This is a genomic window from Streptomyces sp. NPDC018026, from assembly GCF_044327745.1.
Classification (GTDB): Bacteria; Actinomycetota; Actinomycetes; order Streptomycetales; family Streptomycetaceae; genus Streptomyces; species Streptomyces rubrogriseus.
On sequence record NZ_JBIRFY010000003.1, the window covers coordinates 280,799 to 392,772 of the forward strand.

103 protein-coding genes and 1 pseudogene (2 of these 104 running past the window's edge) are annotated in these 111,974 nt (G+C 72.8%); 55 read left to right on the forward strand and 49 right to left on the reverse strand.

What is annotated here, in order from left to right; translation table 11 throughout:
• Both ACH4D3_RS11410 and mdlC read right to left on the reverse strand, forming a co-directional pair.
• Positions 1-884, reverse strand: partial view of a benzaldehyde dehydrogenase gene (locus tag ACH4D3_RS11410; RefSeq protein ID WP_398319702.1) — the 5' portion only. It extends 571 nt beyond the left edge of the window; the window shows 884 of its 1,455 coding nt (coding positions 1-884); the start codon lies at positions 882-884; the stop codon falls past the left edge of the window.
• A gap of 47 nt (positions 885-931) precedes the next feature.
• Positions 932-2,512: a benzoylformate decarboxylase gene (gene mdlC, locus ACH4D3_RS11415; RefSeq protein ID WP_398319705.1), complete on the reverse strand. Its 1,581-nt coding sequence runs from the start codon at positions 2,510-2,512 to the stop codon at positions 932-934.
• A 94-nt stretch (positions 2,513-2,606) separates the two neighbouring features.
• Between mdlC and ACH4D3_RS11420 the strand changes: the two genes are divergently transcribed.
• The 4 genes and pseudogenes from ACH4D3_RS11420 to pgm all read left to right on the forward strand — a co-directional run bounded on the left by ACH4D3_RS11420 (position 2,607) and on the right by pgm (position 6,253).
• Positions 2,607-3,542 carry a LysR family transcriptional regulator gene (locus ACH4D3_RS11420; protein WP_398319708.1) on the forward strand — a complete coding sequence of 312 codons (936 nt, stop codon included), beginning with the start codon at positions 2,607-2,609 and terminating at the stop codon, positions 3,540-3,542.
• A 40-nt stretch (positions 3,543-3,582) separates the two neighbouring features.
• A pseudogene (locus tag ACH4D3_RS11425) lies at positions 3,583-4,002 on the forward strand (Type 1 glutamine amidotransferase-like domain-containing protein); the annotation flags it as partial.
• Between the two features lie 159 nt (positions 4,003-4,161).
• Positions 4,162-4,524 (forward strand): hypothetical protein, encoded by a 363-nt coding sequence (locus ACH4D3_RS11430; protein ID WP_398319711.1) that lies wholly within the window; start codon positions 4,162-4,164, stop codon positions 4,522-4,524.
• Between the two features lie 88 nt (positions 4,525-4,612).
• A complete protein-coding gene (gene pgm, locus ACH4D3_RS11435) occupies positions 4,613-6,253 on the forward strand; it encodes a phosphoglucomutase (alpha-D-glucose-1,6-bisphosphate-dependent) (protein ID WP_398319714.1) in 1,641 nt (546 codons plus the stop codon).
• Positions 6,254-6,292: 39 nt separating this feature from the next.
• Here pgm and ACH4D3_RS11440 read toward each other — a convergent pair whose 3' ends face one another.
• A complete protein-coding gene (locus tag ACH4D3_RS11440; protein WP_398319717.1) occupies positions 6,293-7,489 on the reverse strand; it encodes a cytochrome P450 in 1,197 nt (398 codons plus the stop codon).
• 245 nt (positions 7,490-7,734) lie between these two features.
• Between ACH4D3_RS11440 and ACH4D3_RS11445 the strand changes: the two genes are divergently transcribed.
• On the forward strand, positions 7,735-8,208 hold the full coding sequence (locus ACH4D3_RS11445; RefSeq protein ID WP_398319719.1) for an ATP-binding protein: 474 nt from the start codon (positions 7,735-7,737) through the stop codon (positions 8,206-8,208).
• 245 nt (positions 8,209-8,453) lie between these two features.
• On the opposite strand, the gene ACH4D3_RS11450 is transcribed toward ACH4D3_RS11445, so the two are convergent.
• Positions 8,454-9,005, reverse strand: a complete 552-nt coding sequence (locus ACH4D3_RS11450; protein ID WP_398319722.1) for a GNAT family N-acetyltransferase — start codon at positions 9,003-9,005, stop codon at positions 8,454-8,456.
• A gap of 142 nt (positions 9,006-9,147) precedes the next feature.
• On the opposite strand from ACH4D3_RS11450, the gene ACH4D3_RS11455 reads away from it, so the two are divergent.
• From ACH4D3_RS11455 to ACH4D3_RS11470, 4 genes are all read left to right on the forward strand, one after another.
• Entirely contained in the window at positions 9,148-11,061 is a 1,914-nt protein-coding gene (locus tag ACH4D3_RS11455) for a SpoIIE family protein phosphatase (RefSeq protein ID WP_398319725.1), read from the forward strand.
• A 262-nt stretch (positions 11,062-11,323) separates the two neighbouring features.
• Positions 11,324-11,887, forward strand: coding sequence for a hypothetical protein (locus tag ACH4D3_RS11460; protein WP_398319728.1), 564 nt, complete (start codon positions 11,324-11,326; stop codon positions 11,885-11,887).
• Positions 11,888-12,013: 126 nt separating this feature from the next.
• On the forward strand, positions 12,014-12,694 hold the full coding sequence (locus ACH4D3_RS11465; RefSeq protein ID WP_398319731.1) for a class F sortase: 681 nt from the start codon (positions 12,014-12,016) through the stop codon (positions 12,692-12,694).
• Positions 12,695-12,845: 151 nt separating this feature from the next.
• Positions 12,846-14,012, forward strand: coding sequence for a SchA/CurD-like domain-containing protein (locus ACH4D3_RS11470; RefSeq protein WP_398319734.1), 1,167 nt, complete (start codon positions 12,846-12,848; stop codon positions 14,010-14,012).
• Positions 14,013-14,093: 81 nt separating this feature from the next.
• On the opposite strand, the gene ACH4D3_RS11475 is transcribed toward ACH4D3_RS11470, so the two are convergent.
• Complete coding sequence (locus ACH4D3_RS11475; protein ID WP_398319737.1) at positions 14,094-15,122, reverse strand: methyltransferase; 1,029 nt, start codon at positions 15,120-15,122, stop codon at positions 14,094-14,096.
• Positions 15,123-15,186: 64 nt separating this feature from the next.
• Positions 15,187-16,257, reverse strand: a complete 1,071-nt coding sequence (locus ACH4D3_RS11480) for a nitrous oxide reductase family maturation protein NosD (protein ID WP_398319740.1) — start codon at positions 16,255-16,257, stop codon at positions 15,187-15,189.
• Positions 16,258-16,362: 105 nt separating this feature from the next.
• Here ACH4D3_RS11480 and ACH4D3_RS11485 point away from each other — a divergent pair, with 105 nt between their 5' ends.
• A complete protein-coding gene (locus ACH4D3_RS11485; RefSeq protein WP_003971687.1) occupies positions 16,363-16,899 on the forward strand; it encodes an isochorismatase family cysteine hydrolase in 537 nt (178 codons plus the stop codon).
• A gap of 42 nt (positions 16,900-16,941) precedes the next feature.
• On the opposite strand, the gene ACH4D3_RS11490 is transcribed toward ACH4D3_RS11485, so the two are convergent.
• Positions 16,942-17,433: a DUF5949 family protein gene (locus tag ACH4D3_RS11490; RefSeq protein ID WP_398319743.1), complete on the reverse strand. Its 492-nt coding sequence runs from the start codon at positions 17,431-17,433 to the stop codon at positions 16,942-16,944.
• A 107-nt stretch (positions 17,434-17,540) separates the two neighbouring features.
• Entirely contained in the window at positions 17,541-18,230 is a 690-nt protein-coding gene (locus ACH4D3_RS11495) for a FadR/GntR family transcriptional regulator (protein ID WP_398319746.1), read from the reverse strand.
• A 151-nt stretch (positions 18,231-18,381) separates the two neighbouring features.
• On the opposite strand from ACH4D3_RS11495, the gene ACH4D3_RS11500 reads away from it, so the two are divergent.
• The 3 genes from ACH4D3_RS11500 (at position 18,382) to rpfE (ending at position 21,370) form a co-directional block, all read left to right on the forward strand.
• On the forward strand, positions 18,382-19,311 hold the full coding sequence (locus ACH4D3_RS11500) for a dihydrodipicolinate synthase family protein (RefSeq protein WP_398319749.1): 930 nt from the start codon (positions 18,382-18,384) through the stop codon (positions 19,309-19,311).
• A gap of 125 nt (positions 19,312-19,436) precedes the next feature.
• Entirely contained in the window at positions 19,437-20,909 is a 1,473-nt protein-coding gene (locus tag ACH4D3_RS11505) for a sialate:H+ symport family MFS transporter (RefSeq protein WP_398319752.1), read from the forward strand.
• 95 nt (positions 20,910-21,004) lie between these two features.
• A complete protein-coding gene (rpfE, locus tag ACH4D3_RS11510; protein ID WP_361008857.1) occupies positions 21,005-21,370 on the forward strand; it encodes a resuscitation-promoting factor protein RpfE in 366 nt (121 codons plus the stop codon).
• A 195-nt stretch (positions 21,371-21,565) separates the two neighbouring features.
• Here rpfE and ACH4D3_RS11515 read toward each other — a convergent pair whose 3' ends face one another.
• Positions 21,566-22,405, reverse strand: a complete 840-nt coding sequence (locus ACH4D3_RS11515; RefSeq protein ID WP_398319754.1) for an ABC transporter ATP-binding protein — start codon at positions 22,403-22,405, stop codon at positions 21,566-21,568.
• A gap of 208 nt (positions 22,406-22,613) precedes the next feature.
• Between ACH4D3_RS11515 and ACH4D3_RS11520 the strand changes: the two genes are divergently transcribed.
• On the forward strand, positions 22,614-23,684 hold the full coding sequence (locus tag ACH4D3_RS11520) for an SCO7460 family lipoprotein (protein WP_398319756.1): 1,071 nt from the start codon (positions 22,614-22,616) through the stop codon (positions 23,682-23,684).
• A 40-nt stretch (positions 23,685-23,724) separates the two neighbouring features.
• Here the strand turns inward: ACH4D3_RS11520 and ACH4D3_RS11525 are convergent, their stop codons facing one another.
• Positions 23,725-24,453 (reverse strand): S1 family peptidase, encoded by a 729-nt coding sequence (locus ACH4D3_RS11525; protein WP_398319758.1) that lies wholly within the window; start codon positions 24,451-24,453, stop codon positions 23,725-23,727.
• Positions 24,454-24,627: 174 nt separating this feature from the next.
• A complete protein-coding gene (locus ACH4D3_RS11530; protein ID WP_398319760.1) occupies positions 24,628-25,380 on the reverse strand; it encodes a sulfite exporter TauE/SafE family protein in 753 nt (250 codons plus the stop codon).
• A 332-nt stretch (positions 25,381-25,712) separates the two neighbouring features.
• On the opposite strand from ACH4D3_RS11530, the gene ACH4D3_RS11535 reads away from it, so the two are divergent.
• From ACH4D3_RS11535 to ACH4D3_RS11555, 5 genes are all read left to right on the forward strand, one after another.
• Positions 25,713-26,906, forward strand: a complete 1,194-nt coding sequence (locus ACH4D3_RS11535; RefSeq protein WP_398319762.1) for an ATP-binding protein — start codon at positions 25,713-25,715, stop codon at positions 26,904-26,906.
• Positions 26,903-27,304, forward strand: coding sequence for a roadblock/LC7 domain-containing protein (locus ACH4D3_RS11540; RefSeq protein ID WP_109032225.1), 402 nt, complete (start codon positions 26,903-26,905; stop codon positions 27,302-27,304). Before ACH4D3_RS11535 ends, ACH4D3_RS11540 begins: the two co-directional genes overlap by 4 nt.
• Complete coding sequence (locus tag ACH4D3_RS11545) at positions 27,301-27,678, forward strand: DUF742 domain-containing protein (RefSeq protein ID WP_076977695.1); 378 nt, start codon at positions 27,301-27,303, stop codon at positions 27,676-27,678. The genes ACH4D3_RS11540 and ACH4D3_RS11545 overlap by 4 nt, the downstream gene beginning before the upstream one ends.
• On the forward strand, positions 27,653-28,246 hold the full coding sequence (locus tag ACH4D3_RS11550) for a GTP-binding protein (RefSeq protein ID WP_398319766.1): 594 nt from the start codon (positions 27,653-27,655) through the stop codon (positions 28,244-28,246). The genes ACH4D3_RS11545 and ACH4D3_RS11550 overlap by 26 nt, the downstream gene beginning before the upstream one ends.
• Before the next feature lie 264 nt (positions 28,247-28,510).
• Complete coding sequence (locus ACH4D3_RS11555; protein ID WP_398319769.1) at positions 28,511-29,638, forward strand: tryptophan dimethylallyltransferase family protein; 1,128 nt, start codon at positions 28,511-28,513, stop codon at positions 29,636-29,638.
• Between the two features lie 102 nt (positions 29,639-29,740).
• On the opposite strand, the gene ACH4D3_RS11560 is transcribed toward ACH4D3_RS11555, so the two are convergent.
• From ACH4D3_RS11560 to paaI, 3 genes are all read right to left on the reverse strand, one after another.
• Complete coding sequence (locus ACH4D3_RS11560; protein ID WP_398319772.1) at positions 29,741-31,039, reverse strand: flavin-containing monooxygenase; 1,299 nt, start codon at positions 31,037-31,039, stop codon at positions 29,741-29,743.
• 111 nt (positions 31,040-31,150) lie between these two features.
• On the reverse strand, positions 31,151-32,497 hold the full coding sequence (paaK, locus tag ACH4D3_RS11565; RefSeq protein WP_398319775.1) for a phenylacetate--CoA ligase PaaK: 1,347 nt from the start codon (positions 32,495-32,497) through the stop codon (positions 31,151-31,153).
• On the reverse strand, positions 32,494-33,006 hold the full coding sequence (gene paaI, locus ACH4D3_RS11570) for a hydroxyphenylacetyl-CoA thioesterase PaaI (RefSeq protein WP_398319778.1): 513 nt from the start codon (positions 33,004-33,006) through the stop codon (positions 32,494-32,496). Before paaI ends, paaK begins: the two co-directional genes overlap by 4 nt.
• 164 nt (positions 33,007-33,170) lie before the next feature.
• On the opposite strand from paaI, the gene paaA reads away from it, so the two are divergent.
• Genes paaA through paaE form a run of 5 tightly spaced genes read left to right on the forward strand, consistent with a single transcriptional unit; the run spans position 33,171 to position 36,917 of the window.
• Positions 33,171-34,157: a 1,2-phenylacetyl-CoA epoxidase subunit PaaA gene (gene paaA / locus ACH4D3_RS11575; protein WP_398319781.1), complete on the forward strand. Its 987-nt coding sequence runs from the start codon at positions 33,171-33,173 to the stop codon at positions 34,155-34,157.
• Positions 34,154-34,465, forward strand: coding sequence for a 1,2-phenylacetyl-CoA epoxidase subunit PaaB (gene paaB, locus ACH4D3_RS11580; RefSeq protein ID WP_398319784.1), 312 nt, complete (start codon positions 34,154-34,156; stop codon positions 34,463-34,465). Before paaA ends, paaB begins: the two co-directional genes overlap by 4 nt.
• Positions 34,466-34,474: 9 nt before the next feature.
• Positions 34,475-35,302: a 1,2-phenylacetyl-CoA epoxidase subunit PaaC gene (gene paaC / locus ACH4D3_RS11585; RefSeq protein WP_398319787.1), complete on the forward strand. Its 828-nt coding sequence runs from the start codon at positions 34,475-34,477 to the stop codon at positions 35,300-35,302.
• Positions 35,296-35,811, forward strand: coding sequence for a 1,2-phenylacetyl-CoA epoxidase subunit PaaD (gene paaD / locus ACH4D3_RS11590; protein WP_398319790.1), 516 nt, complete (start codon positions 35,296-35,298; stop codon positions 35,809-35,811). Before paaC ends, paaD begins: the two co-directional genes overlap by 7 nt.
• On the forward strand, positions 35,811-36,917 hold the full coding sequence (gene paaE, locus ACH4D3_RS11595) for a 1,2-phenylacetyl-CoA epoxidase subunit PaaE (RefSeq protein ID WP_398319793.1): 1,107 nt from the start codon (positions 35,811-35,813) through the stop codon (positions 36,915-36,917). The genes paaD and paaE overlap by 1 nt, the downstream gene beginning before the upstream one ends.
• Positions 36,918-36,955: 38 nt before the next feature.
• On the opposite strand, the gene ACH4D3_RS11600 is transcribed toward paaE, so the two are convergent.
• Entirely contained in the window at positions 36,956-38,173 is a 1,218-nt protein-coding gene (locus ACH4D3_RS11600; RefSeq protein ID WP_398319796.1) for an alginate lyase family protein, read from the reverse strand.
• A 253-nt stretch (positions 38,174-38,426) separates the two neighbouring features.
• On the opposite strand from ACH4D3_RS11600, the gene ACH4D3_RS11605 reads away from it, so the two are divergent.
• Positions 38,427-39,950, forward strand: a complete 1,524-nt coding sequence (locus tag ACH4D3_RS11605; RefSeq protein WP_398319799.1) for a DUF6351 family protein — start codon at positions 38,427-38,429, stop codon at positions 39,948-39,950.
• Positions 39,951-39,986: 36 nt separating this feature from the next.
• Here the strand turns inward: ACH4D3_RS11605 and ACH4D3_RS11610 are convergent, their stop codons facing one another.
• Together ACH4D3_RS11610 and ACH4D3_RS11615 are read right to left on the reverse strand one after the other, a co-directional pair.
• Positions 39,987-40,895, reverse strand: a complete 909-nt coding sequence (locus ACH4D3_RS11610; protein WP_398319802.1) for an aminoglycoside phosphotransferase family protein — start codon at positions 40,893-40,895, stop codon at positions 39,987-39,989.
• Between the two features lie 5 nt (positions 40,896-40,900).
• On the reverse strand, positions 40,901-42,091 hold the full coding sequence (locus tag ACH4D3_RS11615; RefSeq protein WP_398319805.1) for an MFS transporter: 1,191 nt from the start codon (positions 42,089-42,091) through the stop codon (positions 40,901-40,903).
• A 38-nt stretch (positions 42,092-42,129) separates the two neighbouring features.
• Here ACH4D3_RS11615 and ACH4D3_RS11620 point away from each other — a divergent pair, with 38 nt between their 5' ends.
• Positions 42,130-42,741, forward strand: coding sequence for a CGNR zinc finger domain-containing protein (locus tag ACH4D3_RS11620; protein WP_398319808.1), 612 nt, complete (start codon positions 42,130-42,132; stop codon positions 42,739-42,741).
• On the opposite strand, the gene ACH4D3_RS11625 is transcribed toward ACH4D3_RS11620, so the two are convergent.
• Complete coding sequence (locus tag ACH4D3_RS11625) at positions 42,742-43,317, reverse strand: tellurite resistance TerB family protein (protein WP_398321082.1); 576 nt, start codon at positions 43,315-43,317, stop codon at positions 42,742-42,744.
• Positions 43,318-43,509: 192 nt separating this feature from the next.
• Between ACH4D3_RS11625 and ACH4D3_RS11630 the strand changes: the two genes are divergently transcribed.
• Both ACH4D3_RS11630 and ACH4D3_RS11635 read left to right on the forward strand, forming a co-directional pair.
• The gene (locus ACH4D3_RS11630; protein WP_398319811.1) at positions 43,510-43,899 is read left to right on the forward strand and encodes a GtrA family protein; all 390 of its coding nucleotides are present in this window, start codon (positions 43,510-43,512) and stop codon (positions 43,897-43,899) included.
• Between the two features lie 149 nt (positions 43,900-44,048).
• A complete protein-coding gene (locus ACH4D3_RS11635) occupies positions 44,049-44,456 on the forward strand; it encodes a RidA family protein (RefSeq protein WP_398319814.1) in 408 nt (135 codons plus the stop codon).
• 31 nt (positions 44,457-44,487) lie between these two features.
• On the opposite strand, the gene ACH4D3_RS11640 is transcribed toward ACH4D3_RS11635, so the two are convergent.
• Entirely contained in the window at positions 44,488-44,970 is a 483-nt protein-coding gene (locus ACH4D3_RS11640) for a hypothetical protein (RefSeq protein WP_398319817.1), read from the reverse strand.
• A gap of 94 nt (positions 44,971-45,064) precedes the next feature.
• Between ACH4D3_RS11640 and ACH4D3_RS11645 the strand changes: the two genes are divergently transcribed.
• Entirely contained in the window at positions 45,065-45,994 is a 930-nt protein-coding gene (locus tag ACH4D3_RS11645) for a GNAT family N-acetyltransferase (protein WP_398319820.1), read from the forward strand.
• A gap of 21 nt (positions 45,995-46,015) precedes the next feature.
• Here the strand turns inward: ACH4D3_RS11645 and ACH4D3_RS11650 are convergent, their stop codons facing one another.
• Entirely contained in the window at positions 46,016-46,813 is a 798-nt protein-coding gene (locus ACH4D3_RS11650; RefSeq protein WP_398319823.1) for a sulfite exporter TauE/SafE family protein, read from the reverse strand.
• A 95-nt stretch (positions 46,814-46,908) separates the two neighbouring features.
• Between ACH4D3_RS11650 and ACH4D3_RS11655 the strand changes: the two genes are divergently transcribed.
• The gene (locus ACH4D3_RS11655; RefSeq protein ID WP_398319825.1) at positions 46,909-47,688 is read left to right on the forward strand and encodes an AraC family transcriptional regulator; all 780 of its coding nucleotides are present in this window, start codon (positions 46,909-46,911) and stop codon (positions 47,686-47,688) included.
• A gap of 5 nt (positions 47,689-47,693) precedes the next feature.
• On the opposite strand, the gene ACH4D3_RS11660 is transcribed toward ACH4D3_RS11655, so the two are convergent.
• The 3 genes from ACH4D3_RS11660 to ACH4D3_RS11670 all read right to left on the reverse strand — a co-directional run bounded on the left by ACH4D3_RS11660 (position 47,694) and on the right by ACH4D3_RS11670 (position 50,805).
• Positions 47,694-48,344, reverse strand: a complete 651-nt coding sequence (locus ACH4D3_RS11660) for a GntR family transcriptional regulator (protein ID WP_398319828.1) — start codon at positions 48,342-48,344, stop codon at positions 47,694-47,696.
• Between the two features lie 125 nt (positions 48,345-48,469).
• Positions 48,470-49,195, reverse strand: a complete 726-nt coding sequence (locus ACH4D3_RS11665; protein WP_398319831.1) for an aspartate/glutamate racemase family protein — start codon at positions 49,193-49,195, stop codon at positions 48,470-48,472.
• Between the two features lie 122 nt (positions 49,196-49,317).
• Complete coding sequence (locus ACH4D3_RS11670; protein WP_398319834.1) at positions 49,318-50,805, reverse strand: NCS1 family nucleobase:cation symporter-1; 1,488 nt, start codon at positions 50,803-50,805, stop codon at positions 49,318-49,320.
• A 239-nt stretch (positions 50,806-51,044) separates the two neighbouring features.
• On the opposite strand from ACH4D3_RS11670, the gene ACH4D3_RS11675 reads away from it, so the two are divergent.
• On the forward strand, positions 51,045-52,526 hold the full coding sequence (locus tag ACH4D3_RS11675) for a family 43 glycosylhydrolase (protein ID WP_398319837.1): 1,482 nt from the start codon (positions 51,045-51,047) through the stop codon (positions 52,524-52,526).
• Positions 52,527-52,529: 3 nt separating this feature from the next.
• Here the strand turns inward: ACH4D3_RS11675 and ACH4D3_RS11680 are convergent, their stop codons facing one another.
• Positions 52,530-53,573, reverse strand: coding sequence for a LacI family DNA-binding transcriptional regulator (locus ACH4D3_RS11680; protein ID WP_398319840.1), 1,044 nt, complete (start codon positions 53,571-53,573; stop codon positions 52,530-52,532).
• A gap of 154 nt (positions 53,574-53,727) precedes the next feature.
• Here ACH4D3_RS11680 and ACH4D3_RS11685 point away from each other — a divergent pair, with 154 nt between their 5' ends.
• The 4 genes from ACH4D3_RS11685 to ACH4D3_RS11700 all read left to right on the forward strand — a co-directional run bounded on the left by ACH4D3_RS11685 (position 53,728) and on the right by ACH4D3_RS11700 (position 58,853).
• A complete protein-coding gene (locus ACH4D3_RS11685; protein ID WP_398319843.1) occupies positions 53,728-55,101 on the forward strand; it encodes an extracellular solute-binding protein in 1,374 nt (457 codons plus the stop codon).
• 21 nt (positions 55,102-55,122) lie between these two features.
• The gene (locus tag ACH4D3_RS11690; protein WP_398319846.1) at positions 55,123-56,064 is read left to right on the forward strand and encodes a carbohydrate ABC transporter permease; all 942 of its coding nucleotides are present in this window, start codon (positions 55,123-55,125) and stop codon (positions 56,062-56,064) included.
• A gap of 2 nt (positions 56,065-56,066) precedes the next feature.
• On the forward strand, positions 56,067-56,966 hold the full coding sequence (locus ACH4D3_RS11695) for a carbohydrate ABC transporter permease (protein ID WP_398319849.1): 900 nt from the start codon (positions 56,067-56,069) through the stop codon (positions 56,964-56,966).
• Between the two features lie 66 nt (positions 56,967-57,032).
• Positions 57,033-58,853, forward strand: coding sequence for a glycoside hydrolase family 2 protein (locus tag ACH4D3_RS11700; protein ID WP_398319851.1), 1,821 nt, complete (start codon positions 57,033-57,035; stop codon positions 58,851-58,853).
• A 63-nt stretch (positions 58,854-58,916) separates the two neighbouring features.
• On the opposite strand, the gene ACH4D3_RS11705 is transcribed toward ACH4D3_RS11700, so the two are convergent.
• From ACH4D3_RS11705 to ACH4D3_RS11735, 7 genes are all read right to left on the reverse strand, one after another.
• Positions 58,917-59,864 carry a TauD/TfdA dioxygenase family protein gene (locus ACH4D3_RS11705; protein WP_398319854.1) on the reverse strand — a complete coding sequence of 316 codons (948 nt, stop codon included), beginning with the start codon at positions 59,862-59,864 and terminating at the stop codon, positions 58,917-58,919.
• 297 nt (positions 59,865-60,161) lie between these two features.
• Positions 60,162-60,995 carry a class II glutamine amidotransferase gene (locus ACH4D3_RS11710; RefSeq protein WP_398319857.1) on the reverse strand — a complete coding sequence of 278 codons (834 nt, stop codon included), beginning with the start codon at positions 60,993-60,995 and terminating at the stop codon, positions 60,162-60,164.
• A 39-nt stretch (positions 60,996-61,034) separates the two neighbouring features.
• Positions 61,035-62,513, reverse strand: coding sequence for a glutamate-cysteine ligase family protein (locus ACH4D3_RS11715; RefSeq protein ID WP_398319860.1), 1,479 nt, complete (start codon positions 62,511-62,513; stop codon positions 61,035-61,037).
• 149 nt (positions 62,514-62,662) lie between these two features.
• The gene (locus ACH4D3_RS11720; protein WP_398319863.1) at positions 62,663-63,160 is read right to left on the reverse strand and encodes a peptidylprolyl isomerase; all 498 of its coding nucleotides are present in this window, start codon (positions 63,158-63,160) and stop codon (positions 62,663-62,665) included.
• 49 nt (positions 63,161-63,209) lie between these two features.
• Positions 63,210-64,208, reverse strand: coding sequence for a type I glyceraldehyde-3-phosphate dehydrogenase (gene gap / locus ACH4D3_RS11725; RefSeq protein WP_398319866.1), 999 nt, complete (start codon positions 64,206-64,208; stop codon positions 63,210-63,212).
• A 146-nt stretch (positions 64,209-64,354) separates the two neighbouring features.
• Positions 64,355-65,311, reverse strand: coding sequence for a GlxA family transcriptional regulator (locus tag ACH4D3_RS11730; RefSeq protein ID WP_398319869.1), 957 nt, complete (start codon positions 65,309-65,311; stop codon positions 64,355-64,357).
• Between the two features lie 31 nt (positions 65,312-65,342).
• Positions 65,343-66,215 (reverse strand): SGNH/GDSL hydrolase family protein, encoded by an 873-nt coding sequence (locus ACH4D3_RS11735; RefSeq protein ID WP_398319872.1) that lies wholly within the window; start codon positions 66,213-66,215, stop codon positions 65,343-65,345.
• Between the two features lie 250 nt (positions 66,216-66,465).
• On the opposite strand from ACH4D3_RS11735, the gene htpG reads away from it, so the two are divergent.
• On the forward strand, positions 66,466-68,400 hold the full coding sequence (htpG, locus tag ACH4D3_RS11740) for a molecular chaperone HtpG (protein ID WP_398319875.1): 1,935 nt from the start codon (positions 66,466-66,468) through the stop codon (positions 68,398-68,400).
• Positions 68,401-68,668: 268 nt separating this feature from the next.
• Positions 68,669-69,967 carry a YeeE/YedE family protein gene (locus ACH4D3_RS11745; RefSeq protein WP_398319878.1) on the forward strand — a complete coding sequence of 433 codons (1,299 nt, stop codon included), beginning with the start codon at positions 68,669-68,671 and terminating at the stop codon, positions 69,965-69,967.
• A 66-nt stretch (positions 69,968-70,033) separates the two neighbouring features.
• Here ACH4D3_RS11745 and ACH4D3_RS11750 read toward each other — a convergent pair whose 3' ends face one another.
• From ACH4D3_RS11750 to ligA, 5 genes are all read right to left on the reverse strand, one after another.
• Positions 70,034-70,606, reverse strand: coding sequence for a TetR/AcrR family transcriptional regulator (locus tag ACH4D3_RS11750; protein ID WP_398319881.1), 573 nt, complete (start codon positions 70,604-70,606; stop codon positions 70,034-70,036).
• Positions 70,607-70,616: 10 nt separating this feature from the next.
• Positions 70,617-71,198 carry a sugar O-acetyltransferase gene (locus ACH4D3_RS11755; RefSeq protein ID WP_398319884.1) on the reverse strand — a complete coding sequence of 194 codons (582 nt, stop codon included), beginning with the start codon at positions 71,196-71,198 and terminating at the stop codon, positions 70,617-70,619.
• Positions 71,199-71,267: 69 nt separating this feature from the next.
• Positions 71,268-72,488 (reverse strand): MFS transporter, encoded by a 1,221-nt coding sequence (locus ACH4D3_RS11760; RefSeq protein WP_398319887.1) that lies wholly within the window; start codon positions 72,486-72,488, stop codon positions 71,268-71,270.
• A 66-nt stretch (positions 72,489-72,554) separates the two neighbouring features.
• Positions 72,555-73,664 (reverse strand): serine hydrolase domain-containing protein, encoded by a 1,110-nt coding sequence (locus tag ACH4D3_RS11765; RefSeq protein ID WP_398319890.1) that lies wholly within the window; start codon positions 73,662-73,664, stop codon positions 72,555-72,557.
• 164 nt (positions 73,665-73,828) lie between these two features.
• Complete coding sequence (ligA, locus tag ACH4D3_RS11770) at positions 73,829-75,928, reverse strand: NAD-dependent DNA ligase LigA (protein WP_398319893.1); 2,100 nt, start codon at positions 75,926-75,928, stop codon at positions 73,829-73,831.
• 124 nt (positions 75,929-76,052) lie between these two features.
• Here ligA and ACH4D3_RS11775 point away from each other — a divergent pair, with 124 nt between their 5' ends.
• The 4 genes from ACH4D3_RS11775 (at position 76,053) to ACH4D3_RS11790 (ending at position 82,753) form a co-directional block, all read left to right on the forward strand.
• On the forward strand, positions 76,053-78,566 hold the full coding sequence (locus ACH4D3_RS11775; RefSeq protein ID WP_398319896.1) for an ATP-dependent Clp protease ATP-binding subunit: 2,514 nt from the start codon (positions 76,053-76,055) through the stop codon (positions 78,564-78,566).
• Entirely contained in the window at positions 78,563-79,081 is a 519-nt protein-coding gene (locus tag ACH4D3_RS11780; protein ID WP_398319899.1) for an SRPBCC family protein, read from the forward strand. Before ACH4D3_RS11775 ends, ACH4D3_RS11780 begins: the two co-directional genes overlap by 4 nt.
• A gap of 66 nt (positions 79,082-79,147) precedes the next feature.
• Complete coding sequence (locus ACH4D3_RS11785; protein WP_398319902.1) at positions 79,148-81,442, forward strand: FdhF/YdeP family oxidoreductase; 2,295 nt, start codon at positions 79,148-79,150, stop codon at positions 81,440-81,442.
• Positions 81,443-81,541: 99 nt separating this feature from the next.
• On the forward strand, positions 81,542-82,753 hold the full coding sequence (locus tag ACH4D3_RS11790) for a Cmx/CmrA family chloramphenicol efflux MFS transporter (RefSeq protein WP_398321085.1): 1,212 nt from the start codon (positions 81,542-81,544) through the stop codon (positions 82,751-82,753).
• A 15-nt stretch (positions 82,754-82,768) separates the two neighbouring features.
• Here the strand turns inward: ACH4D3_RS11790 and ACH4D3_RS11795 are convergent, their stop codons facing one another.
• Positions 82,769-83,770 (reverse strand): helix-turn-helix transcriptional regulator, encoded by a 1,002-nt coding sequence (locus ACH4D3_RS11795; RefSeq protein WP_398319905.1) that lies wholly within the window; start codon positions 83,768-83,770, stop codon positions 82,769-82,771.
• A 133-nt stretch (positions 83,771-83,903) separates the two neighbouring features.
• Here ACH4D3_RS11795 and ACH4D3_RS11800 point away from each other — a divergent pair, with 133 nt between their 5' ends.
• Positions 83,904-84,326 (forward strand): VOC family protein, encoded by a 423-nt coding sequence (locus tag ACH4D3_RS11800; protein WP_398319908.1) that lies wholly within the window; start codon positions 83,904-83,906, stop codon positions 84,324-84,326.
• Positions 84,323-85,420 (forward strand): winged helix DNA-binding domain-containing protein, encoded by a 1,098-nt coding sequence (locus tag ACH4D3_RS11805; protein WP_398319911.1) that lies wholly within the window; start codon positions 84,323-84,325, stop codon positions 85,418-85,420. Before ACH4D3_RS11800 ends, ACH4D3_RS11805 begins: the two co-directional genes overlap by 4 nt.
• A gap of 38 nt (positions 85,421-85,458) precedes the next feature.
• Here ACH4D3_RS11805 and ACH4D3_RS11810 read toward each other — a convergent pair whose 3' ends face one another.
• The 3 genes from ACH4D3_RS11810 to ACH4D3_RS11820 all read right to left on the reverse strand — a co-directional run bounded on the left by ACH4D3_RS11810 (position 85,459) and on the right by ACH4D3_RS11820 (position 88,832).
• Positions 85,459-86,541 carry a MerR family transcriptional regulator gene (locus ACH4D3_RS11810; protein WP_398319914.1) on the reverse strand — a complete coding sequence of 361 codons (1,083 nt, stop codon included), beginning with the start codon at positions 86,539-86,541 and terminating at the stop codon, positions 85,459-85,461.
• A gap of 71 nt (positions 86,542-86,612) precedes the next feature.
• The gene (locus ACH4D3_RS11815; RefSeq protein WP_398319917.1) at positions 86,613-87,887 is read right to left on the reverse strand and encodes an acyltransferase family protein; all 1,275 of its coding nucleotides are present in this window, start codon (positions 87,885-87,887) and stop codon (positions 86,613-86,615) included.
• An 87-nt stretch (positions 87,888-87,974) separates the two neighbouring features.
• Positions 87,975-88,832 carry an SGNH/GDSL hydrolase family protein gene (locus tag ACH4D3_RS11820; protein WP_398319920.1) on the reverse strand — a complete coding sequence of 286 codons (858 nt, stop codon included), beginning with the start codon at positions 88,830-88,832 and terminating at the stop codon, positions 87,975-87,977.
• A 187-nt stretch (positions 88,833-89,019) separates the two neighbouring features.
• Here ACH4D3_RS11820 and ACH4D3_RS11825 point away from each other — a divergent pair, with 187 nt between their 5' ends.
• The 4 genes from ACH4D3_RS11825 (at position 89,020) to ACH4D3_RS11840 (ending at position 94,264) form a co-directional block, all read left to right on the forward strand.
• Positions 89,020-89,721, forward strand: coding sequence for a response regulator (locus ACH4D3_RS11825; protein WP_398319923.1), 702 nt, complete (start codon positions 89,020-89,022; stop codon positions 89,719-89,721).
• Positions 89,718-91,244 carry an ATP-binding protein gene (locus tag ACH4D3_RS11830; protein ID WP_398319926.1) on the forward strand — a complete coding sequence of 509 codons (1,527 nt, stop codon included), beginning with the start codon at positions 89,718-89,720 and terminating at the stop codon, positions 91,242-91,244. Before ACH4D3_RS11825 ends, ACH4D3_RS11830 begins: the two co-directional genes overlap by 4 nt.
• Positions 91,241-91,804, forward strand: a complete 564-nt coding sequence (locus tag ACH4D3_RS11835; protein WP_398319929.1) for a hypothetical protein — start codon at positions 91,241-91,243, stop codon at positions 91,802-91,804. The genes ACH4D3_RS11830 and ACH4D3_RS11835 overlap by 4 nt, the downstream gene beginning before the upstream one ends.
• 240 nt (positions 91,805-92,044) lie before the next feature.
• Positions 92,045-94,264 carry an MMPL family transporter gene (locus ACH4D3_RS11840; protein ID WP_398319932.1) on the forward strand — a complete coding sequence of 740 codons (2,220 nt, stop codon included), beginning with the start codon at positions 92,045-92,047 and terminating at the stop codon, positions 94,262-94,264.
• Between the two features lie 58 nt (positions 94,265-94,322).
• Here the strand turns inward: ACH4D3_RS11840 and ACH4D3_RS11845 are convergent, their stop codons facing one another.
• On the reverse strand, positions 94,323-95,636 hold the full coding sequence (locus tag ACH4D3_RS11845; protein WP_398319934.1) for an aspartate aminotransferase family protein: 1,314 nt from the start codon (positions 95,634-95,636) through the stop codon (positions 94,323-94,325).
• A 107-nt stretch (positions 95,637-95,743) separates the two neighbouring features.
• Here ACH4D3_RS11845 and ACH4D3_RS11850 point away from each other — a divergent pair, with 107 nt between their 5' ends.
• On the forward strand, positions 95,744-96,688 hold the full coding sequence (locus tag ACH4D3_RS11850) for a LysR family transcriptional regulator (RefSeq protein ID WP_398321088.1): 945 nt from the start codon (positions 95,744-95,746) through the stop codon (positions 96,686-96,688).
• 13 nt (positions 96,689-96,701) lie between these two features.
• On the opposite strand, the gene ACH4D3_RS11855 is transcribed toward ACH4D3_RS11850, so the two are convergent.
• The 4 genes from ACH4D3_RS11855 to ACH4D3_RS11870 form a co-directional block, all read right to left on the reverse strand.
• Positions 96,702-97,436, reverse strand: coding sequence for a TetR/AcrR family transcriptional regulator (locus ACH4D3_RS11855; protein WP_398319937.1), 735 nt, complete (start codon positions 97,434-97,436; stop codon positions 96,702-96,704).
• Positions 97,437-97,588: 152 nt separating this feature from the next.
• Positions 97,589-98,260, reverse strand: coding sequence for a CBS domain-containing protein (locus tag ACH4D3_RS11860; RefSeq protein ID WP_398319940.1), 672 nt, complete (start codon positions 98,258-98,260; stop codon positions 97,589-97,591).
• The gene (locus tag ACH4D3_RS11865; protein ID WP_398319943.1) at positions 98,260-100,419 is read right to left on the reverse strand and encodes a SpoIIE family protein phosphatase; all 2,160 of its coding nucleotides are present in this window, start codon (positions 100,417-100,419) and stop codon (positions 98,260-98,262) included. Before ACH4D3_RS11865 ends, ACH4D3_RS11860 begins: the two co-directional genes overlap by 1 nt.
• 130 nt (positions 100,420-100,549) lie before the next feature.
• The gene (locus ACH4D3_RS11870) at positions 100,550-101,908 is read right to left on the reverse strand and encodes a family 43 glycosylhydrolase (protein WP_398319946.1); all 1,359 of its coding nucleotides are present in this window, start codon (positions 101,906-101,908) and stop codon (positions 100,550-100,552) included.
• Positions 101,909-102,143: 235 nt separating this feature from the next.
• Here ACH4D3_RS11870 and ACH4D3_RS11875 point away from each other — a divergent pair, with 235 nt between their 5' ends.
• The 6 genes from ACH4D3_RS11875 to ACH4D3_RS11900 are packed head-to-tail and all read left to right on the forward strand — an operon-like array spanning position 102,144 to position 108,733.
• Positions 102,144-103,409: an ROK family transcriptional regulator gene (locus ACH4D3_RS11875; RefSeq protein WP_398319949.1), complete on the forward strand. Its 1,266-nt coding sequence runs from the start codon at positions 102,144-102,146 to the stop codon at positions 103,407-103,409.
• The gene (locus tag ACH4D3_RS11880) at positions 103,396-104,307 is read left to right on the forward strand and encodes an ABC transporter permease (RefSeq protein WP_398319952.1); all 912 of its coding nucleotides are present in this window, start codon (positions 103,396-103,398) and stop codon (positions 104,305-104,307) included. Before ACH4D3_RS11875 ends, ACH4D3_RS11880 begins: the two co-directional genes overlap by 14 nt.
• Complete coding sequence (locus ACH4D3_RS11885; protein ID WP_398319955.1) at positions 104,304-105,116, forward strand: ABC transporter ATP-binding protein; 813 nt, start codon at positions 104,304-104,306, stop codon at positions 105,114-105,116. The genes ACH4D3_RS11880 and ACH4D3_RS11885 overlap by 4 nt, the downstream gene beginning before the upstream one ends.
• A gap of 20 nt (positions 105,117-105,136) precedes the next feature.
• The gene (locus tag ACH4D3_RS11890) at positions 105,137-106,135 is read left to right on the forward strand and encodes an aliphatic sulfonate ABC transporter substrate-binding protein (protein WP_398319958.1); all 999 of its coding nucleotides are present in this window, start codon (positions 105,137-105,139) and stop codon (positions 106,133-106,135) included.
• 23 nt (positions 106,136-106,158) lie between these two features.
• Entirely contained in the window at positions 106,159-107,697 is a 1,539-nt protein-coding gene (locus ACH4D3_RS11895) for a sulfatase-like hydrolase/transferase (RefSeq protein ID WP_398321091.1), read from the forward strand.
• Between the two features lie 46 nt (positions 107,698-107,743).
• Complete coding sequence (locus tag ACH4D3_RS11900) at positions 107,744-108,733, forward strand: formylglycine-generating enzyme family protein (protein WP_398319961.1); 990 nt, start codon at positions 107,744-107,746, stop codon at positions 108,731-108,733.
• Here the strand turns inward: ACH4D3_RS11900 and ACH4D3_RS11905 are convergent.
• The 3 genes from ACH4D3_RS11905 to ACH4D3_RS11915 form a co-directional block, all read right to left on the reverse strand.
• Positions 108,708-109,052, reverse strand: a complete 345-nt coding sequence (locus ACH4D3_RS11905; protein WP_398319964.1) for a hypothetical protein — start codon at positions 109,050-109,052, stop codon at positions 108,708-108,710. The genes ACH4D3_RS11900 and ACH4D3_RS11905 overlap by 26 nt on opposite strands.
• Before the next feature lie 103 nt (positions 109,053-109,155).
• Positions 109,156-109,359, reverse strand: coding sequence for a hypothetical protein (locus ACH4D3_RS11910; RefSeq protein ID WP_398319967.1), 204 nt, complete (start codon positions 109,357-109,359; stop codon positions 109,156-109,158).
• Positions 109,360-109,424: 65 nt separating this feature from the next.
• The gene (locus ACH4D3_RS11915; protein ID WP_398319970.1) at positions 109,425-110,042 is read right to left on the reverse strand and encodes a TetR/AcrR family transcriptional regulator; all 618 of its coding nucleotides are present in this window, start codon (positions 110,040-110,042) and stop codon (positions 109,425-109,427) included.
• Between the two features lie 99 nt (positions 110,043-110,141).
• Between ACH4D3_RS11915 and ACH4D3_RS11920 the strand changes: the two genes are divergently transcribed.
• Positions 110,142-111,104 (forward strand): zinc-binding dehydrogenase, encoded by a 963-nt coding sequence (locus ACH4D3_RS11920; RefSeq protein WP_398319973.1) that lies wholly within the window; start codon positions 110,142-110,144, stop codon positions 111,102-111,104.
• A 63-nt stretch (positions 111,105-111,167) separates the two neighbouring features.
• Here ACH4D3_RS11920 and ACH4D3_RS11925 read toward each other — a convergent pair whose 3' ends face one another.
• Positions 111,168-111,974: the 3' portion of a LacI family DNA-binding transcriptional regulator gene (locus ACH4D3_RS11925; protein WP_398319976.1), read on the reverse strand. Its footprint extends 207 nt past the window's final position; 807 of the gene's 1,014 nt are visible here — the last part of the coding sequence; its start codon lies off the right edge, out of view; its stop codon occupies positions 111,168-111,170.

A 111,974-nucleotide genomic window follows, 5' to 3' on the forward strand; every position in this document is an offset into this window, starting at 1 on the left:
TCGTGCACGATGTGCCGGCCGGTCGTCATGCAGATCTGCCCCTGGTGCAGATACGAGCCGAACGCACCCGCCGACGCCGCCTTCGCCACGTCCGCGCCGGGCAGCACGACCAGCGCGTTGTTGCCGCCCAGCTCCAGGTGCGCCCGCTTCAGCAGCCGCCCGGCCTGCTCGCCGATCGCCCGCCCGACCGGCGTGGACCCGGTGAACGAGATCACCCGCACCTCGGGCGCCTCCACGACCGCCCGGCCGACCGACCCGTCGCCCGGCAGCAGGTGCAGGACACCGGCCGGAAGCCCCGCCTCCTCGAAGATCCGGGCGATGACGACACCGCCGCTCACCGCGGTGCGCGGGTCCGGCTTCAGCAGCACGGCGTTGCCGAGCGCCAGCGCGGGGGCCACCGAACGCAGACCGAGGATGAGCGGGAAGTTGAAGGGCGCGATCACGCTGACGACACCGGCGGGACGGCGCCGCGCGAGCGACCAGCGGGCGTCCTCCGAGGTGAGCACCTCGCCCTGGGGATGGGTCGGCAGTCCGGCGCACTCGAAGCACTCGCTGATCGCGAGGCCCGCCTCGAAGGCCGCCTTGGACCGCACCGAGCCGGCCTCGCGCACCAGCCAGTCCTCGATCTCGGCGGCGTGCTCGGTGAACAGCTCACCCGCACGCCGCAGCACGGCCGCCCGCCGCTGCGGCGAGGTCGCCGCCCACCCGCGCTGGGCCTCGGCGGCCCGGGCGGCGGCGCGGTTCACGTCCTCGGCCGAGGCCAGGCCCACCGTGCCGAGCCGGTCGCCGGTGGCGGGCTCGGTCACCGGCTGCTCGGTGGGGGAGCCCTGCCAGCCGTCGCTGGAGAACTTCCCGCCCCAGACGGCGCTGTCCAGGAGTGTCATCGTCTTCCCTCTCGTCGGAGTCTTCGGTGTGGTGTTCGGGAGTCGGTTCAGGAGGGCGTGGTGAGTGCCGTGTCCACCTGGATCAGGCGGGGACGGTCCGGCGTCTCGGCGAGCGCGGCGCGCAGCTCGGCCACCCCGCCGACGTGCTGGGCGCGGACGCCGTAGCCGTCCGCGATGCGGGTGAAGTCGAGGCCCGGGATGTCGAGGCCCGGCGTGTCCGGCACGCCCAGCAGGCCGCCGAACCAGCGCAGCGCCCCGTAGGTGCCGTTGCGCAGCAGGACGACGGTCAGCGGGACCCGGTGCTGCGCGGCCGTCCACAGGGCGGTGATGCCGTAGTTGGCCGAGCCGTCCCCGATCACGCCGACGACCGGCCGTCCGGGCTGTGCCATCGCCACGCCGACCGCACCCGGCAGCCCGAATCCGAGTCCTCCGGCCGCCGGGAAGTAGTAGGAGCCCTGGCGGCGCAGGTCCATCTGGCGCCACCACGCCGCGTTGGTCGACGTCGACTCGACGACGTACGCGGTGTCCTCGGGCATCTCGTCGCGCAGCGCGGCGAAGACCTGCTCCGGATGGAGCGCCGGGCCCTCGGCGGTGAGCGGCTCGGGCACGGGCCGGTAGGGGTCCGCGGGCCGGTCGGCGGCGTCGAGCGCCTCCAGGAGTACGTCGACGACGGCACCCGGGTCGGCGACCAGCGCCTCGCCCATCGGCGCCCGCGCGGCGGCGGAGGCGTCCTCGGTCACCTGGATCAGCCGGGTGCCCTCGGGCAGGTACCGGCCGGGCAGATGCTCGTGGTAGCGGAAGACCGGCGCGCCCAGCACGAGCACCAGGTCGTGGCCCTCGAAGGCCGCCGAGACCGGCGCGATCCCGGCGGGCAGCACACCCCGGAACTGCGGATGCCGGTTGGGGAACGGCAGCCGGAACTGCGAGGGCGCCGCCCACACCGGACAGCCCAGCCGCTCGGCCAGCCGCACCGCGTCGTCGAAGCGGCCGGCCGAGTCGATGTCGCCGCCCAGCACGAGCGCGGGGCGCCGGGCCGAGGCGACCTGCTCCACGAGCCACCGGCGCTGCTCGCCGCCCGGCACCGCGGCCCGCAGCACCCGCCGGTCGAGCACGGCCAGGGCGTTGTCGTCGACGTCGGCCGACCAGTCGTCGTACGGCACCGACAGGTACGTCGGGCGGCGCTGGAGCCGCGCCTCGAAGACGGCCTGGGCGAGCGCACGCGGCACGTCCCCGGCGCACGCCGGTTCCGCCGCCCAGCCGACCAGCGGCTTCATCAGGGCCGGGGCGTCGACGCTGGCCAGGTTGGCCTCGGGGCCGATGGCCGGGCGCACCTGCTGCCCGGCCACCACCACGAGCGGCGTACGGGAGGCGACGGCGTTCGTCAGGGCGCCCATGGCGTTGCCGGAACCGGAGGCGGCGTGCAGGTTGACCAGCACCGGGCGGCCGGTCGCCTGGGCGTACCCGTCCGCCATCCCGACGACGGCGCCCTCGTGCAGACCGAGGACGTAGCGGAAGCCGTCGGGCAGCCCGGCGAGGAAGGGCAGCTCGTTGGAGCCCGGATTGCCGAAGACGGTGGTGAGCCCCTGGCGCTCCAGGAGTTCGTGGGAGACACGACGCACGGATGGCACGGACGTTCCTTTCGAAGTGACGCGGCACACGCTAGGCACCCCACGACATGGGCACCAATAGATGTTTTGCCACTCCGATATAGAGTTCTTCGATATGGGCACCTTCGATCTCAACCTGGCCCGCGTGTTCGTCCTGCTCTACGAAACGGGCAGCGTCACGGCCACCGCCGAGACGCTCCACGTCACGCAGCCCACCGTCAGCTACAGCCTGGGCAAGCTGCGGCGGCACTTCGACGACGAGCTGTTCCGCCGCAACGGACGCGGGCTGACCCCCACCGCCGGCGCGCGACGGCTGTACCTGCCGCTCCAGCGCGCGCTGGCCGAGATCGACGGGACGGTCCGCCAGGGCGACCTCTTCGACGCCGGGAGCATGTCGGGCCGGTTCACCATCGCCCTGTCCGACCTCGGTGAGGCGACGCTGCTGCCGAGGCTCGTGGCCACCGCGCGCGAGCGGGCGCCGGGCGTGTCGTTCACCGTCCGCCCCTTCGACGTGGAGGACGCCGAGGGCCAGCTGCGCCGCGGCGACCTCGACGTGTTCGTGGCCACCCCGGTGATCACCTCGCACCTCACCGTGCGCATCCCGCTCTTCCGCGAGCGCTACGTCCTGATGGTCGCGGCCGACCATCCGCGCGTACGCGGCGACGCGGTCACGTCGGAGGACCTCGCCTCGGAGCACCACGCGACGGTGTTCGGGCCGAGCGGCCACGTCGCGCCCCGGGCCCTGCTGGGCGCGCACGGGCTCCTGGAACGGGTGGCCGTGGACGCCACCCGCTTCTCGATGCTGCCCTACCTGCTGGAGCAGACCGACCTGGTGGCCATCGTCCCCGAGTACGTCGGCGAGGTCTTCACCGCGTCCCACCGGGTGCGCCTGGTGCGGCTGCCGTTCGAGACCGAGCCCATCGAGATCGCCCTGTACGCGCGGCACGAGTCCTCGCGCAGCCCGGCCCAGCGCTGGCTCGTGCAGTTCATGGCGGAGGTGCTGGGCGAGCAGGTGAGCCCGGCCCAGCTGCCGCCGTCCAGCCGTCGTTAGGACCACCGCATGACGGCACCGGAACCCAGGCCGCCCGGGTCTGGCCGTGTGGCGCGTGCACGGCCTCGACCGGGTCATGCGCAAGGCCTGGGAGACGGGCGTCGTGCTCAGCGGCGTGAGCGCGGGCTCCCTGTGCTGGTTCCGGGGCGGCGCCACCGACTCCTTCGGTCCCGAACTGCGCCCGGTCACCGACGCGTTGGACTTCCTGCCCTACGGCAACGGCGTCCACTACGACGTCGACCCGGGCCGCCGGCCCCTGATCCACCGCCTCGTCGCCGACGGCACCCTCCCGACGGCCCACTGCACGGACGACGGGGTGGGCCTCGTCTACCGCGGCACCGAACTGACCGAGGCGGTCGCCGAAGTCCCGGGCACGGGCGCCTACGTGGTCGTCCGCGACGGCGACACGGTGGTGGAGGAGCGGATCGAGCCGCGGGAACTGCACCGTCCGCGGCGGTGAACCGGTCCCGGCGGTGAATGGTCCGCGCGGGGGACCGGTCCGCGCCCGGGACCGGGGCAACACCTCGACGGACGAGCCTCGTTGGGCGTCGCGGCCGCCGTGCCGGACCGGCGCGGGACGTCCGTGTTTGCCCGCGCGGTCAGGGGCAAGGCGGTGTCCATGAGCGATCCGAACAAGAACACGAGCAAGAAGCCGGCCGCCACCGCGACCGTCGAGTCCAAGGCCGGTGACGCCGCGTCGGCGGCCAGGTCCGGTGCCCGGCGCTCGGCCGACGCCGCGAACGGCGCCGTCCGGACCGCGGCCAAGGGGGTGGCGGCCGGCCGCCAGGCCGTGGCCGCCACCTCGGGCCAGGTCGCGGCCGCGGCGAAGACGGCGTGGACGGTCGTCGCGCACCGCAAACTCGTCGCCGCCGGCGTGGGCGCCGGCCTCACCGCCGTGAGCGCCGCCTCCTACGCGGTGGGCCGCCGCGCCGGACGGCACACGCACGGACCCCTCACCCGCCTCACCGGCGGCCGGATCTGACACCGGCCGCCACGCACGGCGCCGCTCCCCGGACAGGGGAAGATGGGACCCGCGAGCGAAGTCCCGACCTATGCGGAGGAGTGGGCGCATGCAGCACGACCGAGCGGGAAAGCCGGCCGGCCCCGAGGACCTGATCGACGTCGCCCGGCTGGTGACGGCGTACTACGCCCTGCACCCGGACCCGGCCGAGCCCGCCCAGCGGGTGGCCTTCGGCACGTCCGGGCACCGGGGCTCGTCGCTGGCGGCGGCGTTCAACGACGACCACATCGCCGCCACCAGCCAGGCCATCTGCGAGTACCGCTCGGCACAGGGCACCGACGGCCCGCTCTTCCTGGGCGCCGACACCCACGCCCTGTCCGAGCCCGCGAGGGTCACCGCACTGGAGGTCTTCGCCGCCAACGACGTGACCGTCCTCATCGACGGCGCGGACGGCTACACCCCCACCCCGGCGGTCTCCCTCGCCATCCTCACCCACAACCGGGGCCGCACCTCGGGCCTCGCCGACGGCGTGGTCGTCACCCCCTCGCACAACCCGCCCGCCGACGGCGGCTTCAAGTACAACCCTCCCAACGGCGGCCCCGCGGGCTCGGACGCCACCTCCTGGATCCAGGACCGGGCCAACGAGATCATCGCGGCCGGTCTGAAGGACGTACGGCGTGTCCCGTACGCGCGGGCGCTCGCCGCCCCCGGCACCGGCCGCCACGACTTCCTCGACGCCTACGTCCGCGACCTGCCCAGCGTCCTGGACCTCGACGCGATCCGCTCGGCGGGCGTGCGGATCGGCGCGGACCCGCTGGGCGGCGCCTCCGTCGCCTACTGGGGCCGGATCGCCGAGCAGCACCGTCTCGACCTGACGGTGGTCAACCCGCTCGCCGACCCGACCTGGCGGTTCATGACGCTGGACTGGGACGGCAAGATCCGCATGGACTGCTCCTCGCCGCACGCCATGGCGTCCCTCATCGAGCGGCGCGAGAGCTTCACCATCGCCACGGGCAACGACGCCGACGCCGACCGCCACGGCATCGTCACCCCCGACGGCGGCCTGATGAACCCCAACCACTACCTCGCCACCGCCATCGCGTACCTGTACGCCCACCGCACCGACTGGCCGGCCGGCGCGGGCGTCGGCAAGACGCTGGTGTCCTCCGGCATGATCGACCGGGTCGCCGCCGACCTCGGCCGCCGCCTGGTCGAAGTCCCCGTCGGCTTCAAGTGGTTCGTGGACGGGCTGGTCGACGGCTCCCTCGGCTTCGGCGGCGAGGAGTCCGCCGGGGCGTCGTTCCTGCGCCGGGACGGTTCCGTGTGGACCACCGACAAGGACGGCATCATCCTCGCGCTGCTCGCCTCCGAGATCACCGCCGTCACCGGCAAGACCCCCTCCGAGCACTACGCGGCGCTCACCGCCCGCTTCGGCGAACCGGCCTACGCCCGCATCGACGCACCCGCCACCCGCGAGGAGAAGGCCCGCCTGGCCAAGCTGTCCCCGGCCCAGGTCACCGCCGACACCCTCGCCGGGGAGCCGGTCACCGCCGTCCTCACCGAGGCACCCGGCAACGGCGCCCCCATCGGCGGCATCAAGGTGACCACCGAGAACGCCTGGTTCGCGGCCCGCCCCTCCGGCACCGAGGACGTCTACAAGATCTACGGCGAGTCCTTCCGCGGCGCGGACCACCTCCGCCAGGTGCAGGACGAGGCCAAGCTCGTCGTCCTCGGCGCCCTGGGCGGCTGACACCGCGGCGCCGCCGCCGTACGTCGGTCCCCGGGCCGGTCAGCCGCGGCCGGCCCGGGGAAGTGCCACCGTCAGCCCGCGGATCTCGTAGCCGTCGATGGCCTCCTGGAAGGCGACGCGCGGCGCACCGCTCATCCGGACGCCGTCGAGGGCGAACAGACGGCTGAGGAACACGTCGGTCTCCAGCAGGGCGATGTGCGCCCCGGGGCACCGGTGCGGTCCGTCGCCGAAGGAGAGCCCCGCACCGACCGCCTCGGCGCGCTCCGGGCGGACGAGCAGCGGCTCTTCGCCCACGGCCGTCGGGTCCGCGTTGGCGTTGTCCAGGTGGACCTCGACGTACTCGCCGGGGCACACCGTCACCGGCCCGTCGGGGCAGGACAGCTCCACCGCCTCCGTCGCCCGCCTGCGCAGGCGCCCGATGACGGGCTCCAGCCGCAGCAGCTCCTGGAGCACGGCCAGCCGCCCCGTCTCGTCCGCCGACCGGTAGTGGCCGAGCAGTTCGGCGTCCGAGAACAGGTGCCAGGCGGCCAGGCACACGAACTCGCGCGTGGTGACCATGCCCGCCGCGGCGAAGGTCAGGCACTCGCCCAGGATCTCGACGTCCGAGCAGCCCTCCGCGATCAGGTGGGAGATCAGGTCGTCGTGCTCGCGGCGGCGGTGCGCGCGGACGGCGGGGCGCACGTCGGCCAGGTGGATGCGGAGCCAGTTGGTGTTCTGCCGCACCAGCCAGTACAGGCCGCGGACACTGGTCAGTCCCGGCTCGCCGAACTCCTCCGGGAAGAAGCGCTCCAGCCTGCGGCGGATGCCGGGTCTGCTGTAGCGCAGCCCGACGACCTCGCTCACCACGCCGATGGCCAGGCCGAAGGCGAGGTCGGAGAGCGGGGCCTCGCCGGCCGAGCGCAGGACGGCCAGCTGCTCCTCGGCGATCCGGACCATCGGCTCGCGGTAGTGCTCGTGCACCCTGCGGGGAGTGAAGTAGCGGGCGGTCTGCCTGCGGTGCTCGCGGTGCTCGGGGCCGTCCCGGTAGAGCACGGGCCGGCGGACGCGCGGCGGCAGCTTCTCCACCGTCTCGATGCCGAGACCGGCCTGAACGGTGCCGGGACCGCGCAGCAGCGCCCGCGCGACGGCGAAATCGTGCACCTGCCAGGTCCCGTCCGCCGCCCGGTCCACCGGGCACGCGGGCCCGGCCCGGCCCCGGTCGGCCTTCCGCGCGGAGACCCGTCCGTCCTGCGCCATGTGGCCACCCCCCACTCCGGCCGCGCGGCCCCGGCGGCCACCGGCTCGACGACGTGGTCACCAGGATCGGCCACCAGCCCGACGCGGACCAGCCCCCGGACCCGCCGCGTCGGGCGGTGCCGCGATCCGACAGGTCTCCCGACCCGCCCATGCCGACCACGGCTCGGTGGGGCGGGTGATGTTTGCCGGATTCGGGGGTAGACGGGTCGGCGTAACGGTCAAGGCTCAGGAAGAGGGCGGATCGGATGGACGGGGCTGCCCGTACGGGGGACCGGCCGAGAGACGGGTCGGTCAAGGTTTCGGCGGAGTACCAGGGCATGCCCGGCGACATCGCCAGGGGCCGGGAACTGGCCCGGCGGTTTCTGGCGCGGGTGCGCGCGGTACAGGGTGCCCAGGTGTCCGAACGTGCGGGGGAAGTGGTGCAACTGGTGGTCAGCGAGCTGCTGACGAACGCCTGCAAATACGCGCCCGGCCCCTCGCTGGTCGATCTCGAACTGGCCGAGGACCGGGTGGAGGTCACGGTGTGGGACAGCGCGCCGGTGCTCCCCGTGCCCGGGCCCGCGGACCCCGGCCGGGTCGGCCGGCACGGGCTGGAGATCGTCATGGCCGTCTGCGAGAGCTTCGAGGTGCACCGGGAGCCGGTCGGCAAGCGCATGAGGGCCGCCGTGGGACTCGCCGACGACCTGAACCGTACGACCACCCTCGGCCACCCGGCCTGAGCCGCCGGCCTGACCCACCCGGGGGGTCGCGCCCGGCGGCGGCACCACCCGGGGGCGACGGGGCGTTGCTCCGGGCGGTGGTGCAGGAGGTGCCTGCGTGGTGGCGGGCCGGTGGTGGGCGGTGGCGTGGCATCCGCCCGCGTGGCGGCGTGTTCCGCTCCGGGCCGTGACGCGTCACCCGCGTGCGTGGCGGCGGCCCCGTCCCGCGTGGTGAGGGGACACCGCCGTTCGCCGCCCGGCCCCCGCTACAGCGCGCCGGGCCGGTGGTCGCGGGATCGGAGGCGGTACACGACGGAGCGGCGCAGGGGGCCCTCGGGGATCTCCGGGTCGTCGAAGTCGTCGGCCGGGTCGTAGGTCATGCCCAGGCGGTCCATCACCGCCCGCGAACGCCGGTTACCGACCGCGGTCACCGCGAGGACCTCGGACAGCCCGAGTTCCTCGAAGGCGTGCGACACCACGGCCCGTCCCGCCTCGGTGGCGAAGCCGTGCCCCCAGGCCGGGCGGGCCAGGCGCCAGCCCGCCTCCACTCCGGTGAACGGCATGCCGTCCTCCACGGGATCGAGCCCGGCGAAGCCGATGAACTCGCCGGTGGCGGCGATCTCCACCGCCCACCAGCCCCAGCCCCGCCGGTCGAGGTCGGCCTGGAAGCGGGCCGCGGACGCCTCGCTCTGCGCCCGGGTCAGGACCTCGGGGAAGTACTCGCGGACAACCGGGTCGGCGTTCATCGCCGCCCACGGGCCCAGGTCGGACGCCCGCCAGTCGCGGAGCACGAGACGATCGGTTCGAAGTTCGGACATCGCGTGAACGTACGGGACACGGCCCGGGCGGGGCGACCGGTTTTGCACACCCTCGATCCTCCCCCTCGGCCGCGCGGAGCGGTTCATCACCGCCCCCTGGGGAACCTGGCGGGATGGACGGCATCGGAAGGCTGTGAGGGTCGTGACGTCACGCTGGGCGGGCCACCGGAACGGCGAGGAACCAGGGCACGACACGTCGGCCGAGGCACACGGCGTGCCGGAGCCCGTGGAGCCCGACTTTCCCCGTGCCGTCCTGCGCGCCCTCGGCGCCGGCGTGCTCACTCTCGGTCCCACCGCCCGGATCACCTCGGTGAACCCCTGGGCAGAGCACCTGCTGGGCCGGTCGGAACGGGAGATGCTCGGGCACGACGCGCACGACCTCCTGCACCGGCACGCCGACGGCAGCCCCGTACCGCGCGAGCGGTGCGCCCTGCGCAGGCCCCTGCACGGGGTGCCGGCCGAGGAGGGCAGCGACGAGTACTTCCAGCGGGCCGACGGCACCACGGTCCCCATCATCTGGGCCACCACCCCCCTCGTCCGCGGCGGACGGCAGGAAGGGCTGGTGCTCGTCTTCCACGACTTCAGCCTGCACCGCAGCGCCGCCGACGAGACCGAGGCGCGGACCACCGCCCTGGAGGCACTCACCGCCCAGCTGCACCTGGTCGCCGAGATCTCCACCGTGCTGGTCCCCACCGAGCGCACCTCCACCACCCTCCGCCGGCTCGTGCGGCTGCTGGTGCCGGAACTGGGCCAGTGGGCGGCGGTCGACGTCTACCCGGGCCAGTCGGACCTGATGGAACGGGTGGCGGTACGCAGCAGCACCCGGCCGGACCGGGCCGGACCACTGCGCGGGCCCATGACCTCGCTGCCGGACCAGGCCCGCGCCGCGCTCACCCTGCTCATCAAGAGCGACCGGCCCGTCCCGCTCAAGGCCGACGACCTGTTCCGCGACCCGGAGCACCCGCTCGCCGCCACCCACCGGGTGCTGTTCGAACGGCTCGGCGGCCACGCGGCCGTCGTCATCCCGCTGCGCACCCGCCAGCGGTCCTACGGCATCCTGACGGTGGGCCGCTCCGGAGAGCGCCCCGCCCACACCGAGGCCGAGGTCGCCCTGCTGGCGGACATCGGCCGCCGCGTGGGACTGGTCCTGGACAACGCCCGGCTCTACCACGAGCAGCAGAACGTCGCCGAGACCATGCAGCGCCAGCTCCTGACCCCGCTGCCCCAGGTCGACCACCTCCGGATGGCCGCCCGCTACTGGCCGGCCGAGAGCGCCATGGAGGTCGGCGGCGACTGGTACGACGCCTTCCTCCTCGGCGACGGCGTGATGGCGCTGGTCATCGGGGACGTCGTCGGACACGACCTGCAGGCCGCCGCCCACATGGCCGAGGTCCGCAACATGCTGCGCGCCCTGGCCTGGGACCACCAGGAGCCGCCCAGCGTGATCATGCGCCGGCTGGACGAGGCCGTGACCAACACCAGCGACGCGCCCATGGCCACCCTCGTCTTCGCCCGCGTCGAAGGGGCCGAGGGCGGCCCCTGGCGGCTGCACTGGGTGAACGCCGGACACCCGCCGCCGCTGCTGATCACGCGGGACGGCGGCACGCGCTTCCTGGAGGGCGGCCACGGCCCGCTCATCGGCATGAGCGCCACTCTGCGCCTCGGCCTGGACTGGCCCGACACGCGCGAGGAACTACCGCCGGAGAGCATCCTCCTGCTCTACACCGACGGCCTGGTCGAGAGCCGCGACCGTCCCATCGACGTGGGCATGGACCAGCTCCGCCACCATGCCGGCGTACTGGCCGGGCGGGCGGACGTGTGGAGCGTCGACGACTTCTGCGACGAACTGCTCGCGCGCATCGCGCCGCGCGGGGACGACGTCGCCCTGCTCGCCCTGCGTCTGCCCGCCGCCGGCATGGGTGCGCCCGGCGACACCGCGCCGCCCCCGCCGCCGCAGTCCGGGCAGAGCGAGGCCACCCCCGACCGGGCCGCCCCCGGCTCCCTGCGCCAGGAGCCCGAGGTGCAGGACCCGACCCACGTGGACCCGGAGCAGTAGCGGACCCTGGGGCCGCGCGGGCGGGGGTGACAGGTCGTCGCGGGGTGACACCCCGTCCGGACCGGCCCAACTCCACCGCCGTACGGACCAGTTCGCGGCCCGGCGGGAAGCGGGCCCCGCACCCGAACGGGCGGCGTGTTCACCCGGCTGAGCGCCTTGAGTGGTGCGAGACGGACGACGGGCTGACGGTGATTCACGTCGGGGCCGGGTCACCTCAGCTGACGAAGCACCAGCTGCCCGGCCGTGACGGAAGGAACCACAGATGCGTTCTGCTCGGATGCTCCTGACCACGGCGGCGGCCTCGGCCGTCTTCGTCCTCGGCGCTCCCGGCGCCTACGCGGCGGCCGGTGGCGACTGGGACCACGACGACTCTTCCTACAGCAAGGAGCACGACAACGGAAGCAAGCACGACGAGCCGCGCGGCGGCATGCACACCGGCGGCGGCGCGCTGGCCGCGGTGAGCGAGGGCGACTGGAACCACGACGACGCGTCGTCCTCCGGCAAGGAGCACGACAACGGAAGCAAGCACGACGAGCCCCGTGGCGGCATGCACACCGGCGGCGGCGCGCTGGCCGCGGTGAACGAGGGCGACTGGGACGGCGGTGGCCGCGAGTCCAAGGAGGGCGGCTCGCAGACCTACCAGCAGGACGAGGGCGAGAGCTCCCGCGGCGGCGGCGAGCACGAGAAGCCGCGCGGCGGCATGCACACCGGCGGCGGCGGACTGGCCACGCCGACCACGACCGCGGGCGGGCTCGCCGTCCTGGCCGTCGCCGCGACCGGTCTGTACGCCGTCCGGCGCAAGAAGTCGGCTCACGGAGTGGCGTAAGCCGTGCCGGGCGCCATAGCAGCCGGGCCGCCACCCAGGAACCACGGGGCGGCCCGGCTCGCCCCCTCCGCCCACCCCCGCTGCTCGTGTCCGTCCTGCCGCCGTGTCCCAGTGAGGTCGTCCCCGATGTCAGTCCCCCCTTCCGCCCCCGCCCCGGCCGACGACGAGACGACGACCGGTCAGGGCTCCCGCTCCGGCCTGATGGTGCTGTGCGCCGTGGCCCTGCTGATCCTGGCGGTGAGCCTGGTCGGCGGCAACGACACGTCCGCCGACTCCTCCCGCCCCCCGCTGCCCCCGCATCCCGGCACCACCGCCTCGTCCGCCCCGCCCGCGACCGGCCCGGCCGACTCCGCCCTGCCCCGGTCGAAACCGGTGCGCCTGCTGATCCCGGAGATCTCCGTCGACGCCCCCTTCACCGACCTCGCCATCGGCGACAAGGGGCAGCTCCAGCCGCCGCCGGCCGGCGACACCAACCTCGTCGGCTGGTACGCCAAGGGCACCTCGCCCGGCGAGAAGGGCACCTCGATCATCGCCGGGCACGTGGACACCAAGACCTCGGCCGCCGTCTTCGCCCGCCTCGACCAGCTCGACAAGGGCGACAAGTTCCAGGTCCGGCGCGCGGACGGACGCACGGCGACCTTCGTGGTCGACAGCCTGGAGACCTTCGCCAAGGACGAGTTCCCGAGCGACCGCGTCTACGGCGACGCCGACCGGCCCGAGGTACGACTGATCACCTGCGCCGGCGACTACGACCGCAAGGCCAAGGACTACACGGACAACCTGGTCGTCTTCGCGCACCTCGCCTGAGGCCGCGCACCGGGCCGGCCGGGGTGCCGGTCACCCGCGCACCGCACACGAGTCGCGCGCCGTCGGGGCCCGGCACAGGATCGAGGCAAGCCGGCGTCGCATCACCGCGGCCGACGTTCAGTTCCGCCCCCGCGAAGGAGATGTGCGCAGGATGACCACCACGTCCACCCCTGCTTCCGAACCAGTCGCTTCCGAACCGCTGACGCGACAGCTGTCGCACCAGGTCTCCCAGTCCGTGTTCGACGGCTCCCGGTTGCGGGTCGTCCTGCTGGTGGAGGTCTACGACGGAGCCCAGCAGCAGTTCCTCGAGACGTACGAGAACCTGCGCAGCCACGTCGAGTCCGTCCCCGGTCACATCGGCGAGCAGCTGTGCCAGTCCATCGAGAACCCCTCCCAGTGGCTGATCACCAGCGAGTGGGAGAGCGCGCCGCCGTTCCTGAACTGGGTGAGCAGCGAAGAGCACGTGCGCATGGTCAAGCCGCTGCACAGCTGCGTGCGGGACACCCGCTCGCTCCGCTTCCACGTGGTCCGCGAGACCGGCCGCCCCTCGGCCGGCGCCGATCCGGGCCGGGGCGGACTGCAGGCCGCGCCCCGCGTCGGCGACGGCGTCATCCGGCACGCGCTCACCTTCACGGTGAAACCGGGCAGCGAGGAGGCGGTCGGCAAGATCCTCGCCGACTACGCCTCTCCCGAGCCGCGGGTCGACGACACCACGCGTCTGTGCCGTACGTCCCTGTTCCTGCACGGCAACCGCGTGGTGCGGGCCATCGAGGTGCGCGGCGACCTGCTCGCGGCCCTGCGGCACGTGGCCGAGCAGCCCGAGGTGCGGGCCGTCGAGGAGGCCATCAACCCGTACCTGGAGCAGGACCGGGACCTCGGCGACCCGGAGTCCGCCCGGGTGTTCTACACGCGGGCGGCGCTGCCCGCCGTCCACCACGTGACGGCGGGGGAGGAGCAGGAGCGGGCGCAGCGGCACGCGCTGTCGTACCCGGCCCGTCCGGGCTGCGGCATGCGGCTGGCCCAGCTGCTCGCCGAGCGCGACGAGGCGGCCGCCAGGGATCCGCGCAGCCCGGTGCTGTGCAGCACGATCTTCCAGCGCGACGACGTCGTGGTGCGGCTGGTCGACGTACGCGGGGACCTCCACGAGGGCGACCCCGCGGTGACCCTCGGCCTTCCGGACCCCGGCCGGGTGTCCGAGCTGACGACCCTTCTGGACGGCTTCACCGACGCCGGTTCCCCGACCGGCGGCGGACTCGTCCGCGCTCTCGAGGGCGCCCGGATGGAGCTGGTCACCGACCGGCGCGCGCCGGACGCCTGAACGGCCACCGTCCACGCCTCGGCCGCCGGACCGCCACAGTGCGGTCCGGCGGCCGAGGCATGGACGGGGCCCCGGGTCAGCTCACTTCGGCACGGTGCAGTCGAAGGCGTGCAGGTATGGATTGACCGGGCGGATGTCGTCGATGACGAGGCCCGCGTCGGTCAGCCGGCCGACCATGCTGTCGGTGGTGTGCTTGGCCCCGCCGACGTTGAGGAGCAGCAGCAGGTCCATGGCGGTGCTGAACCGCATCGACGGGGTGTCGTCGACGAGGTTCTCGATGACGACCACCCGGGCCCCGGGACCGCCGGCCGCCATCACGTTGCGCAGCGCGCGGGCGGTGCTGTCGTCGTCCCACTCCAGGATGTTCTTGATGACGTACACGTCGGCCCGCACCGGGATGGCCTCGCGGCAGTCGCCCGGCACGATGCTGACACGGTCCGCGAGCGCGCCGCCCTCGCGCAGCCGGGGGTCGGCGTTCTCCACCACCCGCGGCAGGTCGAGCAGGGTGCCCCGCATGGCCGGGTACTTCTCCAGCAGGCTCGCCACGACGTGGCCCTGGCCGCCGCCGATGTCGGCGACCGAGGTGCTCGCCGACAGGTCCAGGAGGGCTGCGACGTCCTGGGCCGACTGCCGGCTGGACGTCGTCATGGCCCGGTTGAACACCTCGGCCGACTGGGGCGCGTCCTCGTTGAGGTAGGTGAAGAACTCCTTGCCGTACAGGCCCTCGACGACGTTGGAGCCGGTGCGCACCGCCTCGTCGAGCAGGGGCCAGGCGTCCCAGGTCCACGGCTCGGTGCACCACAGGGTGATGTTGCGCAGGCTGTGCGGGTCGTCCTCGCGCAGCAGTCGGGACATGTCGGTGTGCGCGAACGTGCCGTTGCGCTGCTCGGTGAAGACGCCGTAGCAGGTCAGGGCGCGCAGCAGCCGGCGCAGCGGCTTGGGTTCGGTCTTCACCGCGGCCGCGAGGTCCTCCACGGCCATGGGGTTCTCGCCGAGCGCGTCGGCGACGCCGAGCCGTGCGGCCGCGCGGAGGGCGGCGGCACATGCCGCGCCGAACACGAGCTCCCTGAGCCGCATGGGCGGGGGTGGGGCGGTCTGTGCGGTCGTCATGCGCCGCCTTCCTTCCTTCTTCGGTCCATGGGCCTTCGTCGGTCCACGGGTGGTTACGGCCCGCTCAGCACAGGCCCGCGGGCTTGGAGGCGCCGCAGGTGTTGCCGGTGAAGGTGTTGCTCCTGCCGGTGTCGCCGGTCCCGGCGTTGACCAGGTCGGCGGGGGAGTTCCGGCTCAGCCGGTTGCCGTTGACCTGGTTCTTCGAGTTGGCGGTGCCCACCATGCTGGCGGCCAGGACGATGCCGCCCGACATCGAGGACTTGCCCGCGTTGCCCTGGACCGTGTTGTCGGCGACCAGGACCTTCTCGACGCCGGTCAGCACGATGCCGGAGCCCTGGAGCGCCTCCAGCCGGTCGGTCTTCGGGCAGGACTTGTTGTTGCGCAGGACGCGGTTGTCGCGCACGACCAGGTCACCGGCCTTGGGCGTGTTCTCGTCGCCGACGACGAAGACGCCCGCGCAGTTGCCGGTGATGTGGTTGCCCGCGACGGCGAGGTTGCGCAGGCGCCGGACGGTGACGCCGATCCGGTTGCCCTGGAGCCGGTTGTGCGCGACGAGGGTGCCCTCGGTGTCGGCGGCGCCTTCCTCGGCCTTGATGTTGTTGGCGAGGAAGATGCCCGCGTCGCCGTTGTCGCGGGCGGTGTTGCCGCGGATGATGCCGTGCACGGACCGCTCCTGGGCGATGCCCCAGACGCCGTTCCTCACCGCGTTCACGTTCCGGATCGTCAGCCCGTCGGTGGCCATGGAGAACACACCGGTGCGGGTGAACCCGGTCACCGTCAGGTCGGAGACGGTGATGCCCTTGACGTTCTCGTCCTTGGTGCCGATCACGCAGATGCCGTTGCCGCCCTCGGCACAGGTGTTGTCGGCGGCCTTCTGGGTGCCGGGCCTGATGACCGTGGAGCGGCCCATGCCCCGCAGGGTGAGCCCGGGGGTGCTCACCTTGACGCTCTCGTGGTAGGTGCCGGTGGTGACGAGGACGGTGTCGCCCGGCTTGGCGGCGTCCACCGCCTTCTGGATCGACTCCCCGGGGTGGACCAGATGGGTCACGGGGACGGAGGAGGCCGGGGCCGCGCCGAGCCCCGTCCCGATCATGGCTGCGGTGCACACCAGGTACACGACATGGCATTTCTTCATATTGCGCACGTTATGCCGGAATTATTGGACCGCAGGCGGGATGAGCCATCCGACGGCGTGTCATGAACGGCCGTCGAAGCGCCGTCCGGTGGCAGCCTGGGCGGCATGGGCAAGACCGCGCTGATCGTCATCGACATGATCAACACCTACGACCACCAGGACGCCGAGTCCCTGATCCCCGCCGTGGAGTCCGTGCTGCCGAACGTGACCGGCCTGCTGGACCGGGCGAGGCGGCAGGGCGTTCCCGTGATCTACGTCAACGACAACTTCGGGGAGTGGCGCTCGCACCACGGCGAGATCCTCGACAAGGCCCTCTCCGGGCCGCACTCCCGGCTCGTCGAGCCGCTGAAGCCCGACGAGTCCTCCCTCTTCGTGGTCAAGGCGCGCCACTCGGTGTTCTTCGAGACCCCGCTCACCTATCTGCTCCACCAGCAGGGGATCGACCGGCTGGTGCTGTGCGGGCAGGTGACCGAGCAGTGCGTGCTCTACTCGGCGCTGGACGCCCACATCCGCCATCTGCAGGTCATCGTTCCGCGTGACGCGGTGGCCCACATCCACGCCGATCTGGCGGACGCGGCGCTGCGCATGATGGAGCGGAACATGGGCGCCCGGGTGTGCGACAGCGGCGAGTTGTGGACGTGAGACGGACCGCCGCCACACCGGCGGCGGATCGCGTGCCCGGCCTCAGCCGCGCAGGCTCCGTACGGGCAGGACGACCTGCGCCGCGGAGGAGAGCGTGTCCGCGTGGTTGGCGAAGGCGGCGACCGCCGCGCCGTCGCCGGGCTCGCCCCCGGACCAGGGGCGGGTGGCGAAGATGAGGCAGGCGTACCCCCGCCGGTCGACCGCCGCCCGCCACTCGGGCGTGGGCACGAACTGGGCGTTGATCCCGGGCATGGTGAGGGCCGCCGCACCCGGTACGACGAGCAGGCCGACCGGCAGGTCGGGCAGGGCGGTGGCGTCGAGCACGGTGTCGCCGTCCACCGCGAGTCCGGAGCGGCTCAGCAGCCCCTCGACGGCGGCCGGTACCGCCTCCGGTCCGCCCTCCCCGTCGCCGAGCGAACAGGCGAGGAGGAAGGGGACGTCGCCGTCGGGCGTCTCACGGCTCCAGGACATGATGACGAGGGTGCCGAGGTCGGCGGTTCGCAGGGGGCGCGGGTCAGCGGAGATCGAGGTCACCGCGAAACCGTAAGCGCGCGCGGCGACGCGCCCGCCCGGCCGTCACCCGACTGGCGGACACCCCGGCCCTTCTTCACACGAACGAGGGGCCCCGGGGCGCCCGGCCGTCAGTGCTGGGACAGCCGTCCGCGGATGTCGTCGAAGTGCCGGTGCACGGCCGTCTCCGCCGCCTTCGCGTCGCCCGCCCGCACCGCCTCGACGATCCTGGCGTGCATCCGGGCCAGTTCCTCGCCGTCGGCCGCCGCGCCGAGCCCCCGTGCCTGGGTGCGCACCCGGTGGAAGGCGCTCCAGAAGGCGTCGAGCAACTCGCTGAGCAGGTCGTTGTCCAGCGAACGGTGCAGCGCCCGGTGGAAGGCGCGGTCGGTGCGCGCCGCGATCTCGCCCGTCTCGCGCACCTCCGTGTGCATCGTCTCCACCAGCGCGTCCAGCTCTGCCAGGTCCTCCTCGGGCAGTCGCCCGGCGAGCTGGTGCATGAGTCCGGCCTCCAAGGCCTCGCGCAGCTGCAGCAGTTCGAGCAGGCTGCCCTGCCCGCGGCGGTGCCCGACCACCGTGCGGAACGCCATGGCCTCGGTCATCGGCTCCAGCGACATGGTCCCGACATAGGTCCCGAAGCCGCGCCGGATCTCGACGATGTGCATGGCCTGGAGGGACTTGAGTGCCTCGCGCAGCGAGTTGCGGCTGACGCCGAAGCGCTCCATCAGCTCCGTCTCGGTGGGCAGCGGGTCGCCGGGGCCGAGGCCCTGTTCGACGATCAGCTCCTTGACCCGCTCCTCGGCGTCGGCGGCGACCGAGCGCATGTGACGTCCCCTCTCGACCCTTGACATCCCCTGCTCTGCCATGTGTCACTCTAACAGGACGTGGGACATCCTACGTCCCCGTCACCAGGGCCTCGGCACGCTGCCGCGCGCCGCCGTCCCGGGACGGGAACAGCACGACCTGGAGTACCGCATGCCCATCCCCACGCCGCTGAGCGGCGTCGTCCCCCCGGTCATCACCCCCCTCACCCCGGCGGGGGAGGTGGACACCACCTCGGTGCGCCGGCTCACCGAGCACCTGATCACGGCCGGTGTGCACGGCCTGTTCCTGCTGGGGTCCAGCGGCGAGGCCGCCTACCTCACCGACGCCCGGCGGCTGACCGCCCTGGAGGCGGCCGTCGACGCCGCCGCGGGCCGGGTCCCCGTCCTCGCCGGGATCATCGACACCACCACGGCCCGGGTCCTGGACCGGGCGGCCGACGCGGTCCGGGCGGGCGCCGACGCGCTCGTGGCCACGGCGCCCTTCTACACCCGCACCCACCCGGTGGAGATCGCCGACCACTTCCGGCGCGTGCGCGAGGGCGCCGGACTGCCGCTGTTCGCCTACGACATCCCGGTCGCCGTGCACACCAAGCTGCCCCGCGAGGTCGTCCTCGACCTGGCCGCGGACGGCACCCTGGCCGGGCTCAAGGACTCCAGCGGCGACGAGGGCTCCCTGCGCCGCCTGTTGGCCGCATTGCGCCGCCGCACCCCCGGATTCACCGTCCTCACCGGTTCCGAGCTCACCGTCGACGGCGCGCTGCTGGCCGGCGTGGACGGCGTCGTGCCCGGGCTCGGCAACGTCGACGCCCACGGCTACGTACGCCTCTACGACGCCGCCCGGGCCGGTGACTGGGCCGCGGCCCGGGCCGAACAGGACCGGCTCGCCGCCCTGTTCGACCTCACCGACGCGGGCGACCCCGCCCTGATGGGCAACAGCTCCAGCGCGCTCGGCGCCTTCAAGGCCGCCGCGCACCTGCTGGGCCTCATCGACTGCCCGGCCACCGCCGCACCGCAGGTGCCGCTCGACGCGCCGGCCGTCGCCCGGGTCCGTGCCCGGCTCGCCGAGGCCGGACTCCTGTGACCCCGGGACCGGGCCGGTGGCCGCCGAACCCGGTCCCGCCCACCCCGTTTCCCGCCCCGGCCCCCGCCCTCGTCTGCTACCGCCCTCGTCCCCGCCGCGCGTCTCCCCACCCGCATAGGATCGCCATGTCATCTGCGCGCACCACCCCGACCTCCCAGCCCTGGTACCGCGAGATCACCCGGGAGAAGTGGAAGTCCTTCTTCGCCGCCTGGATCGGCTACCTCCTCGACGGCTTCGACTTCGTCCTCATCACGCTCGTCCTGACCGAGATCGCCGACGACTTCGGGCTGTCGACCGTCGAGTCCGCCAGCCTCGTCTCCGGAGCCTTCATCACCCGCTGGCTCGGCGGCGCCGTACTCGGCGCGCTCGGGGACCGCTTCGGCCGCAAGAGCGCCATGGTGGCCAGCATCCTGCTGTACTCGGTCGGCACCTTCGCCTGCGGCTTCGCCTGGGACTACACCAGCCTGTTCACGGCCCGTCTGCTCATCGGCATGGGCATGGCGGGCGAGTACAGCGCCAGCGCCACCTACGTCCTGGAGAGCTGGCCCGCCCGGCTGCGCAACCGCGCCTCCGGCTTCCTGATCTCCGGCTTCTCGCTCGGCGGCGTCCTGGCGGCCGAGGTCTACGAGCACGTGGTGCCCGGCCACGGCTGGCGCTGGCTGTTCTACATCGGCCTGTTCCCCGTCGTCGTCGCGCTGTGGGTACGCCGGGCGCTGCCCGAGGCCGACGACTGGGAGGCGCGGGTCGGGGCGAGGGGCGAACGGCCCAACCCCTTCCGGCCGCTGTTCGCCGACCGCCGCCGGGCGACGGTCAACACGGTGCTCGTGGTCGTCGCCACGGGTTCGCTCTTCGCGGTGTTCACCCCGCTCGGCGCCGGCGCGGTGCCCGTCCTGTCCGTCCTGGCGACGGCCTGTCTCGTCGCCTTCGCGGTACAACTGGGCGGCCGCAAACGGTGGGTGCTGTTCCTCGCGCTCTGCGTCACCGTGTTCTGCGCCTTCCTCTACAGCTGGCCGGTCCAGGCCCTGCTGCCCACCTACCTCAAGACCGAGCTGGGCTTCAGCCCGGCACAGGTCAGCGACGCCCTCTACTACGCCGGGTTCGGCACGATGGCGGGCTGCATCGTCACCGGCTTCGTCGGCGACCGGTTCGGCACCCGCAGGGCGTACGCCTGCACCCTGGTGGTCGGCATCGCCTTCGTCTTCCCCGTCTTCGCCATCCGGGACAGCCAACTCCAGCTGGGCATCCTGCTGTTCCTGATGCTGGCCTGCATGCAGGGCATCTCCGGGCTGCTGCCCAAGTTCATCGCCGGGCACTTCCCGACCGAGACCCGGGCCGCGTCCCTGGGCTTCACCTACAACGTCGGGGCGCTGGGCGGGGCCGTCGCCCCGGTGCTCGGCGCCAAACTGGCGTCGACCATGTCGCTCGGCCAGTCGCTCGCCGTGCTGACCTTCTCGCTGACCCTCGTGGTGATCGTGCTGATCGGCTTCGACGTCCCGAGCCGGCTCAACCGGCTCGTCGACAAGGAGGCGGTCCCCGACTACCTCGCCGCCGAGGCGGCGGTGCCGGACGGCGCGGGGCGCATACGGTCGGCGCCGTGAGGCGGTGACGGGCGGGGGAGAGCGCGTGCTCCGACTGGCCCAAGGCGCGGTGGCCGGTGCGGCGACCGGCGGTCACCTGGTGTAACAGTCTTCTTATGATCTGTAGACGAAATGATCGTCAGAGCGACGTGCGCGGTTCGCGTGGCCGCAGGATCCGCACCGCCGCGGTGACCCTGGTCGCCGCGACCGCGCTCGGGGCGACCGGCGAAGCGGTGGCCGCGCCCTCGGCGCCCCTGCGCACCGACTGGGACGCCATCGCCGCGTGCGAGTCCAGCGGCAACTGGCAGGCGAACACCGGCAACGGCTACTACGGCGGCCTGCAGTTCGCACGGTCCAGCTGGATCGCCGCCGGCGGTCTCAAGTACGCCCCGCGCGCGGACCTCGCCACCCGTGCCGAGCAGATCGCGGTGGCGGAACGCCTCGCCCGTCTGCAGGGGATGTCCGCCTGGGGCTGCGCCTGACGGCGCCCGACCGGGCCCCGTACGCGCCGGGTTGACCGGGTAGCCCGTGGGTGTGCACTCTCCGCCGGTCACCGCCGCCTCCCGTTTGCCCCGAGCCGTGCACGGGCAGGCCCCGGCGGGGGAGCCGGGCGGCGGCCCCGGACGTCGCGTACACCGATACGTCCGGGGCCGCCCTCGCCCCCCGTCGCGGTCGGGTCAGCCGCCGGAGACGGGGCGGCCCGAGTAGGCCGACCAACGGCCGTCGCGCCGGGCCACCGTGATGTCCCGGCCGAAGCAGGACGTCAGCAGGGAGTCGGTCAGGACCTCGTCCACCGCACCCCGGGACAGGACCCGGCCCTCGCGCAGCAGCAGGGCGTGGCTGACGGCCGGGGACAGCTCCTCCAGATGGTGCGTGACCGTGACGGTGGCCAGCCGCGGCCGCCCCTCGGCCAGTTGGTGCATCGCCTCGACGAGGTCTTCGCGGGAGGGCAGGTCCAGGGCGTTGAACGGCTCGTCCAGGAGCAGCAGGGCCGGATCGGCCATCAGCGCCCGGGCGATCAGGACCCGCGCCCGCTGACCGCCCGAGCAGACCCCGTACGGGCGGTCGGCCAACTCCTTGACACCGAGTTCGGTCAGCAGGTCGCGGGCCCGCAGCCGGACCTCCTCGCCGTACGTCCGCCACAGGGGCTGCACGGTGCCGCTGTGGCCGGTGAGCACCACCGCGTGCGCGGTCAGGTCCTGCGGCACCCGCTGGGCGGAGTTGACGTGGCCGATACGCGCCCGCAGCTCACGGACGTCCACCCGGCCGAGCCGGCTGCCGAGGACCTCGACCGTGCCCGTGGTGGGGTGCATGAGCGCGCCGAGCAGCCGCAGCAGGGTGGTCTTCCCGGCGCCGTTGGCCCCCAGCAGCGCCCAGTGCTCGCCCGGCCGGACCGTCCAGTGCACTCCGTCGAGGATCAGCTGGTCCGGAGTGAAGCGGCGCACGCTCACGTGCTGGAGCCGGAGCACGGCCGCCTCGTCCTCGTCGGCCTGGGAGCGGGCTGTCTGGGCGGTCATGCCGTGACTCCTTCACGCGCGGGGCACCTCTCGGTCACCGCGAACACTAGATGTACTCACCACGCGCCTGCCCCGGCCGTCCGCTCCCTGGACGGTGGGCCGCGGCACTCGCGGCGGCACTCAGGGCGCGGATGAGTGCGCGTACTCATCCGCGATGGCGGCCGCGGCTCCTATCGTGGCGCCGTCGGTGGGACACGGAGGGGGAGCCATGGGGCGTCGGTGCACTGCGCGGGGGAGCGGACGGCGGCGGGCGGCGCGCCTCGGCGGGGGGCTCGCGGCGCTGCTGGCCGGGCTGCTGGTCACCGGCTGCGCGGCGTTCGACACCGACGACGACGTCCGGCGGGCCCGGGAACTGGCCGAGGAGCTGTACCCCGGCGAACTCGACGTGGTGGACGCCCGGATCCTGTTCCCGGAGACCACCGGCTCCGAGGTCACCCTGGCGGTCGAGGACGACCCGGACGCGGCCGTCAGGTTCCGGGTGGACGCCGGCGAGGACCGCTGCGACGGCGGCCCGGACTGTGCGGACGCCCTCCGCGAGGCGGTCCGGCGGGCCCGGCGGGAGGCGCGGGACCTGCGCGCGATGCGCGAGGCCTTCGACGGCTGCGGGCACCCGGTCCTGGCCACCGACGAGAAGCTGACGGCCCCCTGGATCGAGGCACGGGTGAACGAGGGGACGCTGGACGACGTCCTCGCCCGCGTCGGCGCCTGCGCGCAACGCTGGATCACGGCCCGTGCGGAACAGGATCCGGAGGAGCTGCCCGGCTGGGTGACCGTCGACTTCGCCGCCCCCGGCACGGCCGGGGACCTCCCGGCCGCGAAGAAGACGCTGCCCACCGTCCTGCGGCTCACCCACGGACCGAGGCTCGCCGCCCTGGCGGACCGGGCGTACTACGTGGCCGCGTACCCGGTCGGCGAGGACGCCGGTCACACCGTCGACGCGGCCTCGGCCCGCCTGCGGATCGTCTCGCCCCTCCGGGAACGGCAGGCCTTCTCCCGGCGGATCGACGCGTCGGTCCTGCCCGCGCTGCGCGCGACCTACCCGGAGGCGGTGACCAGCGGCGGGGCGGGGATGGGGGTGTGGCGGCTGGAGCCGGGGACCGTCCGCCGCATGCGCGGGTACGTGCTGTTCTGCGAACGGCCGCCCGCGGACGGCGAACGCTGCCTCGGGGACCTGGCGGCCCTGGTGACCTCGGACCCGCGGGGCCGCGACGCCGAGGTCGTCGAAGTCCTCACCGACATCCGCGACGAGCGCGGGGTCCTGCGCCTGCCGCCGCGGTGACGGAGGCGGGCGCAGGACCGGCGCCGGAGGGCGGGAGGAGTCAGACGCCCGCCACCGACTGGATCCAGGAGCGGTAGGCGGTCACGTTGGTGTACGCCGTGGTGGTCTGCCGGTCACTGGTCGACGCGACGCCCACCTGGACACCGCCGGCCATCATCGGACCGCCGGAGTCGCCGCCCGCGGTGATGCCGTCGCCGGGCCGGGCGCATATCGCCTGACCGTAGTAGGCGTCGTAGCACCCGCGCGTCACGCTCAGGTTGGCGACCTTGAGGTACTGGGACTGGCAGTTGATCTCCGAGCCGCACCGGGAGGTCGCGCCCCAGCCGTAGACCTGCACGGTCTGGCCGACCCGGACCGTGCCCGGCTGGCCGAGTTGCGCGTAGGAGGCCGAGACGGAGCGGTCGAGCCGGACCAGCGCGAGGTCCGCCGAGGGGCTGGTGACGGTCTGGACGCCGTTGGCCACCGTGCCGCCGGAGCCCTGGTCGAGGCTGCCGATCCGGAAGGCGAGGTTGCCGCCGCTGACGCAGTGCTTGGCGGTGAGGATCCAGGTGGGGGAGATGATGGTCGAGGTGCAGGTCTGCTGGCCGCCCGAGAACAGACGTGCCGCCCAGGGGGCGTTCTGCGCGTAGCCGCCGCCGATGATCGGCTGGGGGCCGCCGTCACCGGGCCGGGGCTCGACCGCCGAGGCGGTGGGGGCGAGCGCCAGGGCGGACAGCAGCGCGGCCACGAGGGCGGCCAGCAGGGTGGGGACGAGTCTCGTTGTTCGCAAGGCTCCTCGATTCCGACGACACGCGCGCCGGGCGCGTGCTGATGTGTGGGGGCGCCCACAGCATGTCGGGCCCGGACCCCGGCCGGACAGTCCCGGCTTCGCATAACGCGGCGTTATGCCCCGGGGACGGGAACGGCCGGGGAACGCGGCGGCGTTCGAGGGGCCGGAGAACACCTACCGGAGCAGCAGTTGCACGAGGGCCACCGTGCCGACCGTCACGACCAGTATCCGCAGGAGCATGGGGCTGAAGCGGCGGCCCACCTTGGCGCCGACGTAACCGCCGAGGCCCGAGCCGACCGCGAGGAGCCCGACGGCGGCCCACTCGAAGTCCGCGGCGAAGAGGAAGAAGAGCGCGGCCACCGTGTTGACGACGGCGGACAGCACGTTCTTGACCCCGTTGAGCCGTTGCAGGGGTTCGTCCAGGAGCATGCCCATCAGGGAGAGGTAGATGATCCCCTGGGCCGCGGTGAAGTAGCCGCCGTAGACACTGGCGAGCGTCAGGCCGGCGAAGAGCAGCGGACCGCCGTCCCGGCGGGGGGTGGCGCCGGTGCGGGCCCGGCGGCGCTGGACCAGCCTGCCGATCTGCGGCTGGAACGCCACCAGCAGCAGCGCGAGGCCCACCAGGACCGGCACGATGGTCTCGAAGGCGTCGGCGGGCAGGGTCAGCAGGAGGGTGGCGCCCGCGAGGCCGCCCAGCAGCGCGCCGGAGCCGAACTTCAGGACGCGCCCGCGCTGGCCGCGCAGTTCCTCGCGGTAGCCGATGGCCCCGCTGATGGAGCCGGGGATCAGGCCGAGCGCGTTGGAGACGGTGGCGGTCACCGGCGGCAGGCCCGTGGCCAGCAGCACGGGAAAGGTGATGAGCGTTCCGGAGCCGACGACGCTGTTGATGGCGCCGGCCCCGACGCCGGCCGCGAACACCGCGGCCATGGCCTCCGGTGTCACCCCGTGCCGCCCCGGGCCGGACCCGTACCCGGCCGGAAGGTGTCTTGTGCATCTTTCACGGGGCCGACTGTACCCATCGCCGCGTACCGCGTGTTTGCCGGTCTCAACCGGTCTTGCCTGGGCACTTCTTGACGTCAATTCACCTGATCATGCGGTGATACGATCACCGCGTTTGCGGAGCGGGCGGACGGGTGAAAGACGGCATCCCCGACATGAGGGGCAGCCCGGGCAGCCACCCCCGGCGCGGGCACTCCACCGGGCCGCCCGCACGGACGGGAATTCAGCAAGCCGGCTGTCAGTCGCCTGAAGAGAGTCTTATGACGGAATACACAGGGAACCCCTTGCTCTGGGTCGCCCTCGTCGCCCTCGTCGCCGCCGCCGTGCTCATCAGCCGCCAGCGCAAGGCGGCCCGGGCGTTGCGGCAGCAGGTCCAGGGGCTCAGGGATCACTACACCGAGCTGGAGAACGATTACGGGAAGTCCGTACAGGCGGCCCAGGAGCGGGCCGAGGACGAGACGAAGACCGTGCTGAAGTCCGCGATGCGGACGCTTCAGGGCCTCGCGGCCGAACAGCAGCTGGTGCTCTCCCGGCTGCAGAACAAGTACGGCGACTCGGCCCTCCTCCAGGACCTGCTGGAGATCGACCACACCAACTCGCAGTTCGGGCGGCGGGCGCAGTCCATCGCCGTACTGTGCGACGGCTGGCTCGGCGGGCGGCGCGACACCGCCTCGGTCTACGACGTGGTGCGCAGCGCCCAGGGGCGCATCCGCCACTTCCGCCGGGTGGACATCCTCTCCCAGGCGGACTTCGGCATCACCAGCCGGGCCGTCGAACCCGTCGCCCTGGCGCTGGCCGAGCTGTTCGACAACGCCACGAGCTACTCCAGCCCGGACACCGTCGTCGAGATCAACATCCGGACCGTGCCCAAGGGCATCTGCGTCGTGGTCGACGACGCCGGTGTCGGCATGAGCGACGAGGAGCGGGCCCGCGCCGACAAGCTGCTCGTCACCGAGCGGGCCTCGGGCGTGGCGGGGCTCGGCAACCCGCCGCAGTTCGGCTTCGCCGTCATCGGCCTGCTGTGCGAACGATTCGGTTTCGAGGTGTCGGTGGACTCCTCCTCTCCCTACGGAGGTGTACGGGCGGTGGTCCTGCTGCCGCACGAACTGCTCACCGCCATGCCGGAGAAGAAGGCCCCCGCCCCCGCCGCCCCCGCGGCCCGCGGCACGGCCCGGCCGGTCCCGGACGGCGGACCGGAGGCCGCGCTCACCTCCTCCCAGACCGACGGCGACGGTCTGCCCCGGCGCCGCCGCAAGCGGCCGATGGCCATCGTGCCCGGCAGCGCGTCCACCCCCCGCGCCGCGGGCCGCTCCGACTCCGAGCAGGCACAGGTCATGGGTGCGTTCCAGCGCGGAACGCAGTCCGGCCGGGTCACCGAACCGGACAGCCCGGACGACGCCGGCCGGACGAGCGACACCCCTGGTGCAAGCAGCGAAGGACATGAGGTCTCGTGAACGACGATCTGTCATGGATGCTCGACAGCGCCCTGGAGATTCCGGGCGCCCTGCACGCGGTCCTGATTTCCGCCGACGGCCTCTTGATGGCCCGGACGCAGGACTTCGACAAGGACGACGCCGACCGGGTCGCGGCCGCCATGAGCGGTGTGCAGTCGCTCAGCCGCACCCTGGCCTTCTTCTGTGAGGACCCCAGTCAGAGCTGGCGGCAGACCCTGGTCGAGTTCGACGGCGGCTGGGTCTTCCTGATCTCCGCCGGCGAGGGCGCCTACCTCGGCGTGTCCGCCTCCCCGGAGGTCGACATGGCGGACATCACCTTCCGGATGCAGCAGCTCGTCGCCCAGCTCGGCAAGCGGCTGACGACACCGCCGCGCGAGAACCTGGGCGCCCGCTCATGACCGGCCACGACGGCTGGCAGCCCGAGGCGCCCGAATTAGTGCGGCCGTACGTCATCACCAAGGGCCGCGGCCTGCCCGACGAGGACGACCTCTCCCTCATCACGCTGGTCACCGCCTCGGCCGGGCAGCCGCAGCGGCCGGCCCGGCTGTCCCCCGAGGAGCAGAGCCTGCTCGACCTCTGCTCCGCCGGCTACCTCTCGGTGGCCGAGATCGCCGGACACACCCACTTCCCGCTGGGCGTCGTACGGATCCTGCTGGCCTCCCTGATGGAAGGCGGACACCTCATGACCCGCCCGCCGGTGGCCCGCGCCCGCCTCGCGGACAAGGAGATACTGGAGGAGGTGCTCAATGGGCTCCGCGCCAAGTTTGGATGAGCGGCACTACGTACGCGACGGAGCGAACCAGACGGCGGTGAAGATCCTCGTCGTCGGGCACTTCGCGGTGGGCAAGACCACCCTCATCGGCTCCATCTCCGAGATCGAGCCGCTGTCCACCGAGGAGACGATGACGCAGGCCGCCGAGTCGGTCGACGACCTCAAGGGGGTCCAGGGCAAAACCACCACCACGGTCGCCATGGACTTCGGGCGCCTGACCATCAGCGACCGCGTCGTGCTCTACCTCTTCGGCACCCCCGGCCAGCAGCGCTTCGTGCAGATGTGGGAGGACATGGCCCGCGGCGCGCTCGGCGCCCTGGTGCTGGTCGACCCGGAACGGCTGGCGGACTCCTTCCCGGTGATCGACCTCATCGAGCACTACGGACTCGACTACGCCATCGCCGTCAACCACTTCGACGGCGTGCCGCTGCGCGACGAACGGGCGCTGCGCGAGGCGCTCGACCTGCTCGCCGACACTCCCGTCGTCACCTGCGACGCCCGCGACGAGAAGTCCTCGGCCGCCGCACTGACCACCCTCGTCCGCTACTTGCTGGACCGCACCCGATAGGAGTGGGGAGCAGACATGAACGCGCATGACACCGCCCCGGTGCTCCAGCCGCGGTGATCCGCGCAACACCTCCCCAACCCGCCCCAATCGCATGAAGATCGAACGGCACGGGTAGTGAGCAACGCGGTACTCAAGTTGCTTACGAGTCAAAGGAGGTGTCGTGGACCACATATCCACGAACGCCGCTTTCCCAGCGCCGAAACCCCCGGTACCCGCCCCCCGAGGCGGGTATCGCTTTGTGCGGCTCCGGCCGGGGGCGGACCGTTGAGGGCCGGACCGGCGGGCGCGGACCCGCAGGGCACACCCACGCTCGGTTCCCTCACCGGCGGCCAGTTGCGAAGACTCGGCTCGGTCGCCGGCCTCTCCCGCGCCGACGTCGAGACCTACGCACAGGTCCTGACCGACGTACTGGGCCCGGTGGCCCAGCGGCCACTGAGCCTGGCGCCGCCCAGCCGCACCTTCTTGTCCGACGACCACACACCCGTGGAGTTCTCCCTCGCCTTCCGGCCCGGGGCGGCACCCGGCATGCGGGTCCTTGTCGAACCGGGCTGCGGCGCGACCGGTCTGGCCGACAACGGCCGTGCGGGACTGGAGGCGGTCCGGACGATGGCACGGCGCTGGCACTTCACCACCGACGCGCTCGACGAACTCCTGGACCTGTTCCTGCCACCCGCCCCGCAGGGACCCCTCGCCCTGTGGTGCGCCCTGGAACTCAGACCCGGTGGGGTGCCGGGGGTCAAGGTCTATCTGAACCCGGCGGTGGGCGGGGAGGAACGTTCCGCCGCGACGCTGCGCGAGGCCCTGAGCCGGCTCGGGCACCACCGGGCCTTCGACAGCCTCCCCCAGGGCAGTGGATACCCGTTCCTCGCCCTGGATCTCGGGAACTGGACGGAACCCCGGGCAAAGGTCTACCTGCGCCACGACAACCTCACGGCCGGCGAGGCCGGACGGCTGTCCCGGACGGACCCGGGTCCCGTGCCGACGGCGGTCGAGGGCTTCTTCCGCGCCGCCGCGGGCGTCGGCCCCGACGCGGGCGGGCTCGACCGGCGGCCTGTTCAGTCCTGCCACTCCTTCACCGAGCCCGGCGCGGCGCGGCCGAGTGGATTCACCCTGTACATCCCGGTGCGTGACTACGTGCGGCACGACGGGGAGGCCCTGGCGCGGGCGTCCACCGTGCTGCACCACCACGGCATGGACGCCGCCGTGCTCCACCGCGCCCTGGCCGCCCTCACCGAGCGGCGGCCCGAGGACGGGGTGGGCCTGATCGCCTACCTGGCCCTCGCCCACCAACGGGACCAGCCGCCGCGGGTGACGGCGTACCTCTCCTCGGAGGCCTACGCGGTCCGGCCGCCGGTCGTGGAGACCGTTCGCCAACCGCTGTCGGTCCGCTGAAGGGAACGTCCGCGCGCGAGACAGGGCCCCCGGCGCGATCCGCCGGGAGCCCTGGGCACGGTCACGGCCGGGCGTGGTCGCCGGCGGCGTCCCGCGGGACGGTCACACGGGCAGTGGCTCCCGGAACTCCGCCAGGTAGGGGCCCACGTCGACCTGGATCGAGGCGCCGCGAGTGCGGCCGTAGCGCTCGGCGATGCCGGCCAGGTACGTGCCGATCTCCTCGCGCATCTCCTCGGCCGCGGGCAGCGCGGCGGTGCCGTCGACGAGCCGGGCCACCCACTGGGCCTGGGCCTCCACCAGCCGGGTCAGGGCGCCCGCGGGCCGCACCAGTCCGACGAAGTACAGACCGGGCCGGCCGGCCGGGACGATCCGCCGGTAGAGCTCGACCGAGCCGTCGGCCGCGACCGGGCAGCCTGGGGGCAGGAAGGGGAAGGTCATGTGGAAACCGGTGCAGTAGACGACCGTGTCGGCCTTCTCGGAGCTGCCGTCCGTGAACACGACCCGGTCGCTCTCGAACGAGGCGATCGCGGGCTTCGGAGTCACCGCACCGTGCCGGATCCGGCTGAGGATCTCGTCCGAGAGGGTCGTCGCGGAGGAGAGGAGCGGGTGGTCGGGCTCGGGCAGGCCGTAGTCCGACAGCCTGCCCCGGGCCACCAGCAGGGCCTGTTCCACCCAACTGCGCCGCTCGGCGAAGGGCATCTCGTTCCACCACGGGGCCTCGGCTATCTCGTCGAGGGACATCCCGAAGATCTGCTTGGGCACGATGTGCAGCCCCCGGCGCACCGACAGCAGCGTCCGCTCCGCGTGCCGGGAGAGGTCCGCCGCGATGTCCACCGCGGAGGCTCCGAGGCCCACCACGACGACGCGCCGGCCGGTGAAGTCGCCGCCGTCGCGGTAGTCGAGGGAGTGAAGAATCGTTCCGGCGAAGGACTCCGCGCCGGCCGGAAGGGGGTCGGGCAGGGCCGGGTCGGTGTGGTGACCCGAGGCGACGACCACCTGCTCGAACCGGCGCGAGGACTGCGCGCCGTCCGCGTCCCGGCTGACGACGGTCCACCCGCCGTCTTCGTCCTGACCGACGGAGACCACCTCGGTCCGCAGCTCCACGTGGTCGAGGAGCCCCGCCCGCTCGGCGAAGGACCGCAGGTAGGCGGCGACCTGGTCGTGCCGGGGATAGAGCGGGTAGTCGGACGGCATCGGGAAGTCCGCGTAACCGGTCAGCTGCTTGGCGGTGTTCAGATGCAGGGTCTGATAGCCCGGACCCCGCTCACCGGCTCCCGGCTGACGCCAGAGCCCGCCGACGTCGGGTGCCTTCTCCAGGCAGACGAAGGAGATGCCGCGCTCCTTCAGGGCATGGCCCATGGCCAGCCCCGACAGGCCTGCACCGATCACACACACACGCACGGGATGTCCCCCCAGGATGTACTCAACCTCCCCCGATCATCTCTTTACTGCCCATCCGTTTCTTCTCGCACACCGGCACGAGCAGTGAACGGACGTGTCCGTGCTCACGTTTCACGCACCCCGCAGGTCCCACACCCGGCGGATCTTGCCGAGCGAGCGCTCCAGGGACTCCGGCTCGACCACCTCCACCTCCACGGTCACGCCCACACCGTCCTTGACACCCTGGGCGATCGCCCGCGCGGCGGCCTCGCGCTGCCCGGGAGCGGCGTCGGGCCGGGCCTCGACCCGCACCGTCATGTGGTCCATGCGGCCGCGTGCGGTGAGCCGGATCTGGAAGTGCGGGGCGACGCCCGGCGTGCGCAGCACGATCTCCTCGACCTGGGTGGGGAAGACGTTCACCCCGCGCAGGATGATCATGTCGTCGCAGCGGCCGGTGACCTTCCGCATCCGGCGGAAGGCGGGGCGCGCGGTGCCGGGCAGCAGGCGGGTCAGGTCGCGCGTGCGGTAGCGGATCACCGGGAGCGCCTCCTTGGTGAGGGAGGTGAAGACGATCTCGCCCTCCTCGCCCTCGGGCAGCACGGCGTCCGTGAGCGGGTCCACGACCTCGGGGTAGAAGTGGTCCTCCCAGATGTGCAGCCCGTCCTTGGTCTCGACGCACTCCTGTGCCACGCCGGGGCCGATCACCTCGGACAGGCCGTAGATGTCGACGGCGTGGATGCCCATGCGCTCCTCGATCTCGCGCCGCATCTCCTCGGTCCACGGCTCGGCGCCGAAGATGCCCACCTTGAGGGAACTGGTGCGCGGATCGACGCCCTGGCGCTCGAACTCGTCGAGCAGCGTGAGCATGTAGGACGGGGTGACCATGATGATCTCGGGCCGGAAGTCCTGGATGATCTGCACCTGGCGCGCCGTCATGCCGCCGGAGGCGGGGATCACCGTGCAGCCGGCGCGCTCGGCGCCGTAGTGGGCGCCGAGGCCGCCGGTGAACAGGCCGTAGCCGTAGGAGATGTGCACCTTGTGTCCTGGGCGCCCGCCCGCGGCGCGGATCGAACGGGCCACGACGTCCGCCCACATGGACAGGTCGTTCTCGGTGTACCCGACGACGGTGGCGCGGCCCGTGGTGCCGCTGGAGGCGTGCACGCGCCGCACGTCGGACATCGGGACGGCGAACATGCCGAAGGGGTAGGTGTCCCGCAGGTCCGCCTTGGTGGTGAAGGGGAACCTGGACAGGTCCGCCAGGCTGCGGCAGTCGTCAGGGGTCACCCCGGCGGCGTCGAACTTCTTGCGGTACAGCTCCACGTTGTCGTAGGCGTGCCGCAGGGTCGCGCGCAGGCGGTCGAGCTGGAGCTCCCGGAGCTGCTCGCGGGACAGGCGCTCGGCCTCGTCCAGCAGGTCGTGGGGGAGGGGCTCGCCCGGTCGGGGTGCCGGGGCCGCCCCGGTCGTCGGCTCGCTGCTCATCGCGACTCCTTCGTCGTGCCCGGCGTCTCGCGCGCCGTGTCCCGCCGCGTGTCGCGGCCGCCTCCGCCGTCCCGCGCGCCGCGGTCGGGCCCGTCGTCGCGCACGCTGCGGCTGCGCCCCCGGAACTCCGCGACCACCTCGTCGCCTCGCCGCACGCTCACGTCGTAGACGCCACTGCGTCCGTACCGGACCCGCTCCTCGGCGCGGGCCACGAGTACGTCGCCCTCGCGGGCCGGGGCGACGAAGACGATGTCGGCGCCGGCCGCCACGGTCACCGGGCCGTGGCTGTTGCAGGCACAGGCGAAGGCGGTGTCGGCCAGCAGGAACAGGAATCCGCCGTGGGCGATCCGGTGGCCGTTCACCATCGCCGGAGTCACGGTCATGCGGACCAGCGCGGTCCCCTCCCCGTGCTCCACCAGCTCGATCCCGAGCCCCCGGGAGGCCTCGTCCGCGGAGAACATCGCCTCCGTCGGCGTCTGCTCAGTGGCCTGCGACACCGTATCCACCACCTTGTCTCCCGACCGACCATTCGGTTAGCGCGCGGCAAGGTCAAGTAATCCAGCCATCCGGCGGGGCTGTCAAGAGTGGGACGGGTGGGGTCCGGCTCTTGCCCGGCGCACGGAAACACGTCACACTGATACCGAACGAATGGTCGGTTGGGAAGCTGGTGACGATGACCACGACACACGCCGCCGAGGCGCCGCCCCCGGACGCGCCGGACGGGCTCCAGGAGCACTTCGACGCGACGATCGCGCGCGACCAGCGCATCGAGCCGCGGGACTGGATGCCCGACGGCTACCGCAAGACGCTGGTCCGGCAGATCGCCCAGCACGCGCACTCGGAGATCATCGGCATGCAGCCCGAGGGCGAGTGGATCACCCGGGCCCCGTCGCTGCGCCGCAAGGCGATCCTGTTCGCCAAGGTCCAGGACGAGGCCGGGCACGGGCTGTACCTGTACTCGGCGGCCGAGACGCTCGGCGCGGACCGCGACGACCTCACCGAGCGGCTGATCGAGGGACGCCAGAAGTACTCGTCGATCTTCAACTACCCGACCCTGAGCTTCGCCGACGTCGGCGTGATCGGCTGGTTCGTGGACGGCGCCGCGATCTGCAACCAGGTGCCGCTGTGCCGCAGCTCCTACGGGCCCTACGCGCGCGCGATGGTGCGCATCTGCAAGGAGGAGTCCTTCCACCAGCGGCAGGGCTACGAACTGCTGATGACGATGATGCGCGGCACCGACGCCCAGCGCGAGATGGTCCAGGACGCGGTGAACCGCTGGTGGTGGCCGTCCCTGATGATGTTCGGCCCGCCCGACGACGCCTCGCCCAACTCCGCGCGGTCCATGGACTGGAAGATCAAACGGCACAGCAACGACGAGCTGCGCCGCCGCTTCGTCGACATGACCGTCCCGCAGGCCGAGAAGCTCGGCGTCACCCTGCCCGACCCGGAGCTGCGCTGGAACGAGGAGAGCGGTCACCACGACTTCGGCACCCCCGACTGGGACGAACTGATGCGCGTCATCAAGGGCGACGGCCCCTGCAACGACCGGCGGATGGAGCGGCGGCGCACCGCCCACGAGGAGGGCGCCTGGGTGCGCGAGGCGGCCACCGCCCACGCCGCCAAACAGGCCGCCCGCGCGGAGAAGGGAGCGGCGGCATGAGCACCGGGACGGCCCGGCAGCCCGACCAGCGGGGCTGGCCGCTGTACGAGGTGTTCGTGCGCGGCAAGCGCGGCCTCAACCACGTCCACGTCGGCTCGCTGCACGCCGCCGACGACGCCATGGCACTCACCCACGCCCGCGACCTCTACACCCGGCGCAACGAGGGCGTGAGCATCTGGGTGGTGCGCTCCGAGCACATCGCCGCCTCCACCCGCGACGAGAAGGACCCCTTCTTCGCCCCCAGCGCCGACAAGGTCTACCGCCACCCGACCTTCTACGACATCCCCGACGACGTCCCGCACATCTAGGAGCAGGGCATGAGTGACGACCACGTCTACCTCACCCTGGCCGAGGGGCACGAGGACGACACCCGCTGGGCCTACGGCACCGGCTTCGAGGACCCGCTGCACGGCGTCGACACCACCGTGCCCGAGGGCGTCGACGCCGGAGCGCTGGCCGCCGAGTGCGTCGCGCTCGCCGACGACGCCCTGGTCAGTGCCCAGCGGCTCGCCGAGTGGGTCACCCGCGCGCCCGAGCTGGAGGAGGAGGTGGCGCTGGCCAACATCGGCCTCGACCTCCTCGGCCAGGCCCGCCTGCTCTACTCGCGCGCCGGTCAGGCCGACGGCACCGGCCGCGGCGAGGACGCCTACGCCTACTTCCGCGACGCCGGCGACTTCCGCAACGTCCGCCTGGCCGAACTCCCGGGCGGCGACTTCGCGTTCGCCGTCGTGCGGCTGCTGGTCCTCTCCAGCTGGCGACTGGCCCACTTCCGGCGGCTGGAGGCCCACCCGGACCCGGTCCTCGCCGCGGTCGCCGCCAAGGGCGTCAAGGAGCTGACGTATCACCGGCAGTACGCCGCCGAGTGGTGCGTGCGCCTGGGCGACGGCACGGACGAGTCGCACCGCCGGATGCGCGCCGCGCTGGACGAGGTCGCCCCGTACCTGGGTGAGCTGCACACGGCGTACGACGTCCGGGACGAGGTCGCCGACGACCTGCGCCAGGTCACGGAGGCCGCCGGACTCCCCCTGCCCGTGTACCGGCCGCTGCCCGGCTCGGGCCGCGCCGGCGAGCACACCGAACACCTGGCGCCGCTCCTGACCGAGCTGCAGGGCGTCGCCCGCGCCCACCCGGAGGCGACATGGTGACCCGGCAACCCGCGCTCCTGGACGCCCGCCGCGCCCGGCACGTCGCCGAGCAGGTGCCCGACCCCGAGCTGCCCATGCTGACCCTCGCCGACCTCGGCGTCCTGCGCGACGTCGAGGTGGACGGGGACGGCACCGTGGTCGCCAGCCTGACCCCCACCTACTCGGGCTGCCCGGCCATGGCCGAGATGCGGGCGGACGTCGCCGCACGGCTGCGCGCGGCGGGCTACCCGCGCGTGGAGATCCGCACCGTCCTGGACCCGCCCTGGACCAGCGACTGGATCACCGAGTCCGGCCGCGGCAAGCTCGCCGAGCACGGGATCGCCCCGCCCGGCGCCGCGCCCCGCGGCCCGGTCTCCCTGGTGCTGTCGCCCACCCGGCCCGCGGTGCCCTGCCCCCGCTGCGGCTCGGCGGACACCGAGGAGACCTCCCGTTTCGCCGCTACGTCCTGCAAGGCGCTGTGGCGCTGCCGGGCCTGCCGCGAGCCGTTCGAGTACGTCAAGGAGATCTGATGGCCCCGACCGCCCCCGTCCCGGCGGCCCCGGTGCGCACCCGCCGCCGGCCCGCCTTCCACCGTCTGCGCGTCGCGGCCGTCGAGCGGCTGTGCGCGGACGCGGCGGCCGTGAGCTTCGAGATCCCCGACGAGCTGGCCGGGGAGTTCGCCTTCGCGCCCGGTCAGTCGCTCACCCTGCGGCGCGAGGTGGACGGCCGGGACGAGCGCCGCTCGTACTCCATCTGCGCACCGGCCGGTTCGGCGCCGCGCATCGGGGTCCGCGTGGTGCCGGGCGGAGTGTTCTCGCAGTGGCTGGTCGACGGGGTGCGGCCGGGCGACACCGTCGAGGTGATGGCGCCCACCGGCCTCTTCACGCCCGACCTGACCACTCCCGGCCACCACGTCCTGGTCGCGGCCGGTTCGGGCATCACGCCGATGGTGTCCATCGCCGAGTCGGTGCTCGCCGCCGACGACCGCTCCACGGTCACCCTCTTCTACGGCAACCGCCGCACGGACACCGTGATGTTCGCCGACGAGCTGGCCGACCTGAAGGACCTCCACCCGACCCGCTTCCACCTCGCCCACGTGCTCTCCCGCGAGCCCCGCGAGGCCGAGGTGCTCTCCGGCCGGCTGGACGCCGGACGGCTCGCGGCGCTCATCGGCTCCCTGGTGGACGTGGAGCGGGCGGACCACTGGTGGCTGTGCGGACCGCAGGGCATGGTCGCCGACGCCCAGCAGGTGCTGACCGGCCTCGGCGTCCCGGCCGAGCGCGTCCACCGGGAGTTGTTCTACGCCGACGACGAGCCCGTGCGGGAGGTGCGGCACGAGGAGAGCGGCCCCGAGGGCCCCGTCAGCGAGGTCACCATCACCCTGGACGGCCGCTCGACGACCTCCTCGCTCTCCCGGGAGCGGTCGGTGCTCGACGGAGCCCAGCAGACCCGCCCCGACCTGCCCTTCGCCTGCAAGGGCGGGGTCTGCGGAACCTGCCGGGCCCTCGTCACCGACGGCAGTGTCGACATGCGCCGCAACTACGCGCTCGAAACCGCCGAGGTCGACGCGGGCTACGTCCTGACCTGCCAGTCGTACCCGGTCTCCGAGAAGCTGACCGTGGACTACGACAGCTGACCGGACGTCGGCCCGCGTCCGACAGGCCCCAGGCGGGCCTAGGCGGGGTTGTCGCCGTGGGTGAGCGTCTCCCAGGCGACGAAGAGGTTGTTCGTGCCCGAGGGGCGGGTGCGCTCGGTCAGGGCCTGGGTGTTGGTCATGGCGAACCCGAGGCGGTTGTGCAGGGCGTTGTAGCCGACCTCGGTCACCGGGCCCAGGCCGAGGTCCACCTCGCCCCCGCACAGCCAGCTCGGAACGTCGGCGCCCTGCTGGTACTTGGCCTGGAAGCCCAGCGCGTGCCGCAGCCGCTCGCCGACGTCGGTGCCGTACAGGTCCTGGCCCTGGATCCGGCTGGTCTCGGCGACGTGCGAGATGGAGGAGATGCCGTACCCGGTGTGGGTGAAGTCCCGGCAGGTCTCCTGGGTGAGGCCGGTGACGAAGGTGGACTGGCCCTGCCAGTACTTGACGATCTTGTCCCGGGTGTCGAGGTGCTGGCTCGGCACGGTCTTCGGCAGCTCTCCGTCGGAGTTCAGGTACACGTACGCGGCCGTGCGGGTGCGGAACCTGGCCATGGCCTTGTCGTAGGAGGCCCGGTCCTCCAGGAAGACGGAGATGCCGACGGCGGCCTCCGTCATGGTCAGCTCCCAGTTGCCGTTGGAGTTGGAGCCGTTGATGATCTCGGGCAGGTAGACGTCGCGGAGCATGGTGGCGAAGCGGCCCGAGTTCGCCCAGGTGCCGCCGTACGTGTACTTGATGATCTCGGCGGCCTTGGGCCAGGAGGACCCCGCCCATCCGGTCTGCAGCGGCGCGTTGCTGTTGGTGTGGTCCCGCAGCACGGCGGACCAGGCGTCCATCAGCTCGATGGACTTGCGCGCGTACCTCTCGTCGCGGGTGAAGTACCAGGCCAGCGCGTTGGTGTAGGTCGCGATCGCGTCCTCGCGCTCGTCGGTGCAGCCGTAGTTGGGGTTGGAGTAGGACCCGCACTCCACCACCGCGCGGGGTTTCGGGGTGCGGTTCGGGTCGGCGTACCTGCTCGCCATCATCTGGTCGAAGGCGCCCTTCCAGGGCTGGGCCCCGGCGTCGATCTTGGCGCGGACGAAGTCGAGTTGCCCCTGGGAGACGGTGACTCCGGGGTGCGTGAACGCGGCCGGTGCGGCGTCCGCGCGGGGGGTGGCCGAGCCGGGGCCGGTCAGCAGGGCGCCGGTGAGTGCGGCGGTGAGGGTGGCGAGCAGGACGGTGCGGGATCTGCGGTGACGGCGCGGGGGAGCAGAGGACATGTGGGGGGTCCATCCGTTCGAGTATGTGAACGTTGAGTGTTGTTCTGAACGTTCGGCTGGGCGGTGACGATAGGTAGAGACCAATGGGGCGTCAAGAGGCCACGCAGGAAAGCGCGGAGTTCCGGGCGGGCGGGGCTCGGCGAACACTATGAACGCAACGGCCGAAGGGGTGGCTCCGGATCCGGGGGATTCCTAACATCCCGGCTCGCAGCGCAACTTCGCGCCGGCCCGCAGCACGTACAGGAGCCGCACCTTGACCACACCCCCCGCTCCCAGGCACGACACCCGGCCCACCCACCGCACAAGCCGCCCGGCGGTGGTGGCCGCCGCGCTCGCCGCCGTCTTCCTCGGCACCCTCGGCAACGTCTCCGCCGCGCCCGCCGGAACGGCCGGACAGCCGACGGCCGGACAGTCGTCGGCCGGACAGTCGTCGGTCGGACAGCCGACGGCCGAGCAGCCGTCGGTGGCCGACTGCCCGCCCGCCCTCGCCGGCAAGGCCACCTGCTACACCGGTCAGGACGCGGGCGGCGCCCACTACACGATGGCCGTGCCCCACCGCTGGAACGGGTCCCTCGTCGTGCACGCCCACGGCGGCCCCGACCTGGGCGACGCCTCGGACCCGGCCCGCAGCACCGAGGACCTGGAGCGCTGGGCGGTGATGGTGGACCAGGGGTACGCCTGGGCCGGCTCCGCCTACCGGCGCGGTGGCTACGGGGCCCGTATGGCGGCCGCCGACACCGAGAACGTGCGCCGCCTGTTCACCGACCGGTTCGGCCGGCCCGAACACACCTACCTGCACGGCCAGTCCTGGGGCGGGAACGTCGCCGCCAAGGCCGCCGAGACCTACGGCCGGCGACCCGGCGCCTACGACGGGGTGCTGCTCACCAACGGCGTGCTCGGCGGCGGTTCGCGCGGCTACGACTACCGGGTGGACCTGCGGGTGGTCTACCAGTACTACTGCCACAACCACCCCCGCCCCACCGAGCCGCAGTACCCCCTGTGGCAGGGCCTGCGCCCCGGCTCCACCATGACCACCGCGGGCCTGCGCGCCCGGCTCCAGGAGTGCACGGGCTACGCCTCCGACCCGGCGGACCGCACCGCGGCGCAGCAGCGCAACCTCGACGACATCCTCGCCGTCACCGGCATCCCCGAGCGCACCCTCGAGTCCCATCTCCGGTTCGCCACCTTCACGTTCCGGGACATCGTGAGCAACCGGCTGGACGGGCGGAACCCCTGGAGCAACCGCGGCGTGCGCTACTCGGGCTCGCACGACGACAAGGCGCTCAACGCGGGCGTCGAGCGTTTCTCGGCCGACCCCACCGCACGCCGTGACCTGTCCTGGGACAGCGACCTCACCGGCAGGATCTCCCTCCCCGTGCTCACCCTGCACGCCATCGACGACCCGACCGCGTTCGTGGAGCACGAGGCGGCCTACCGCGCCACGCTGCGGGGCGCCGGCCGGGACCGGAACCTCGTCCAGACCTTCACGCGGGATCACGAGCACAGCTCGCTGAGCGACTCCGAGTACGCCAATTCCCTCTCCGCGCTGGACTCCTGGGTGCGCACCGGTCGCCGGCCGAGCCCGCGCTCGATCGCCGACTCCTGTGCCGCCTTCGACGCGAGGTACGGCGAGGGGTGCTTCTACGACCCCGGCTTCCGCCCGGCTCCGTACGCCTCACGGGTGCGCCCCCGGCCGGGCGGTCTCGTCTGGCCCGCCATGACGGCCGCGCAGGAGCGGGCGTGGAGCAGGATCGAGGGCGTGGGGATCGCGCCGTAGGCGCCTGGAACGACCCGGCGGAGGGCGGCCCGCGTCCTACTGGTCCTCCGCTTCCGTGAGCACCGCCCGGATCACGTGCCGGGCGTTGCCCGCCATCGCGGGGTTGGTCTTCCGGTAGTACGGCAGGGCGATCAGGGCCTGGGACAGCGTGCGGCCCCGGCCGCGCCGCCAGGTCGCGTCGTCCACGCCGAGTGCCTCGCGGAAGACCCTCCTCGCGCCGGGCGGCAGCAGATTCCACGCCGGGAACAGGTCGCAGGCCGGATCGCCCACGCCCATGCACCCGAAGTCGATCACCGCGGACAGCCTGCCTCCGCTCACCAGCAGGTTGCCCGGCATCAGGTCCGCGTGCAGCCAACCGGGCGGCCCCTCCCAGGCCGGTGCGCGCAGCGCGTCCTGCCACACGGCGGCCAGCGCGTCGCAGTCGGCGTCCTCTTCGGGGAGGGCGCGCAGTTCGCCGAGCGCGGCCCGCGTCGGTGCGTCGAGCGTGGTGAGCGGCCCACCGCGGTACGCCTTCGGCGCGTCGGGCAGCGAGAGACCGCGCATCGCCGCCACGAAGGCGGCCAGATCCTCCGCCAGCCGCACGGGCTCGGTCAGTGCTCCGGCCTCGGGGTTCTTTCCGGGCAGCCACCGGTACACCGACCAGGGCCACGGGTAGCCGTCGGCCGGTGCCCCTGCCGCGAGCACCTCGGGCACGGCGGTGGGCAGCAGGGGCGACAGCCGGGGCAGCCACGCGCGCTCCGTCGCCACGTCCGCCACGCCGCCCTCGATCAGCGGCAGCCGTACGACCATGTCCTCGCCCAGCCGGTACATCGCGTTGACCGTGCCGCCGGAAGGGAAGCGCACCACAGGCAGCCCCGCCCACCGCGGGAACTGCTCCTCGACCAGGCGCCGCACCAGGCGGTCGTCGACGCGGCACCGATCCGGATGCGTCTGCCCTGAACTCATGGCCCTCATCCGACCCTTCGACGCGGACTGCCGTCAAACGCTTTCCCGGCCAGGGCCAGTGCCCCGCCCGCCGCCGTCCCCGCCGCCAGCGTCAGCGTGCCCGGCAGGGACCACGCGGCGAGGGGGCCGGCGACGGCCACGCCCAGGGCGAACGCGGTGATCTTGAGGCTCGCCCCGGTGGTGAAGACCTGGCCCCGCAGGTGCTCCGGGGCCTCCCGGTGGCGTACCGCGAAGAGCGCGGTGAGCTGGGGGCCCTCGCCGATGCCGAGGACGAGCACGGCGGCCACCAGCGTCACCGGCCGGCCCGTCGCCGCCAGCGTCAGCGCGACCGCCTGGACCAGGGCGCCCGCCCGGACGACCGTGTCGGGGGCGACGGAGAGCGGGCGCCGTGCGAGGACGGCGTTGGCCGCCAGGGCGGACACCGCCGCGCCGGAGAACAGCAGGACGCCGCGCCCGGCCGCGCCGAGCCACTGTGCGCCGAGGAGCGGAACGCAGGCCGCCAGCATGCCCTGGGCGGCGCAGGAGGTGACCGAGGTGAAGGTCGCCCGGGCCAGGAGCGGACGCCGCAGGACGACCCGGAACCCGGCGGCGAGGGCGCCCGTCACCGGGCCCGGCCGGGCGCCCCGGTCGGGGACGGTGCGCGCGGGCAGCCGCCACGCGGCGGGCACGGCCGCCGTGATCAGTGCCGCGGCCAGTGCGAGCGCCGTGGAGGCTCCCAGCAGCTCGGCCGCGGCCCCGGCCAGGGCCGGACCCGCCAGGCTCGCCGCGCCGAAGGTCATCGCGTCCAGCGCGTTGGCCCGGGGCAGCCGCGCGTCCGCCGCCACGCGGGGGAGTTGGGCGGTCCAGCCGCCCGACAGCGCCGGGCCCAGCAGCCCCGTGAGCACCGCGAGCGGGAGGGTGCAGGCCATGGGGAGCCGGCCGAGCCCGGCGAGGATCACCATCAGCCCCGTCGCGTACAGCGCGAGCGCGCCCGCCAGCAGGCGGCCCGGTCGCCCCGCCCGGTCCAGGAGCGCCCCGAGCAGTGGTCCGCCGACCGCGGCGGAGACCGTGATGCCCGCGAGCAGTGTCGACGCGTCGGTCGTCGAACCGGTGACGGCGAGGCCCGCCAGCAGCAGCGCCGGTCCGGACATCTCGTCCCCGGCGCGCGCCGCCGTCGCCGCGGTCAGGTAGAGGCGTAGCGAGTAACCCTTTGGCACCGGGGAGACGTTACGGAGGTAACTGAAAACTCCGCAATATGCGTTACATTCGGCCCGTGTCCACTCCTCGCGACGCCCACGCTCCCGACGACGACTGGTCCACGAGGCACTCCGTGCTGTCCACGGCGCTGCGCACCGCCGCTCTGGTCAACGTGCTCGCCGCGGACCCTTCCGACGCCGGCGGAGGACCCGCCGTCGACGCGGTCGCCGAGGTGCTGCGCGCCTACGGCGAGAAGGAGCCCGTCGACCTCACCGCCCGTGACGTGGAGGGGATGCGCGGGGCCGCCACCCTGCTGCGGGACGTCTTCGCGGCGGAGTCCGCCGACGCCGCCGCGCAGGTCCTCAACCGCCTCCTCGGCGCACACACGGGACGCCTGCGCCTCTCGTCCCACCAGGGTGGCTCTCCCTGGCACCCGCACGTCGACCACGCCGACGACGCGCCGTGGCCCGAATGGTTCCTGGCCTCGTCCTGCCTGGCGTTGACGGTCCTGGTCTGGGACCGTCAACGCCCACCCGGCAGGACCTGCGCCTCCGTCAGCTGCCGGAACGTCTTCATCGCCCGGGGCAGCGGTCCCGAGCGCCGCTACTGCTCACGCCGCTGCGCTACCCGGGAGCGGGTCGCGGCGCACCGGCGCCGGGCCGACGGGTGATCAGACGCCGAACTCCGAGGGCGGGATGTTCAGCGCGGTGCACGCCTCGCGGATCGCGTACTGCTCGGACGGCTCGAAGGACCCGTCGGCCCCGGCCACCACCATGCCGGTCTGCACGACCGCACGGGCCTCGGCAGGCTTCTTCGCGGCCTTGGCGATCACCTGGAGAGCCTCGGCCTTCCCCTGCTCGAAGTTGGCGAGGAGCCGGTCCACGTGCTGGTTGAACCGCTGGCGGAGCTGGTCCGCGGGGAAGTTCTGCAGCACCTCGTTGGAGACGATCAGCTCCTCCACGCGCTGCCGCTCCGCCGGCTCGACCTGGCCGTCAGCGGCGGCGACCAGCGCGCACATGGCCATGCTGGCATCCCGGTAGGCGCCGCTCTTCAGCTCGTTCTTGGCCGAGGCGAGCTGGGACTTGAACATCCCGATCAGCTGGGCCTTGGAACCGCCGGAGGACGAGCCCGACCTGCCGCCCGTCGAGGGACCGTGCGATCCCTGGCCGGATCCGCTCGCTCCCCGAGTGCCCTGGGACTGCTGGAAGGTCTTGGCCTGGTCCTTGATCTTGTCCCACATCGCCACTCGTGCCACCTCGGCTTCTGTCGCTGTGTATCGGTCTGTCCTCGGCCGCGATTTCCCGCGGTCACCACGATGAACGCGGCCGGGAACCACAGGGTTCCCGATGGGCAAAGAAAAGGCAAAGCGCCTGGTGGTGTCGTAGTACGCTGCGCCATCAGGGAGTTGTCGGTCGGTCGACGGGGTCGGGGGCGCACGGTGTGGTCGCGGGAGGTCGGCTGGTTCGTCGCGATCGGCGTCGCGTCGACCGCGGGCCAGGCGCTGCTCTACTGGGGGCTGCGCCCGTGGTCGCCCCCGGCGGTCGCCAACCTGGTCTCGCTCCTCGTCCTGACGGTGCTGAACACCGAGGCCAACCGGCGGCTGACGTTCCGTCACGCCGCCACGAAACCGGCCCGCGCACACCTCGGCGCGGGCGGCCTCTTCCTGCTCGGCTACCTGGTCACCTCCGGTGCCGTGCTGTGGTTCACGCACCGGCGGCCCGACGCCTCGCCCGCCGCCGAGAGCGCGGTCCTCGCCGCCACGTCCGTCGCCGTCACCGTCGTCCGCTTCGTGGTCCTGCGCCTGGCCGTCTTCCGCCCCGCGCGTTAGCCGCCGAAGCGGGCCCGGCGAGCCGCTGAACTGCTAGGTCACCACCGGGTTCCCCAGTCACCGAAAAGTGCGTTCTTCCATGTCAGCGGCCACTCTCCTACGGTTTCCGAGTAACCAGAAGAGAGCACATGGGCAAGGAGACAGAAGTCATGGCCATCACCCTGGTGAACCCCGGCGGGCTGCCCGAGGTCGACGTCTACCGGCAGGTGTCGATCGCGTCCGGCACCCGACTCGTCTTCGTCGCCGGGCAGGTCGCATGGGACGCCGACGGCGTCACGGTGGGCGAGGGAGACCTGGCCGCGCAGACCGAGCAGTGCTACCGCAACGTCGCCACGGCCCTGGCGGCGGCCGGTGCCTCCTTCACGGACGTCGCCAAGCTGAACGTCCACGTCGTCGACTGGACGCCCGACAAGATGCCCCTCCTGCTGGAAGGCATCGACCGCGCCGCCGCCGGGCTGGGCGTGACGCCCCTCGCCCCGGCCACCCTGCTGGGCGTCGCGGCACTGGACGTGCCCGAGCACCTGGTCGAGGTGGAGGCCACCGCGGTCGTCGGCTGAACGGCCGGGTTCGCGGGCCGCGAAGGAGGCCCTACTGCGGGGTGGGGCGGGCGCGGTCCTCGCCCGGGGCACCGGTGTGACGGCGGCAGCCCGCGTCGTGCCGCTCGCCGAGCGAGGTCCACCACCGTTCGCAGCAGTCCTCGGGCAGCCGGACGTGGGCGGCGCCGGGGCGGGCGCACTCGGGGCCGTGCACGACGCCGTCGGAGTGCCGCCAGAACGCGCAGCACGGTTCGAGACCGTGCGCGAACGGATCCCGCAGCCGGGGCCGGGCCAGCAGCTCGGACCGCCGGGCCAGGGTGACCCGGCGCCGGTGCTCCGCGCCCTCCCGGGCGGCGCACCAGGCGAACACCGCGGCGACGTACAGGCCCGGCAGGGCCAGCCAGGAGTGGCGGGTGGCCGCGTACACCGCGGCGGCGACAAGGAGCGCGGCGGCGGCACGGCAGGCGCGGGCGGTGCGCAGGCTCGGCGTCACAGGGGACTCCCGTGGGTCGGCGGGGGAGAGGGCCTCGGTCATCCGTATGCCCCCGGTTCGCCGTCGTACGTCACTCCGTCGCCTCCGGCGGATAATCCATTGCGGTCACCCGCCGCCGTGCCCGACTCTGCTCCCCATGTCCACCGCCGACCTGCGACCGGCCACCCTCGCCGACGCACCCGCCATCACCGCACTCCTCAACGAGATAGACCGGATCGAGATCGGCCGCCCCGAGACCGACCAGCACACCGTCGAAGCCGACCTGAAGCACCCGCAGACGGATCTGACCCAGGACTCGTGGCTCGCTCTCGACGACGGCCGGCCGGTCGCGTACGGGCTGCTGTGGGACGAGTCCGGCGGGGAGCGCGTCGACATGGACCACTATGTGCTGCCCGACCACCAGCGGACCGGGCTGCGCATGCTGGTGGCCATGGAGGCCCGCGCCCTGGCCAAGGCACGGGCCAACGGCGCGGAGCGCGCAGTGGTGCACCTGCACCTCAACACCCGGCCCACGACCGACACCGCGCTCCTCGCCGAGCGCGGCTGGAGCGTGGTGCGCACCCACCACGTACTGCGCCGCGCGCTGGACCCGGCGGCCGACGTTCCGCCCCAGGCCCCGGCGGGCGTACGGGTGCGGGCCTGTGCCACGGAGGCAGACCGCGTCCGGGTGCACGAGCTGTACCAGCGGACGTTCGCCCAGCACTTCGACTTCCAGCCGCGCCCGTACCGGCTGTGGCTGGACGACATCGACGCCGCGGGCCTCGACTGGTCCCTTGTGTGGATCGCCGAGACCGACGACCTGGGGGACGCCGGGTTCCTGCTCGCCCGGGACGACCGCGAGGCCATGGGCTGGATCCGCGGCATCGGCGTGCTGCGCGAGGCCCGCGGCCGCGGTCTGGGCGGATTCCTCCTGCGCCACGCCTTCGCGCACTTCGCCGCGCGGGGCCGGGACACGGTGGGCCTCGGTGTCGACACCGCGAACGCGACGGGCGCCCCGCGGCTGTACGGCCGCAACGGGATGACCGTCCACTTCGCGGTCGACACCTGGGAGGCCGTGCTCGCCTGACGGCCTACGGCTCACGGCGTGTCACAGCACCATCGCGACCGCCACCGCGCCGAGCAGCCCGACGTACGTCCAGGCGTAGAGGCGGTCCGGGATGTGCGGCGGGCGCCGGCGCAGCACCGCGATCACCGGCAGGGCGCCCAGGAGCAGCGCCCCGGCGGCGCGGAGGTCGACGAGACCCACCAGAGCGAGGTGCGCCCCGGCACCGGCGGGGTCCTCGGAGCCGCCCAGGAAGACGGCGGCGGCCGGGAGCGCGATCGCCAGGGTCAGCGGGTTGGCCAGCGCGGTCGCCACCTGCATCGTGTGCCCGGCCCGCCGCATCGCGGGGACGGTCATGACGCTGCCGCCCACCCCGAGGAAGGCGGCCACCGCACCCACCGGTGCGCCGACCGCGGCCGGCAGCGGCCGCGGCGTGCCGGCGGCCACCTGGGCTGGGGCACGCGGGCGCAGGAAGCCGGGGCGCAGCAGCAGGTCCACGACGGTGAGGGCGACGTACGCGACGAACGCCCAGCGGATCAGCCCGGCCGGGGCGTGGCGCGCGGCGAGCGCGCCGGCCGCGGCGCCGACGCCCAGCAGGAGGAGCAGCGGGCCGGCGCCACGGAGGGCGGCCAGCACCCGGCGGGGCGTGACCGCGGTGGCGAAGGCCGCGTTCACCACCATCACCACGGCCGAGGTGGCCGTCGCCACCCGTATCGCGTCCGCGCCGAGGGCGGAGTCCGCCCACACCACGACCGGGACGGCGACGAAACCGCCGCCGAAGCCGAACAGCACGGTGGTCACACCGGTCAGGAGCCCGATTCCGAGCAGAGCCACAACATCCACGCAGGTCACTCCACCAGCCGGGCGGGGCGGCCCGCATTCGACGCCCGGCACCATTCCTTCGCGACTCGGCCAGGAAGGCGCCGTAAGGTGACCGGGTGAAGAACGTCCCCCTGGCCGACGTCGACCACGTGGACCGGGCCGTGCTGCCGATCGGCACCGACTACCCGCCCGGACACGTCCTGGACTGGCACGAGCACCGGCGCGCGCAGTTCCTGTACGGCGCGACCGGAGTCATGGTGGTCGACACCGGCGACGGCACCTGGACCGTGCCGCCCGAGCGCGCCGTGCTGATCCCGGCCGCCACCCGGCACCGGGTGCGGATGCTGGGGGTGAGCACCCGCAGCCTGTACATCGAGCCGGACGCCGTCCCGTGGTGGCCGGGCACCTGCACGGTCGTGGACGTGCCGCCGCTGCTGCGCGAACTGCTCCTGACGGCCGTCGAGTTCGAGGTCGACTACAGCCTGTCCGGCCGCGCCGGCAGCGTCGCCGACCTGCTCCTGCACGAGATCGCGGCGGGCGCCCCGCTCCCGTTCCACGTCCGTATCCCCGCCGGTGCCGACCTGGCGGCGCTGTGCCGGGAGTATCTGGCCGCGCCGGACACCGGGGTCACCAACGCGGTGTGGTCGGCGCGGACGAACATGAGCGAGCGCGCCTTCACCCGGCGCTTCCGTGCCGAGACGGGCGACAGTCCCGCCGTCTGGCGGGGCCGTGCCCGGCTGCTGGCGGCGGTGCCGCTGCTGCGGTCCGGTTCGGTCAGCGAGGTCGGCGGCCGGCTCGGCTACGCCTCTCCCGCCGCGTTCACCGCCGCCTTCACCCGCACCTTCGGCATCCCGCCGTCCCGGTTCACCCAGGGCCAGCGGGGACGGTCCGGCTGAGGGATCTAGGAGCGCTCCTGCGCCAGGTGGCCCAGTGCCGCGCTGCGGCTCGTCGACAGATGGTGCAGGACCAGTTCCTGGACCCGGTCCACGTCGCGGGCCGCGATGGCCCGGTAGAGGGCGTCGTGTTCGAGGGCGACGGCCAGCAGGTCGTCGTGCTGGCCCAGGAGCCAGCGCAGCCGGCTGCGCAGGACGCGCTCCAGCTCGTTGAGCAGTTCGTTGGCGGCCAGGGAGACGACGGTCTCGTGGAAGTCGGCGGCCGCCCGGCGGGCCCGCACCGCGTCGTCCGCGCGGGCCGCGTCGAGTTCGGCGTCCACCGTCGCGCGCAGCCGCTCCAGCCCCTCGCGGGTGTGCCGCTGGGCGGCGAGCCGGAAGCCCAGGGTCTCCAGGCCCGAGCGGACCTCGTCCAGGTCGGCGATGTCGCTCGTGGTGAACTCCCGCACCACCGCCCAGCTCCGTGGCCGCGGAGTGACCAGTCCCTCCGCCACCAGGGTCTTGAGCGCCTCGCGGACCGGGAGCCGGCTGACACCGAGGGACTCGGCCAGCTCCCGCTCGACCAGGCGGCTGCCGGGGGCCCGCACACCGTCGATGATCTCGTCGCGCAACCGCCGCGTGACCCGCTCGGACTCGGGCGTGAAGCCCCCTGACGCAGCCATCGCCGTCCTTCGTCTGTCATCCCGTTCCCGGCCCGCCGACCGCGCCGTGCGGAGCGGCGGCCGGGCGGCCCGTCAGAATACCCCGGGGCGCGCGGACGGCCCGGGCGGGACGGAGCCAGGAGCGGTCAGCCCACCCTCGGGGGCCAGTTGACGATCCGCTTGGGGCGCGGGCGGGCGTAGGTGCGCACCTTGGACGTGGACAGACCGAGCCGGACCAGCGACTCGGCGACCGTCACGGCGGCGGCGACCCCGTCCACCACGGGGACACCGGTACGCTCCACCACCCGTTCGGCGAGGCCCGCCATGCCTCCGCAGCCCAGGCAGATCACCTCGGCCCGGTCGTCCTCGACGGCGCGGGCGGCCTGCTCGGTGATGGCGTCCACGGCGGCCTGCTCGTCCCGCTCCAGCTCCAGTACGGCGAGCCCGCTGGCCCGCACCGAGGCGCACCTGGCGCTCAGTCCGGCCACCGCCAGCCGCTCCTCGATCAGGGGGACCGTACGGTCGAGGGTGGTGACGACGGAGTAGCGGCGGCCCAGGTACTGCGCGGTGCTCGCGGCCGCCTCGGTGATGTCGACGACGGGTACGTCGAGCAACTCCTGGAGTCCCTCCCGGCCGTGCTCGCCGTAACCGGCCTGGATCACCGCGTCGAACGGCTCCGGGTGGGCGCGCACCGCCTCCATCACGGCGACGGCGGCCAGGTAGCTCTCGTAGTTGCCCTCCACGGACTCCGCGCCGAAGGCCGGTGTCAGCGGCACGATCTCGGTGCCGGGGGAGGCCGCGTCGGCCGCCTGCTTGCCGATCGCGTCGGTGATGGACTGCGTGGTGTTGACGTTGACCACGAGGATGCGCATGGGTGGGCCTGGTCCTTCTGCTCGGACGGGGTGCTGCGCGACGGGGGGGCGGGGCGGGACCGTAGTGGTGGCGGTGGCGGTGGCGGTGGCGGTGGCGGTGGCGGTGGTGCGGCGGTGCCGGACTATTCCGCGGCGACGGCGATGGACTCGCCGTCCACGTCGCGGAACACGGAGGCGCGGTCCGCGATCAGCGCGTACAGCACGGCTGCGACGACCGCTCCGACGAACCAGGAGAACCCGGCCGCGGCGTGGAAGAAGGGGACGAGCGCGACGACGACGGCGATCGCGGCGGCGGGGACGAAGGCGGCGACGGCCCGCGGGTTGTAGCCGCGCCGGTAGTGGTACTCGGCGCCCGCGTCCTCGGTGTAGAGGGCCGGCACGTTCACGCGCGACCTGCGCAGCAGCCAGTAGTCCGCCATGATCACGCCGAACAGGGGGCCGAGCAGCGCGCCGAGCCCGCCGAGGAAGTAGTTCACGACGACCGGGCTGTTGTAGAGGTTCCAGGGCGTGATCACCAGGCCGAGGACCGCGCTCACCAGACCCGCGCGGCGGAAGTCGAGCCGGTGCGGGAAGAGGTTGACCAGGGCGTAGATCGGCGCGACGAAGTTGGCCAGTAGGTTCACCGCCACCGTGAGGGCGATGAGACACAGCGAGGCGACGGCCAGCAGGAACATGTTGGGGATGGTCCTGACGATGTCCGTCGGACTGGTGATCACGTGCCCGTCCAGGGTGAACTGGGCTCCGCTGAGCACCGCCACGATGACGGCGAAGAAGAGCATGTTCACCGGGATGCCGATCACGTTGCCCCGGACGATGGCGCCGCGGCTGCGCGCGGACCGGGTGAAGTCGCAGAAGTTGAGCACGAAGGTCCCGTAGATCACCACCCACAGGGCGGCCGCCTGGAGCACCTGGAGCCACATCGCGCCGCCGGTGAGCGGGGCGTCGACGGACACGGAGACCGACCCGTCGGCCCGGACGAACATCCACACCGCGAGGGCGCACATGGTCAGCAGGGTGGTGGGCGCGGCGAAGGCCATGTACCGGCGGATCATCTGCATCCCATAGCTGACGATGAGCACCTGGAGGGCCCACAGCGCGAGGAAGGTGATCCAGCCGAGCGTCGACTGGCCGAGCAGGGAGTTCGTGTCCAGGGAGGCCAGGGAGGGGAACATGGCCACCAGGAGGGCGCTCAGCACGGCCGACGCGAGATAAGTCTGGATACCAAACCAGGCGATGGCCACGGCCCCGCGCACGACGGCCGGAATCTTCGCTCCCCGGATGCCGAAGGCGATGCGGCTCATGACGGGGAACGGGACGCCCGTCTTGTGGCCCATGAATCCGGAGAGCGTGAGCAGGAGGAAGAGCAGGACCGAGGCGAGCGCGAAGGCGGCCAGGATGCCCCACACGTTCAGCCCGAGGGCGAACAGTCCGATGGCGAAGGCGTAGTTGCCCAGGCTGTGCACGTCGTTGGCCCAGAGGGTGAAGACGTTGTAGGCGCCCCAGCGGCGGCCCTCCCGCTTCGTCGGGGCCAGGTCGTAGGTGTAGAGGCCGGAGCTGGTGGCGGTGCCGTCGGTCAGGGCGGGCGGACGGCGGTCTTCCAGGGCAGTCATACGGGACTCCTGGGATCAGGTGCGGGGAGTTGGAGGGTTCCGCAAAGCGGAAGGGTCTTTCCGGTGCACAGAACGTAGTTTTCACCAAACCGCACCGTCAAGAGGTCTGCGGCAAATGGAATACCATTTTTGGCCCCATTGGCAGCCCGTTGACGGTCCCGTTGACAGCCTCGTCGGCCGTCCCTACCCTGACGCCCCGTCATTACATCGATGTAAAGGCCTCGGGAGAGGACCCCCACGTGCTTCCCAGCCCCTCGCACCGTCCCCGCGCCCGCCTCGGCCCGCTCCTCGCCGCCCTTCTCGGGCTGGTCGTGGGCCTGCTGCCCGGGTTCACCGGACCCGGCGCCGCGGCTTCGGCGGCAGCCGAACCCCGCGCCCACACCCTGGCGTCCGGCGCCTTCCGCAACCCGCTCAACAGCGGGCCCGACCCGTTCATGACGCACTGGAAGGGCGACTACTACCTCACCACCACCCAGGGCGGCAGCATCAGGATGTGGCGCTCCCCGTCCCTGGGCACCCTGCTGACCGCGGAACCGGTCACCGTGTGGACCGACACCGACCCGTCCCGCAACCGCAACATCTGGGCCCCGGAGTTCTACCGGTTCGGCGACCGCTGGTACCTCTACTACACGGCCGACGACGGCGTCGACGACCACCACCGCCTGTACGTCCTGGAGTCGGAGCGCGACGACCCGGCCGGTCCGTACCACTTCAAGGCCAAGCTCGCGCCGCCCAACCACGCGGACGACTTCGCCATCGACGCGGGCGTCCTCCAGCTCGGCGGCCGGCTCTACCTCGCCTACAGCGGCATCAACCAGTACCAGCACAACGGGATCAACATCGCCCCGATGGCCAACCCGTACACCGTCTCCGGGAACGCGGTCGCGATCGACGCGGCGGGCGGCTGCCCCGAGGTGCGGGAGGGGCCCGAGTTCCTCTACCGGGGCGGCCGGGTCTGGATGACGTACTCCACCTGCGACACGGGCAAGCCGGACTACCAGGTCTGGATGATGTCGATGCCGCTGGACGCCGACCCGCTGGTGCCGGGCAACTGGCACCAGCACCAGGGCGCGGTGTTCTCCCGGGCCGACGACCGGGGCGTCTTCGGGCCGGGCCACCACGCCTTCTTCACGTCGCCCGACGGGACCGAGGACTGGATCGTCTACCACGCCAAGACCACGTCGGTGAACACCTACACCAACCGCACCACGCGGGCGCAGAGGTTCACCTGGCGGGCCGACGGCACCCCCGACTTCGGCCGTCCGCTCGCCATGGGCGCCACCCAGGACCTGCCCTCCGGCGATCCCGGCTCGGGCAACTACTGGATCAACGACGACGGCCGCTCCAGCGGCGCCGGAAGCGTCACCTACACCGGCGCCTGGAACTCCGGCACCGGCTGCGCCACGCAGTGCTTCTGGAGCGACGACCACTGGAGCGACCGGGCCGGTGCCACGGCCACCTTCTCCTTCACCGGCACCCGGATCGCCCTGCTCTCCGTCAAGGACACCGGCAACGGCTACGCGGCCGTCAGCATCGACGGCGGTCCCGAGCAGCGGGTGGACTTCCACGGCGCGATCCGCGTCGGTGAGGCGGTGCAGTACACGAGTCCACGGCTGGCGAACGGCAGGCACACCCTGCGGATCCGGGTCACGGGCGAGCACAACTCCCAGTCCGGGGCGTCCTTCGTGAGCGTGGACCGGGCCGAGGTCTACACGGACTGACCGTCAGCGCCGCTCGTGGCCCTCCGTGCTCTCCCTCAGGACGAGCCGGTGGGCCACGATGCGGTCCTGGGGCGCCTGCACCCCCGCCACGGCACCGTCCGGCGCCGTCGCCTCCTCGATGCGGTGCTGGAGCAGCTGTACGGCGACCTTGGCCACCGCCGCCTTGTCCGGAGCCACCGTGCTCAGCGTCGGGACGCTGAACCGGCCGCCCTCCACGTCGTCGAAGCCGATCACGGCGACGTCCCCGGGCACCGACACCCCGTGCTCGTGCAGGGCGCGCAGCGCACCCAGCGCCAACTGGTCGTTGAGGCAGAGCAGCGCGTCGGGCCGGGCGCCCTGGGCGAGCGCCCGCGCCACGGCCCGGGCGCCGTCCGGCATCCGGAAGGAGCCGACGGGCAGCAGGGCGGCCGGATCGTAGGCGATGCCCGCCTCCGCCAGGGCGGCACGGTAGCCCCGGGTGCGGGCCTCCGCCGTCCCCAGACCGGAGTCGTCGCGCCCCCCGACGGCGAGGATCGTGCGGCGCCCGAGCCCGATCAGATGGCGGGTCGCCTCGCGTGCGGCACGCTCGTTGTCGATGGCCACATGGTCGGCGCCCTCCTCCAGCAGCTCCCCGAGCAGCACCGTGGGCGGGAAGCCCGTACGGTCCCGCAGGTCGTCGGCGGTCAGCGCCAGCGGGCTGAGGATGATCCCGTCCACGAAGGTGGAGCCGAACCCGGCCAGCGCCGCCAGCTCGTGGTCGCGGTCCGCTCCGGACTGGTGGATCAGCACCGTCAGGGACCGCTCCTCGGCCTCGCGGACGACATGCCGGGCCAGCTCCGCGAAGTACGGTATGTCCAGTTCCGGGACGATGAGCGCGATGATGCCGGTTCGGCCCTTGCGCAAGTGACGGCCGGCCAGATTGACCCGGTAGCCGAGGTGTTCGATGGCCTCGCGCACCACCTGCCTGGTCCGGTCGGAGACATGGGCGTAGTCGTTGATGACATTGGACACCGTCTTCTCCGAAACGCCCGCATGACGTGCGACGTCCTTGATCCTGGGCCGTGCCACCGAGACCTCCCTGCCTCTTTCGCGCTGCCCGAGTCTATGTCCCGGCGCGGGGAGGGCTTCGGCGCAGGTCCACTTCCGTTCAGCTCTTTACAGCCAATGTACATCGATGTAAAAACAAGCCACCGCATGAGCTCCGGCCGTCGAAAGGTCCGCGATGAGTTCCCGTTTGCCTGCCCAGGGGGTGCCGGCCGTGTCCGACCCGGTCCGCCGCCCCAGCCGCCGCCGGATACTGCGTCACGCCATGGCCGGGGCGGGAGCCCTGCTCGCCGCGGGCCCGCTGTCCGGCTGCGCGTCACCGGCCTCGGCCTCCGGAGCGTCCGCGCTGAGCGTCTGGGACCTCTTCCAGGGCGGTGACGGCATGCTCATGGACGACATGATCGAGGCCGTGTCCAAGGGCGCCGGGGGAGCCGAGGGCTTCGAGATCGACCGGACGATCCTGGACTGGGGCCCGTCGTACTACACCAAGCTCGCCATGTCCGCGGCCGGCGGCCGGGCCTCCGACGTGGCCGCCATGCACCTGTCCCGGCTGGCGGGATACGCCCCCGGCGGCCTGGTGGACGCCTTCGACCTGGACCTGCTCGCCGAGTACGGCGTCACGGAGAAGGACTTCACCCCGGCCGTGTGGGCGCGCACCCGGCACGAGGGGACCGTCTACGCCATCCCGCTGGACGTCCACCCCTTCATCGTGTTCTACGACAAGAAGGCCGCGGAGCGGGCCGGACTCCTGGACCCCGCCGGCGAACTGGCCCCCATGGGATCCCCCGAGGCGCTGCTGGAGGCGGGCAAGGCCCTCGCCGAGGCGACCGGGGAAGCGGGCATCCTGTTCGGCCACGTCACCGACACGGCACAGAACTGGCGCCTGTTCGCCGGGCTCTACGCGCAGACCGGTGCCGCCTTCGACCTGCCGGACGGCGGTCCCCCGGAGATCGACGTCGACGCCGCCGTACGCGTCGTCACCCTCATGACGCGGCTCTTCGACGGGAAGACCAACCCCAACAACCTGGACTACAACGGCGCGTTGGCCGCCTTCAGCAGCGGACGCGGCGGCATGGCGATGCTCGGCGAGTGGGAGCTGCCGACGCTGAAGAAGTCCGGCATGGAGCTGGGCGCCGCGCCGTTCCCGCAGGTCTTCGAGAAGCCGGCCGTCTACACCGACAGCCACAGCTTCGTCCTTCCGCACCAGGACAGCCCCGACCCGGCCCGGCGCCGCGAGGCCCACCGGTACGTCGCGCAGATACTCAAGCAGAGCCTCACCTGGGCGAGCGCCGGACACATCCCCGCCTACCAGCCCGTCCTCGCGGAGCCCGAGTACGCGGCACTCGACCCCCAGTCCTCCTACGCCGACGCCGCCGAGGTGGCGGTGCTCGACCCGCCCAACTGGTTCGCGGGCGCCGGTTCCAACTTCCAGAACCGGATGTGCCAGCCGCTCCAGTCGGCGCTGCTGGGCGACACCACCCCCGAGAAGGCGGTGCGGCAGATGGTCCGCGAGGCGGACACCCTGCTGCGGCAGCCCAACCCGGTGGCCTGACCAGCGAAAGGAGTGACCGACGTGACCACCACCGCACCCCTCGGCGCCGAGGAACGGACCACCCCGCCCGCCGTTGCCCCGGGCGGCCGCCGCTCCGTCCTCGGCCGCGTACGCACCGGCAACGGGCTCGTGTTCGTCCTGCCCTTCCTGATCGTGTTCGGCCTCTTCATGATCTGGCCGATCGTGCAGGGGCTCTGGATGAGCTTCACCGACAGCTCGCTCGCCCTGCGCGACACCAGCTTCGTCGGCTTCGACAACTACACCGAGGCGTTCGGTGATCCGGACGTGTGGAGCAGCCTCGGCAACACCGTCTTCTTCACCGTCGTCTCCAGCGTCCCGCTGGTACTGGTCGCGCTGGCGATGGCCCTGCTGGTGCACAGCGGACTCGCCGGGCAGTGGGCGTGGCGCCTGTCGTTCTTCGCGCCCTACCTGCTGCCCGTGACCGTCGTGACCATGATCTGGACCTGGCTCTACCAGCCCGAACTGGGCATGGCCAACCAGCTTCTCGACACCCTCGGCATGGAACCGGTCGGCTGGCTGTCCGACGAGTCCGTCGCGATGTGGTCGGTGGCCGCGCTCACCGTCTGGTGGACGGTCGGCTTCAACTTCCTGCTCTACCTCGCGGCACTCCAGTCCCTGCCCACCACCTTCGACGAGGCGGCGGCACTCGACGGGGCCGGCGCCTGGCGCCGCCTGTGGTCCATCACCCTGCCCCAACTGCGCAGGACCACCGGCCTGGTGGCCATGCTCCAGGTGCTGGCCTCCCTCAAGGTGTTCGACCAGATCTACATCCTCACCAAGGGCGGGCCCAACGGCTCCACCCGGCCGGTCCTGGAGTACGTCTACGACGTCGGCTTCACCGGCTACCGCCTGGGCTACGCATCCGCCGTCTCGTACCTCTTCTTCGCCCTGATCGTCCTCGTCTCGCTCGTGCAGCTCCGCCTCTTCCGCCGGGAGGACTGACCGTGTCCGCAACCGCCACCACCCTCCGCCCCCGGCGCCGTCCACCCCGCGAAGCGGCCGGCTCGCCCCTGCTCCTCGGCCACGGAAAGCTGCCCCGCGTCCTCGCCGGAACCGCGCTCGTCGTCCTCGCCGTCCTGTGGCTGCTGCCGTTCGTCTGGGCGGTCATCACCTCGGTGCAGAGCGAGGAGGACATCAACACCACCGGGCTGTCCCCGTTCAAGGGCGCCTTCACCCTGGACGCCTACCAGCAGATACTGGAACGCGGCAACGTCACCGTCTGGGCCTTCAACAGCTTCCTGATCTCCGCCCTGGTCACGCTGATCACCGTGGCGGTCTCCACCCTCGCCGCGTACGGCTTCTCCCGCGGCACCTTCCGCGGCCGCAAGGCACTGCTCGGCGTCACCGTCGCCGCCATCATGGTCCCGCCGCAGCTGCTCGTCGTCCCGCTGTTCGACCAGATGACCCTGTTCAACCTGGTCGACACCTATGCGGCGGTCATCCTGCCGCAGGTCGTCGCGCCGATGATGGTGTTCATCCTCAAGCGGTTCTTCGACGGCATCCCCAAGGAGCTGGAGGAGGCGGCCCGCATCGACGGCGCCTCCGAGTTCCGGGTCTTCCGGTCGATCGTGCTGCCGCTCTCGCGGCCGATCGTGGCCGCGGTGGCGATCTTCGTCTTCATCGGCGCCTGGAACAACTTCATGTGGCCGTTCATCGTCACCAACGACCCCGACCTGATGACCCTCCCGGTGGGCCTGGCCACGGTGAAGGACGCCTACGGCATCCAGTACGCGCAGTCCATGGCCTCCGCCCTGCTGGCCGCGCTGCCGCTGATCGTCGTCTTCCTCCTCTTCCAGCGCCGCATCGTCAACTCCGTCGCCACCACCGGCCTCGGCGGTTCCTGACCCTTCACAGCTGTACCCACGGGCTCGGCGTTCGCGCGCCCGGCCCACCGATCGACTGGAGCATGTGTGCCCACTCACTCCGTACCGCGCCCGGAGTACCCGCGACCGCAGTTCACGCGCCGCGACTGGCTCAACCTGAACGGCGCCTGGCAGTTCGAGACCGACCGGGGGGACAGCGGCCTCGAACGCGGTCTGCTCGACCGCGAGCTGCGCGAGGAGATCCTCGTCCCCTTCCCGCCCGAGTCCGAGCTGTCCGGCATCGGCGACACCGACTTCCTGGAGGCCGTCTGGTACCGGCGGGCCCTCACCCTCCCGGCCGCCTGGGCCGGACGCCGCGTACTGCTGCACTTCGGCGCCGTCGACCACGACACCACCGTGTGGGCCGACGGAAGGGAGGTCGCCCGGCACCGCGGCGGCTTCACGCCCTTCACCGCCGACCTCGGCGACATCGCCGGGGCGGGGGAGGAGGTCGTGATCACCGTCCGGGCCCGCGACCCCAAGTCCGGGCCGCAGGCCCGCGGCAAGCAGGCGATCAAGTACGCCAACCACGACTGCAACTACACCCGCGTGACCGGCATCTGGCAGACCGTGTGGCTGGAGCCCGTCCCCGAGACGCACCTGCGCCGTCCGCGGATCACCCCCGACCTGGCCGGCTCCGCCTTCCACCTCGAACTGCCCCTGTCCGGCAACCGCCCGGGGCACCGGGTCCGCGCCGTCCTCGGCGACGCCGACGGCGAGGTGAGCCGCGCCGAGGCACGCGCCGACCTCGACCTCGCCCCGCGCCTGCACCTGCCGGTGCCGGACGACCGGCGGCGCGAGTGGGGACCCGAGGACCCGCACCTGTACGACCTGCGCCTCGAACTCCTCGACGCCGAGGGACAGGTGGTCGACAGCGCCGAGAGCTACGCCGGACTGCGCGCCGTGGGCCTGCGCGGCAAGGCCGTCCTGCTCAACGGCCGCCCCGTCTTCCAGCGCCTCGTCCTCGACCAGGGCTGGTACCCGGACGGGCTGATGACCGCCCCCACCGACGAGGCCCTGGTACGGGACATCGAGCTGGCCATGGCGGCCGGCTTCAACGGCGCCCGGCTGCACCAGAAGGTCTTCGAGGAGCGCTTCCTCCACCACGCCGACCGTCTCGGCTACCTGGTCTGGGGCGAGTTCGGCGACTGGGGCTGCGAGACGGGCGGCTCCTCGGGCGACAACCAGAAGCCCGACGCCTCCTACGTCGCCCAGTGGCTGGAGGCGCTGGAGCGGGACTACTCGCACCCCTCGATCATCGGCTGGTGCCCGCTCAACGAGACCTACCAGAAGCTGCACGACCGGATCACCCAGCTCGACGACGTGACCCGGGCGATGTTCCTGGCCACCAAGGCGATGGACACCACCCGCCCGGTCGTCGACGCGTCCGGCTACGCCCACCGGGTCGCCGAGACCGACATCTACGACTCCCACAACTACGAGCAGGACCCCGCCGCCTTCCGGGAGCTGATGTCCGGCCTCGCCAAGGACGCGCCGTTCGTCAACGCCCACGAGAGCGGTGCCCCCTACTCCCAGCCGTACCGGGGCCAGCCGTACTTCGTCAGCGAGTTCGGCGGCATCTGGTGGGACCCCGAGGCGGCGGCCGACCGCTCCGGCGAGGACCGCACCCTCTCCTGGGGCTACGGCGAACGCGTGCGCAACGAGGACGAGTTCCACGAGCGGTTCGCCGGTCTCACCGAGGTCCTGCTCGGCGACCGTGACATGTTCGGCTACTGCTACACCCAGTTGACCGACGTCTTCCAGGAGCAGAACGGCATCTACCGCTTCGACCGGGGCGAGAAGCTCGACATCGCCCGGGTCCGCGCCGCCCAACTGCGCCCGGCGGCCATCGAGGAACCGGAGGCGTAGCCCGCACGGGGGGCCGGAGGCGAAGTGCCGCCTCCGGCGCCCGCGCGCGGATCAGAAGGGCGCTCAGAAGGGCCGGTCGCCCTCGATGGCGACGCGTTCGGCGACCCGCCGCTCGGACCCGTAGTCACCCACCGCGTAGTGCTGGGTGGCGCGGTTGTCCCAGAAGGCGACGTCGCCGGGCTGCCAGCGCCAGCGCACCTGGTACTCGGGCACGTGCGCCTGCTGGAAGAGGAACCGCAGCAGCCGGTCGCTCTCGTCACGGTCCACGCCGGTGACACGGGTGGTGAACGAGGCGTTGACGAACAGCATGCGCCGCCCCGTCTCGGGGTGGGTGCGCACGACGGGGTGCTCCACGGGCGGGAGCAGGTCCTGGTGCGGCAGCAGCCGCTCGGGCCCGTAGAACCGCGCGAAGCCGGGGATGAAGTCGTGGACGGCCAGGGCACCGTCGACGCGTTCCTTCACCTCCCGGGGCAGATTGTCGTAGGCCGCGGCCATGTCCGCCCACATGGTGTCGCCGCCGAACGGCGGCACCTCGCGCAGTTGCAGCACCGCGCCGAGCGCGGGCCGTTCGCGGAAGGTGACGTCGGCGTGCCACACGTTCTCGTACGTCGGCACGGCCCCGTCGCCCTTGTCGAACCGGACGACGTCGTCGCTGGCACCGGCGGCGAGCAGGGGGTTGGTCTCCAGCGCCCCCCAGTTGCCGGCGAAGTCGCGCTGCTGGTCGGAGGTGAGGTGCGCGCCGCGGAAGAACAGCACCTTCCACTCCAGCAGGGCACGGTTCAACTCCTCGCGCAGCGCGGGCGGGAGCGGGCGGGAGAGGTCGGCTCCGCGGATCTCCGCGCCGATGGTGCGAGCCTGCGGCACGACCTCGAAGAGTTCGTAGGGCCGTTCCTCCCAGCCCTCGGGCAGCCGGCGCAGCGTGCGCCGGCCCTCGTACATCCCGTCCCCCGGGATGCGTGCTTCGCGCAGGACGGTGCTGGGACCGACGGGCGTGACGGACGTGACGGACATGGGAGTCCTCCCCTTGTACGACGGTGCGCGTGAGAACCGGCCCGCACGGCGGCACGGGGCCACGCCGAACGGCCGGGAAAACGAGGGCGCTACGGGTGCTCCGGGTCGTGGACCGGACAGAATGCCGACGGACTACGACGCGAGAGGCGTCGGACGGTCGGTGCGGAGAAGGCCGTTAAAGGCCGGAACGCTCACAGCCGGTCCGCTCGGGCACGCGGGGACACTCCGCGGTGGTGCCGAACCGGTATGTGGTCATGGCACCGATTGTGTGATCTTTCCTCGCCCGTGTCAATGGGATCACGCGGGGACGGGAGCGAACGGAAGCAGGTCGTCCCCCTCCGGCTGGACGACGCCGTAGCTGCTCTCGGGCACCTTGTTCCACACGCCGGGCAGATCGCCCAGGGGTTCCGACACGATCAGCCGGGTGCTGTCGGACGCCTCCTTGAGGAAGGGCAGCCCGGGATGCAGCGCGCGCAGGCTCTCCACCCGGCTGCTGTAGTAGAGCGAGCGCGACTGGGCCTGGCTGGAGTAGCGGAAGGCCCACAGGCGGTGCCCGTCGGTCACCGCGACCGTCATCTGCAGCGGGAACTCCACGCCGTGTTCGTGTCCGATCTCCTCCACCAGCCCCGCCATCCGGGCCACGGCGGCGGGAGGATCCTCCTCCAGGCCGAGCGTGAGCGCCAGGTAGAACATCATCTCGGAGTCCGTCGATCCCTCGATGTCGAGGAAGAGCCGCGAATCGACGGCCAGCGCGAGGTCCCGGCGCAGCCGGTGGAACTCGGCGATCGCGCCGTTGTGCATCCACATCCACCGGCCGTGGCGGAACGGATGGCAGTTGGTCTGCTGCACCGGGCTGCCCGTCGACGCCCGGATGTGCGCGAAGAACAGGGGCGAGCGGACATGGCTCGCGATCTCCCGCAGGTTGCGGTTGCTCCAGGCCGGTCCGACCTCCCGGACGATGGCGGGGGTCTGCATCTCCGGCCCGAACCAGCCGACGCCGAACCCGTCCCCGTTGGTCGTCTCGACGCCCATGCGGGCGTGCAGGCTCTGGTCGATGAGCGAGTGCTCGGGCTGGTAGAGCAGGGACTCCAGGAGGACGGGCGTCCCCGAGTAGGCGAGCCATCGGCACATCGCTCCGTCGCCTCCCTAGTGGCCTCCCCGCCCCGGACGTCAGTCCACCGGCCAGGTGTGGACCGGGGCGTTGAGGTGCATGTAGTCCATGTACTGCTGGGTCATCCTGCGCAGCGCCTCGTGCCGGCCGGGCCGCGCGCCGGCGTCGATGTGGTGGAACATCTCCTTCTGCCACACCGCGCCGTTGCGGCCGGTGACGCACCGCTGCTCGATGATGCCGAGCAGCGGCTCCCGCCAGGCCGAGTCCATGCCCGACAGCTCCAGGCCCCGGTGCGCCAGCGGCAGCAGCCGGCGCAGCACCAGTTCGGGCACCGTCACCTCGCCCACGCCGGGCCAGTACAGGTGTGCCTCGATGCCGTGCCGGGCGGCGGTGTGCAGGTTGTCCTCCGCGACCGAGAAGGACATCCGCGACCACACCGGCCGCTCCTCCTCCACCAGGGCGCGGGTGAGACCGTAGTAGAAGGCCCCGTTGGCGAGGGTGTCGGCGACGGTCGGACCGGCCGGCAGGACGCGGTTCTCGACGCGCACGTGCGGCTTGTCGTGGGCGACGGCGTAGACGGGCCGGTTCCAGCGGTAGATGGTGCCGTTGTGGAGGGTGAGTTCGCCCAGTTCCGGGATGTCGCCGCGGTCGAGGGTCTCGGCGGGATCCTGCTCGTCGCACAGCGGCAGCAGCGCCGGGAAGTAGCGGAGGTTCTCCTCGAACAGGTCGAAGACGCTGTTGATCCAGCGCTCCCCGAACCACACCCGGGGCCTGACCCCCTGGGCCTTGATCTCCTGCGGCCGGGTGTCGGTGGCCTGTTCGAACAGGGGGATGCGGCTCTCGTGCCACAGCTCCTTGCCGAGCAGGAAGGGCGAGTTGGCCGCCAGGGCGACCTGGACACCGGCGACGGCCTGGGCCGCGTTCCAGTAGTCGGGGAAGTCCTCCGGGGCGACCTGGAGGTGGAACTGGGTGCTGGTGCAGGCGGCCTCGGGCGTGATCGTGTCCGCGTAGGTCCGCAGGCGGTCGACGCCGTCCACCTCGATGTGCAGGTCCTCGCCCCGGGCGGCGAACACCTGGTCGTTGAGCAGCCGGTAGCGCGGGTTCTCCGACAGGGCCGCCTCGCCCACGTCCGACTGGCGCAGCGTGGGCAGGGTGCCGACCATGATCAGATGGGCGCCGACCGACGCGGCGCGGTCCTCGGCGTGGTTGAGGGCGGCGCGGATCTCGGTCTCCCAGGCGTCGGGGCCGCCCGCCGTCAGCTGCCGGGGCGGGATGTTGATCTCCAGGTTGAACCGGCCCAGCTCGGTGGACCAGGCGGGGTCCGCGATGGCTTCGAGGGCGTCGCTGTTGCGCATCGCCGGTTCGCCCCGCTCGTCGACCAGGTTCAGCTCGATCTCGAGACCCACCTGGGGCCGCTCGGTCTCGAACCGGGACTCGCGCAGCATCTGCGCGAAGGCCTCCAGGCACTCCTGCATCTTGATCCGGTAGCGGCGGCGGTCCTCGCGGGTGAAGACCAGCGCCGGGACGTCCCGTCCCATCGGTCCTCCCGGGGTTGCCTTCCTCGGACGCTCCTCCACCCCAGCGTCGCACCACCCGGCGCACCCCACCAGACGGGACGGGACGGGGCCCGCCGCACGGTGTGCGACGGGCCCCGCAGGGTTCGGGTCCGCGTAGGGCCGAGCAGGTCCTACAGCTTGCCGGACGCGCGCACCTTGATCTCCTTGGAGGTCTTGCCCGCGGGCGAGGAGCCGTAGCCCTCGATCTTGTCGACCACGTCCGTGCCCTCGACGACCTTGCCGAAGACGACGTGCTTGCCGTCCAGCCAAGGGGTGGGGACGGTGGTGACGAAGAACTGCGAGCCGTTGGTGTTCGGACCCGCGTTCGCCATGGACAGGAGGTAAGGCTCGGTGTGCTTCAGCTGGAAGTTCTCGTCCGCGAACTTCTCGCCGTAGATGCTCTTGCCCCCGGTGCCGTTGCCGTTGGTGAAGTCACCGCCCTGGAGCATGAACTGCGGGATCACACGGTGGAACGGGGAACCCGCGTAGCCGAAGCCGTGCTCGCCGGTGGCCAGCTCCAGGAAGTTCCTGGCGGTCTTGGGGGTGACGTCCTCGAAGAGTTCGAAGACGATGCGGCCCGCATCCTGGCCGGCGATGTCGATGTCGAAGTAAACCTTGGAATTGCTCATCGCACCATTGTGACGTGTGACCCCCGGTGATGCCGAACCGGCTGCCCGTTCAGCGTGTGGCGAGCAGTCCGAGGGTGTCGATCACGCGGTTCGAGAAGCCCCACTCGTTGTCGTACCAGGCGACCACCTTGACGTGCCGGCCGTCCACGCGGGTCAGGGCGGAGTCGAAGATCGACGAGGCCGGGTTGCCCGTGATGTCGGAGGAGACCAGCGGGTCGTCCGAGTACTCCAGCACGCCGGCGAGCGGGCCGTCGGCGGCCGCGCGGTAGGCCGCCAGGACGTCCTCGCGCGTCACGTCGCGGGCGACCGTCGTGTTCAGCTCGACGATCGAGCCCACCGGGACCGGCACGCGGATCGAGTCGCCCGACAGCTTGCCGTCCAGTCCCGGCAGCACCAGGCCGATCGCCTTGGCGGCGCCGGTCGTGGTGGGCACGATGTTCACCCCGGCGGCGCGGGCGCGGCGCGCGTCGCGGTGCGGGCCGTCCTGGAGGTTCTGCTCCTGCGTGTAGGCGTGCACCGTCGTCATGAAGCCGTGCTCGATGCCGGCCAGCTCGTCCAGCACCGCGGCGAGCGGCGCGAGGGCGTTGGTGGTGCAGGAGGCGTTGGAGACGATCGTGTGCGCGGCCGGGTCGTAGGCGTCGGTGTTCACCCCGTACGCGAGCGTCACGTCCGCACCGCTCGACGGCGCGCTGACCAGGACCTTCCGGGCACCCGCGGTGAGGTGGGCGCGGGCGGCGTCGGCCGAGGTGAAGCGGCCGGTCGCCTCCAGCACGAGGTCGACGCCCAGCTCGGCCCAGGGCAGCCGGGCCGGCTCGCGCTCGGCGAGCACCTTGATGCGGTGCCCGTCGACGACCAGCGTGTCCCCGTCGACGGTCACCGGGCGGCCGAGCCGGCCGGCCGTCGAGTCGAAGGCCAGCAGACGGGCCAGGGTGGCGGGCTCCGTGAGGTCGTTGACGGCGACGACCTCGAGCTTCGTGTCGCGTTCGAGCAGTGCGCGCAGCACGTTGCGCCCGATGCGGCCGAATCCGTTGATGCCGATGCGAGTCATGAGTGGTGTGTCCCTTCGTTTCGCCGCCAGGTCCTTCGCCACCAGGCTCGCGCACGCCGGGGGCGGGTGGCAGCGGCGGGAGTGCCACGGTTCGAAAGGATCACGCCAATCACGCCCGGGTGCGGGCGGCGGCGCGCGCGGCCCGGCTACTCGCCCCGGGCGAAGGTGCGCCGGTACTCGCTGGGCGTGGTGCCGAGGATGCGCTGGAAGTGCAGCCGCAGGTTGGCTCCGGTGCCCAGACCCACGTCGGCGGCGATCTGCTCGACGCCGAGCTCGGAGCGTTCGAGCAGCTCACGGGCCCGGTCGAGACGGGCCCGCATGATCCACTGCATCGGGGTGTACCCGGTGTCCTCGACGAAGCGCCGGGACAGGGTGCGCGCCGACACCGCCGCGTGCCGGGCCAGCGTCTCCAGGGTGAGCGGCTCACCGAGCCGGCGCAGTGCCCACTCGCGGGTGGCGGCGAAGCGCTCGCCGAGCGGCTCCGGCACGCTGCGCGGCACGTACTGGGCCTGGCCACCGCTGCGGTAGGGGGCCGCCACCAGGCGCCGGGCCGCGTGGTTCGACGCGGCGATCCCGAGGTCGCCGCGCAGGATGTGCAGGCACAGGTCGATGCCGGAGGCGGCGCCCGCGGACGTCAGGACACTGCCCTCGTCCACGAACAGCACGTTCTCGTCGACCCGCACGCCCGGGTGCTTCGCCGCGAGCGCCCGGGTGTAGTGCCAGTGCGTGGTGGCCCGCCTGCCGTCGAGCAGCCCCGTGGCGGCGAGCGCGAACGCGCCGGTCGAGATGGCGGCGAGCCGTGTTCCGCGGTCGTGGGCGGCCGTCAGCGCGTCGAGGACGGTCCGCGGCGGGTCCTCGACGTCGGGGGAGCGGTAACCGGGGAGGAAGACCAGGTCGGCCCACGCCAGGGCGTCGAGGCCGTGGGCGACGTGGTACGACAGGCCGTCACCGCCGGTCACCAGGCCGGGCGCCGCCCCGCACACCCGTACCTCGTACGGCATGCTCGCGCGCGTCGTGAAGACCTGCGCCGGAATGCCGACGTCCAGGGGTTTCGCGCCCTCCAGGACGAGGACGGCGACGCGGCGCAGACGGGGGGACGGCACGGGAAGAGCGTACGCGGGGAGTGACCGGTGGTCAGCTCAGACCGAGGACGCTCATCGTGTGCTCGGCCATGCGCCGCTCGCCGAGGGCGTTGGGGTGGACGGGAACGAGGCTGTGCCCGAACAGCAGCGGTTCGATCCAGCGGGTGCCGGGGGCCTCGCAGGCGTCGTGGCCGTCGGACACCCCGGAGAAGTCCACGTAGACGGCTCCGGTCTCCTCGGCGGCACGCCGGACCGCGTCGTTGAGGTGCGCCTGGATGGCCCGCAGGTAGGGCACGTCACCGGCGGCGACGGGCAGCTTCAGGAAGCAGGACGGGTCGGCGGTGGCCGGGGTGATCCACGGGTAGCCGAGGGCCGCCACCCTGGCGTGGGGAGCCCTGGCGCGGACGCCGAGCAGCGCCTCCTTGAGCGCGGGGTACGTGTTGGCCTCGATCTCGTCGTCGAAGGAGGTGCCGTGCTTGTCCTTGCAGGGGCTGCCCTTGCCGCCGCTGAGGACACCCGCCGTGCCGCAGGCCGTGATGGCGTTGACGAACGTGCCGTTGTCGTTGCCGCCGATGGTGAGCGTGACCAGGTCCGTGTCGGTGCCGAGCGCGTCCAACTGGGGTGCGACGCCCGGGTACTGGGCCTGCGTGAAGTCGGCGGTCCGAGCGGCGCCGCAGGTGACGTCCTTGAGGCGGGCGCCCGTCGTGTCCGCGATGACGTGGGGGTAGTTGGCCGTTGAACGCAGGCAGAGCAGGTTGGTGGGGTCGACGGGCAGGACGCCCGAGCCCGCGCTGTAGCTGTCGCCGAGGGCGACGTAGTCCAGGGTGGGCGCGGCGTGCGCGGTGGCGTCGGTGAGGCCGAGGGCGAGCGTGGCGACGGCGGCGGCTGTCGCGGTCATGACACGGCGAAGGGCAGGCTTCGGCATGTGCTCTCTCTTCTTCGAGGAGGCGCTTCTTGGGGAGAAGGCGCTTCTTGGGGAGGACGCGGCAGCTGGTTACCCGGCGGTTCTACTTTTAAGTAATGTGCAGGCCCGTTGACCCGAAGTCAACGTTGCTGACGGAACTTCTCGCAGGAGGCGCAAGGAGGCGGCCTGACACCACCTCAGCCCCGGGCGGAGCTGTTCTAGAGTGGCTTGCGCCAGTGCGTACGACTGATCTGTGAGGTACTCACCAGCCATGACGACCGAAACGTTTGAGTTCCAGGTAGAGGCGCGTCAGCTGCTCCAGCTGATGATTCACTCCGTCTACTCGAACAAGGATGTCTTCCTGCGCGAACTCGTCTCCAACGCCTCCGACGCGCTGGACAAGCTGCGCCTCGCCGCCCTGCGCGACGACGCTCCGGGCGCCGATGTGAGCGACCTGCACATCGAGTTGGAGGTCGACAAGGACGCCCGCACCCTGACCGTGCGGGACAACGGCATCGGCATGTCGTACGACGAGGTCACCCGGCTGATCGGCACGATCGCCAACTCGGGCACCGCCAAGTTCCTTGAGGAACTGCGGGAGGCCAAGGACGCGGCCGGGGCCGACGGTCTCATCGGACAGTTCGGCGTCGGCTTCTACTCGGGCTTCATGGTGGCGGACGAGGTCACCCTGGTCACCCGGCACGCCGGTGAGGCCGAGGGCACCCGGTGGACCTCCCGCGGCGAGGGCACGTACACCCTGGAGCGGATCGGCGAGGCCCCGCAGGGCACCGCGGTCACGCTGCACCTCAAGCCGGCCGACGTCGAGAACCAGCTGCACGACTACACCTCCGCGTGGAAGATCAAGGAGATCGTCAAGCGGTACTCGGACTTCATCACCTGGCCGGTCCGCCTGCTGCCGGAGCCGGGCGACGACCGGAACGACGGCGCCGACGGTGCCGACGGTGACGGCGCCGAGGCCCGCGAGGCGGAGACGCTCAACTCGATGAAGGCCCTGTGGGCGCGCCCGCGCGACGAGGTGTCCGACGACGAGTACCACGAGCTGTACAAGCACATCGCCCACGACTGGCGCGACCCGCTGGAGACGATCCGGCTCCAGGCGGAGGGAACCTTCGAGTACCAGGCCCTGCTTTTCGTGCCCTCGCACGCCCCGCACGACCTGTTCACCCAGGGCTACCAGCGCGGCGTCCAGCTCTACGTGAAGCGCGTCTTCATCATGGAGGACTGCGAGGAACTGCTGCCGCCCCACCTCCGGTTCGTCAAGGGCGTCGTCGACGCGCAGGACCTCTCGCTCAACGTCTCCCGCGAGATCCTCCAGCAGGACCGCCACATTCGCCTGATCCAGCGCCGGCTGACGAAGAAGGTCCTCTCGACGGTCAAGGACCTCAGGACCTCCGCGCCGGACCGCTACGCCACGTTCTGGCGCGAGTTCGGCGCGGTGCTCAAGGAAGGCCTGGTGACCGACTCCGAGAACCGGGACGCGATCCTCGCCGCCTGCTCGTTCGCCTCCACCCACGACGCCGACGAGCCCACCGCGCTCAAGGACTACGTGGAGCGGATGAAGGACGGTCAGGACGACATCTACTACATGACGGGCGAGTCCCGGCAGGCCATCGAGAACTCCCCGCACATGGAGGCGTTCCGGGCCAAGGGCGTGGAGGTCCTCCTGCTCACCGACGCCGTCGACGAGGTCTGGGTCGACGCGGTGGGGGAGTACGAGGGCAAGGCGCTGCGCTCGGTGGCCAAGGGGGAGATCGACCTCTCCGGCACCGAGGCGGACAAGAGCGACGCGGAGAAGGAGAAGCAGGGCGAGGAGTACGCCGGGCTGCTCGGCTGGATGACGGAGCACCTGGGCGAGGAGGTCAAGGAGGTCCGGCTCTCCTCCCGCCTCACCGTCTCCCCGGCGTGTGTCGTCTCCGACGCGGGTGAGCTGACGCCCGCCCTGGAGAACATGTACCGGGCGATGGGCCAGGAGGTGCCCGGCGCCAAGCGGATCCTGGAACTCAACCCGGAGCACCAGCTGGTGAAGTCCCTGAACCGGGCCTGGACCGACCGGCGGGACCGCGCCGAGCTGACCGAGACCGCCGAACTGCTGCACGCCCTCGCGGTGCTCGCCGAGGGCGGCCGCCCCAAGGAGCCCGCCCGGTTCGTGCAGTTGATGGCGGACCGCCTGGAGCGCTCGCTGTAACCGGCCGGGAAGACCGGGAAGGACCCGGACGCCACGCCGTCCGCCATCCGCATGGCGAGACGGCGTGGCATCCGGAGCGCGCTCCTCCGTATATTCGTGCGCATGTATGCATCGGCTCCGCTGCTGTGCCTCGCGCTCTTCGCGTGCTCGGCGTGGTGCGTCGACGACGGCCTCTGTCGCCGCTGACCCTGCGGACCGGCCGCGCTCCCCGCGCCGCCGGTCCGCCCGCGTCCGCCGTCCCCGTGCACACCACCCCGGAGATTCTTCCGTGACCACCGCACCCCCGGCCGGGTCCGCCCCGGCCGCGCCGCCGCGCGCGCCCGCCGCCCTGTTCACTCCCTCGCCCACCTCCTCGGCCCGGCCCGAGGCGCCGCCCCTGCCGCCGGTGCGGCGGACGCCGCTCGCCGTGTCCGGACTGCTCGCCGCCGCCCTGGCCGCGTACGTGTGGTCCGCGCACGGTGCCGAGCCCGGCGTGCTGCTCCTGCTCGGCCTCGGTCTGGGCGTCGCCCTCTTCCACTCCCGGTTCGGCTTCACCTCCGCCTGGCGGCAGCTGGTCGCCGTCGGCAACGGGACCGGGCTGCGGGCGCACGCGCTGCTCCTCGGCACCACGGCCACCCTGTTCGCGCTCGTCATCGGTACGGAGACCGGGCTGTTCGGCTCCCAGCCCGCGCCGTCCGCCGGGCCGATCGGCGTCGGTCTGTTCGCCGGTTCGGCGCTCTTCGCGATCGGCATGCAGCTCGGCGGCGCCTGCGCCTCGGGCACCCTGTTCGCGGTCGGCTCGGGGCAGACGTCGATCGTGCTGACCCTGGGCGGGTTCGTCGCGGGCGCCACGCTGGCCGCCTGGCAGTTCGACCTGTGGAAGGACCTCCCGGCCTGGGAGCCCGTCGTGCTGTCCGAGCACATCGGCTGGTTCGGCTCCTGGGCCGTGACCGTCGCCGCGCTGCTCCTGGTGGTGCTGGTCAGCCGCCGCGTCCAGGCCCGCCGCAACCCGCCGCCGCTGGGCGCCGTGCCCTCGGCGCGCCGGGCGGCCGTCCGTGCCGTGCGCGGGTCCTGGCCGCTGGCCGTCGGCGCCCTCGCGCTGGCCGTGCTCGGCGCGGGCGTGCTGCTGGTCTCCGGCGGCGCCTGGGGCGTCACCAGCGCCTTCAGCCTGTGGGGCTCGGAACTGGTCGGCGCGCTCGGCGGCCACCCGGAGAACTGGACCTGGTGGCAGCGGCCCGGCAACGCCGAGATGCTGGCCGGTCCGGTGCTCGCCGACAAGACCAGCCTCACCGACATCGGCATCATGATCGGCGCGGCCGTCGCCGCCTCGCTCGGCGGCACCTGGGCGCTGCACCGGGGCATCCCCTGGCGTACCGCCGTGGCGGCGGTGCTGGGCGGCGTACTGATGGGCATCGGCGCCCGGCTGGCCGGCGGCTGCAACATCGGCGCCTACCTGGCGGGCATCGCCTCGGGCAGCCTCAGCGGCTGGCTGTGGGGCGCCTTCGCGCTGGCCGGCACCTGGGTGGGCCTCAGGCTGCGGCCCCTGTTCGGCCTGGGCAACCCGAAGCCGGGCGACGGCGTCTGCTGACGGGGAACGCCCGTGCGGCGCGGGGGTCAGGCCCGCGCCGCACGGGCCGCTGGGGGCGCCGTTTCCCTAGGGGGCGGGCCGGTCCGGGGCCGGCCGGTCCGCGGTGGTGATCCGGGCGATGGCCTCCACCGTGAGGGCGCGGCCGTGCGGCTCACGCGCCAGGGCACGGTGCAGCGTCAGGCCCTCGATGAGGGCGTCCAGCTGGCGGGCGGTGTCGGGGTCGAAGTGCTTCTCCAGGTGGACGCGGCTGCGGCGCATCCACTCGTGGGTCAGCTCCCGGTAGGCCGGCTGCCGCGCGGCGAGCGTGTACAGCTCCTGGGTGAGCACCAGGTCGCGCTGGCTGTCCTCGGACAGCTCGTGCACGAGGTCGGCCACCGCGGCCCGGGCCCCGTCGCGGTCGGCGGCGGCGCCGAGATGCTCGTCGAACACCGCGACGATGTGGTCGGTGAACCGGCCGAACGCCTCCCGCAGCAGCTCCTCGATGCCGCTGAAGTGGTACGTCATCGAGCCGAGCGGTACCCCCGCGCGCTGCGCGATCCTGCGGTGGGAGACGCGGGCGATGCCCTCCTCGGCGATCAGGTCGAGGGTGGCCGCGAGGATGCGTTCCCGCCGCTGCGGATCGGTGTGTCCGGTTGCCATGGGAGCAGACTTACACGTTCCGCACCGGCCGGGCGGGGTTGCCGACCGCCACGACGTTCGCCGGTACGTCCTTGGTGACGACCGCACCGGCGCCGATCACCGCGTTGTCCCCGATGGTGACGCCCGGCAGCACGATCGCGCCGCCGCCCAGCCAGACGTTGTCGCCGATGACGATCGGGCGGGCGGCCTCCAGCTTGTCCCGCCGGGGACCGGGCTCCAGGGGGTGCGTCGGGGTCAGCAGCTGGACGTTCGGCCCGATCTGGCAGTCCTCGCCGATGGTGATCGCCGCGACGTCCAGCGCCGTCAGGTTGTAGTTGACGAAGGTGCGCGCGCCGACGGTGATGTTGCTGCCGTAGTCGACGTACAGCGGCGGCCGCACATGGGCCTCGGCGCCCAGGGAGCCGAGCAGTTCCGCGAGGAGCGGTCGCGCCGCCTCCGCGTCCTCCGCGAAGGCCGCCTGGTAACGGGCGGCCAGCCGCACCGCCTGCTGCTGCCTGCGGGCGATCTCCGGATCGTCGGCGATGTAGAGGTCGCCCGCCCGCATGCGTTCGAGGTTGGTGCGGGAGTCGCCCGCGAAGTGGTCCGTCGGCATGCGTCCGATCCTACCCCCCAAAGCGTACGAACGTACACTCTCGGTGCGCGCGTCACCCGGCGGCAGGGCTCAGGTTCGGCCGCGCCGGGGCCGGAGCACTCCGGCGCACAGCAGCACCAGGAGCCCCGCCAGCGGCACCACCAGCAGGCCCACCCGCAGGCTCGTCGCGTCGGCGACCAGTCCCACCACCGGCGGCGAGAGCAGGAAACCGAGCCGCATCAGCCAGGAGACGAGAGTCAGGCCCGACCCGGGCTTGAGGCCGGGCAGTTCGTCGGCCTCGTGCATGGCCGCCGGTACCAGCGTCGCCACCCCGAATCCGGCCGCGGCGAATCCGAGGACCGTGCCGGGCACCGTCGGCACGGCCAGCGCCAGACCCATGCCGACCGCGGCGATCAGGGCACCGGAACGGGCCACCGCGCGCTGGCCGAAGCGGTCCACGAGCCGGTCGCCGACGATCCGGCCGACGAACTGCGCGCCGACCAGGGCGACATACCCGGACGCGGCCAGCGCCGCCGTCGCGTGCAGCGAGTCGGAGAGGTAGAGGGTGGCCCAGGACATGCCCGCGTCCTCGACGAGGGTGCCGGCCGTGGCGATGAGGACGAGGGCGGCCAGTACCCAGCCGGTGCGCAGGCCGGCCGCCGGTGCCCGGACCGGCGACGGCGCGGAGTCCTCGGCGCCGGTCTCCGCGGCCGGTTCCGCCTCGGTCTCGGGGCCCGGCAGGCAGTGGCGCAGGGCGACGCAGGCCGCGACCGCGAACACCACGGCGGAGAACAGCAGGTGCGGACCCCGCGAGACGCCGAGTGCGATGGCGGCGGCGGCCATGGACCCGCCGGTGACGGCGCCGATGGACCAGATGGCGTGGAAGGAGTTGATGATGGAACGTCCGTAACGGCGCTGCACCCGCAGGCCGTGGGCGTTCTGCGCGACATCGGTGAAGGCGTCCATCGCCCCCGCCAGGAACAGCGCCCCCGCGAACACCACCACCGAGTCGGCGAGGCCCGCGGCGAGGATGCCCACCCCGGTCAGCAGCGTGACGCCGACCGCGACCCGCGCCGAGCCGAACCGGCGCACCAGGATCCCGGCCGCCAGCCCGGCCGTGATGGCTCCCGCCGGGAAGGCCGCCACGGCCAGTCCGTAGGCGGCGTTCCCGATGCCGAGGTCCGCCTTGATCTGCGGATAGCGCGGCAGCAGGTTGGCGAACAGGGCCCCGTTGGTGAAGAACAGCACGGCGACGGCCACCCGAGCCCGCCGATCGGCCAGGGCGGGCCGGCGCAGTACGTCAACAGTCATGCGCGGGAGCCTACCCGCCAGGGCGTACGAACGTACACTCCCGGCTGTCCCGGCCGGGGACGCTGCTCAGCGCCCCTTGGCGCACAGGGCCGCGTCCACGGCACCCTGGAGATGACGCAGGCTGTCGCCCTCGGCGGCCCACGTCGTGGTGTAGACGGTCACCGTGCCCCGGCCGCCCGTGGCCCGGCCGCCGCCCACCGAACCGCCGGGCAGGTCGCCGCCGTGGCCCCAGTAGACGCCGCCGCAGCTGAGCGGGATCGAGGCGAGGCCGTACCCGTAGCGGCTGCCCGCCGGGTAGACGTCGCGGCCGCCGATGTCGGTGGTGTCCCGCGTCATCAGGCGCACCGCCCAGCCGGGCAGCAGCCGGCCGCCGAACAGACCGTCCCAGAAGGCGTTGAGGTCCACGGGGGTGGACACCAGGCCGCCGGACGCGCCGAACTCGTACCCGGGCAGCTCGGTCACGTCCACCCTGCCGTCCTGCGGGTGCGCCGGATGGACGCCGTAGTTCCGGGCGTGCGGGCCGCGCAGGTCCAGCTCGCCGGGCGCGGGCCAGTACGTGTCGTCCAGGTGCAGCGGGCGCAGGATGGTGCGCTCCACGTACGTGCGGAAGCCGACCCCGGACACCTCGTCGATCACCATGCCGAGGACCAGGTAGTTGGTGTTGGAGTAGCCCCAGTCGGCGCCCGGCTCGAAGACCGGCTCGGCGTCGAGCGCGAGGGCCAGGTACTCCTGAGGCGTCCCCGGCCGGGTCCAGTCCACCAGCGCCGAGTACTCCGGCAGCCCGCTGGTCTGCTTCAGCAACTGCCGTACGGTGATGGGGCTGTCGGCCAGTTGCGGCACGTAGGAGCCCGCACGGTCGCCGAGGCCCAGGCGGCCGTCCGCCACCAGCCGCAGCACCGCGGTCGCGGTGAACGCCTTGGTGTCGCTGGCGAGCCGGAACCGGCCCCGCTCGTCGGTCATCGCCCGGCCCGAGGCCAGGTCGGCGACGCCCGAGGTGCGTGTCGTCCTGCCGTCGTACGCGAGTGCGCCCGGTACGCCGTCGCGTGCGGTGAGCAGGTCCAGTTGACGCTGCACGGGGTCGGGGCGGTGCGCGGGGTGGGCCGCCGCCGCGGGCGCGAACGCCCCGGTGAGCGCGGCGGCGAGCAGGACTGCGGCGGCGAGGCGCTTGCGGTGCATGTGTCTTCCCCCAGTTCGTGGCCGCCCGACTGCCGCGGGCGGACGGTGTCCCTTCACCGACGACCCTCTCAGCGCCGGGAAGGAAGATCAGTGGGACTGGCCCCCGACCGGGGGTGTCACCAACACCCCCCGGCCCGCACCCCCTCGCGCAGGGGCGCCCGGCCTCAGCCGAGCAGGTCGGCGACGAGCACGGCGAACTCCTCGGGGGTGGCCAGCCGGACGCCCAGCTGCTCCGCCTTGGCCCGCTTGGAACCCGCCCCCTCGCCCGCGACGACGAGCGTCGTGTTCTTGGAGACGCTGGAGGAGGAGCGTCCGCCGGCCCGCTCGATGAGTTCGTTCATCTCGTTGCGGCTGAGCCGTTCCAGGTGTCCGGTCATCGCGCCGGTGACGACCACCTTCATGCCCGCCAGCGGGCCGCCGTCCGCCGCCGCGGCGGGCGACGCCCCGTCCTCGCCGTCCGCGCCGTCCGCGTCGGCGGGCGGGGGCGGGGTCGCGCCCGGCTCGGTCATGTTGACGCCGGCGGCGGCGAGCTTGTCGATGAGCGGGGCGAGCTCGGCGATCTCCGCGACGACGGAGGGGGCCTTCTCCACCCCGATGCCGTCGACCCGCTGCATGGCCTCGGCGTCGGCGGCGCGTATGTGGTCCATGGTGGCGAAGTACCGGGCGATGCGCCGGGACATGGACCGGCCGGTGCCCCGCACGCCCAGCGCGCACAGCACCCGGGACAGCGGCTGCTCCTTGGCCCGGGCGAGCGCGGCGAGGAGGTTGTCGGTGCTGGTCTCGCCCATCCGCTCCAGGGCGAGCAACTGCTCGCGCCGGAGCAGGAACAGGTCGGCCAGGTCGGCGACCAGCCCCGCCTCGACGAGCTGGACGACCCGGGTGGTGCCCAGCCCCTCGATGTCCAGCTGGTCCCGCCCCGCGGCGTAGGCGAGGGAGGCGACCAGGTGGCAGTTGCGGCCCTGCGCGCACCGCCAGCGCTCCTCGCTCGTGTCGATGTCCGAGCCGCAGCGCGGACACGCCTCGGGGAACACGATGGGCCGTTCCTCGCCCGTCCGCAGATGGGCGACCGGCGCCTCGATGCGCGGAATGACGTCACCGGCGCGGTGCACCATGACGTGGTCGCCCAGCCGCAGACCGCGACGGGTGATGTCGGCCGGATTGTGCAGCGTGGCGTACGTGATCGTGGAGCCCTCGATGACCACCGGTTCCAGGACGCCGCGCGGCGCGATGATGCCCGTACGGCCGACGTTCCACTCCACGTCGAGCAGCCGGGTGATCTTCTCCACGGCCGGGAGCTTGTACGCGATCGCCCAGCGCGGCGCCCGCGAGCCCGACCCGGCGGCCCGCTGGTCCGCGGCGAGGTCCGCCTTGACGACGATCCCGTCGATGCCGAACGGCAGCTCGGCACGGAGCGCGGCGATCTCCTGGACCCGCGCCACCACCTGCTCGGGCGTCTCAACGACCACGTCCGGCACCGCGGTAGCGGTGCTGGTGTGCACGCCGAGCCCGGCCGCCGTCTCCATCAGCTCGCTGTACGGCAGCTCCTCCAGCCGCCCCGCGAGCGCCGCGTCGGTGCCCGGCAGGGCCAGCAGGCCGTACCCGAAGAACGTCATCGGCACCGTGTAGGCGCGCTCCTTGGCCCGCAGGGTGCCCGCGGCCGCGTTGCGCGGGTTGGCGAAGGGCTGCCCGCCGTGCCGGATGCGCACCTCGTTGGCGTGCTCGAACTGGGCCGTCGTCATCAGGATCTCGCCGCGCACCTCGACGGTGACCGGCTCGGCCAGCGCCCCGGGCAGCCCCTCCACGGTGCCGATCGCGTGCGAGACGTCCTCACCGGCCGTGCCGTCGCCCCGGGTGATCAGCCGGGTGAGGCGGCCCTCCTGGTAGCGGGCGGCGACCGCGAGGCCGTCCAGCTTGGGGCCCACGCTGAACCGCGTGACCTCGCGGTCGATGCGCCGGGCCAGGGACGCCGTCCAGGCGGTGAACTCCTCCGGCGAGAACACGTTGTCCAGGCTGAGCATCGGCACCGTGTGCGGCACGTCCCCCTCGGCCGCGCCGCCGGCGACCTTGCCGGTGGGGGAGTCGGGCAGCACCTCGTCGGGGTGCTCGGCCTCCCACGCGGCGATCCCTCTCGCCAGCCGGTCGTAGGCGTCGTCGTCCAGCGGGGAGGAGCCGCCCGCGTAGTAGGCGGCGGCCGCGCGCGCGGCGTCCTCGACCGCCTGGGCGTAGGCGGTGGCGTCGACGATCACTGCTGCAGGAGTAGTCATGGCCCGAATCATGCCGCCCACCACTGACAACGGGTCCGCGCCGCCGCGCGGCGGCCGCTCCGCTTGCGCGGCCGCCGCCATGGGGTTTCGGTGGAATCGACTCGCCACCGCCCCAGGAGCTGCCATGTCGATGTCGTCGTTCGGATTCGGCGCGTCCGATCCGTTCAGTGATCTGTTCAACCGGTTCTTCGGAACGTCGCCCGCCTCCTCGCCCCCGGCGGTGCAGCGGGTGCCGATCGGCCGGCTGCTGACCGAGTCCTCGCAGGAGCTGCTCAACCTGGCGGCACGGCGGTCGCTGGAGGACGGGACGTCCGACCTGGACACGGAGCACCTGTTGTGGGCGGCCACGAAGGTCGAGCCCGCGCGGGGACTGCTCGCCCGGGCGGGCGCCGACCCCGACGCGCTCGCCTCCCGGATCGCCGAGGCCCTGCCCCGCGAGGCGGGCGAGCCGTCCGCCGAGCCGGGCCTCACCCCCGCCGCCAAGCGCACCCTCGCCACCGCTTACGCCCGCTCCCGGGCCTCCGGCGTCTCCTACATCGGCCCCGAGCACATCCTGGGCGCCCTGCTGGCGGACGGCGACACGGGCGCGGCCCGGCTGCTGGGCGCCCAGGGGCGGGACATCGGCAAGCTGGAGGGGCTCACCGAGCAGGCCGCCCGTTCGGGCCAGAGCCGGGGCGACGACGGTGGGCAACCGGCCACCACGCTGGACGAGTACGGACGGGACCTGACCGAGGAGGCGCGGGCCGGGAAGCTCGACCCCGTCGTCGGCCGCGCCGAGGAGATCGAGCAGACCGTCGAGATCCTCTCCCGGCGCTCCAAGAACAACCCGGTGCTGATCGGCGAGCCCGGCGTCGGCAAGACCGCCATCGTGGAGGGACTGGCCCAGCGCATCGTGGCCGGTGAGGTCCCGGGCACGCTGAAGGACAAGCGGGTGGTCGCCCTAGACCTGTCCGCCATGGTGGCGGGCGCGCAGTACCGGGGACAGTTCGAGGAGCGGCTCAAGAAGGTCATCGAGGACGTCCAGCAGGCCCGCGGCGACATCATCCTGTTCATCGACGAACTGCACACCGTCGTCGGCGCCGGGGCCACCGGCGAGGGCTCCATGGACGCCGGCAACATGCTCAAGCCGGCCCTCGCACGCGGCGAACTGCACGTGGTGGGCGCCACGACCATCGACGAGTACCGCAAGTACGTCGAGAAGGACGCCGCCCTCGAACGCCGCTTCCAGCCCGTGATGGTCCCCGAGCCCTCGGTCGAGGAGACGGTGCAGATCCTCGAAGGCCTGCGCGACGCCTACGAGGCACACCACCAGGTCCGCTTCGCCGACGGGGCGCTGACCGCGGCGGCGGAACTGTCCGACCGCTACGTCGGCGACCGCTTCCTGCCCGACAAGGCGATCGACGTCATGGACCAGGCGGGCGCCCGGGTCCGGCTGCGCAGCGCGAGCCGTTCCACCGAGGTCGTCGGCCGCGAGGACCGCATCGCGAAGCTGCGCCGGGAGCAGGAGCAGGCCGTCGCCGCCGAGGACTACGACCGGGCGGGCGAGCTGAAGCACGAGATCGCCGAGGCGGAGGGCGAACTCGCGGGCATCCGGGAACGCCGCGAGGGCGTCGTCTCCGTCACCGCCGACGACATCGCGGACGTGATCTCCCGCCGCACCGGCATTCCGGTCTCCCAGCTGACGGCAGGGGAGAAGGAGCGCCTGCTCAGGCTGGAGGACGAGATGCACGCCCGGATCGTCGGCCAGGACGAGGCGGTCACCGCCGTCGCGCGGGCCGTGCGCCGCAACCGGGCCGGCATGGGCGACCCCGACCGTCCCGTGGGCTCCTTCCTCTTCCTCGGCCCCACCGGCGTCGGCAAGACCGAGCTGGCCAAGACCCTCGCCGAGCTGCTGTTCGGCGAGGAGAACCGCATGATCCGCTTCGACATGAGCGAGTTCCAGGAGAAGCACACGGTCGCCCGGCTCGTCGGCGCGCCCCCGGGCTACGTGGGCTACGAGGAGGCCGGCCAGCTCACCGAGAAGGTCCGCAGGCAGCCCTACAGCGTGGTCCTGTTCGACGAGGTGGAGAAGGCCCACCCCGACGTCTTCAACACGCTGCTGCAGATCCTCGACGACGGCCGCCTCACCGACGGACAGGGCCGCACCGTCGACTTCCGGCACTGCGTCGTCATCATGACGTCCAACATCGGCGCCCACCGCATCCTCGACCACAAGGGCGACGTGTCCGACCTCAAGGACGTACTGATGCAGGAACTGCGGGGCCGGTTCCTGCCGGAGTTCCTCAACCGCATCGACGAGATCATCGTCTTCCACGGCCTCACCCAGGACGACCTCTCGCGGATCGTGGACCACCTGCTGGCCCAGAGCGAACGGCGGGTGCACGCCCAGGGCATGACGCTGAAGGTCACCGAGGCGGCCAGGAAGCTGCTGATCGCCCACGGCCACCAGCCGGAGTTCGGCGCCCGACCGCTCAGGCGCACCATCCAGGCCGAACTCGACAACCGCGTCGCCGACCTGCTCCTCGGCGGCGAGGCCGACCCCGGCGACACCATCGTCGCCGACGTGGTCGACGACTCCCTGCACTGCACGGTCGACAAGTCCGGCACCGCACGACCCGCGGAGGCGAGCGGCACATGAACACCGTCGAGGAGACCATCGAGATCGCCGTACCGGTGCGCACCGCGTACGACCAGTGGACCCAGTTCGAGTGCTTCCCCCGGTTCATGACCACCGTCAAGCGGGTCGAGCAGATCAGGCCCGCCGTGACCCTGTGGGTCGTCGGACTCGGCCCCCTCGGCCGGGAGTTCGCGACCGAGATCGTGGACCAGGTGCCCGACTCGCACCTGACCTGGCGCAGCCTCGGGCAACGCCACGGCCACCGCGGCGAGGTGACGTTCCGGCCCACCGAGGGGGAGGGCACCTCGGTGACCGTGCGGATGTCGGCCGAGCCGCGCGGACTCACGGGCGTACTCGCCCTGGTCCCCGGGGCGGCCGGCCGTGTCGTGCGGCGCGAACTCGCGCACTTCAAGGCGTACATCGAAGGACACGGGGAGGCGAGCGGCGCCTGGCGGGGGACCATCCGGGACGGCCAGGTGCGGCCGGAGGAGCCGGAGCCGCCGCGCAGCCGGGTGGCGGTCTGGCCCGTGGGCTGACGGGCCCGTACCGAACACGGCGCAGGCCCCGTACCGGAACACAGCGAACGAGAGGCGATCCCCCCGATGAAGAAGCCGCCCAGGGACGAACCCCGGGACGACCTGACCGTCACCCCGCCCAAGACCTGGGCCGCGGGCGTGCCCGCCGTGGTGCACGCACTGGAGTACTCCCTGGCGCAGACGTCCCCGAAGGAAACCGCGGTGGACCTGCTGACCATGAACCAGGTCGACGGGATCGACTGCCCGGGCTGCGCCTGGGCGGACCCCGCGCCCGGCCACCGGCACCGCAACGAGTACTGCGAGAACGGCGCCAAGCACATCAACGACGAGGCGACCACGCGGCGGATCACCGCCGAGTTCTTCCGCGAGCACTCCGTCTCCGACCTGGCACAGCGCTCCGACCTGTGGCTGAACCAGCAGGGACGGCTCACCGAGCCGATGGTGAAGCGGCCCGGCTCGGACCACTACGAGCCGATCAGCTGGCGCGACGCCCTCGACCTGCTAGCCGGGGAACTGAAGGCGCTGGACAGCCCCGACGAGGCGGTCTTCTACACCTCGGGCCGGGTCAGCAACGAAGCCGCCTTCGTGCTGCAGCTCTTCGCCCGCGCCTACGGCACCAACAACCTGCCCGACTGCAGCAACATGTGCCACGAGTCGAGCGGCTTCGCCCTGCACGAGACCCTCGGCACCGGCAAAGGCACCGTCAGCCTCGACGACCTCCACCACGCCGACCTGATCTTCCTGGTGGGACAGAACCCCGGCACCAACCACCCGCGGCAGCTGTCCGCGCTGGAGCAGGCCAAGCGCAACGGCGCCCGCATCGTCGCCGTCAACCCGCTCCCGGAGGCGGGGCTGCTGCGGTTCAAGAACCCGCAGAAGGCAAGCGGCGTGATCGGCCAGGGCATCCGGATCGCCGACCGGTTCCTGCACATCCGCCCCGGCGGCGACCTCGCCCTCTTCCAGGCACTGAACCGGCTGCTCCTCGAGGCCGAGGACGCCCGGCCCGGCACGGTCCTGGACCACGCCTTCATCCGCGACAACACCAGCGGCTTCCAGGAGTTCGCCGAGCACGCCCGGCAGGCCTCCTGGGACGACGTGGTCGCCACCACCGGTCTGACCCGCCACGAGATCGAGCGGGTCCGCGACGAGGTACTGCGCAGCAAACGGGTCATCGTCTGCTGGGCGATGGGCATCACCCAGCACAAACACGGCGTGCCCACCATCCGGGAGATCGTCAACTTCCTGCTGCTGCGCGGCAACCTCGGCCGGGCCGGAGCCGGTGCCTGCCCCGTGCGCGGCCACAGCAACGTCCAGGGCGACCGCACCATGGGCATCTGGGAGCAGATGCCCGACTCCTTCCTGGACTCCCTGCGCGACGAGTTCGGCTTCGACCCGCCGCGCGCCCACGGCCTCGACTCGGTCGACTCGATCAAGGCGATGCGGGAAGGCCGGATCAAGTTCTTCCTCGGCGTCGCGGGCAACTTCGTCCGGGCCGCCCCCGACAGCGCGGTCACCGAGGAGGCCATGCGGAGCTGCCGCCTGACCGCCCACGTCTCCACCAAGCTCAACGGGTCCCACACCGTCTGCGGGCAGACCGCGCTGATCCTGCCCACCCTCGGCCGCACCGAACGCGACCAGCAGGCGGGCGGCGAGCAGTTCGTCACGGTGGAGAACTCCATGAGCGAGGTGCACACCTCCCGGGGACGGCTCAAGCCCGCCTCACCGCTGCTGCTCAGCGAGGTCGCCATCCTGAGCCGGCTCGCCCGCCGCACCCTGGGCACCGGCCCGGGGAACGTGCCCTGGGAGGAGTTCGAGGCCGACTACAGCGCGATCCGCGACCGGATCTCCCGGATCGTGCCGGGCCTGCACGACTTCAACCGGCGCGTGGCCCGCCCCGGCGGCATCCGGCTGCCCAACCCCGTCAACGAGGGCGTCTACCGCACCGCCACCGGCAAGGCCGTGTTCACCCGCAACACCTGGCGCACGCCCGACGTGCCCGAGGGCCACCTGCTGCTGCAGACCCTGCGCTCCCACGACCAGTGGAACACCATCCCCTACACCCTGAACGACCGCTACCGGGGCATCCACGGCAGCCGCCGGGTGGTCATGGTCAACCCGGACGACCTGAGCGCCCTGTCCCTGGCCGAGGGAGACCGCGTCGACGTCGTCGGCGTCTGGCACGACGACACCGAGCGGCGCGCCGAGGGCTTCGAGGTGGTCCCGTACCCCACCGCCCGCGGGTCCGCCGCCGCGTACTACCCGGAGACCCAGGTCCTGGTGCCGCTGGACAGCGTCGCCGACATCAGCAACCAGCCCACCTCCAAGGGCATCGTCGTCCGGCTGGAGCGCGTGACGCCGTAGCCGCATCGTGAGACGGGCCCCGCCGCGGGAATGGCCGGAAGCGGGGCCCCGTTGACACCTGTCATGCCCGACTCTTCCCCACGGCCCACGGCCGGACGCATGCCGATGGCCGTCTACATCCTCGGCCTGTCCGTCTTCGCCCTCGGCACCAGCGAGTTCATGCTCTCCGGGCTGCTGCCGCCCATCGCCGACGACATGGACGTCTCGATCCCGCGAGCCGGGCTGCTGATATCGGCGTTCGCGATCGGCATGGTGGTCGGCGCGCCGCTGCTCGCCGTCGCGACGCTGCGCCTGCCCCGCAAGACCACGCTGGTCGCGCTGATCTCGGTGTTCGGCGTCGGCCAGGTCGCGGGCGCCCTCGCGACGAGCTACGAGGTCCTGTTCGTCTCGCGGGTCGTCAGCGCCCTCGCCTGCGCCGGCTTCTGGGCGGTGGGCGCGGCCGTGGCCATCGCGATGGTGCCGGTGACCGCGCGGGCCCGCGCCATGGCCGTGATGATCGGCGGACTGTCCATCGCCAACGTCCTCGGCGTCCCGGTGGGCGCCTTCCTCGGCGAGCACCTGGGCTGGCGCTCCGCGTTCTGGGCCGTGGGCGGCGCGTCCGCCGTCGCGCTCGTCGGCGTGGTGACCCTGATCCCGCGTATCCCGCTGCCCGAGCGGCGGCCCCGGCTGCGGGGCGAGCTGGCGATCTACCGGGACCGCCAGGTCTGGCTGTCCATCGTCGTGACCGCACTCGCCGCCGGCGGCGTCTTCTGCGCCTTCTCCTACCTCGCCCCGCTGCTCACCGACGTCGCCGGACTGGCGGACGGATGGGTGCCGACCGTGCTGGCGCTGTTCGGCGTCGGCGCGCTCATCGGCACGACGGTCGGCGGCCGGGTGGCCGACGCCCACCTGTTCGGCGTACTGCTCTCCGGCATCACCGCCTCGACGGTGCTGCTGGCCGCCCTCGCGCTGTTCGCCGCCAGCCCCGCCGCCGTGATCGTCCTGTCGCTGCTGCTCGGCGTCTCCGCGTTCTACACGGCGCCCGCGCTCAACGCGCGCATGTTCAACGTCGCCGGTGCCGCGCCCACCCTCGCGGGCGCGACGACGACCGCCGCGTTCAACCTGGGCAACACCGGCGGGCCCTGGCTCGGCGGCACGGTGATCGACGCGGGCCTCGGCTACGAGGCCACCGCCTGGGCGGGCGGGGCGATGACCCTGGTCGCGATCGCCTTCGTCGCCGTCTCCCTGCGGCTGCACAGCCGCTCACGCGTCGTGACGGGCGGCGGCCCGGCCACCGAGACCGCGAGCCTGGAGCGGGCCCAGCGGGTGTGACGCCGGCCCCGGCGCTCACCGCGGCCGGGGCCGCCCCGCGACGGCCCTGGCACAGCGGTCGGCCAGCCCGGCGAACGCCTCCTCGAGCGCGGGCGGGCCGACCACCTCGATGTCGGTGTCGTAGAGGCAGAAGGCGGCCGCGAGCGAGGGCCACGACCAGGAGCCCATGGTGAGCCGGCAACGGTCGGGCCCCAGCTCCTCGACCGTCCCGTCGGCGGCGTGCGGGGACACCGCGGAAGCGGGCAGGTGGAGTACGGCCGTGCCGCGGCAGGGCCAGTCGGGGGAGCCGTCCGAGCCGCGGAACCTGCCGGTCAGAAAGGCGGCCACGTCCCCGCCGGGCAGGTCCCGGGGCGTGAAGCGCGGTCCGGTGGGCGTGCGCGGGGTGATCCGGTCGGCGCGGAAGACCCGCCAGTCCTCGCGGTCCAGGTCCCAGGCGACCAGGTACCAGCGCCCGCCCCGGCTGACGAGATGGTGCGGCTCCACCCGGCGCGGGGGCGGCGCCTCCTCGGCCGCGGGGTCCGCGACGTGCGCCGGGGCATGGTCGAAGCGCAGCACCTCGCGCGCCTGGACGGCGGCGCTGAGCGCCATCAGGACGCCGGTGTCCGCCTGGGGCTGCGGCCGGGGCGCCGACCGTGCGACGGAGGTGACCTGGAGGGCGTCGATCCGGTGCCGCAGCCGGGCGGGCATGACCTGGCGCAGCGTGGTCAGGGCGCGCTCGGCCCCGTCCTCGATCCCGGCGCCGGTGGCCGCGGCGGTCCGCAGCGCGACCGCGAGGGCGACCGCCTGCTCGTCGTCGAAGAGCAGCGGAGGCAACCGCGTCCCGGCGTCCAGGCGGTAGCCGCCGTCGGGGCCCTTCACCGCCCGGACGGGGTATCCCAGCTCCCGGAGCCGGTCGACGTCGCGGCGCAGCGTGCGCGCACTGACGTCCAGCCGCTCGGCCAGCACCGCACCGGGCCAGTCCCGGCGGGCCTGGAGCAGCGAGAGCAGGGACAGCAGCCGGGCCGAGGTCTTCTGCATGACCACCATGCTGCCGCACATAGCGGCCACAACCTGACCGCTACCTCAAGCAGAGTGGGCACCGCGGGGCCGGAGGGGCCCCGCGGCGGCCCGCACCGCGGTCCGCCCCCCCCGTGATGGCAAGGAGCCAGTCGTGACCGCCAAAGCCGTGACCCACCTCAACTTCCGTGGCGACGCCCGCGAAGCCCTCACCTTCTACCAGGCCGCCTTCGGCGGGGACCTGACCCTGGTGACGTACAAGGACGCCGGCAACGTCCAGGATCCCGCCGCGGCCGACCAGGTGATGTTCGGCCAGGTGTCCACCGCCGACGGCCTGGCCGTGATGGCCTACGACGTGCCGTCCGACCTGCCCTGGAACCAGGGTGAGAACGCGTTCTTCGTCTCGGTCCGCGGCGAGACCACCGAAGAGATCACCGCGTACTGGGAGAAGCTCGCCGAGGGCGCGACCGTCGTGCGGCCCCTGGACGCCGCCCAGTGGGCGCCCCTGTACGGCATGCTGCGGGACCGGTTCGGCGTCACCTGGGTCCTGGACGTCGTGAGCGAGTACAACGCGTGAGCGTGCTCGACGCCCGGTCGCTGAACCGGGCGGCCCTCGCCCGGCAGCTGCTGCTCGACCGCGCGGACCGCCCGGTGCTCGGCGCCGTCGCGCACCTCGGCGGCATGCAGGCACAGGAGCCGCAGGAACCGTTCGTGGGGCTGTGGTCGCGGCTGCGCGGCTTCGCCCCGCGGGTGCTCGACGACCTGCTGACCGGGCGTCGAGTGGTGCGGACCCACCTGATGCGCCGCACCGTCCATCTCGTCACCGCCGAGGACGTACTGGCCTGGCGGTCGCGCCACGACGCCATGCTGCGCGGACGCGTCCTCGGCACCTACCGCCGCGAGCTCGCCGGGGTCGACCTCGACGAGCTCGCGGCGGCGGGCCGTGCGGTCCTGGCCGACGGCGAGCCCCGCTCGATGGGCGACCTCGCCCGCGCCGTGGCCGCGCGGTGGCCGGACGCGGGACCTCGGCCGCTGGGGGAGCTGCTGGTCGCCGCGCTGATCCCGACGGTGCAGCTGCCGCCGCGCGGGCTGTGGCGCACCAGGGCCGGGGTGCGCAACGCCCCGGTGGCGGACTGGCTGGGCCGCGAGGTGGACCGGCCCGCCCCGCCGGGCACCGATCCGGTCGGAGAGGAGCTGGTACGGCGCTACCTGGCCGCGTTCGGGCCGGCCGCCTCGGCGGACCTGCGGGCCTGGTGCGGGCTCGCGGGACTGCCGGCCGCGGTCGCGGCGGTGCGCGGGGAACTGGTCTCCTTCCGCGACGAGCGGGGCCGGGAACTGCTCGACCTGCCCGACGCCCCGCGCCCCGACCCCGGCACCCCGGCACCGGTGCGGTTCCTGCCCGCCTTCGACAACGCGGTCCTCGGCTACCGGGACCGCGGCCGCATCATCGACGACCCGCACCGCGGCCTGTCGGTCACCGGCGCCCGCTTCGTCCTCGTCGACGGCAGGGTCTCGGCCACCTGGACCGTCGAGGACGGCACGGTCACCGTCACCCCGCTGCGCCGGCTCGCCCGGGCGGAGCGCGCCGAGGTCGCCGAGGAGGGGCAGGCCCTCGCGTCCTTCCTCTCCGAGGGCGGCAGCGACCGTGTCACGGTCGGGGCGGCACCCTGAGGAGCGGCCGACCCGGGCGGGGCCGGGCGCCCGGGGCGTCACGCGCCGGGCACGACGTCGGCGACGACGCAGCTGACGTTGTCGGGACCGCCGGACCCGTTGGCCAGGGCCACCAGTTCCCGGACGGCCGCCCCGGGCTCGCCCGGGGCGGCCAGCACCCGGCGGATCTCGTCGCCCGCCACCACCGTCGACAGGCCGTCGGAACAGAGCAGGTAGCGGTCCCCGGGCCGGGCGTCCTGCAGGCGCATCTCGGCGGTGGCGTCGGCGCCCCGGCCCAGGGCCCGTACCAGCAGCGACCGCTGGGGGTGGGACGCGGCCTCCTCCGGCGTGATGCGGCCCTCGTCGACCATCGACTGCACCACAGTGTGGTCGTGCGTGATCTGGAACAGCTCCCCGTCGCGCAGCAGGTACACGCGCGAGTCGCCGATGTGGACGAGGCCCAGCTGCGACCCCGTCCAGAGCATCGCGGTGAGGGTGGTGCCGGCCTGCTGCGTCGCGGAACCGGATCCCACGGCGTCGTGCACGGCCCGCTCGGCCTCCTCCACCGCGTCCGCGAGGACGTTGAGGAGGCCGTCCGCCGGGACACCGCGGCTCTCCAGCCGCCGCAGCGACTCGACGGCGGCGGCGCTGGCTGGAGCTCCCTCGTCGCCGAAGCCGTCGGCGACGGCCAGCAGGCGGGCACCGGCGTAGGCGGTGTCCTGGTTGCTCTCGCGGACCAGGCCGGTGTCGGAGGCGGCGGCGTAGCGCATGCTCAGGGCAGGACTGGTGGGAGACATGGCGGGATCCTTCCGGGTCAGGTGGTCGACGAGGAAGGCGGCCAGATCGCGCCGGGCGGCCGTCTCGGCCTCGGCCCGTGCCCAGAAGGCGCGGACCTCCCCGGCCGCCGCCACCGCGTCCAGCGAGCACACGTGCCGAATGCGGACCAACGGCATCCCCAGGCGGCGCAGCCAGGCCACGAGCCGGGCCCGTTCGACCTGTTCCGGGGCGTAGAGGCGGTAGCCGGTGACCGGGTCGACGCGGGCGGGCGGCAGCAGGCCCAGCTCGTCGTAGAGACGCAGCGCCTTCGGCGACAGCCGGGTCGCCTTCGCGAACGCCCCTATGGTCAGCAACTCCACGCCCACGTGCCCACCCCTCCTCGTACCGGGCACCTCGCCCGGTGACACCGATGCTGCGGCCTGCCCCAAGGTGAAGGTCAACCGCCGCCGCCCCACCCTGGACGTGCGGCCCCGAGACGTGTGACGTCGACCGAGCCCTCCCCGGTTCGCGGCTGGGGGACCACCGCCCACAGCGCGGCCAGCGCGGCGAAGACGGCGACCAGGGCGACCGCCCCGGTGCGGCCCTTCGCCCAGCGGGCCCGGAACCGGACCGGATCCTCCACCAGGACCTTGGAGAGCCCGGCGAGCGCCACCGACACCGCCAGCAGCACCGCCGTACGGTGAGCCCCCTCCAGGCCGAGCCGTTCCTCGCTCAGCAGCAGGTACACGGGCCAGTGCCAGAGATACAGGCTGTACGAGACCACGCCGAGCCGGCGCAGCGGCGCGGCGGCGAGGAAGCGCCCGGCCGGTGTGCGCGGAGCCCGCGCCAGGCACGCGATGAGCAGGGCGGCGGCCAGGGCGTGCAGGAACAGCCCGCCCCGGAAGAGGGAGGGGGAGTGCTGGCCGTCGGCCGCGATCCAGTACGCCCCGATGCCCGCCGCCAGGGCGAGGCTCCACCGGCCCGCCGCGCGTTCGCCGAGGCGGGAGACCAGACGCGCGGCGGGCTCGGTGGCCGCCAGCGCTCCGAGCAGGAGCGAGAAGGCGCGGGTGTCGGTGCCCTCGTAGACCCGGGTGGTGTCGGCCGCGGTGGTGAGGACGACCATCAGGACCAGGGACGCGACGGCCCCGGCCGCGGCCACGGCGGCCACCCGCCGTCCGGCGCCCCGGCCACGGGCCAGTAGACAGAGCACCAGCGGCCACACCACGTAGAACTGCTCCTCGACCGCGATGCTCCACAGATGGCTGAAGACCCTGGTGCCGGCCGAGTCCCAGTAGCCGACCCGGTCGGCCACGAAGTGCCAGTTGGCGAGGTTCGCGGCCACCCACGGTCCGTCGTCGAGGGCGTACCGGAGCAGGTTCGGCGGGCCGAGGGCCCACACCAGGAGCAGGGTCCCGGCGAGCACGACCGCGAGCGCGGGCAGCAGCCGCCGTGCGCGCCGGCCCCAGAAGGCGAGGAGGTCGATCCGGCCCCCGTGGGCCCGGGCCTCCTTCAGCAGCAGGCCCGTGATGAGGAAGCCGGACAGGACGAAGAAGAGATCGACGCCGAGGAAGCCGCCGTCGAAATGACCGGCGTGGAAGAACAGCACGCCCAGGACGGCGACGCCGCGCAGGCCGTCGAGCGGGGCGAGGTGCCGCCGAGGCGGCCGCGGCACGGGGGAGGGGGCGGCGCGGACGCTGCGGTGGGCGGGGGAGGGTGTGGCCGGCAGGGGCATGGGCTGGTCTCCGTCGAAGGGGCGAGGCGTCCCCGGCCCGCGACCGCCTCGCGGTGGGCGGTTGGGCGGGCCGGGTTCCGCCGGGGGCTATTCGCAGCCGAGCCGGCTGTAGACCTTCGCGCCGGTCCACTCACCGGTGGCCCACGCGTCGGCGGCGGCCGGGTCGTAGCCGTACCGCCTCTCCAGCTGCTCGCCGAACCAGACGGCGAACGCCGCCGAGCCCTGCTGGCAGGAGTGGATGCCGTCCTCGCTGCGCTGCGCCTGCTCGGAGGCGCTGTCGTCGCCCCACAGGGCGGCGGCGTCGAGGAAGCCGGCCGTGTCCGGGTGCTCCTCGGCCACGCTCTTCGCGGACCGCGGCGCGGCTGCGATCTCCGCCTCGTGCGGCCGGTAGAAGTCGTCGATCTTGAAGGGCGGGGCGGAGACGAGGAGGAGGTCCGCCCCCGCCTCGTTCACCGTCTTCACCAGGCGTTCGTAGGCCGCGCGCTGTTCGGCGGGGGTGCCCCAGTCGTAGGTGGTGACCTGGTAGGCGACGACGTCCGGCGCGAAGGACTTCAGTGTCTTCGGCAGGCTGTCCCAGGTGGGCGCCGCGATCTCGCCGACGACACCGCCGCCGCCGGCGGCGGCCACCGACCTGAACGCGACGCCCCCGGCCTTCATGGCCGCGCCGAGGGCCGGCGCCTGGGCCTCACCGATGGAGTCGCCCATCCACAGCAGCCGCCGCGGCTTGTCGTCCCGCTTCCCGCCGGAGGAGTCCTTCCCGTCGGATGAGTCCTTCCCGCCGTCCGGGGTGCCGGCCGCCGCGCCGTCGCTCGCGGAGACCTCGACGCCGGTGCCGGAACCCTGACAGCCGGTCAGGGCGAGTGCCACGGCCGCGGCCACGAGGGCGTACCCGACGGCGTGGCGGGCGGGCAGCGAGCGCCCGCTGGAGTTGATCTCGTTGTCCATGCCCTCAGCACAGGCCACCGGCGCCCGGCCCGGGGAGGGCTGTCATCGTTTCCTCACATGACGCGGAACCCGGCGTCATACGCTTCGAGCACGCTGGCAGAAGACGGCCGCCGCCGGGCCGGGGAACCGAGCCGAGGAAACCGAGTCGCGGAAGCCGAGCCGAGGAACCGGAGAAGAGCGCACCCCCATGGCACGAGTCCTGCTCATCGAAGACGACCCCGCGGTGCAGAGAGGCGTCTCGCTCGCGCTGAAACGCCGCGGACACGAGGTGGCCGTCGCGGGCAGCGGGGAGACCGGCCTGCTGACCCTGGAGCGGCACCGGCCCGACCTGGTGCTCCTCGACCTGATGCTGCCGAACATGAGCGGTCTGGAAGTGTGCCGCCGGATCCGGGAGAGCAAACGGATCCCGATCATCATCCTCTCCGCGCGGGGCGACGAGATCGACATGGTCGTCGGCCTGGAGGCGGGCGCCGACGACTACGTCGTCAAACCGGCGGGCGCCGAGCTGCTGGAGGCGCGGATCAGAGCGGTCCTGCGCCGGGTCGCGCCCGCCCAGGACGGCGGCACGCCGAATCCGGCCGCCGCCGGCCCCGAGCGGCACGCGGACCTCACGGTGGACCGCACCACCCTGGTGGTGGCCAAGCGCGGCACCGAGCTGCCCCTGGCACCGTCGGAACTGAAGCTCCTGCTGTTCCTCACCGCCACCCCCGGGCAGGTGTACTCGCGCCAGCAACTGCTGGAACAGGTCTGGGAACACTCCTTCTACGGCGACGTCCGCCTCGTCGACGCCTGCGTGATGCGGCTGCGTGCCCGGATCGAGGACGACCCGCGCAGACCGGTGTACGTGCAGACCGTGCGCGGCTTCGGCTACCGTTTCGGTCCGCTGTGAGCCGGTTCCGGCCACCACTCCGGCTCGCCGCGAGCAGGCTCCGGCGGCACACGCCCCGCGGGCTGCGGGCCCGGCTGGTCGTGGCCTTTCTCCTGGCCGCCGCCTTCGGCGCGCTGCTCACCGCCGGCTTCACCTTCCACCGGGCCCGCGCGGCCATCCTCGACCGCGCCGCGGAGACCGCCGTCGCCGATCTGCGCACCCAGCTCGACTCCCTCGCCCCCGACCTGGCCCTTCCGCCCACCGCCGAGGAGCTGCGCGGGCTCACCGGACAGATCGACCAGGCCGGCGGGGCCCGGGCCTGGCACGCGTCCGCCTCCTACCGGGGCGCCGAACCGGTCGCGGCCTCCCCGGGCGCGCCACCCGTCCCCGACGAGCTGCGGGAGACCGTGCAGGACACCGGGCGGGCCGTCCACCAGCGGACCGAACACGACGGCCGCCCGTGGCTGGCGCTCGGCATGCCCGTCGCCTACACCCCCGACGAAGCGGAGAACGGACACCCGGACCCGGACTCGGCCCCGGCCACGCTCTCCGGGCTGACCGTGTACGCCGTCTTCCCCCTGGACGACGACCGGGCCGACATCGACGCCCTGGTCACCGCCGCCCAGGCCGGAGCCGTCCCCGCGCTCGCCCTCGCCCTGGTCCCGGCCCTGGTGGCGGCGCGCAGCGTCCTGCGGCCCGTCCGGCGGCTGCGCCACGGCGCCGAACGCATCGCGGCCGGGGAGCTGGACACGCGCCTGGACACCGCGGGCCACGACGAACTCGCCGACCTGACCCGCTCGTTCAACACCATGGCCGAGACACTGGAGCGGGACGCCGCCGAACTGCGCCGGCTGGAGGCGGGCGCCCGCCGCTTCGCCGCCGACGTCGCCCACGAACTGCGCACCCCGCTGGCCGCCATGGCCGCGGTCACCGAGGTCCTCGACGAGGACGCCGCCTCGGGCGTGCTGCCCGCCGACACCGAGGACGCCGTCCGGCTGATCAGCGAGGAGGTGCGCACCCTGGCCCGCATGGTGGAGGACCTCATGGAGGTCTCCCGCTTCGACGCCGGGGCCGCCCCCGTCCACCGGGAGGACGTCGACCTGCGCACCCTCGTGACCAAGACCCTCCAGCTGCGCGGCTGGGCCCACGACGAGCGGGTCCGGGCCGACCTGCCCGAACCGGCACCCGTACGCGTCGACCCCCGCCGGATCGACGTCGTCCTCGGCAACCTGGTCGCCAACGCGCTGCACCACGGACGCCCGCCCGTGACGGTGGCGGTCGGCGCGCGCGACGACCGGGTCACCGTCACCGTCACCGACCGGGGGCCCGGCATCCCGGACGACGCGCTCCCGTACGTCTTCGACCGCTTCTACAAGGCCGACGCGGCACGCCCCCGCTCCGGCGGCAGCGGCCTCGGACTCGCCATCGCCCACGAGAACGCGGCCCTGCACGACGGCATCCTCACCGCGGCCAACCGCCCCGGCGGCGGTGCCGTCTTCACCCTCACCCTGCCGCGGGCCGCCTCCACCCCGGGAACGACATGACATTCCGCCACTTCCCGCATCCGAATCGGGCCACCCTCGCCCTCACCGTGCTGCTCGCCGCCGGCAGCGCCGGCTGCGGCATCGGCACCACCGGCCCGGTGCAGGCCGGCCCGCCCGCCTCCGGCGTCCAGCGGCCCGGCGACGGGGCGAGCACCGTGCGCCTGTACTTCGCCGGCCCCTACGGCACCCGCCCCGTCACCCGGCGGACGGACGCTTCCCCGGCCCCCCAGCAGGCCCTCGACCTGCTCCTGGACGGCCCCACCCGGGCCGAGCGCGAGCGCGGCCTGACCACCCACGTCGAGTCGAAAGCCGCCGGACGGCTCACCGCGACCACCAGCGACGGCGCCGTCGACGTCGTCGTCCCCCTCCGGGTCAGCGCCGGCGAACTCGACGTGACCGCGGTGAGCCAGCTGGTCTGCACTGCGGCCCACGCCGACGTCCCGGGGGGCCTCCCCGCCGAGCAGGTCGACGTCCGGATCCACGAGGACGGCACCCGGTCCGCCAGGCCCTGGACCCTGCGCTGCGGTACGGGCGGCAACGCCACGCCCGTCACCGGCTGAGCGTCACCGGCTGCCCGCGGCAACGAAATGCGGAGTACACCCATCTTCGTGATCTACACCGACGGGAGAGGAGCGCGGGGGCCCACTACACCCGACGCAGTACACCAGTCCAGACCCAGGGTCGGACCAAACGCCGCGAACCCCGGGCGAGCATGGATGTGTACCCCGGTCAGCGCCTCCGCCTTCCCCCCATGTGCCGGGTCTTCGTCCTGCCCGTAACCCGACGGATTGGTCCAAAAGGTGGCTACGTTTCTCTATCGACTCGGCCGGAGGGCGTTCCGGCGCCGCGGCCTGGTCGCCCTGTTGTGGGTGGCCATACTCGTGGGCGCCGGTGTCGCCTCGTCCGCCGCGCCGGCCCCGCCCGAAGACTCCTTCTCCATGCCCGGCACCGAGTCCCAGAAGGCGTTCGACCTGCTCGACGAGCAGTTCCCGGCCGCCAGCGCCGAGGGCGCCACGGCCCGCGTCGTGATCCGTGCCCCCGACGGCGCGAAGATCTCCGACGCGGCCGGCAAGGACCGGGTGAAGGACCTGGTCGCCGACCTCGAGGCCGGTCCACAGGTCTCCTCGGTGGACGACCCGTTCGAGGCGAACGCCGTCAGCAAGGACGGCACCACCGCCTACGCCTCCGTGACCTACAAGGTCAACGCGATGGAGCTGACCGACGAGGCCCGCGACTCGCTCACGGCAGCCACCGACGGCGCGCGACAGGGCGGGTACACGGTCGAGACCGGCGGCGACGCGGTCGTGGCCGAGCAGGAGATGGGCGGCACCGCCGAGCTGATCGGCATCGGCGTCGCCGCGATCGTGCTCCTGCTGACCTTCGGCTCACTGGTCGCGGCAGGCATGCCGCTGCTCTCGGCGATCATCGGTGTCGGCATCGGCATCTCCGCCATCGGGGCGCTCGGCAGCACGCTGGAGCTGTCCGCCACGACCTCCACCCTCGCCATGATGATCGGCCTCGCGGTCGCCATCGACTACGCCCTGTTCATCGTCTCGCGCTACCGGGCGGAGATCGCCGAGGGCCGAGCCCCGGAGGAGGCGGCCGGACGAGCGGTCGGCACCGCGGGCTCCGCGGTCGTCTTCGCCGGACTCACCGTCGTCGTGGCCCTGGCCGGCCTCGCGATCGTCAACATCCCGATCCTCACCAAGATGGGCCTGGCCGCCGCGGGCACCGTCGGCATCGCCGTGCTGATCGCCCTCACCCTCACCCCGGCGCTGCTCGGCTTCGCCGGCAAGAAGGCGCTCAGCCGCAAGGACCGCAAGGCTCCCGCCGGGGCGCGGGCCGCCTCCGGCAGGCCGAAGCTCGGCACCCGGTGGGCCCGCTTCGTACAGCGGCGCCCGGTCACCGTCCTGCTGACCGCGGTCCTCGGCCTCGGCGTGATCGCCGTACCGGCCGCCGGCATGGAGCTGGGCCTGCCCGACGAGGGCAGCTCGGCCCCCGACACCACCCAGCGCAAGGCCTACGACATGCTGTCCGAGTCCTTCGGGGCCGGGTTCAACGGCCCGCTGATGGTCACCGTGGACGCGCGCGGCGCGGACGACCCCAAGGCCGCCGCGGACACCGTGGGCGAGAAGATCACCGGACTGGGCGAGGCCGCGGCCGTCACCCCGGCCAACTTCAACAAGGAGGGCGACACCGCCGTCCTCACCGTGATGCCCAAGACCGGCCCGAGCGACGTCGCCACCGAGTCGCTGGTGCACGACATCCGCTCGCTGTCCGGCGACATCAGGGCCGACACCGGCGCGACCATGCTGGTCACCGGTGCGACCGCGATGACCATCGACTTCTCGCAGACCCTGGACGACGCGCTGATCCCCTACCTGGCGCTGGTCGTCGGGCTGGCCTTCCTGCTCCTGATGCTGGTGTTCCGCTCGGTCCTCGTCCCGCTGAAGGCGGCCCTGGGCTTCCTGCTCTCGGTGGCCGCTGCGCTCGGCGCGGTGGTCGCGGTCTTCCAGTGGGGCTGGCTCGCCGACGTGTTCGGCGTGGACCAGCCGGGCCCGATCATGTCGATGATGCCGATCTTCATGATCGGCGTGGTCTTCGGCCTCGCCATGGACTACGAGGTCTTCCTCGTCACCCGCATGCGGGAGGCGTACGTCCACGGACAGTCCGCCGCCGAGTCCGTCACCACGGGCTTCACCCACGGCGGCCGGGTGGTCGCGGCCGCCGCGATCATCATGATCAGTGTCTTCTCCGGCTTCATCCTGGAGAACGACGCCATGATCAAGATGATGGGCTTCGGACTCGCGATCGCGGTGCTCTTCGACGCCTTCGTGGTCCGCATGGCCATCGTGCCCGCGGTGCTCGCACTGCTCGGCACCAAGGCGTGGTGGCTGCCGAAGTGGCTGGACCGCGTCCTGCCGAACGTCGACGTCGAGGGCGAGAAGCTGCACCGGGAACTCGGCGACACCGCCGCGCCCTCGGAGCCCGCCCGCGAGCCGGAGACGGCCGGAGTCTGACACTCCCGCACCCGGCCCCGGTGTCCCGGTACCCCCGAGGACACCGGGGCCTTCGGGGCTACAGGGCTCCGGCGGCGTCGGCGAGTGCCTGGTCGAGGACGGCCACGCCGCGGGCGATCTCGTCGTCGCTCGCGGTCAGCGGGGGCGCGATACGGAAGATCCCGCCCATCCCCGGGAGCTGGACGATGTTCATGTGCAGCCCCAGCTCGAAGCAGCGCCGGGTGACGTCCGCGCCGAGACGGTCCGCGCCGCCCTCGCCCAGCACCTGGTCGCCGACCAGTTCCATGCCCAGCAGCAACCCCCGGCCCCGGACGTCGCCGACCACCTCGTGGCGGGCGGCGAGCTTGTCGAGGCCCTCCCGCAGCGCCGCGCCGAGCCTGCGGGCGCGCTCGTCCAGCCGGTCGCGGACCAGGACGTCGAGGACGGTGTTGCCCACCGCGGCGGGCAGCGGGTCGTTGACGTGGGTGGTGAAGAACAGGAACCCGCGCTCGTGCGCCCGCTGCTCGATCTCGGCGCCGGTCAGCACGGCGGCCAGCGGCAGCCCCGCGCCCAGCGTCTTGGACAGCGTGAGGATGTCCGGGACGACACCCTCGTGCTCGAAGGCGTACCAGTCGCCGGTCCGGCACAGCCCCGTCTGGGCCTCGTCCAGGATCAGCAGCATCCCGCGCTCACGGCACTTGTCCGCCAGGGCCGCGAGATAGCCCGGCGGAAGCTCGACGACGCCGCCCGAGGAGAGGATCGGCTCGACCAGGCACGCGGCCAGACTGCCGACCGACTGCGCGTCGATCATCTCGAAGCCCAGGTCCAGCTGGCGGCGCCAGTCCAGCTCGCCGTCCGCGCCGACGACGGAGGGCCGGTAGCGGTCCGGCACCGGCAGTGCGAAGTTGCCCGGCGCGGCGGGGCCGTAGCCCTTGCGTCCGGCACTGTAGGTGGCGTTCGCGGCGGCCTGGGTCATGCCGTGCCAGGACCGGGCGAAGGAGACGATCTCGTGGCGTCCGGTGACGAGCTTCGCCATCCGCACCGCGGCCTCGTTCGCCTCCGCCCCGGTGGTCAGCAGCAGCGCCTTCTCCAGCGGCGCGGGCAGGGTGCCGGCGAGCCGGCGGGCCAGCTCGACGACCGGGCGGCTGAGCATGCCGCTGTGCAGGTGGTCGAGGTGCGCGACCTGCTCGCGCACCGTCGAGACGATCGCGGGATGGGAGTGCCCGAGGATGGCACTCATCTGACCGGACGTGAAGTCCAGCAGCTCACGGCCGCTCTCCGTGAAGACGGAGGTGCCCGCGGCGCGCACCACGACCTCCGGAGAGAAGGGCGCGTGGCCGGAGTAGCGGATCAGGTGGCGCCCCGGGTCGGCGCCGGAAGTCTCGGAAGGCATGCGACCGACGGTAGGGACGGCCCGCTGCGCGTGTCCATCGCACAGATTCGACGATGCTGTACGGCAAAACCGTACGGATGACCAAGGTGCGCCGTACCATCGGCTCCGTGCTCAACTCCGGACGACTGCACCTGCTCAGCCAGCTCGACACGCTCGGCACCGTCCGCGCGGTCGCCGACACGCTGCACCTGAGCGCGTCGACGGTTTCCCAGCAGTTGGCGGTGCTGGAGACCGAGACCCGGTGCAGGCTCATCGAGCGGACCGGGCGGCGGGTGCGGCTGACCCCGGCCGGACTCCTGCTGGCCCGCCGGGGCCGGGAGATCCTCGACCGGATGGCCGACGTCGAGGCCGAACTGCGCGCCCTGAACGACGAGCCCATCGGCACCGTCCGGCTCGCCGTCTTCCAGAGCGCGATCTACAGCCTCGCCGTCCCGGCGGCGAACCGGCTGGCCACCACCCATCCGCACCTGCGCCTGGAACTCGTCGAGATGGAACCGCACGAGAGCGGTCCGGCCCTGCGCTCCGGCGAGGCCGACGTCATCGTCACCACCACCGACTACTCGGGCCTGACGTGGGGCGCGGATCTCGACGTCATGTCGCTCGGCAGCGACCCCGTCCTCCTGGTGCTGCCGGACGGCCATCCGCTGGCCGCCCGCGCCGCGGTGGACCTCGCGGCGTGCAAGGAGGAGACCTGGGCCTGCGACCGGCCGCAGTCGTACATGGCGGACCTGACCGTGCGGCTGTGCCGCGAGTCCGGGTTCGACCCCAGGGTGGCCTGCCGGTTCAGCAACTACCTCATGCTGCTGCGGCACGTCGAGACCACCGGTTCGGTCGCCCTGCTGCCCGCCCTGGCGGTCACGGCGGACCACGCCGTCGTCACCCGGCGGCTGAGCCCGCCGGTGCACCGCAACGTCGCCGTCGTGGTACGGCGCGGCGCCCCGCAGCGCGCCGCGGTGAACGCGGTCATCACCGCCCTGCGCGACCACCCCGAGATCGAGGCGCTGTCCGCCCCCGACCCCGCGCGCGAGGGCCGGGAGGCACCTCGCCCCTGACGGCCGTGCTCGCTCAGGCGGCGGGGATCCGGCGGTGGATGTCCTCCAGCATCATCCGGACCGACGTGCGGAAGACCTCCGCCTGGTGGTCGCCCAGGAACGTGGTGTGCCCGAACACCTCCAGGACGACCAGGCCGTGCACATGCCCCCACGCGCTCAGGAAGAGGGCGGCCGCGGCGGGCGGCAGACCGCGCTGGGCGTGCATGGGAAGCTGTTCCAGATGCTCCCGGTAGGGCGGCGAGGGCGCGGGGACCTCGGCCGCGGCGAGCTGCGCCGGGGTGAAGCCGGCGAACAGCTCGCGCTGGAAGATCGCGGCCATCCGGCGGACCGCCTGCGTGGTCGGGCCCTCGGCGGGGGCCGCGTAGTAGCGCAGCGGCGTCCCGTAGAGGAGCTGGAAGTGCTCGGGACGGGCGACGTCCCAGCCGCGGTAGGCCTCGGCCACCGCGACCAGACGGGGTGTGGCGGGGTCCGCGCGCACACTGTCGGCGGCGGCCTGCAACACGTCGGACAGCTCGCCGTACGCCTTGGTGATGAGGGCGGTGACGAGGGCGTCGCGGTTCGGGAAGTAGTGGTAGAGCGCCTGCACGGTCATGCCGAGACCGCGGGCGACCGCGCGCAGCGACAGGGCGGCGGGACCGTGTTCGCCGATGTGCTGCTCGGCGGCGTCGACGATCTCCTGGGCCGCGGCGGCCCGGCGCCGCTCGCGGAGGGAGACGGGAGCGGTCGTGGTGTGTTGCGCTGTGGGCATGCGGCGAGCCTAGGGCGCCGTGCAGTGATGGTCCATCAAGAAGCCGAACGGTGTTAGGCAGATCTCACGCCGCCCGACCGCGTTGCCCCGTGTCCGCCTCCCCTTCCCCGGGGAAGCGGGCACGGGCGGGCTTCCGCCGGGCCGGCAGGATCTCAGGAACCGACGGCCGCGGGACCCTCGGCGTCGGCCTCGCCTGCCGGTCTGAACTCCACGGCGACGACGCCGTCCACGCTCCGGCAGTGCTCTTCCAGCAGCGGGGCGGACACATGGGCCGGGAGTCGGCCACTGAGCACGACATGGCCGTGCGCCACGTCCACCTGCACCGACGAGGGAGCCAGGCCCAGCGCCTTGACCAGGGCCTCCTCGATGATCTCGGTGCGGATCGCGCGGTCCGTGCGCAGGAACACCCGCAGCAGGTCGCTTCTGCTGACGACCCCGGCCAGCCGCCCGTCCGCGTCGACGACCAGCAGCCGTTTGATGCGGTGCCGTGCCATCACCCGGGCGGCGTCCACGACGCTCCAGCTCTCCAGGGCGCACAGCGGGGGCGAGGTCATGAGCCCGGCCGCGTCCGTGGCGTCCGCCTTGCCCGCCGAGGCCCGGGACCACTCGGCGTGCTCGGGGGAACCGTCGGGCTCCCCGCCCCACATCTTCTGCAGGAGGTCGGCCTCCGACACCACCCCCACGGGACGGTTCTCCTCGTCGACGACCGGCACCGCCGTGATGTCGTATTCCAGCAGCAGGTGGGCGATCTCCTTGAACGGTGTGCCCCGCTGCACGCGGACCACGGCGTCGCTCATCAGATCGCGCACCCTCCGGTGTTTCATTAAGGGTCTTCTCCTCCGCTGCCGGCCCGCATCGACCGGCGTTCGTCCTTCTCGTCCCTGAAAACGATCGATCGGCTCCGGGAGTGCCCCGGTGCCGACACGCGGGGACCGACGAGGACCAGGGCGATGTCGTCGCCCGGGGTGGGCGCGTGCCGGATGAGGGTGTCGGCCATGGCGTCGAGGTCGCCGGGGTCGCCGTGTTCCACGAGACCGGCCAGGGCCGCGATCGCGTCGTCCAGGTCCACCCCGGGCGCCTCGACCAGTCCGTCGGTGTACAGGACCAGCACACTGCCCGGCGGCAGCGGGAACTCCAGCGAGGGGTACGCGGTGTCCGGCTCGATGCCCAGCAGCAGGCCCGGCGGCACCCGCAGGGCCTCGACGCGCCCGTCGGCGTGGCGCACCAGAGGAGGAGGGTGCCCGGCGAGCGCCACACAGGCGCGGTGCGTGGCAAGGTCGAGGTGGACGTAGGCGCAGCTGGTGAACAGGCCGGGGTCCAGGTCGGTGAGCAGGCGGTTGGTGCGCGCCAGCACGTCGTCGGGGGGCGCCCCCACGGTGGCGTGGGCGTGCACGGCGATGCGGACCTGCCCCATGAGCGCCGCGGCGTCCACGTTGTGCCCCTGCACGTCGCCGATGGTGACGCCCGCGGTGTGCTCGTCGAGGCGGATGACGTCGTAGAAGTCGCCGCCGATGCCCAGGCCCCGGGCGGCCGGGAGGTAGCGCGCGGCGACGTTCAGACCGGGCACGTCGGGGAGGGTGTGGGGCAGCAGCGCGGACTGCAGACGGTGGGCGAGGTGGTGCTTGGCGTCGTAGAGGCGGGCGCGGTCCAGGGCCTGCCCGACCAGACCGGCCAGCGACGTGAGCGCGGCCCGTTCGCCCGGCGGGAAGACGTGCGGCCGCCGGTAGGAGAGCAGCAGCGAGCCGATGGGGCGGCCGGAGGCGATCAGCGGCAGCAGGGCCCAGGCGGCCATCCCGTCCTCGTGCGTCATGGCGGGGTAGGCATGGTGGAGTTCCTCGAAGGTGGTCCAGAACCCCGGGACACCCGTGGCCATGACGTCGACGCCGGGGACGGCCGAGGTGAGCGGCGTCCCGTCGAAGCGTTTCAGGAGCTCCGGGCGGTAGCCGCGCTGGCCGACGATCTTCAGGCGGCCGTCCGCCGGTGCCATCACCACCATGGCCTGCGCTCCGAGCGCGGGCATCAGCTGGTCGGCGGTCTGCTCGACCACGTCCTGCACGCTGACGGCCTCGGTCAGGGTGGAGGCCAGGTGCATCAGGTGGTACAGCACGGTGGCACGGCTGGGGCCCGAGGCCTGTACCGACCGGGACGGGGGCGCGTCCGCGTCCGGACTGCCGGGGGCGATGCGCACGCTCAGTCCGGTGGCGTCCGGGTACAGCTCGAAGGACAGCCACGTCTTCGGCGGGCGCAGGACCGTGAATTCCTGCGGTCTGCGGCTGACCAGCGCGGCCCGGTAGCGGTCCTCGACGTGCGGCACGTCCATCCAGGGCAGCGCCTCCCACGGCAGGGCGCCCACCAGCAGGGACCGGTCGACGCCGAGCAGTTCGGCCGCCCCGGGGGTGACGAAGGTCAGATGCCCCTCCAGGTCCAGGGCGCAGGAGCCGCCGGGCAGGCGGTCCACGAACGCGGACAGCGCGGTCGCCTCGGCGGGGGAGGGGGTGCGCGGTGCGGCTGGCGGCAGGGTCCGGGGCCGCTCGGGCGGCCGCAGCGGTTCGCCGCGGTCGATGGCCCGCTGCATGCTGTCACCCAGGCGGCGGCAGCCCGCCCGGATGACGTCCTGTTCCCCGGCGCTCAGCCGCGCCGGGTGGTTCCCGGGCCACAGCAGCACCAGCCCGCCCCTGGGGGTGGTGCCCGAGACGAGCGGTGCGGCCGCCAGCGAGAAGTCGTACGGCAGGACGAGCGCCAGCCGCGGATACTCCCGTGCCATCTCCTCCCGGCCGCCCGCCCACACCAGTCGGTGCTCGCGGACGGCGTCCGCCACGGGCATCGGGTCCTTCAGCCCGACCCGCCGCCACGGTGCGGCCATCTCCTGCGGGACCCCCGTGACCAGGACCTGCCACACGGCGTCCTCGCCGGGCGGCAGTGCGTAGAGGATCCCTCCGAACGCACCGCTGGCCCGCACGACGGCCGCCATCGCGGAGTCCATCAGCCGTCCGCCCGCGTCCGCGCCGACAGGGCCGCCCGACGCCGCCCGCCCCGAACATCACCCATATCTGGACACTACGCCCGTCCCGTCGCGACGGCATGCGAGGCCGTGACGGGACGGGGACCGCTGCTCAGTGCCCGTTGCCGGGTCCCCCGGGCCCGCGCTTCACGTACAGCCGGCCGTCCGCCGGACCGGTCCACTCCAGCCGTACGACACCGGGCACCGCCGCCTCCGCGACGCGTGCGGAACCCGACCAGTAGCCGGCGGCCGGGTTCAGGAAGTACGTCGCCCACAGGCCGCCCCGGTGGTCGGCGAAGAAGTTGTTGTGACCGGCGCCGACCCCCGCGGTGTACCGCTCGGAGTACGGCCCCTCGAACCGGTCGGCCACGGCGACGATCGCGTCGTACTGGTACTGCACGCGGCCCGCGGCGGGCACGTCGTAGGCCTGGCGGACGGTGCCGTCGGCGTTGACGGACGTACGGTCCCAGGCGGCGTGGACGAGGTGGTACTTGCCCCGGTGCTTGAACACGTAGGCGCCTTCGAGGTACGGCTCCGGTGAGTAGGGCGTCTGCCGGAACCGGGGCAGGTCCGTCGTCGTGACGATGTCCTCCATGTCGTCCCGGAACTTCGCGTACAGGTCGTTGTGCAGCACGAGCCACGCGTCGTCGCCCTCGGAGTAGAGGCCGCCGTCGATGTGGTGGTAGGCGCCGGGCTCGATGAATTTCGGGCCCCCGATGAACGAGTCGCCGAAGGGCTTGTCCAGGTTGCCCTCGACCAGCCGGTACGGGCCCTCGACGCCGCCCTCGCTCACCAGCATGAACGAGCCGACCTTGCGGGAGTGGTCGCCCATGCACGCGACGAGGTACCAGGTGTCACGGAAGTAGTGCAACTCCGGCGCCCAGGCCTGGCCGCGCTTGCCGAACTGCTCGTCGTGCCAGTACTCCTGCCAGGGCGCGACGACCGTGCGGCCGGGCCGGTTCTCCCCGGCGAACTCGGGCGACCACACCTTGCCGCGCTCGGCCCCGGGCCGGATGCCGGTGGTGTCGGCCAGCCGCCACGGGCCTTCGAGGGAGGGGGCCAGCCACATGAAGATGCCGTCGTTCCAGGGGCCGGCGGCTTCGAGCCCGGGCACCCGGGTGGTGCCCGTGGCGACGTACAGCGGGCGGCCGTCGACGACGAAGCAGTTGACGTAGGTGTCGCGCATCCAGACGGTGCCGCGCTCCTCGTCACGAGGGCGCAGCTCCAGCGGTAGGACGAACGAGTTGTCCTGGCGCGGCCACAGATCGGCCCGGGTGTCCGCGGCGCCGTACGGCTCGGGGTCGGGCCAGTTGCGCGGGTGCCGCCGCTCCGCCCCGGCCTGCGGGGAAGTCGTGGGCGCCGCCGCGGGAGCCGCCTGTGCGGCGCTCGCGGGCAGGGCGAACGCCGCGCCCGCACCGGCGGCGCCGGCCAGCAGGGATCGTCGGGGGAGTCCGTACTCGGCATCGGTCATCAGTCGGGTCTCCTTCGTCGTCCCCGTCCGGGAACCGAGGCGCGGCACACCGGCCGCATGACGGGGGCATGGCGCACAGCATGCGAACGCCCGCACATTTACGTCAACAGGGCGGACGAATAATCGAGTCCGGCCCACAACCGCAGGGCGCAGCCCACCTGGCATTGTGAACACTTCATTGCGTCTTTCTGTCGGAGTGTTGACGGAATAATCGAGCCTCCCTACCTTGACCGGCATGCAGATGCCCAGCGGAGTGCACGCACTGGTCAGGCGGACCCACGAAGAGCGCGTCATGCGTGCGCTGCAGGAGAACGGCGCCATGAGCCGCGGCGAGATCGCCCGGGTCGTGGGCCTGTCCCGCACCACCCTGTCCGAGATCACCGGCAACCTGCTGCAACGCGGTGCCATCGTGGTCGTCGACACCGACGCCTCCCGCCGCGAGGGCAGCGGGCGGCCCGCCGAACGGCTGGCGCTCGACCCGGCGTCGGCGCAGTTCATGGGCGTCGACTTCGGACACCGGCGCGTCCACGTCGTCGTCGCCGACGCCTCGCACGAGATCATGGTCTCCGGCTCCGTCCGGTACGAGGACACCGCCACCTGGGCGACCCGCACGGAACTGGCCCTGGAACTGGTCGACCGGCTCAGCGGCGAGGCCGGGGTCCACTACGGAGCGCTGCAGGGCATCGGCATCGGCGTACCCGGTCCCTACCCGGCCCCGCAGGGGGCGGCCTGGCCGCGCGCCACCGCGGGCACCACCGTGCTGCGCCCGGCACCCGAGGGCGTCGACGTGGCCTTCGCCGAACGCTTCGACGCACCGGTCATCGTCGACAACAACACCCGGCTGGCCGCCCTCGCCGAGGCGATCAGCGGCGCCGACAGCGTCGCCGACCTGGTCTACGTACGCCTGTCGGACGGCGTCGGCGGCGGACTCGTCGTCGGGGGCCAGCTGGTGACGGGTTCCTCCGGGCTGGCCGGCGAGCTGGGGCACGTGACCGTGGAACCGGCGGGTCGCCCCTGCCGCTGCGGCAAGCGGGGCTGTCTGGAGACCGTGGCCTCGGTGCCCGGAATCCTCGCCGCCTGCTGGGAGTTCGGTCTGCGCCTGGAGAACCTCGGCGACCTCGCCGCCGCCGTGCGCCGCGCCCACCCGGTCGTGGACCGGGTACTGCGGGAGGCCGCGGGGGCGCTGGGCCGGGTGGTCGGCGCCGCGACCATGATGCTGAACCCGGCGAAGGTGGTCATCGGCGGCGAGATCACCCGGCTGGCGCCCGTCCTCGTGGAACAGGTCGCCGCCACCCTCGCCGCCGAGATCTTCCCGACCGCGTCGGCGGGACCCGTCGTCGCCGCCGCCCGGCTCTCCGACGACGACGGCGCCATCGGCGCGCTCGCCGCGGTCTTCCACAGCTCACCCCTCCTGGCGAGGTATCCCGAAACCGCCGACGTGAAGGGCCGTTCCGATGCATCCCACTCCGCCACCGAAGGAGCCGCCCATGTCCGTCCTTGACAAGCGGAGTGCCGATCAGCGGCACCCGCGGCCCCAGAAGGGGCCCGGGTCCTCGCCCGGGTCCGAAGCGGGCGACAGCACGGCGAAGGGCGCCGCGGCTCCGGACACCACGGAGGGCGCCGCCAAGTCCGCGCCGGAGCGCTCCCGTTCCGGCAGGCGCGGGCTGCCCCTCGTCCTGAACGCCGTGTCCGTCGCACTCGGCATCGCCCTCTGGTGGGCCCTCGCGTCCGCCGGTTTCAAGCTGCCGACCCCGCCGGAGGTCGTCGACCGCGCCGCCACCCTGATCAGCGACGGGACGCTCGCCGACGACGCCCTCGCCAGCCTGACCCGGGTCCTCATCGGCTTCGGCCTGGGCACGGCCGTGGCCGTCCCGGTGGGCTTCCTGATGGGCTGGTACGGCATCCTGCGCGGACTGATCGAGCCCTGGATCCAGTTCTTCCGCACCATCCCGCCGCTGGCGATCATCCCGCTGGCCGTGGTCGCCATGGGCATCGACGAGACGCCGAAGATCTTCGTCATCTTCCTTGCCGCGTTCCTGGCCTGTGTGATCTCCACCTTCCAGGGCGTGGTGAACGTCGACCGCACCCTGATCAACGCCGCCCGGGTGCTGGGCGCGGGCGACGCCACCATCTTCGCCCGCGTGGTGGTGCCGGCGTCCACCCCCTTCATCCTCGTCGGCATGCGGGTCGGACTCGGCTCGGCCTGGGCCACCCTGGTCGCCGCGGAGCTGATCGCCGCCCAGGAGGGCCTCGGCTACCGCATGCAGAACGCCCAGCTCTACTACGACCTCCCGACCATCTTCGTCGGGCTCATCTCGATCGGGATCCTCGGTCTCCTCATGGACCGCGTCCTCCTCCTCGCCGAACGCCGGCTCACCCGATGGCAGGAACGCCGATGACCAGCACACCCGCCAAGATCTCCGTCCAGCACGTCACCAAGACCTTCTCGCTGGGCCGGGAGACCTTCACCGCCCTGGACGACGTGAGCCTCGACATCGCGAACCACGAGTTCGTCACCGTCGTCGGCCCCTCCGGGTGCGGCAAGAGCACCCTGATGAACATCCTCGCCGGGCTGGAGACACCCACCTCCGGCCGCGCCCTGGTGGACGGAGCACCCGTCTCGGGGCCCGGACCCGAGCGCGGCGTCATCTTCCAGCAGTACGCCCTGTTTCCCTGGCTGACGGTACGTCAGAACGTCGAGTTCGGTCTGAGGACCACCGGGGTGCCCAAGCGCGAACGCCGCGCCCGGGCCGAGCACTTCATCGAACTGGTCGGCCTGGAACGCTTCGCCGACGCGCTCCCCAAGACCCTCTCCGGCGGCATGCGCCAGCGCTGCGCCATCGCCCGCGCCTACGCCGTCGACCCCTCGATCCTGCTGATGGACGAACCCTTCGGCGCCCTCGACGCGCTCACCCGGGTCAAGCTCCAGGAGCAGCTGCTGAAGACCTGGAGCCAGGACAAGCGCACGGTCCTGTTCATCACCCACGACGTCGACGAGGCCGTGTTCCTGGCCAACCGCGTAGTCGTGATGGCCGCCCGGCCCGGGCGCGTCTACGACGTCGTCGACGTCGACCCCGCCATCGAGCGCGACGAGGCCTTCCGGCTCAGCCCCGAGTTCGCCGCACTGCGCAACCGCGTGTGGCACTCCGTCTACCACCAGGAAGGCCGCACCGCCGCCCTTTCCGGTTCCCACTCCCCGACGTCATGACCCGGAAGGGACTCACCGCCATGTCACCCGTCCTCACCCGCAGAAGCCTCACCACGACCCTCGCCGGCGTGGCCGCCATGGCGCTGCTCGCCGCATGCGGCGGCTCCTCCTCCGGCGGCTCGTCGGACAAGGTGCGCTTCGGATACATCAACGACTTCAACGGCGCCAGCCTGATCGCCATCGCCGAGGCCAAGGGCCTGTGGAAGAAGCACGGGCTGTCCGCCGACGCCAAGGTCTTCACCAACGGGCCGCTCCAGATCCAGGCCCTGGGCACGGACAACCTGGACTTCGGCTACATAGGCCCCGGCGCCATGTGGCTCCCCGCCTCCGGCCAGGCCAAGGTCGTCGCCATCAACACCCTGGGCAACTCCGACCGGGTCCTCGCCCAGCCGGGCATCACCTCGATGCAGCAGCTCAAGGGCAAGACCGTCGCGGTGCCCGAGGGCACCTCCGGCGACATGATCCTCTCCCTCGCCCTGGAGAAGGCCGGGATGACCAAGGAGGACCTGAAGGTCGTCCCCATGGACCCGTCCACCATCGTCTCCGCCTTCTCCTCCCAGCAGGTCGACGGCGCCGGCTTCTGGTACCCGGCCGCGGCGACGATCAAGAAGCAGGTCCCCGACCTGGTCGAACTCGCCAAGAACGCCGACTTCGAACAGGACGTCTCCTTCCCCACCGCCTTCGTCGCGGGCAACAAGGTGGTGGCCGACCAGCCGGAGAAGACCAAGAAGGTGCTGGCCGTGCTGCGCGAGGCGATGACCTTCCGCTCGGAGCACACCGACGAGGCGATCCGGCTCACCGCCGACAAGCTGAAGATCCCCGTCGACCAGGTGAAGGCGGACGCCGCGAACAACAAGGTGCTGAGCGTGGCGGAGCTGGACAAGCTGACCCAGGACGGCACCGTCGTCAAGTGGCTGGAGGGCATGAACGACTATTTCGTCGACGCCGGCAAACTCGAGAAGCCCGCCGACCCGAAGACCTACTACACCGGCGACCTCTTCACGGGAGCGGGCAAGTGACGCGAGCGAGCGAGCCCGGCGCCCTGTCCGGCGCCCAGTCGGGCGTCGAGTCGGGCGTCCAGTCCGGGACGTCCCGGAAGAACATCCTCTTCCTCATGACCGACCAGCACCGCACCGACACGCTCGGCGCCTACGGCAACCCGCTGGCCCACACCCCCGCACTCGACGAACTGGCCGCCACCGGAACCCGCTTCGACCGCTGGTACACCCCCACCGCCATCTGCACTCCGGCCCGCGCCAGCCTGCTGACCGGCCAGGCACCCTTCCGGCACAAGCTCCTCGCCAACCACGAACGCAACGTCGGCTACCTCGAAGACCTCGCCGAGGACCAGTTCGCCTTCTCCCGGGCGCTGCGCGAACACGGCTACAACTGCGGCCTGTTTGGCAAGTGGCACGCCGGAAACCGGCGTACCGCGGCCGACTACGGCTTCGACGGCCCCGAACTGCCCGGCTGGCACAACCCCGTCGACCACCCGGACTACCTCGCCTACCTCGACGAACGCGGACTGCCGCCGTACGAGATCAGCGACCGGGTCCGCGGCACCCTCCCGAACGGCGGCCCCGGGAACCTGCTCGCCGCCCGGCTGCACCAGCCGGTCGAGGCCACCTTCGAGCACTACCTGGCCACCCGCGCCATCGAACAGTTGGAGCGGTACGCCGCCGACGCCCACGAGCGCGACCAGCCCTTCTTCCTGGCCCTGCACTTCTTCGGACCCCACCTGCCGTACATCCTCCCGGACGAGTACTTCGACCTGGTCGACCCCGCGGACGTGGAACTGCCGCGGTCGGTGTCCGAGACCTTCGAGGGCAAACCCCCCGTCCAGCGCAACTACAGCGCGCACTGGACCTTCGACACCATGCCCATCGAGACGACCCGCAAGCTCATCGCGGTCTACTGGGGCTACGTGGCCCTCATCGACAAGCAGATCGGCCGGGTCATGGACGCCATGGAACGGCTCGGCCTCGTGGACGACACCGCGGTGTTCTTCACCTGCGACCACGGGGAGTTCACCGGCGCGCACCGGCTGCACGACAAGGGCCCCGCGATGTACGAGGACATCTACCGCACCCCCGGCCTGCTCCGGGTCCCGGGCGCCCCCGGCGGTCAGGTGCGCGACGAGTTCGTCAGCCTCCTCGACTGCACCGCCACGATCCTCGAACTGGCCGGTCTCGACCCGAAACCCGCCGTCGACTCGCGCAGCCTGCTGCCCCTCGTGCGGGGCGAGACGGTGGAGTGGGAGGAGGACATCGTCTGCGAGTTCCACGGCCACCACTTCCCCTACCCCCAGCGCATGCTGCGCGAGGACCGGTACAAACTCGTCGTCAACCCCGACTCCGTCAACGAGCTGTACGACCTGCACACCGACCCGGACGAACTGCAGAACGTCTACGCCCACCCGGAACGGGCGGAGGTCCGCGGCCGCATGATGCGCCGGCTCTACGACGTCCTGCGCGAACGCGGCGACAACTTCTACCACTGGATGACATCGATGTACGACGTCGGCGAGGTGGGCCACGACCCGACCCTGAGCGGTCTCGACGAGTCCACCTACAAGGCCTGAGGCCCAGGGCCTGCCCGGCTCACGCACGCGATCGATTCGAGGACCCATGACCCGTACTCACCGCCCGTGCTGCGCCCCCGCGACGGCACCCGTCGCCCTGGCCGGCCCGGCCCGCGCGCTCGCCGCGGAACCGGGGCCCGACGCCCGCCCGCGCTCGACCCGCGGACAGGTGCGCCTGCCGGGCGGTGAGTTCGCGATGGGCGACGCCTTCGGGGAGGGATATCCGGCCGACGGCGAGACACCCGTGCACCCGGTGCGCCTGCGGCCCTTCCACATCGACGAGACCGCCGTCACCAACGCCCGGTTCGCCGCCTTCGTCAAGGCGACCGGTCACGTGACCGACGCCGAACGCTTCGGCTCCTCGGCCGTCTTCCACCTGGTCGTCGCCGCCCCGGACGCCGACGTCCTCGGCAACGCCGCCGGCGCCCCCTGGTGGATCAACGTGCGGGGCGCCCACTGGCGCCGCCCCGAGGGCGCCCGCTCCGACATCACCGGCCGGCAGAACCATCCGGTCGTCCACGTCTCCTGGAACGACGCCACCGCCTACGCGCGCTGGGCCGGCAAGCGCCTGCCCACCGAGGCCGAATGGGAGTACGCCGCCCGCGGGGGACTGGCCGGCCGCCGCTACGCCTGGGGCGACGAACTGACCCCGGGCGGCCGGTGGCGCTGCAACATCTGGCAGGGCCGATTCCCCCACGTCAACACGGCCGAGGACGGCCACGTCACCACCGCGCCGGTCAAGTCCTACCGGCCCAACGGCCACGGCCTGTGGAACACCGCGGGCAACGTGTGGGAATGGTGCTCCGACTGGTTCTCGCCCACCTACTACGCCGAATCGCCGGCCGCGGACCCGCACGGCCCCGACACCGGGACGGCACGGGTGCTGCGCGGCGGCTCCTACCTGTGCCACGACTCCTACTGCAACCGCTACCGGGTCGCCGCCCGCTCCTCCAACACCCCGGACTCCTCGTCCGGCAACCTCGGCTTCCGCTGCGCCAACGACGCCGACGTCAGATGCGGATCAGCCGCTGAGTGATCTCCCGGTACTGCCGCAGGGCGAGCCGGAGTTCCTCGGCATGCGTCTCGGCGTCCTGCTCCCGCCACCTCTCGCGCAGGGCACGACGCCGCTGGGCCAGGGCGGTGGCGAGATGGGCCGCGGCGTCGTCGAAGGCGCCCTCCGCCTCCTCCAGCGCCTCGTGCGGAGCGTCGGCGAAGGTGTTGATGGCCTTGCGGAGACGGTCCAGGACCGCGTCCCGTTCCACCGGCGGCAGCAGCGCCTCCGGTGCCGCGGGACGGCGCCCGGTGCGGCGCTGGTCCGGGTCCGAGGGCTGCTGTGCGCGCGTCTGGTCGTACATGTCGTGTGCCGCTTTCCTGGGGTGTGTGGAGCGGGACGCCGAACCGGTCGTCGGAGGCGGAGGGGGTGATACCGCGCAGCCACCCCCTCCCGCCCCGTGCGTTTCACCGGCCGAGGATGCCCCGGGGGAGGAGCGACTGCGCGGAGGTGGCCGGATGCCCCACCTCCAGCGAACCGAGGAGACCGTCCAGGAGCGGACCACCCGGAACACCGGCGGACGGGCCGGGCACGGGGGCCGCCTCGGCGAGGGGAGCGGAGACCAGCAGAGCGGTGGCCATGACGGAGACACAGGCGAGCTTCTTGATCATGTCCGTCCCAACGAACGGAGGCTCGGGGGGAAACGCTCGCCTCACCCGTACTGGGCCAGTCGGGTTCACACGGGCGCCGGCCGCGGCACCGGAGGGAGCGGCGCGTGCTCGGGGGAGGCCCGGAACGCCTGGATCACCAGCGCGGCGAAGCGCCGGGAGGCCGCGACGCGGGTGGCCGTCGACTGGGCGTGGATGCCCCGGTTCGCCATGATCATGAGCACGAGGTCGGCCAGGACGAAATCGGGGCGCAGACCGCCGGCTTCCCTGGCCCGACGGGCCAGTTCACCGGCGGACTTCAGCGAGTACGCGCGCGCCGCGGCGAAGTCCATCGCGTCCGGGTAGGCCGCCATGAACGCCTCGGTGAAGCCGAGGTGCCGCGCGTGCAGCTCGCAGGTCTTCTCGACGACGAGGCAGAAGCCGGCCCAGGGGTCGGGATGGGCCAGGCCCTCGTCGACGATGGTGCGGCAGGCCCGCAACTGCTCCGTGAACGCCTCGGTGACCAGCGCCTGCTTGGTCGGGAAGCGCCGGTAGAGCGTGGCCGGGCCGACACCGGCCCGCCGGGCCACCTCCCGCATCGGCACCCGCAACCCCTCGGTGGCGAACAGTGCGCGGGCCGCGTCGAGGATGCGCTCGCGGTTGTCCCGGGCGTCGGAGCGCAGCGGGTGAGACAGATGATCGGTCACCACTCTCACTTTAGCGAAGTGGACGGCGGCGTCCGTTAACGTCCGGCGAGCAGGGCTTCAGTGCGTAGGGGCTCGGCCTCGGCGAGCAAGGAGTGGCGAATGAAGGCAGTGGTGATCCGGACGTTCGGCGGCCCCGAGGGACTGGAGGTCGTCGACCTTCCCGCCCCCGCGCCCGCCGCGGGACAGGTACTGGTCGCGACCGAGGCGATCGGCGTGAGCGGTGCCGACGTCGCCATCCGCAGCGGTGCGCTCGCCGCCTACGGATTCCAGGAGGGGCACGTGCCCGGCGGCGAGGTGGTGGGCACCGTGACCGCGGTCGGCGCGGGCGTCGACGCCGCCTGGACCGGCCGGCGCGTGTGGGCGCAGACGGGCGTGGGAGGAGGCTACGCGGAGCAGGCGACCGCACCGGCCGGTGACATCCTCCCGCTCCCCGCGGGGTTGTCCGCTCGGGACGCGGTGACGCTCGGCAGTGCCGGGGTGGTGGCGCACTTCGGGCTCGCCCACGCACGCTTCACCGCGGGCGAGCGCGTGCTGGTGCGCGGCGCGGCCGGCAGCATCGGCATCATGACGGTCCAGCTCGCGGCCCGTGCCGGTGCCACCGCGGTGGCGGTCACCACCTCGTCGGCCGCCCGCGGCGAGCGGCTGCGCGGGCTGGGCGCGACCCATGTCCTGGACCGCTCGGGCGAGGGCGGCGCGGACGCTCCCCGCGCCTTCGACGTCATCGTGGACATCGTCGCCGGAGCCGACCTGCCCGCCTTCTTCACCAGGCTCGCGCCGAACGGCAGGATGGTGGTCGTCGGCGCCGTCGCGGGGCAGCCGCCGGCGGACTTCGGCACCCATCTGATGGCGTCCTTCCAGAAGTCGATGTCGTTCGCCACCTTCAGTGCCGCCACCGTCCCGGAGGCCGACCTGCGGGCCGTGCGGGCCGATCAGTTCGCCGCCGCGGGCCGCGGGGAGATCGAGACCGTCGTGCACGAGGTGCTGCCCCTGGAGCGGGCGGCCTCGGCGCACCGGAAGATGGACACGGGCGAGGTCTTCGGCCGCATCGTGCTGACCCCGTAACCCCCGGCCCGTGCCGCCGCCCCCGGCCGGCCTCGCCCACTGCGCCGAATTGTCGGACAGGCCCTACGACGACTCGCGCACCACCAGCTCCGTCGGCAGCGTCTTCTGCTGCCGCGGCGCACCGTGCTGCGTGATGTCGGTGAGGATGCGGGCCATGGTGCGCCCCAGCTCCTCCACCGGTTGACGCACCGTCGTCAGCGGCGGGTTGGTGTGGCGGGCCAGGACGGAGTCCTCGAAGCCGACGACGGCGACGTCCCCGGGCACCCGCCGCTTCTGCCGACGCAGTTCGGCCAGGGCACCGACCGCCATGAGGTCGGACGCGGCGAAAACGGCGTCCAGGTCCGGGACGCGTTCAAGAAGCAAACGCATGGCGCTCGCACCGCCCTCCTCGGTGAAGTCGCCCGCCTCGACGAGGAGTTCCTCCGCGGGCACCTCCGCCTCCAGGTGTGCGGCGCGCCAGCCGGCGAGCCTGCTGCGGCCGACGTCCATGTCCAGCGGCCCGGTGATGGTGGCGACCCGGCGCCGTCCGCCGCCCAGCAGATGCCGCACCGCGGCGGCGGCCCCGCCGGCGTTGTCGGAGTTGACGTAGCTCAGCCGCTCGCCCGCGTCGCGGCGGCCGGCGAGCACCGTGGGCAGGCCCATCTCCTCGAGCATGCCGGGCAGCCGGTCCTCGGAGTGCACCGAGACCAGCAGCACGCCGTCCACCCGGCGGGTCGCGACCGACGCGGTCAACTGGTCCCGCTCGGCCTGGTCGCGGACGAGCATGAGCTGCAACTGGGTGCGGCTCTCGGCGAGGGCGCCGCTGACCCCGCGGATCAGCGCGGCGAAGAACGGCTCCGAGCCGAGCCGGCTCTCCGACTCCGGGATCAC

Coding starts and splice junctions, on each gene's coding strand:
- ACH4D3_RS11420 (WP_398319708.1), top strand. CDS start 2,607: ATGGGCACCTTCGATCTCAACCTGGCCCGCGTGTTCGTCCTGCTCTAC.
- ACH4D3_RS11430 (WP_398319711.1), top strand. CDS start 4,162: ATGAGCGATCCGAACAAGAACACGAGCAAGAAGCCGGCCGCCACCGCG.
- pgm (WP_398319714.1), top strand. CDS start 4,613: ATGCAGCACGACCGAGCGGGAAAGCCGGCCGGCCCCGAGGACCTGATC.
- ACH4D3_RS11440 (WP_398319717.1), bottom strand. CDS start 7,489: ATGGCGCAGGACGGACGGGTCTCCGCGCGGAAGGCCGACCGGGGCCGG.
- ACH4D3_RS11445 (WP_398319719.1), top strand. CDS start 7,735: ATGGACGGGGCTGCCCGTACGGGGGACCGGCCGAGAGACGGGTCGGTC.
- ACH4D3_RS11450 (WP_398319722.1), bottom strand. CDS start 9,005: ATGTCCGAACTTCGAACCGATCGTCTCGTGCTCCGCGACTGGCGGGCG.
- ACH4D3_RS11460 (WP_398319728.1), top strand. CDS start 11,324: ATGCGTTCTGCTCGGATGCTCCTGACCACGGCGGCGGCCTCGGCCGTC.
- ACH4D3_RS11465 (WP_398319731.1), top strand. CDS start 12,014: ATGTCAGTCCCCCCTTCCGCCCCCGCCCCGGCCGACGACGAGACGACG.
- ACH4D3_RS11470 (WP_398319734.1), top strand. CDS start 12,846: ATGACCACCACGTCCACCCCTGCTTCCGAACCAGTCGCTTCCGAACCG.
- ACH4D3_RS11475 (WP_398319737.1), bottom strand. CDS start 15,122: ATGACGACCGCACAGACCGCCCCACCCCCGCCCATGCGGCTCAGGGAG.
- ACH4D3_RS11480 (WP_398319740.1), bottom strand. CDS start 16,257: ATGAAGAAATGCCATGTCGTGTACCTGGTGTGCACCGCAGCCATGATC.
- ACH4D3_RS11485 (WP_003971687.1), top strand. CDS start 16,363: ATGGGCAAGACCGCGCTGATCGTCATCGACATGATCAACACCTACGAC.
- ACH4D3_RS11495 (WP_398319746.1), bottom strand. CDS start 18,230: ATGCGCTCGGTCGCCGCCGACGCCGAGGAGCGGGTCAAGGAGCTGATC.
- ACH4D3_RS11500 (WP_398319749.1), top strand. CDS start 18,382: ATGCCCATCCCCACGCCGCTGAGCGGCGTCGTCCCCCCGGTCATCACC.
- ACH4D3_RS11505 (WP_398319752.1), top strand. CDS start 19,437: ATGTCATCTGCGCGCACCACCCCGACCTCCCAGCCCTGGTACCGCGAG.
- rpfE (WP_361008857.1), top strand. CDS start 21,005: ATGATCTGTAGACGAAATGATCGTCAGAGCGACGTGCGCGGTTCGCGT.
- ACH4D3_RS11515 (WP_398319754.1), bottom strand. CDS start 22,405: ATGACCGCCCAGACAGCCCGCTCCCAGGCCGACGAGGACGAGGCGGCC.
- ACH4D3_RS11520 (WP_398319756.1), top strand. CDS start 22,614: ATGGGGCGTCGGTGCACTGCGCGGGGGAGCGGACGGCGGCGGGCGGCG.
- ACH4D3_RS11530 (WP_398319760.1), bottom strand. CDS start 25,380: ATGGCCGCGGTGTTCGCGGCCGGCGTCGGGGCCGGCGCCATCAACAGC.
- ACH4D3_RS11535 (WP_398319762.1), top strand. CDS start 25,713: ATGACGGAATACACAGGGAACCCCTTGCTCTGGGTCGCCCTCGTCGCC.
- ACH4D3_RS11545 (WP_076977695.1), top strand. CDS start 27,301: ATGACCGGCCACGACGGCTGGCAGCCCGAGGCGCCCGAATTAGTGCGG.
- ACH4D3_RS11550 (WP_398319766.1), top strand. CDS start 27,653: ATGGGCTCCGCGCCAAGTTTGGATGAGCGGCACTACGTACGCGACGGA.
- paaK (WP_398319775.1), bottom strand. CDS start 32,497: ATGAGCAGCGAGCCGACGACCGGGGCGGCCCCGGCACCCCGACCGGGC.
- paaA (WP_398319781.1), top strand. CDS start 33,171: ATGACCACGACACACGCCGCCGAGGCGCCGCCCCCGGACGCGCCGGAC.
- paaB (WP_398319784.1), top strand. CDS start 34,154: ATGAGCACCGGGACGGCCCGGCAGCCCGACCAGCGGGGCTGGCCGCTG.
- paaC (WP_398319787.1), top strand. CDS start 34,475: ATGAGTGACGACCACGTCTACCTCACCCTGGCCGAGGGGCACGAGGAC.
- paaD (WP_398319790.1), top strand. CDS start 35,296: ATGGTGACCCGGCAACCCGCGCTCCTGGACGCCCGCCGCGCCCGGCAC.
- paaE (WP_398319793.1), top strand. CDS start 35,811: ATGGCCCCGACCGCCCCCGTCCCGGCGGCCCCGGTGCGCACCCGCCGC.
- ACH4D3_RS11600 (WP_398319796.1), bottom strand. CDS start 38,173: ATGTCCTCTGCTCCCCCGCGCCGTCACCGCAGATCCCGCACCGTCCTG.
- ACH4D3_RS11610 (WP_398319802.1), bottom strand. CDS start 40,895: ATGAGTTCAGGGCAGACGCATCCGGATCGGTGCCGCGTCGACGACCGC.
- ACH4D3_RS11620 (WP_398319808.1), top strand. CDS start 42,130: ATGCGTTACATTCGGCCCGTGTCCACTCCTCGCGACGCCCACGCTCCC.
- ACH4D3_RS11635 (WP_398319814.1), top strand. CDS start 44,049: ATGGCCATCACCCTGGTGAACCCCGGCGGGCTGCCCGAGGTCGACGTC.
- ACH4D3_RS11640 (WP_398319817.1), bottom strand. CDS start 44,970: ATGACCGAGGCCCTCTCCCCCGCCGACCCACGGGAGTCCCCTGTGACG.
- ACH4D3_RS11645 (WP_398319820.1), top strand. CDS start 45,065: ATGTCCACCGCCGACCTGCGACCGGCCACCCTCGCCGACGCACCCGCC.
- ACH4D3_RS11660 (WP_398319828.1), bottom strand. CDS start 48,344: ATGGCTGCGTCAGGGGGCTTCACGCCCGAGTCCGAGCGGGTCACGCGG.
- ACH4D3_RS11665 (WP_398319831.1), bottom strand. CDS start 49,195: ATGCGCATCCTCGTGGTCAACGTCAACACCACGCAGTCCATCACCGAC.
- ACH4D3_RS11670 (WP_398319834.1), bottom strand. CDS start 50,805: ATGACTGCCCTGGAAGACCGCCGTCCGCCCGCCCTGACCGACGGCACC.
- ACH4D3_RS11685 (WP_398319843.1), top strand. CDS start 53,728: ATGAGTTCCCGTTTGCCTGCCCAGGGGGTGCCGGCCGTGTCCGACCCG.
- ACH4D3_RS11705 (WP_398319854.1), bottom strand. CDS start 59,864: ATGTCCGTCACGTCCGTCACGCCCGTCGGTCCCAGCACCGTCCTGCGC.
- ACH4D3_RS11710 (WP_398319857.1), bottom strand. CDS start 60,995: ATGTGCCGATGGCTCGCCTACTCGGGGACGCCCGTCCTCCTGGAGTCC.
- ACH4D3_RS11715 (WP_398319860.1), bottom strand. CDS start 62,513: ATGGGACGGGACGTCCCGGCGCTGGTCTTCACCCGCGAGGACCGCCGC.
- ACH4D3_RS11720 (WP_398319863.1), bottom strand. CDS start 63,160: ATGAGCAATTCCAAGGTTTACTTCGACATCGACATCGCCGGCCAGGAT.
- gap (WP_398319866.1), bottom strand. CDS start 64,208: ATGACTCGCATCGGCATCAACGGATTCGGCCGCATCGGGCGCAACGTG.
- ACH4D3_RS11735 (WP_398319872.1), bottom strand. CDS start 66,215: ATGCCGAAGCCTGCCCTTCGCCGTGTCATGACCGCGACAGCCGCCGCC.
- htpG (WP_398319875.1), top strand. CDS start 66,466: ATGACGACCGAAACGTTTGAGTTCCAGGTAGAGGCGCGTCAGCTGCTC.
- ACH4D3_RS11750 (WP_398319881.1), bottom strand. CDS start 70,606: ATGGCAACCGGACACACCGATCCGCAGCGGCGGGAACGCATCCTCGCG.
- ACH4D3_RS11755 (WP_398319884.1), bottom strand. CDS start 71,198: ATGCCGACGGACCACTTCGCGGGCGACTCCCGCACCAACCTCGAACGC.
- ACH4D3_RS11760 (WP_398319887.1), bottom strand. CDS start 72,488: ATGACTGTTGACGTACTGCGCCGGCCCGCCCTGGCCGATCGGCGGGCT.
- ACH4D3_RS11765 (WP_398319890.1), bottom strand. CDS start 73,664: ATGCACCGCAAGCGCCTCGCCGCCGCAGTCCTGCTCGCCGCCGCGCTC.
- ligA (WP_398319893.1), bottom strand. CDS start 75,928: ATGACTACTCCTGCAGCAGTGATCGTCGACGCCACCGCCTACGCCCAG.
- ACH4D3_RS11775 (WP_398319896.1), top strand. CDS start 76,053: ATGTCGATGTCGTCGTTCGGATTCGGCGCGTCCGATCCGTTCAGTGAT.
- ACH4D3_RS11780 (WP_398319899.1), top strand. CDS start 78,563: ATGAACACCGTCGAGGAGACCATCGAGATCGCCGTACCGGTGCGCACC.
- ACH4D3_RS11785 (WP_398319902.1), top strand. CDS start 79,148: ATGAAGAAGCCGCCCAGGGACGAACCCCGGGACGACCTGACCGTCACC.
- ACH4D3_RS11790 (WP_398321085.1), top strand. CDS start 81,542: ATGCCGATGGCCGTCTACATCCTCGGCCTGTCCGTCTTCGCCCTCGGC.
- ACH4D3_RS11795 (WP_398319905.1), bottom strand. CDS start 83,770: ATGCAGAAGACCTCGGCCCGGCTGCTGTCCCTGCTCTCGCTGCTCCAG.
- ACH4D3_RS11815 (WP_398319917.1), bottom strand. CDS start 87,887: ATGCCCCTGCCGGCCACACCCTCCCCCGCCCACCGCAGCGTCCGCGCC.
- ACH4D3_RS11820 (WP_398319920.1), bottom strand. CDS start 88,832: ATGGACAACGAGATCAACTCCAGCGGGCGCTCGCTGCCCGCCCGCCAC.
- ACH4D3_RS11825 (WP_398319923.1), top strand. CDS start 89,020: ATGGCACGAGTCCTGCTCATCGAAGACGACCCCGCGGTGCAGAGAGGC.
- ACH4D3_RS11835 (WP_398319929.1), top strand. CDS start 91,241: ATGACATTCCGCCACTTCCCGCATCCGAATCGGGCCACCCTCGCCCTC.
- ACH4D3_RS11845 (WP_398319934.1), bottom strand. CDS start 95,636: ATGCCTTCCGAGACTTCCGGCGCCGACCCGGGGCGCCACCTGATCCGC.
- ACH4D3_RS11855 (WP_398319937.1), bottom strand. CDS start 97,436: ATGCCCACAGCGCAACACACCACGACCGCTCCCGTCTCCCTCCGCGAG.
- ACH4D3_RS11860 (WP_398319940.1), bottom strand. CDS start 98,260: ATGAAACACCGGAGGGTGCGCGATCTGATGAGCGACGCCGTGGTCCGC.
- ACH4D3_RS11865 (WP_398319943.1), bottom strand. CDS start 100,419: ATGGACTCCGCGATGGCGGCCGTCGTGCGGGCCAGCGGTGCGTTCGGA.
- ACH4D3_RS11870 (WP_398319946.1), bottom strand. CDS start 101,908: ATGACCGATGCCGAGTACGGACTCCCCCGACGATCCCTGCTGGCCGGC.
- ACH4D3_RS11875 (WP_398319949.1), top strand. CDS start 102,144: ATGCAGATGCCCAGCGGAGTGCACGCACTGGTCAGGCGGACCCACGAA.
- ACH4D3_RS11880 (WP_398319952.1), top strand. CDS start 103,396: ATGTCCGTCCTTGACAAGCGGAGTGCCGATCAGCGGCACCCGCGGCCC.
- ACH4D3_RS11885 (WP_398319955.1), top strand. CDS start 104,304: ATGACCAGCACACCCGCCAAGATCTCCGTCCAGCACGTCACCAAGACC.
- ACH4D3_RS11890 (WP_398319958.1), top strand. CDS start 105,137: ATGTCACCCGTCCTCACCCGCAGAAGCCTCACCACGACCCTCGCCGGC.
- ACH4D3_RS11900 (WP_398319961.1), top strand. CDS start 107,744: ATGACCCGTACTCACCGCCCGTGCTGCGCCCCCGCGACGGCACCCGTC.
- ACH4D3_RS11905 (WP_398319964.1), bottom strand. CDS start 109,052: ATGTACGACCAGACGCGCGCACAGCAGCCCTCGGACCCGGACCAGCGC.
- ACH4D3_RS11910 (WP_398319967.1), bottom strand. CDS start 109,359: ATGATCAAGAAGCTCGCCTGTGTCTCCGTCATGGCCACCGCTCTGCTG.
- ACH4D3_RS11920 (WP_398319973.1), top strand. CDS start 110,142: ATGAAGGCAGTGGTGATCCGGACGTTCGGCGGCCCCGAGGGACTGGAG.